108 protein-coding genes and 1 pseudogene (2 of these 109 running past the window's edge) are annotated in these 112,155 nt (G+C 62.0%); 42 read left to right on the top strand and 67 right to left on the bottom strand.

Going from position 1 to position 112,155, the window contains the following annotated elements:
- Window positions 1-74 carry the start of a CidA/LrgA family protein gene (locus DXT74_RS21280; protein WP_019103418.1) on the bottom strand. Its footprint begins 358 nt before the window's first position, so the window shows 74 of its 432 coding nt (coding positions 1-74); it begins with the start codon at window positions 72-74; its stop codon lies off the left edge, out of view.
- A gap of 121 nt (window positions 75-195) precedes the next feature.
- Here DXT74_RS21280 and DXT74_RS21285 point away from each other — a divergent pair, with 121 nt between their 5' ends.
- On the top strand, window positions 196-1,086 hold the full coding sequence (locus DXT74_RS21285; RefSeq protein ID WP_081554345.1) for a LysR family transcriptional regulator: 891 nt from the start codon (window positions 196-198) through the stop codon (window positions 1,084-1,086).
- A 27-nt stretch (window positions 1,087-1,113) separates the two neighbouring features.
- On the top strand, window positions 1,114-1,566 hold the full coding sequence (locus DXT74_RS21290; RefSeq protein WP_019103416.1) for an LEA type 2 family protein: 453 nt from the start codon (window positions 1,114-1,116) through the stop codon (window positions 1,564-1,566).
- A gap of 234 nt (window positions 1,567-1,800) precedes the next feature.
- Here DXT74_RS21290 and DXT74_RS21295 read toward each other — a convergent pair whose 3' ends face one another.
- Window positions 1,801-2,235 carry a hypothetical protein gene (locus DXT74_RS21295; RefSeq protein ID WP_081554346.1) on the bottom strand — a complete coding sequence of 145 codons (435 nt, stop codon included), beginning with the start codon at window positions 2,233-2,235 and terminating at the stop codon, window positions 1,801-1,803.
- 271 nt (window positions 2,236-2,506) lie between these two features.
- Window positions 2,507-4,393 (bottom strand): methyl-accepting chemotaxis protein, encoded by a 1,887-nt coding sequence (locus DXT74_RS21300; RefSeq protein ID WP_081554347.1) that lies wholly within the window; start codon window positions 4,391-4,393, stop codon window positions 2,507-2,509.
- Window positions 4,394-4,684: 291 nt separating this feature from the next.
- On the opposite strand from DXT74_RS21300, the gene DXT74_RS21305 reads away from it, so the two are divergent.
- Window positions 4,685-5,329 (top strand): TetR/AcrR family transcriptional regulator, encoded by a 645-nt coding sequence (locus tag DXT74_RS21305; protein ID WP_019100709.1) that lies wholly within the window; start codon window positions 4,685-4,687, stop codon window positions 5,327-5,329.
- Window positions 5,330-5,527: 198 nt separating this feature from the next.
- On the opposite strand, the gene sucD is transcribed toward DXT74_RS21305, so the two are convergent.
- From sucD to DXT74_RS21370, 13 genes are all read right to left on the bottom strand, one after another.
- The gene (gene sucD / locus DXT74_RS21310; protein WP_043592732.1) at window positions 5,528-6,412 is read right to left on the bottom strand and encodes a succinate--CoA ligase subunit alpha; all 885 of its coding nucleotides are present in this window, start codon (window positions 6,410-6,412) and stop codon (window positions 5,528-5,530) included.
- A gap of 27 nt (window positions 6,413-6,439) precedes the next feature.
- The gene (sucC, locus tag DXT74_RS21315; protein ID WP_194426958.1) at window positions 6,440-7,612 is read right to left on the bottom strand and encodes an ADP-forming succinate--CoA ligase subunit beta; all 1,173 of its coding nucleotides are present in this window, start codon (window positions 7,610-7,612) and stop codon (window positions 6,440-6,442) included.
- A gap of 199 nt (window positions 7,613-7,811) precedes the next feature.
- The gene (lpdA, locus tag DXT74_RS21320; RefSeq protein ID WP_081554349.1) at window positions 7,812-9,245 is read right to left on the bottom strand and encodes a dihydrolipoyl dehydrogenase; all 1,434 of its coding nucleotides are present in this window, start codon (window positions 9,243-9,245) and stop codon (window positions 7,812-7,814) included.
- A 49-nt stretch (window positions 9,246-9,294) separates the two neighbouring features.
- Window positions 9,295-9,477 (bottom strand): hypothetical protein, encoded by a 183-nt coding sequence (locus DXT74_RS21325; RefSeq protein WP_019103256.1) that lies wholly within the window; start codon window positions 9,475-9,477, stop codon window positions 9,295-9,297.
- Window positions 9,478-9,531: 54 nt separating this feature from the next.
- Window positions 9,532-10,767 (bottom strand): 2-oxoglutarate dehydrogenase complex dihydrolipoyllysine-residue succinyltransferase, encoded by a 1,236-nt coding sequence (gene odhB / locus DXT74_RS21330; RefSeq protein WP_043632325.1) that lies wholly within the window; start codon window positions 10,765-10,767, stop codon window positions 9,532-9,534.
- Between the two features lie 52 nt (window positions 10,768-10,819).
- Window positions 10,820-13,648 carry a 2-oxoglutarate dehydrogenase E1 component gene (locus DXT74_RS21335; protein ID WP_043632322.1) on the bottom strand — a complete coding sequence of 943 codons (2,829 nt, stop codon included), beginning with the start codon at window positions 13,646-13,648 and terminating at the stop codon, window positions 10,820-10,822.
- 199 nt (window positions 13,649-13,847) lie between these two features.
- Window positions 13,848-15,140 (bottom strand): citrate synthase, encoded by a 1,293-nt coding sequence (gltA, locus tag DXT74_RS21340; protein WP_039756047.1) that lies wholly within the window; start codon window positions 15,138-15,140, stop codon window positions 13,848-13,850.
- A 53-nt stretch (window positions 15,141-15,193) separates the two neighbouring features.
- Window positions 15,194-15,442, bottom strand: coding sequence for a succinate dehydrogenase assembly factor 2 (locus tag DXT74_RS21345; protein WP_019103260.1), 249 nt, complete (start codon window positions 15,440-15,442; stop codon window positions 15,194-15,196).
- Window positions 15,439-16,149 (bottom strand): succinate dehydrogenase iron-sulfur subunit, encoded by a 711-nt coding sequence (locus DXT74_RS21350; protein WP_019103261.1) that lies wholly within the window; start codon window positions 16,147-16,149, stop codon window positions 15,439-15,441. Before DXT74_RS21350 ends, DXT74_RS21345 begins: the two co-directional genes overlap by 4 nt.
- 13 nt (window positions 16,150-16,162) lie before the next feature.
- Window positions 16,163-17,935, bottom strand: a complete 1,773-nt coding sequence (sdhA, locus tag DXT74_RS21355) for a succinate dehydrogenase flavoprotein subunit (protein ID WP_043632319.1) — start codon at window positions 17,933-17,935, stop codon at window positions 16,163-16,165.
- Entirely contained in the window at window positions 17,935-18,279 is a 345-nt protein-coding gene (gene sdhD / locus DXT74_RS21360) for a succinate dehydrogenase, hydrophobic membrane anchor protein (protein ID WP_043592734.1), read from the bottom strand. The genes sdhA and sdhD overlap by 1 nt, the downstream gene beginning before the upstream one ends.
- On the bottom strand, window positions 18,273-18,647 hold the full coding sequence (sdhC, locus tag DXT74_RS21365) for a succinate dehydrogenase, cytochrome b556 subunit (RefSeq protein WP_019103264.1): 375 nt from the start codon (window positions 18,645-18,647) through the stop codon (window positions 18,273-18,275). The genes sdhD and sdhC overlap by 7 nt, the downstream gene beginning before the upstream one ends.
- A gap of 235 nt (window positions 18,648-18,882) precedes the next feature.
- Window positions 18,883-19,617 (bottom strand): GntR family transcriptional regulator, encoded by a 735-nt coding sequence (locus DXT74_RS21370; protein WP_194426959.1) that lies wholly within the window; start codon window positions 19,615-19,617, stop codon window positions 18,883-18,885.
- A 210-nt stretch (window positions 19,618-19,827) separates the two neighbouring features.
- Between DXT74_RS21370 and DXT74_RS21375 the strand changes: the two genes are divergently transcribed.
- The 3 genes from DXT74_RS21375 (at window position 19,828) to lysS (ending at window position 23,607) form a co-directional block, all read left to right on the top strand.
- Complete coding sequence (locus tag DXT74_RS21375) at window positions 19,828-20,808, top strand: malate dehydrogenase (RefSeq protein WP_019103266.1); 981 nt, start codon at window positions 19,828-19,830, stop codon at window positions 20,806-20,808.
- 116 nt (window positions 20,809-20,924) lie between these two features.
- Window positions 20,925-22,029, top strand: a protein-coding gene (gene prfB / locus DXT74_RS21380) for a peptide chain release factor 2 (RefSeq protein ID WP_114152232.1) whose coding sequence is annotated in 2 segments (ribosomal slippage) — window positions 20,925-21,005 and window positions 21,007-22,029 — 1,104 coding nt in all. Because the reading frame shifts where the segments join, the coding sequence is not laid out codon by codon here.
- Window positions 22,030-22,101: 72 nt separating this feature from the next.
- Entirely contained in the window at window positions 22,102-23,607 is a 1,506-nt protein-coding gene (lysS, locus tag DXT74_RS21385; RefSeq protein ID WP_081554352.1) for a lysine--tRNA ligase, read from the top strand.
- 163 nt (window positions 23,608-23,770) lie between these two features.
- Here lysS and DXT74_RS23265 read toward each other — a convergent pair.
- A pseudogene (locus tag DXT74_RS23265) lies at window positions 23,771-23,996 on the bottom strand (IS110 family transposase); the annotation flags it as partial.
- A gap of 584 nt (window positions 23,997-24,580) precedes the next feature.
- Here DXT74_RS23265 and DXT74_RS21390 point away from each other — a divergent pair.
- Complete coding sequence (locus tag DXT74_RS21390) at window positions 24,581-25,006, top strand: hypothetical protein (RefSeq protein ID WP_114151981.1); 426 nt, start codon at window positions 24,581-24,583, stop codon at window positions 25,004-25,006.
- Between the two features lie 793 nt (window positions 25,007-25,799).
- Window positions 25,800-26,261: a hypothetical protein gene (locus tag DXT74_RS21395; protein ID WP_194426960.1), complete on the top strand. Its 462-nt coding sequence runs from the start codon at window positions 25,800-25,802 to the stop codon at window positions 26,259-26,261.
- 8 nt (window positions 26,262-26,269) lie between these two features.
- Here DXT74_RS21395 and DXT74_RS21400 read toward each other — a convergent pair whose 3' ends face one another.
- Window positions 26,270-27,259 (bottom strand): aldo/keto reductase, encoded by a 990-nt coding sequence (locus DXT74_RS21400; RefSeq protein ID WP_081554355.1) that lies wholly within the window; start codon window positions 27,257-27,259, stop codon window positions 26,270-26,272.
- A 103-nt stretch (window positions 27,260-27,362) separates the two neighbouring features.
- Between DXT74_RS21400 and DXT74_RS21405 the strand changes: the two genes are divergently transcribed.
- Window positions 27,363-28,280 (top strand): LysR family transcriptional regulator, encoded by a 918-nt coding sequence (locus DXT74_RS21405; protein WP_043592740.1) that lies wholly within the window; start codon window positions 27,363-27,365, stop codon window positions 28,278-28,280.
- A gap of 13 nt (window positions 28,281-28,293) precedes the next feature.
- On the opposite strand, the gene DXT74_RS21410 is transcribed toward DXT74_RS21405, so the two are convergent.
- The gene (locus DXT74_RS21410; protein WP_052370278.1) at window positions 28,294-29,235 is read right to left on the bottom strand and encodes a sensor domain-containing diguanylate cyclase; all 942 of its coding nucleotides are present in this window, start codon (window positions 29,233-29,235) and stop codon (window positions 28,294-28,296) included.
- A gap of 31 nt (window positions 29,236-29,266) precedes the next feature.
- Window positions 29,267-32,077 carry a bifunctional diguanylate cyclase/phosphodiesterase gene (locus tag DXT74_RS21415; protein WP_043632279.1) on the bottom strand — a complete coding sequence of 937 codons (2,811 nt, stop codon included), beginning with the start codon at window positions 32,075-32,077 and terminating at the stop codon, window positions 29,267-29,269.
- A gap of 254 nt (window positions 32,078-32,331) precedes the next feature.
- Between DXT74_RS21415 and DXT74_RS21420 the strand changes: the two genes are divergently transcribed.
- The 3 genes from DXT74_RS21420 (at window position 32,332) to DXT74_RS21430 (ending at window position 35,518) form a co-directional block, all read left to right on the top strand.
- Window positions 32,332-33,651, top strand: coding sequence for a TRZ/ATZ family hydrolase (locus DXT74_RS21420; RefSeq protein ID WP_081554359.1), 1,320 nt, complete (start codon window positions 32,332-32,334; stop codon window positions 33,649-33,651).
- 2 nt (window positions 33,652-33,653) lie between these two features.
- Window positions 33,654-34,352 carry a bifunctional 2-polyprenyl-6-hydroxyphenol methylase/3-demethylubiquinol 3-O-methyltransferase UbiG gene (ubiG, locus tag DXT74_RS21425; protein ID WP_043632269.1) on the top strand — a complete coding sequence of 233 codons (699 nt, stop codon included), beginning with the start codon at window positions 33,654-33,656 and terminating at the stop codon, window positions 34,350-34,352.
- A 497-nt stretch (window positions 34,353-34,849) separates the two neighbouring features.
- The gene (locus tag DXT74_RS21430; RefSeq protein WP_019101268.1) at window positions 34,850-35,518 is read left to right on the top strand and encodes a GntR family transcriptional regulator; all 669 of its coding nucleotides are present in this window, start codon (window positions 34,850-34,852) and stop codon (window positions 35,516-35,518) included.
- On the opposite strand, the gene DXT74_RS21435 is transcribed toward DXT74_RS21430, so the two are convergent.
- Window positions 35,501-36,406, bottom strand: coding sequence for a LysR family transcriptional regulator (locus DXT74_RS21435; protein ID WP_114151986.1), 906 nt, complete (start codon window positions 36,404-36,406; stop codon window positions 35,501-35,503). The genes DXT74_RS21430 and DXT74_RS21435 overlap by 18 nt on opposite strands.
- Window positions 36,407-36,493: 87 nt before the next feature.
- On the opposite strand from DXT74_RS21435, the gene mdtH reads away from it, so the two are divergent.
- On the top strand, window positions 36,494-37,696 hold the full coding sequence (gene mdtH, locus DXT74_RS21440; RefSeq protein ID WP_194426961.1) for a multidrug efflux MFS transporter MdtH: 1,203 nt from the start codon (window positions 36,494-36,496) through the stop codon (window positions 37,694-37,696).
- An 85-nt stretch (window positions 37,697-37,781) separates the two neighbouring features.
- Here the strand turns inward: mdtH and DXT74_RS21445 are convergent, their stop codons facing one another.
- On the bottom strand, window positions 37,782-37,985 hold the full coding sequence (locus DXT74_RS21445; protein WP_019101271.1) for a cold-shock protein: 204 nt from the start codon (window positions 37,983-37,985) through the stop codon (window positions 37,782-37,784).
- Window positions 37,986-38,216: 231 nt separating this feature from the next.
- Here DXT74_RS21445 and clpS point away from each other — a divergent pair, with 231 nt between their 5' ends.
- Entirely contained in the window at window positions 38,217-38,525 is a 309-nt protein-coding gene (gene clpS, locus DXT74_RS21450) for an ATP-dependent Clp protease adapter ClpS (protein ID WP_019101854.1), read from the top strand.
- On the top strand, window positions 38,525-40,801 hold the full coding sequence (gene clpA, locus DXT74_RS21455; protein WP_043632262.1) for an ATP-dependent Clp protease ATP-binding subunit ClpA: 2,277 nt from the start codon (window positions 38,525-38,527) through the stop codon (window positions 40,799-40,801). The genes clpS and clpA overlap by 1 nt, the downstream gene beginning before the upstream one ends.
- 53 nt (window positions 40,802-40,854) lie before the next feature.
- Here the strand turns inward: clpA and xerD are convergent, their stop codons facing one another.
- The 8 genes from xerD to DXT74_RS21495 form a co-directional block, all read right to left on the bottom strand.
- The gene (gene xerD, locus DXT74_RS21460; protein ID WP_370551732.1) at window positions 40,855-41,763 is read right to left on the bottom strand and encodes a site-specific tyrosine recombinase XerD; all 909 of its coding nucleotides are present in this window, start codon (window positions 41,761-41,763) and stop codon (window positions 40,855-40,857) included.
- Between the two features lie 198 nt (window positions 41,764-41,961).
- Window positions 41,962-42,429, bottom strand: coding sequence for a methylated-DNA--[protein]-cysteine S-methyltransferase (locus tag DXT74_RS21465; RefSeq protein ID WP_043632259.1), 468 nt, complete (start codon window positions 42,427-42,429; stop codon window positions 41,962-41,964).
- Between the two features lie 91 nt (window positions 42,430-42,520).
- Window positions 42,521-42,889 (bottom strand): 50S ribosomal protein L19, encoded by a 369-nt coding sequence (rplS, locus tag DXT74_RS21470; protein ID WP_019102875.1) that lies wholly within the window; start codon window positions 42,887-42,889, stop codon window positions 42,521-42,523.
- A gap of 3 nt (window positions 42,890-42,892) precedes the next feature.
- Window positions 42,893-43,660, bottom strand: coding sequence for a tRNA (guanosine(37)-N1)-methyltransferase TrmD (gene trmD, locus DXT74_RS21475; protein ID WP_019102876.1), 768 nt, complete (start codon window positions 43,658-43,660; stop codon window positions 42,893-42,895).
- On the bottom strand, window positions 43,660-44,166 hold the full coding sequence (gene rimM / locus DXT74_RS21480; protein ID WP_114151988.1) for a ribosome maturation factor RimM: 507 nt from the start codon (window positions 44,164-44,166) through the stop codon (window positions 43,660-43,662). The genes trmD and rimM overlap by 1 nt, the downstream gene beginning before the upstream one ends.
- 35 nt (window positions 44,167-44,201) lie before the next feature.
- Window positions 44,202-44,450, bottom strand: coding sequence for a 30S ribosomal protein S16 (rpsP, locus tag DXT74_RS21485; RefSeq protein WP_019102878.1), 249 nt, complete (start codon window positions 44,448-44,450; stop codon window positions 44,202-44,204).
- A 107-nt stretch (window positions 44,451-44,557) separates the two neighbouring features.
- Window positions 44,558-47,233 carry a bifunctional acetate--CoA ligase family protein/GNAT family N-acetyltransferase gene (locus DXT74_RS21490; RefSeq protein ID WP_019102879.1) on the bottom strand — a complete coding sequence of 892 codons (2,676 nt, stop codon included), beginning with the start codon at window positions 47,231-47,233 and terminating at the stop codon, window positions 44,558-44,560.
- Window positions 47,230-48,240: a cation diffusion facilitator family transporter gene (locus DXT74_RS21495; protein WP_043632778.1), complete on the bottom strand. Its 1,011-nt coding sequence runs from the start codon at window positions 48,238-48,240 to the stop codon at window positions 47,230-47,232. The genes DXT74_RS21490 and DXT74_RS21495 overlap by 4 nt, the downstream gene beginning before the upstream one ends.
- Before the next feature lie 188 nt (window positions 48,241-48,428).
- Here DXT74_RS21495 and nadA point away from each other — a divergent pair, with 188 nt between their 5' ends.
- From nadA to rpoS, 5 genes are all read left to right on the top strand, one after another.
- Window positions 48,429-49,346 carry a quinolinate synthase NadA gene (gene nadA / locus DXT74_RS21500; RefSeq protein ID WP_194426962.1) on the top strand — a complete coding sequence of 306 codons (918 nt, stop codon included), beginning with the start codon at window positions 48,429-48,431 and terminating at the stop codon, window positions 49,344-49,346.
- A 130-nt stretch (window positions 49,347-49,476) separates the two neighbouring features.
- Window positions 49,477-50,223 carry a 5'/3'-nucleotidase SurE gene (gene surE, locus DXT74_RS21505; RefSeq protein ID WP_019102882.1) on the top strand — a complete coding sequence of 249 codons (747 nt, stop codon included), beginning with the start codon at window positions 49,477-49,479 and terminating at the stop codon, window positions 50,221-50,223.
- Entirely contained in the window at window positions 50,205-50,876 is a 672-nt protein-coding gene (locus DXT74_RS21510) for a protein-L-isoaspartate(D-aspartate) O-methyltransferase (protein ID WP_043632250.1), read from the top strand. The genes surE and DXT74_RS21510 overlap by 19 nt, the downstream gene beginning before the upstream one ends.
- Before the next feature lie 83 nt (window positions 50,877-50,959).
- Complete coding sequence (locus tag DXT74_RS21515) at window positions 50,960-52,048, top strand: peptidoglycan DD-metalloendopeptidase family protein (protein ID WP_231138238.1); 1,089 nt, start codon at window positions 50,960-50,962, stop codon at window positions 52,046-52,048.
- A 49-nt stretch (window positions 52,049-52,097) separates the two neighbouring features.
- Window positions 52,098-53,045: an RNA polymerase sigma factor RpoS gene (gene rpoS / locus DXT74_RS21520; protein ID WP_019102885.1), complete on the top strand. Its 948-nt coding sequence runs from the start codon at window positions 52,098-52,100 to the stop codon at window positions 53,043-53,045.
- A gap of 52 nt (window positions 53,046-53,097) precedes the next feature.
- On the opposite strand, the gene DXT74_RS21525 is transcribed toward rpoS, so the two are convergent.
- The 3 genes from DXT74_RS21525 to DXT74_RS21535 are packed head-to-tail and all read right to left on the bottom strand — an operon-like array spanning window position 53,098 to window position 56,870.
- Window positions 53,098-55,035 carry a DUF3488 and transglutaminase-like domain-containing protein gene (locus DXT74_RS21525; RefSeq protein WP_194426963.1) on the bottom strand — a complete coding sequence of 646 codons (1,938 nt, stop codon included), beginning with the start codon at window positions 55,033-55,035 and terminating at the stop codon, window positions 53,098-53,100.
- Complete coding sequence (locus DXT74_RS21530; RefSeq protein ID WP_081554367.1) at window positions 55,022-55,990, bottom strand: DUF58 domain-containing protein; 969 nt, start codon at window positions 55,988-55,990, stop codon at window positions 55,022-55,024. Before DXT74_RS21530 ends, DXT74_RS21525 begins: the two co-directional genes overlap by 14 nt.
- Window positions 55,974-56,870, bottom strand: a complete 897-nt coding sequence (locus DXT74_RS21535; RefSeq protein WP_019102888.1) for a MoxR family ATPase — start codon at window positions 56,868-56,870, stop codon at window positions 55,974-55,976. Before DXT74_RS21535 ends, DXT74_RS21530 begins: the two co-directional genes overlap by 17 nt.
- Before the next feature lie 73 nt (window positions 56,871-56,943).
- Here DXT74_RS21535 and DXT74_RS21540 point away from each other — a divergent pair, with 73 nt between their 5' ends.
- Entirely contained in the window at window positions 56,944-57,903 is a 960-nt protein-coding gene (locus DXT74_RS21540; RefSeq protein ID WP_231138239.1) for a histone deacetylase family protein, read from the top strand.
- Between the two features lie 64 nt (window positions 57,904-57,967).
- Here the strand turns inward: DXT74_RS21540 and plsY are convergent, their stop codons facing one another.
- The gene (gene plsY, locus DXT74_RS21545; protein ID WP_019102890.1) at window positions 57,968-58,597 is read right to left on the bottom strand and encodes a glycerol-3-phosphate 1-O-acyltransferase PlsY; all 630 of its coding nucleotides are present in this window, start codon (window positions 58,595-58,597) and stop codon (window positions 57,968-57,970) included.
- Between the two features lie 73 nt (window positions 58,598-58,670).
- Between plsY and DXT74_RS21550 the strand changes: the two genes are divergently transcribed.
- The gene (locus tag DXT74_RS21550; protein ID WP_019102891.1) at window positions 58,671-59,030 is read left to right on the top strand and encodes a dihydroneopterin aldolase; all 360 of its coding nucleotides are present in this window, start codon (window positions 58,671-58,673) and stop codon (window positions 59,028-59,030) included.
- A 72-nt stretch (window positions 59,031-59,102) separates the two neighbouring features.
- Entirely contained in the window at window positions 59,103-59,528 is a 426-nt protein-coding gene (locus tag DXT74_RS21555; protein ID WP_081554369.1) for a PaaI family thioesterase, read from the top strand.
- Window positions 59,529-59,542: 14 nt separating this feature from the next.
- On the opposite strand, the gene DXT74_RS21560 is transcribed toward DXT74_RS21555, so the two are convergent.
- The 15 genes from DXT74_RS21560 to mutY all read right to left on the bottom strand — a co-directional run bounded on the left by DXT74_RS21560 (window position 59,543) and on the right by mutY (window position 75,120).
- Window positions 59,543-59,833, bottom strand: a complete 291-nt coding sequence (locus tag DXT74_RS21560; RefSeq protein ID WP_194426965.1) for a hypothetical protein — start codon at window positions 59,831-59,833, stop codon at window positions 59,543-59,545.
- A 74-nt stretch (window positions 59,834-59,907) separates the two neighbouring features.
- Window positions 59,908-60,300: a group II truncated hemoglobin gene (locus DXT74_RS21565; protein ID WP_231138240.1), complete on the bottom strand. Its 393-nt coding sequence runs from the start codon at window positions 60,298-60,300 to the stop codon at window positions 59,908-59,910.
- Window positions 60,297-61,505, bottom strand: a complete 1,209-nt coding sequence (gene purT, locus DXT74_RS21570; protein ID WP_114151993.1) for a formate-dependent phosphoribosylglycinamide formyltransferase — start codon at window positions 61,503-61,505, stop codon at window positions 60,297-60,299. The genes DXT74_RS21565 and purT overlap by 4 nt, the downstream gene beginning before the upstream one ends.
- A 115-nt stretch (window positions 61,506-61,620) precedes the next feature.
- Complete coding sequence (locus DXT74_RS21575) at window positions 61,621-62,877, bottom strand: D-amino acid dehydrogenase (RefSeq protein WP_194426966.1); 1,257 nt, start codon at window positions 62,875-62,877, stop codon at window positions 61,621-61,623.
- Between the two features lie 210 nt (window positions 62,878-63,087).
- Window positions 63,088-63,939 (bottom strand): CheR family methyltransferase, encoded by an 852-nt coding sequence (locus DXT74_RS21580; protein ID WP_043632226.1) that lies wholly within the window; start codon window positions 63,937-63,939, stop codon window positions 63,088-63,090.
- A 62-nt stretch (window positions 63,940-64,001) separates the two neighbouring features.
- Complete coding sequence (erpA, locus tag DXT74_RS21585) at window positions 64,002-64,334, bottom strand: iron-sulfur cluster insertion protein ErpA (protein ID WP_019102898.1); 333 nt, start codon at window positions 64,332-64,334, stop codon at window positions 64,002-64,004.
- 216 nt (window positions 64,335-64,550) lie between these two features.
- Window positions 64,551-65,579, bottom strand: coding sequence for an N-acetyl-gamma-glutamyl-phosphate reductase (argC, locus tag DXT74_RS21590; RefSeq protein WP_081554372.1), 1,029 nt, complete (start codon window positions 65,577-65,579; stop codon window positions 64,551-64,553).
- A 156-nt stretch (window positions 65,580-65,735) separates the two neighbouring features.
- Window positions 65,736-66,128 carry a 30S ribosomal protein S9 gene (gene rpsI / locus DXT74_RS21595; protein WP_019102900.1) on the bottom strand — a complete coding sequence of 131 codons (393 nt, stop codon included), beginning with the start codon at window positions 66,126-66,128 and terminating at the stop codon, window positions 65,736-65,738.
- A 15-nt stretch (window positions 66,129-66,143) separates the two neighbouring features.
- A complete protein-coding gene (gene rplM, locus DXT74_RS21600; RefSeq protein WP_019102901.1) occupies window positions 66,144-66,572 on the bottom strand; it encodes a 50S ribosomal protein L13 in 429 nt (142 codons plus the stop codon).
- Window positions 66,573-67,071: 499 nt separating this feature from the next.
- Window positions 67,072-67,782: a purine-nucleoside phosphorylase gene (gene deoD / locus DXT74_RS21605; protein WP_043632219.1), complete on the bottom strand. Its 711-nt coding sequence runs from the start codon at window positions 67,780-67,782 to the stop codon at window positions 67,072-67,074.
- Between the two features lie 70 nt (window positions 67,783-67,852).
- A complete protein-coding gene (locus DXT74_RS21610; RefSeq protein WP_043632215.1) occupies window positions 67,853-69,067 on the bottom strand; it encodes a phosphopentomutase in 1,215 nt (404 codons plus the stop codon).
- Window positions 69,068-69,082: 15 nt separating this feature from the next.
- On the bottom strand, window positions 69,083-70,408 hold the full coding sequence (gene deoA, locus DXT74_RS21615; RefSeq protein ID WP_043632212.1) for a thymidine phosphorylase: 1,326 nt from the start codon (window positions 70,406-70,408) through the stop codon (window positions 69,083-69,085).
- 343 nt (window positions 70,409-70,751) lie between these two features.
- Window positions 70,752-71,519 (bottom strand): deoxyribose-phosphate aldolase, encoded by a 768-nt coding sequence (deoC, locus tag DXT74_RS21620; RefSeq protein WP_043632209.1) that lies wholly within the window; start codon window positions 71,517-71,519, stop codon window positions 70,752-70,754.
- 311 nt (window positions 71,520-71,830) lie between these two features.
- Window positions 71,831-74,035, bottom strand: a complete 2,205-nt coding sequence (locus DXT74_RS21625) for a bifunctional (p)ppGpp synthetase/guanosine-3',5'-bis(diphosphate) 3'-pyrophosphohydrolase (protein WP_043592768.1) — start codon at window positions 74,033-74,035, stop codon at window positions 71,831-71,833.
- Window positions 74,036-74,079: 44 nt separating this feature from the next.
- Window positions 74,080-75,120 (bottom strand): A/G-specific adenine glycosylase, encoded by a 1,041-nt coding sequence (gene mutY / locus DXT74_RS21630; protein WP_196783925.1) that lies wholly within the window; start codon window positions 75,118-75,120, stop codon window positions 74,080-74,082.
- 126 nt (window positions 75,121-75,246) lie between these two features.
- On the opposite strand from mutY, the gene DXT74_RS23270 reads away from it, so the two are divergent.
- From DXT74_RS23270 to DXT74_RS21645, 3 genes are all read left to right on the top strand, one after another.
- The gene (locus DXT74_RS23270; protein WP_194426968.1) at window positions 75,247-77,952 is read left to right on the top strand and encodes a THUMP domain-containing protein; all 2,706 of its coding nucleotides are present in this window, start codon (window positions 75,247-75,249) and stop codon (window positions 77,950-77,952) included.
- A 203-nt stretch (window positions 77,953-78,155) separates the two neighbouring features.
- Window positions 78,156-78,470: a DUF1484 family protein gene (locus tag DXT74_RS21640; protein WP_194426969.1), complete on the top strand. Its 315-nt coding sequence runs from the start codon at window positions 78,156-78,158 to the stop codon at window positions 78,468-78,470.
- Between the two features lie 195 nt (window positions 78,471-78,665).
- Window positions 78,666-79,268, top strand: a complete 603-nt coding sequence (locus DXT74_RS21645) for a MarC family protein (protein WP_019100349.1) — start codon at window positions 78,666-78,668, stop codon at window positions 79,266-79,268.
- Window positions 79,269-79,291: 23 nt separating this feature from the next.
- On the opposite strand, the gene DXT74_RS21650 is transcribed toward DXT74_RS21645, so the two are convergent.
- Window positions 79,292-80,017, bottom strand: coding sequence for an ABC transporter substrate-binding protein (locus DXT74_RS21650; protein WP_194426970.1), 726 nt, complete (start codon window positions 80,015-80,017; stop codon window positions 79,292-79,294).
- Window positions 80,018-80,294: 277 nt separating this feature from the next.
- On the opposite strand from DXT74_RS21650, the gene DXT74_RS21655 reads away from it, so the two are divergent.
- A complete protein-coding gene (locus DXT74_RS21655) occupies window positions 80,295-81,629 on the top strand; it encodes a dicarboxylate/amino acid:cation symporter (RefSeq protein ID WP_194426971.1) in 1,335 nt (444 codons plus the stop codon).
- Window positions 81,630-81,754: 125 nt separating this feature from the next.
- Entirely contained in the window at window positions 81,755-82,345 is a 591-nt protein-coding gene (locus DXT74_RS21660; RefSeq protein ID WP_081554377.1) for a thiol peroxidase, read from the top strand.
- 73 nt (window positions 82,346-82,418) lie between these two features.
- On the opposite strand, the gene DXT74_RS21665 is transcribed toward DXT74_RS21660, so the two are convergent.
- The 3 genes from DXT74_RS21665 to ppsA form a co-directional block, all read right to left on the bottom strand.
- Complete coding sequence (locus DXT74_RS21665; protein ID WP_019100345.1) at window positions 82,419-82,766, bottom strand: NirD/YgiW/YdeI family stress tolerance protein; 348 nt, start codon at window positions 82,764-82,766, stop codon at window positions 82,419-82,421.
- A 61-nt stretch (window positions 82,767-82,827) separates the two neighbouring features.
- Complete coding sequence (locus DXT74_RS21670) at window positions 82,828-83,211, bottom strand: hypothetical protein (RefSeq protein ID WP_194426972.1); 384 nt, start codon at window positions 83,209-83,211, stop codon at window positions 82,828-82,830.
- A 141-nt stretch (window positions 83,212-83,352) separates the two neighbouring features.
- Complete coding sequence (gene ppsA / locus DXT74_RS21675; protein WP_043632200.1) at window positions 83,353-85,740, bottom strand: phosphoenolpyruvate synthase; 2,388 nt, start codon at window positions 85,738-85,740, stop codon at window positions 83,353-83,355.
- A 321-nt stretch (window positions 85,741-86,061) separates the two neighbouring features.
- On the opposite strand from ppsA, the gene DXT74_RS21680 reads away from it, so the two are divergent.
- The 5 genes from DXT74_RS21680 to DXT74_RS21700 all read left to right on the top strand — a co-directional run bounded on the left by DXT74_RS21680 (window position 86,062) and on the right by DXT74_RS21700 (window position 89,875).
- Window positions 86,062-86,886: a pyruvate, water dikinase regulatory protein gene (locus tag DXT74_RS21680; protein WP_043592814.1), complete on the top strand. Its 825-nt coding sequence runs from the start codon at window positions 86,062-86,064 to the stop codon at window positions 86,884-86,886.
- A 446-nt stretch (window positions 86,887-87,332) separates the two neighbouring features.
- Window positions 87,333-87,632, top strand: coding sequence for a hypothetical protein (locus DXT74_RS21685; RefSeq protein WP_194426973.1), 300 nt, complete (start codon window positions 87,333-87,335; stop codon window positions 87,630-87,632).
- Between the two features lie 219 nt (window positions 87,633-87,851).
- Window positions 87,852-88,874: a tryptophan--tRNA ligase gene (gene trpS / locus DXT74_RS21690; protein WP_081555455.1), complete on the top strand. Its 1,023-nt coding sequence runs from the start codon at window positions 87,852-87,854 to the stop codon at window positions 88,872-88,874.
- 138 nt (window positions 88,875-89,012) lie between these two features.
- Window positions 89,013-89,318, top strand: a complete 306-nt coding sequence (locus DXT74_RS21695; protein WP_194426974.1) for a chorismate mutase — start codon at window positions 89,013-89,015, stop codon at window positions 89,316-89,318.
- A gap of 92 nt (window positions 89,319-89,410) precedes the next feature.
- Window positions 89,411-89,875: a CreA family protein gene (locus tag DXT74_RS21700; RefSeq protein WP_019101875.1), complete on the top strand. Its 465-nt coding sequence runs from the start codon at window positions 89,411-89,413 to the stop codon at window positions 89,873-89,875.
- Window positions 89,876-89,919: 44 nt separating this feature from the next.
- Here DXT74_RS21700 and DXT74_RS21705 read toward each other — a convergent pair whose 3' ends face one another.
- The 7 genes from DXT74_RS21705 to mltG are packed head-to-tail and all read right to left on the bottom strand — an operon-like array spanning window position 89,920 to window position 94,980.
- Entirely contained in the window at window positions 89,920-90,696 is a 777-nt protein-coding gene (locus DXT74_RS21705) for an MBL fold metallo-hydrolase (RefSeq protein WP_194426975.1), read from the bottom strand.
- A 24-nt stretch (window positions 90,697-90,720) separates the two neighbouring features.
- Window positions 90,721-91,113 carry a hypothetical protein gene (locus DXT74_RS21710; protein WP_043592816.1) on the bottom strand — a complete coding sequence of 131 codons (393 nt, stop codon included), beginning with the start codon at window positions 91,111-91,113 and terminating at the stop codon, window positions 90,721-90,723.
- Window positions 91,114-91,127: 14 nt separating this feature from the next.
- Window positions 91,128-91,898, bottom strand: coding sequence for a TatD family hydrolase (locus DXT74_RS21715; RefSeq protein ID WP_043632175.1), 771 nt, complete (start codon window positions 91,896-91,898; stop codon window positions 91,128-91,130).
- Window positions 91,899-91,946: 48 nt separating this feature from the next.
- On the bottom strand, window positions 91,947-92,321 hold the full coding sequence (locus DXT74_RS21720) for a PilZ domain-containing protein (RefSeq protein WP_043632172.1): 375 nt from the start codon (window positions 92,319-92,321) through the stop codon (window positions 91,947-91,949).
- An 18-nt stretch (window positions 92,322-92,339) separates the two neighbouring features.
- Window positions 92,340-93,353, bottom strand: coding sequence for a DNA polymerase III subunit delta' (locus DXT74_RS21725; RefSeq protein ID WP_081555457.1), 1,014 nt, complete (start codon window positions 93,351-93,353; stop codon window positions 92,340-92,342).
- The gene (gene tmk / locus DXT74_RS21730) at window positions 93,353-93,988 is read right to left on the bottom strand and encodes a dTMP kinase (RefSeq protein ID WP_194426976.1); all 636 of its coding nucleotides are present in this window, start codon (window positions 93,986-93,988) and stop codon (window positions 93,353-93,355) included. Before tmk ends, DXT74_RS21725 begins: the two co-directional genes overlap by 1 nt.
- Window positions 93,988-94,980: an endolytic transglycosylase MltG gene (gene mltG / locus DXT74_RS21735; RefSeq protein ID WP_039755172.1), complete on the bottom strand. Its 993-nt coding sequence runs from the start codon at window positions 94,978-94,980 to the stop codon at window positions 93,988-93,990. The genes tmk and mltG overlap by 1 nt, the downstream gene beginning before the upstream one ends.
- Window positions 94,981-95,178: 198 nt before the next feature.
- On the opposite strand from mltG, the gene DXT74_RS21740 reads away from it, so the two are divergent.
- From DXT74_RS21740 to DXT74_RS21775, 8 genes are all read left to right on the top strand, one after another.
- Window positions 95,179-95,856: a DUF3313 family protein gene (locus tag DXT74_RS21740; protein WP_194426977.1), complete on the top strand. Its 678-nt coding sequence runs from the start codon at window positions 95,179-95,181 to the stop codon at window positions 95,854-95,856.
- 106 nt (window positions 95,857-95,962) lie between these two features.
- Window positions 95,963-96,643 carry a DUF3313 family protein gene (locus DXT74_RS21745; protein ID WP_194426978.1) on the top strand — a complete coding sequence of 227 codons (681 nt, stop codon included), beginning with the start codon at window positions 95,963-95,965 and terminating at the stop codon, window positions 96,641-96,643.
- A gap of 57 nt (window positions 96,644-96,700) precedes the next feature.
- The gene (gene modA, locus DXT74_RS21750; RefSeq protein WP_043632156.1) at window positions 96,701-97,429 is read left to right on the top strand and encodes a molybdate ABC transporter substrate-binding protein; all 729 of its coding nucleotides are present in this window, start codon (window positions 96,701-96,703) and stop codon (window positions 97,427-97,429) included.
- Window positions 97,426-98,100: a molybdate ABC transporter permease subunit gene (gene modB / locus DXT74_RS21755; RefSeq protein ID WP_043632153.1), complete on the top strand. Its 675-nt coding sequence runs from the start codon at window positions 97,426-97,428 to the stop codon at window positions 98,098-98,100. Before modA ends, modB begins: the two co-directional genes overlap by 4 nt.
- 169 nt (window positions 98,101-98,269) lie before the next feature.
- Window positions 98,270-98,533 (top strand): hypothetical protein, encoded by a 264-nt coding sequence (locus tag DXT74_RS21760; RefSeq protein WP_019101887.1) that lies wholly within the window; start codon window positions 98,270-98,272, stop codon window positions 98,531-98,533.
- A 170-nt stretch (window positions 98,534-98,703) separates the two neighbouring features.
- Entirely contained in the window at window positions 98,704-100,182 is a 1,479-nt protein-coding gene (locus tag DXT74_RS21765; protein ID WP_194426979.1) for a flagellar filament capping protein FliD, read from the top strand.
- Between the two features lie 93 nt (window positions 100,183-100,275).
- Window positions 100,276-100,974 carry a FadR/GntR family transcriptional regulator gene (locus tag DXT74_RS21770; RefSeq protein WP_043592880.1) on the top strand — a complete coding sequence of 233 codons (699 nt, stop codon included), beginning with the start codon at window positions 100,276-100,278 and terminating at the stop codon, window positions 100,972-100,974.
- A gap of 71 nt (window positions 100,975-101,045) precedes the next feature.
- On the top strand, window positions 101,046-102,317 hold the full coding sequence (locus tag DXT74_RS21775; RefSeq protein ID WP_019101890.1) for an MFS transporter: 1,272 nt from the start codon (window positions 101,046-101,048) through the stop codon (window positions 102,315-102,317).
- A 208-nt stretch (window positions 102,318-102,525) separates the two neighbouring features.
- On the opposite strand, the gene DXT74_RS21780 is transcribed toward DXT74_RS21775, so the two are convergent.
- From DXT74_RS21780 to DXT74_RS21790, 3 genes are read right to left on the bottom strand one after another with little or no spacing between them, the layout of a single operon-like run.
- On the bottom strand, window positions 102,526-103,050 hold the full coding sequence (locus DXT74_RS21780; protein ID WP_194426980.1) for a DUF2946 family protein: 525 nt from the start codon (window positions 103,048-103,050) through the stop codon (window positions 102,526-102,528).
- A 55-nt stretch (window positions 103,051-103,105) separates the two neighbouring features.
- Complete coding sequence (locus DXT74_RS21785) at window positions 103,106-105,598, bottom strand: ABC transporter permease (RefSeq protein WP_194426981.1); 2,493 nt, start codon at window positions 105,596-105,598, stop codon at window positions 103,106-103,108.
- Window positions 105,595-106,287, bottom strand: coding sequence for an ABC transporter ATP-binding protein (locus DXT74_RS21790; RefSeq protein WP_019101893.1), 693 nt, complete (start codon window positions 106,285-106,287; stop codon window positions 105,595-105,597). Before DXT74_RS21790 ends, DXT74_RS21785 begins: the two co-directional genes overlap by 4 nt.
- Before the next feature lie 2 nt (window positions 106,288-106,289).
- On the opposite strand from DXT74_RS21790, the gene DXT74_RS21795 reads away from it, so the two are divergent.
- A complete protein-coding gene (locus tag DXT74_RS21795) occupies window positions 106,290-106,889 on the top strand; it encodes an arylesterase (protein ID WP_194426982.1) in 600 nt (199 codons plus the stop codon).
- A 202-nt stretch (window positions 106,890-107,091) separates the two neighbouring features.
- Here DXT74_RS21795 and DXT74_RS21800 read toward each other — a convergent pair whose 3' ends face one another.
- From DXT74_RS21800 to aspS, 4 genes are all read right to left on the bottom strand, one after another.
- Entirely contained in the window at window positions 107,092-108,324 is a 1,233-nt protein-coding gene (locus DXT74_RS21800) for a GGDEF domain-containing protein (RefSeq protein ID WP_141113294.1), read from the bottom strand.
- On the bottom strand, window positions 108,321-109,523 hold the full coding sequence (locus tag DXT74_RS21805; protein WP_052370274.1) for a GGDEF domain-containing protein: 1,203 nt from the start codon (window positions 109,521-109,523) through the stop codon (window positions 108,321-108,323). The genes DXT74_RS21800 and DXT74_RS21805 overlap by 4 nt, the downstream gene beginning before the upstream one ends.
- A gap of 139 nt (window positions 109,524-109,662) precedes the next feature.
- On the bottom strand, window positions 109,663-110,277 hold the full coding sequence (locus DXT74_RS21810) for a peroxiredoxin (RefSeq protein ID WP_019103359.1): 615 nt from the start codon (window positions 110,275-110,277) through the stop codon (window positions 109,663-109,665).
- Between the two features lie 290 nt (window positions 110,278-110,567).
- Window positions 110,568-112,155, bottom strand: partial view of an aspartate--tRNA ligase gene (aspS, locus tag DXT74_RS21815; RefSeq protein WP_043632136.1) — the 3' portion only. It continues 206 nt past the right edge of the window; the window shows 1,588 of its 1,794 coding nt (coding positions 207-1,794); the start codon falls outside the window, past its right edge; its stop codon occupies window positions 110,568-110,570.

Here is a 112,155-nt window from a genome sequence, read left to right on the forward strand (position 1 = left end):
ACCACGCTCAGCAAGGCCACCTGACCGATGGTCAGCGCCACTTGCTTGAATGCGGAAAGATTCGGGTTTGCCATGATTGAGCCACTACACAACACAGGGAGTGATTCGAGTATAGAGCGCCGCCATACATTCAAAAAATGAATTAAAATTATTTCACGCATTCCAATCTGGAATGCATGATCCGGACAAGCACATATGGACATCCGCGCGCTGCGCTATTTCATCGAGGTGGTCAAACGCCAAAGCTTCACCAAGGCGGCCGAAGCCCTCTATGTGACTCAGCCCACCATCAGCAAGATGGTGCGCCAGTTGGAGGAGGAATTGGGCTGCCCGCTGATCCTGCGCGAGGGCCGCAGCTTCCGACTCACCGACGCCGGCCGTGCCACTTATGAGCGCGGCCTGGACGTCCTATCGGCGATGAACCAGTTGAAAACCGAGCTGTCCGACCTGTCTGCGCTCAAACGCGGCGAGCTGGTGGTCGGCCTGCCCCCCATGGTGGGCGTGGCCTTCTTCGCTCCGGTGGTCAGCAGCTTCCGCCAACGCTATCCGCAGATCGAACTGAAAATGGTGGAAGACGGCGCGCTGGCGATCGAGAGCAGCGTGCGCAGCGGCGAACTGGAAATCGGCGTGGCGGTGCTGCCGGTGGACAACCAGGCTTTCGATCAATTCGCCGTGGTGCGCGATCCGCTATGCCTCGTGGCGCCGGCCGGCTCGGAGTGGCGTGGGCAGAGCGTGGTGCGGCTGGAGCAGATCGCCAATCAGCCCTTTGTGCTCTACCCGCAGGACTTCACGCTGGCGCGCCGGGTCAGCGACGCCTTTCGCGAGCTGGGCCGCCCGCTGCATGTGGTGGGGCGCAGCGCGCATTGGGACTTCATCGTCGAACTGGTGTCGGCCCACATGGGCGTCACCCTGCTCCCGCGCTCCATCGTGGAACGGCTGGACCGCTCGGCCTACGATGTGATCCCGCTGGCCGAGCCCAAGCTGGTCTGGCACCTGGCGCTGATCTGGCAAAAGAACGGATACTTGTCGCATGCGGCCCGCGCCTGGCTGGCGGTAACCCGCGATGTGCTGGGCGGTTTGGAATAACGCCGGTCAACCCAAGGAACACCGAATATGAAACGATATCTGAGCGTCGCCCTGTTCGCCCTGCTGCTAAGCGGCTGCGCGGCCTTGAACTACCAGAAACCCCAAGTCAGCATCGCCGACGTCAAACCCGGCAAGGCCACGCTGTTCGAACAAAGCTTCGAAGTCAGCCTGCGGGTCAGCAACCCCAACAATCTGGCCTTGAACGCCAAGGGCATGACCCTGGAACTGAACGTGGCGGGAGAGAAGCTGGCCACGGGAGTCAGCAATCAGGCCATCGCCGTACCTGCGCTGGGCGAAGGCGTGGTCACGCTGCAATTGCACACCTCGCTGGCCGGCTGGCTGAAGCAGATAGGCAAGGCAATGGAGGCCGGCAACGGCGGCAAGCTGGAATACCAACTGAATGGCACGCTGGAAGACTTGAACGGCATGGGCCGAGTGCCCTTCCGCAGCAAGGGCGAGTGGAAGCTGCCCGGTCAGTAAGAACCTATCCACGATCCGCTGCGCAAGCTCGCGAGATCGTGAGCTTGCTCCCAATACCCGCAGCCCCGCCTGCCGGCGGGGCTAGTGCTTAGAACCTGTTCAAAGTCGCGCGAGCAAGAGCGTGACAAGGCGAAAACGAGCGAAAAAGCGGAATGGTCAAGTGGTACATGAGCATTTTGAGCTCGTGCTCACCGCGCAACGCTTCACGAAGCGCAGCGGGCTTTGACCAGATTCTTACTGCCGCGGCACCGCCACGCAGTTATTGCCGTCGAAGCTAACGGTTTCCACCAGTTGGCTCTTGGGATTGACCACGAAATTGGTGGTGCAGCTGTAATGGGTGGAACCACCGCCTATCATGCCGGTGTTGACCCACCGTCCCGGTGTTTCTATGGTCTTGGTCTGACCGTTCTCGTTGTAAGTCACCTTGGCGCCCGGTTCGTACACGCGGTTTTCACGCAGCGGCTCACGCTGGGTAAATTCCTTGCTGTAGGTGTAGAGCATATTGCCGTTCGGCATCTTCAGGGTTTTCTGCGGTGCGCCCCACTCCGCCAACAATTGATTCACATCACGCCCCTGCCAGTAATACGCCTTCTGCGCATAGCCTTCCTGTGTCGGAAAGATGCCGCAGGCGGTCAACAGCAGCGTCGACATCATCATCAGTCTTTTCATCCGAAATCCTTCAATCGCCGTTCACTATCAATAGCATAATAAAACGCCGGCCCCTGAACGGAGTCGGCGCTGTGTGACTGACCACGCGGAAGCCCGAGAGTTTCCTGACGCGAACAATTCCTGACTTAGAACCTTTTCAAAGTCTCGCGAGCAAGAGCGAGACAAGGCGAACACAGCAGAGAAAGCGGAGTGCACACACGGTACATGAGCATTTCGAAGTTGCATTCACCGAGCCACGTTTCACGACGCGTAGCGGATCGTGAACAGGTTCTTACAGCCTGAAGCGATTGAAGGTACTCTGCATCCCGCGCGCCAGATCGTTCAAGGCGCTCAGCGTCTGCATTGCCGATTGCAGCGCGGCGTCGGAGTCGATGATCTGGTTGTTGATCGACTCGGTGCTCTGCGCCATCGCGGTGGTGGCGTTGTGCTGCTCGCTGGTGGACAGGGCCACATCGCCGATCTTGTCTATCACTTGCTGCATCGCGTCGCCAATCGCGGTCAACCGCGCGCGCGCCTGGCCGGTCAGATCGACGCTGGCGTCCACCGCGCCGACAGTGGTATTCATGTTCTGCACCGCCTTGCCGGTTTCGCCCAGGATGTTTTCCACCATCTGACTGATCTCCACCGTTGCCTGCCCCGTGCGCTCGGCCAGCTTGCGCACTTCGTCGGCCACCACGGCAAAACCGCGGCCCTGCTCGCCGGCGCGCGCCGCCTCGATCGCCGCGTTCAAGGCCAACAGATTGGTCTGATCGGCAATGTCGCGGATTACATTGGTGATCTTGGAGATCTCCTGCGAGCGCTGTTCCAGCGAGGCCAGCAGGCTGGACAGTTCGCCCACCGATTCGCTGGTGCGCGACATCTCGCTGCTGATGCGCTGCATATCGTTGGCGCTCTCGCGCGAATGTTCGCCGGTATTGCGCGCCAGGCTATCGGTTTCGCGGGTGGCGTCGGCGATGTGGGAGATGCTCACCGTCACTTCTTCGATCGCCGCCGCGTTGGAGCTGGAAATGTCCGCCAGCACGTGAGAATCATCGGCCAGGCGTTTCACCGCGCCGCTGACTTCGATCACGCCTTGGGTCAGTTGCCCGGCTTCGTCGCGCAGTTCGCGGAACATGCCGTTCAGGCGTTGCACAAACTGGTTGAAGGCTTGCGCGGTCTGCGCCACTTCATCCTCGCCAGCCACTTCGATGCGGCGGGTCAGGTCGCCTTCGCCTTGCGAGATTTCGCGCATCGCGTCGCGGACCTGGAACAGGCCTTTGAGCAAGCGGCCCAGATAAGCGGAGCTGAAGGTCAGCATCACAACCAACACGATGGCGACGGCCCCGGCGATCAGCCAGATGATGCCGTTGACCTGGGAAGAGATCACCTCTTCATCCGCGGCCACGCCCATCACCCAGTCGGAGCCGGCGATTGGTCGCAAGGCCACCATATAAGCGCCGCCGTCTATATCCACGCTCTTGGCTTGATCGCTTTGCAGCAGGCTGGCGAAAGCGGCGTCGTCCAGCGCCGGAATCACGCTGCCGATGGGCTTGAGTTCATTGCCCGGCTTGGGGTAGGCGATGATCTTGCCCTGTTTGGTCAGCAGAAAGGCATGGCCTTTGCCGGCCAGCTTGATGTCCAGCACCGACTTGACCAGCTTGTCGATCAGAATATCGCCGCCCACCACGATGTCCTGGCCCTTGACCTTGTCGGCGATGGTGATCACCAGTTTGTCCTTGGTTTCCGGTTCGGAGTCCTTGTACGGGTCGGTGACGATCAGGCCGTCCTGAGCCTTGGATTGCTGGAACCACGGACGTTGCGCCGGCTGGTAGTCGGCGCTGGGCTTGGGACGACCCGGCACCGAGTATTTCATGTCGCCGGTCGCGCCGTTGCCGGCGTATATCACGTTGAAGCCGCCGCCCTTGGCCAACTGCTGCAGATAGTAGCTGACCTGCGCGTCGTCGGCGTGGCTGAGGCTGGCGCTGATCAGATTCTTGCGAACCGACAGCCATTCGGACACGAAGCCGCCCTGTAGCTGGGCGACCTGGTTGATCTCCCGCTCAGCTTCTTGATAAGCGTGGGAGCGGATATTCAGGCAGGCGGTGATGGTGATGCTGAGCGTGGCGACCAGAATGGACACCGCTGTCAGCAGCGTGAGCTTGTGACGGATGGAGCGCATGATAAGCCGTTGCTGATAAAAGCGTTATTATCCGTCATACGAGATGTCATGCATTGTTAAAAATAACAATGTCTTTAAATATTTGCGCATGTTTTAAATCAAACAACTACATCAATCATGCATTTCAAATACTCGCAAGGCCTGTAAACCCTACCCTGCCCACGCTTGCGTCACAAAATGTCGACAATTTGCCCTAACCACGACAATTTCACCTCAATTTGAGCGATACTTGCGCCTGGACGCGGCCACGGCAATGGGCTGCGCCCGGTTATTAGACAGAAAGGGGCCAAAATGAGTAAAAGCGGCGAACGGTCGCAAACCTTTCAAAACATCATTGACGCCAGCCTGCAGCTGTTCAACCAGGAGGGCGAGCGCGTCATTACCACCAATCATATCGCCGAGCGGATGAATATCAGCACCGGCAAGTTGTACTATCACTTCCGCAATAAGGAAGAGATCATCAGCGAGCTATACCAGCGCTACGTCAAAGGCATGGCGGAGCAGCTGTCGGCCGCGCTCCGGCACAGCAACTCGATCGAGGCGATGGTGGGAGCGATGGAAAAAACGCTGCGGCACATTTGGAGCTTCCGCTTCCTGCCCAAAAGCATGCCCAGCCTGTACTACCTGCACCCGGAACTGGCGGAAAATCACCAGCAGTTGTCCCGTGGCCAGTTGGCCGGCAAGCTGGCCCAATTGTTCGCCCGCCTGCGCGAACAGGGCGTGCTGCTGGGCGACGACAAGCAACTGGCTCATCTGGTCCAGCACTTTCAGATGGTGCAGACTGGCTGGGTAACCACGCTCAAGCACTCCGCCACGCCCAGCGAGCTGGAGCGCATGGTAAAAGACGGCTGTCGCAGCCTGCTCTATCTGCTGACGCCTTACGTCGATCCGCGCTACCGGCCGCCGTTCGACCGCGTCTGCGCGCGCTACGCCTGAACGGCGACGCATAAAAAAACACCCCTGGCGAGCCAGGGGTGTTTTGCATGCGGCCTTAGAATCCATCCACGATCTCGCGAGCTAGAGCGAGACAAGGCGAAAGCGCCCAAGAAAGCGGAATGTACACCTGGTACATGAGCATTTCGCAGTCGCTTTCAACACCGTATCGCTGAAGCGCGGCAGATCGTGAACCGCTTCTTAGATCATGCCCTTGCTTTTCAGCAGTTCAAACATCGTCTTGCCGATTTCCGCCGGGCTGCGGGTGTAGGCGATGCCGGCCTTCTCGAAGGCCTTGAACTTCTCTTCCGCCGTGCCCTTGCCGCCGGAGATGATGGCGCCCGCATGGCCCATGCGCTTGCCCTTGGGAGCCGTCACGCCGGCGATGTAGCCGACCACCGGCTTGGTCACGTAGGACTTGGCGAACTCGGCCGCTTCTTCCTCGGCGGAACCGCCGATTTCGCCGATCATCACGATGGCGTCGGTGTCCGGATCATCCTGGAACAGTTTCAGCGCGTCGATGTGGCTGGTGCCCGGGATCGGGTCGCCGCCGATGCCGATGCAGGTGGACTGGCCCAGACCCAGCGCGGTGGTTTGCGCCACGGCTTCATAGGTCAGAGTGCCGGAACGGGACACGATGCCGATGCGGCCCGGGTTGTGAATGTGCCACGGCATGATGCCGATCTTGCACTCGCCCGGGGTGATGATGCCGGGGCAGTTCGGGCCGATCAGGCGGATGCCGGCTTCGTCCACGGCTTTCTTCACGTACAGCATGTCCAGGGTGGGCACGCCTTCGGTGATGCAGACGATCAGCTTCACGCCGCTGTCGATGGCTTCCAGGATGGAATCCTTGGCGAAGGCCGCGGGCACGTAGATCACCGAGGCGTCTGCCTGGGTCTGACGCACGGCGTCCTTCATGGTGTTGAACACCGGCAGGCCCAGATGCTCGGAACCGCCTTTGCCCGGGGTTACGCCGCCTACGACCTTGGTGCCCACTTTCAACGCCTGCTCGGCGTGGAAAGTGCCGTTCTTGCCGGTGAAGCCTTGCACCAGCACTTTGGTGTCTTTGTTTACCAATACGCTCATTTTGTATTCCTCAGCTCAGTGCGGGTCTCAGGCAGCGGCCTTGACGGCGGCGACGATCTTCTCGGCAGCGTCGTTCAGACCCTGGGCGGAAGTCAGTTTCAGACCGGAGTCGTCCAGGATCTTGGCGCCCAGCTCGGCGTTGTTGCCTTCCAGACGCACCACGACCGGCACGGTCACGTTCACTTCCTTCACCGCGGCGATGATGGCTTCGGCGATCATGTCGCAACGCACGATACCGCCGAAGATATTGATCAGCACGCCCTGCACCGAGGTGTCGGCCAGGATCAGCTTGAAGGCTTCGATCACGCGCTCTTTGGTGGCGCCGCCGCCCACGTCCAGGAAGTTGGCCGGTTGGCCACCCTTCAGCTTGATGATGTCCATGGTGGCCATCGCCAGGCCGGCGCCGTTCACCATGCAGCCGATATTGCCTTCCAGCGCCACGTAGTTCAGGTCAAACTCGGAAGCTTTCACTTCGCGTTCGTTTTCCTGGCTCTTGTCGCGTTGCGCCAGCAGTTCCGGGTGGCGGTACAGCGCGTTGGAGTCCAGGTTGATCTTGCCGTCCACGCAGGCCAGCTGGCCGTTTTCACGCAGTGCCAGCGGGTTCACTTCGAACAGGGCGAAGTCGTTTTCGACGAAGGCCTTGTAGGCGCCCAGCATCAGCTTGGTGAAGGCGGCAACTTGCTCGCCCTTCAGTTCCAGCGCGAAAGCGGCGTCGCGAGCCTGGAACGGCTGCATGCCCACCAAGGGATCGATCTCGATCTTGATGATCTTTTCCGGGGTTTCCTCGGCTACTTTCTCGATTTCCACGCCGCCTTCGGTGGACACCATGAACACCACGCGCTGGCTGCCGCGGTCAACCACGGCGCCCAGGTAGAGTTCGCGCTGCACCGGGTACATGTCTTCGCACACCAGCACGCTGTTCACCGGCTGGCCGGCGGCGTCGGTCTGGTAGGTCACCAGGCTCTTGCCGATCAGGCCCTTGGCCACTTCGGCGGCTTCTTCGCGGCTTTTCACCACTTTCACGCCACCGGCCTTGCCGCGGCCGCCGGCATGCACCTGAGCCTTGACGACGGCGAATTTGCCGCCCAGTTTATCGTAAGCGGCAGCGGCTTCTTCCGGCGTAGCGGCCAGAATGCCCTGTTGCACCGGCAGGCCGTATTTGGCCAGCAGCTCTTTCGCTTGGTATTCGTGCAGGTTCATCTATGGTTTCCTTTCGGAGAAATGGATGGCGGGCTGAAACCGACGCCCCTATTTCTTTGAGTCGCTTGTAAACCTTTAATGTATCTGGCGCGCGCCGTCACCCCCCAGGCTGACCGGCGTCGCCGCATACTCCGTCAACCGGCCCCCAAGGGAGCCGTTTTGCCGAGCCGTGCGCGATTGTACACGACCCGGCGAACGCTTAGCCGTGCAAGGCGCGCTTGTCGGCGGCCAGAGCGGCTTCGTGTATCACTTCGGACAAGGACGGGTGAGCGTGGACAATGCGCGCCAGGTCTTCGCTGGCGGCCTTGAACTCCATCGACACCACGCCTTCGCTGACCAGCTCGGACACCATCGGGCCTATCATGTGCAGGCCCAGGATGCGGTCGGTCTTGGCGCAGGCCAGGATCTTGACCGTGCCTTGCGCTTGGCCCAGGCCCAGCGCGCGGCCGTTGGCGCCGAAACCGGAAGTGCCCTTCTTGTACTCTACGCCCTCGGCCTTCAGTTGCTCCTCGGTCTTGCCAACCCAGGCGATCTCCGGAGAAGTGTAGATCACCCACGGAATCACGCCGAAATCCACGTGCGGCTTCTGGCCGGCGATGCGCTCGGCCACGGCCACGCCCTCTTCCGAGGCCTTGTGCGCCAGCATCGGGCCGCGCACCACGTCGCCGATCGCCCATACATTAGGCAGATTGGTGTGGCAATGGTCGTCCACCGCCACGAAGCCGCGCTCGTCCAGTTGCAGGCCCACCGCGTCGGCGCCCAGGCCCTGAGTGTTGGGCACGCGGCCAATGGAGACAATCAGCTTGTCGAACTCGGCCTTGACTGCTTCGCCGTTCAGTTCGTAGTTGACGGTGACGCTCTTCTTGCCGGCCTTCACTTCGCCGATTTTGACGCCCAGCTTGATGTCCAGGCCGGTGTCCTTGGTCAGGGTCTTGAAAGCTTCTTTGGCGATCTGCTGGTCCGCGGCGGCGAGGAAGGTCGGCATCGCTTCCAGGATGGTCACTTCGGCGCCCAAACGCTTCCAGACGGAGCCCATTTCCAGGCCGATCACGCCGGCGCCGATCACGCCCAGGCGCTTCGGCACATCCGTCAGCGCCAGCGCGCCCTCGTTGTCCAACACCAGCTTGTTGTCGGTGGCCAGGCCCGGCAGCGCGCGCGGGCTGGAACCAGTGGCCACGATCACATGGCCGGCTTCCAGGGTGTCCACCACCTTGCCGCCGTCGCTGACCTCGATCACCCACTTATCGCCTTGACGGCCCTTGAAGCTGGCCAGGCCGTGAATGTTGGCGACCTTGTTCTTCTTGAACAGGAAGCTGATGCCCGCGGCGTTCTTGGTGATGATGTCGGTCTTGCGCGAAATCATCTGCGCCACGTCCATCTTGGCGCCGGAGACGCTGATGCCGTGCTTGGCGAAATCATGCTGCACCGCGTGGAAGTTTTCCGACGACTGCAGCAGCGCCTTGGACGGAATGCAACCGACGTTCAGGCAGGTGCCGCCCAGCGACGCCTTGCCTTCCGGGTTTTTGAACGCATCCACGCAGGCGGTGTTGAAACCCAGCTGGGCGGCGCGGATGGCGGCTACGTAACCGCCGGGGCCGCCGCCGATCACCACTACATCAAACGATTGGCTCATCTTGTTTTCCTTTGTCGGTGGCGGGCGCGCGGCCCGCCGGCTGCCTGGTCTACTTGCCGACCTTCAGCAGCAGAATGCCGAATGCGATCATGAACAGACAGAGAATGCTTTTGCCGATCAAGCTGTACAGGTCTTCGCGCACGCCGTTTTGGCGTTTTTTCCAGGTCAGCCAGCCTATGGCCACGCCGGCCAGGATGGCGGCAATTCCGTAAAACCAGTCGGGCAACTGCATTCAAGCTCCATTCATCGCAAGACAGGCCGGGAGCGCGCCCCCGGCCGCGGGTGATTACAAGTCGAGGATCAGGCGGGCCGGATCTTCAATCGCGTCCTTGATCGCCACCAGGCTCAGCACGGCTTCGCGGCCGTCGATGATGCGGTGGTCGTAGGATTGGGCAAGATACATCATCGGACGTACCACCACTTGACCGTTCTCAACCACGGCGCGCTCCTTGGTGGCGTGCATGCCCAGAATCGCGGACTGCGGCGGGTTGATGATGGGGGTGGACATCATCGAACCGAAGGTGCCGCCGTTGGAGATGGTGTAGGTGCCGCCGGTCAGTTCTTCCACGGTCAGCTTGCCTTCCTGGGCGCGCTTGCCGAAGTCGGCGATCTGCTTCTCGATGTCGGCCAGGCTCAGTTGGTCGGCATTGCGGATCACCGGCACCACCAGGCCGCGCGGGCTGCCCACGGCCACGCCGATGTCGAAGTAGCCGTGATAGATGATGTTGTTGCCGTCCACCGAGGCGTTGACGATCGGGTATTTCTTCAGCGCGGCGACCACGGCCTTGACGAAGAAGCCCATGAAGCCCAGCTTGATGCCGTGCTCCTTCTCGAAGCGGTCCTTGTACTTGGCGCGCAGGTCCATCACCGGCTTCATGTTCACTTCATTGAAGGTCGTGAGGATGGCGTTGGTCTGCTGCGACAGGATCAGGCGTTCAGCCACGCGCTGACGCAGACGGGACATCGGCACGCTCTGTTCCGGACGATCGGACAGGATGGCGGCGACGTTGACCGCGGCCGGGGTGGCGGACAGCGCGGCACCGGCGGCGGCCGGAGCCAGCACCGGGCCGGCCTGGGCCGGAGCGGCTTGCTTGGCGGCCTGCACGTCTTCCTTCAACACGCGGCCGTCGCGGCCGGAGCCGGCCACCTTGGACAGGTCCACGCCGGTTTCCGCGGCCAGTTTGGCGGCGGACGGCATGGCGGCGGCGCCTGCCGGGGCGGCGGCGGGTGCCGGAGCAGCAGCCGGCGCGGCCGCGGCGGCCGGAGCCACATCGCCGGCCTTGGCGGCGGTGTCGATCTTGGCGATCAGTTGGCCGGACACCACGGTGGCGCCGTCTTCCACGATGATTTCAACGATCACGCCTGCCTGCGGCGCCGGCAGTTCCAGCACCACTTTGTCGGTTTCCAGATCGATCAGGTTCTCGTCGCGGCTGACGGCTTGGCCAACCTTCTTGTGCCAGCTCATCAGCGTGGCTTCGGATACGGACTCGGGCAGTTGCGGGACGGTGACTTCAATCAGCATGTTCTTCTCCATGTAGAGGCAGCCCTCCGGCTGCCTCGAACTCATTCAGTGGTTATTTGGCGACCGACATGGCTTCTTCAACGAAAGCCTTGAGTTGGGCGACGTGTTTGCTCATATAGCCTACGGCCGGGGAAGCGGACGACGGACGGCCGGCGAACGACAAGGACTGCTTGGCGCCCAGCAGGCCTTCCAGGCGGTGACGGATCTGGTACCACGCGCCCTGGTTGCGCGGCTCTTCCTGCACCCACATCACTTCGCGAGCCTGCGGGAAGCGCGCCAGCTCGGCGGCCACCTGCTCGGTCGGGAACGGGTAGAGCTGCTCGATGCGCACGATGGCGATATCTTCGTCCAGGCCGCGTTCCTTGCGGGCGGCGGCAAGGTCGTAATACACCTGGCCGGCGCACAGCAACACGCGCTTGACCTTCTTGGCGTCCTGCACCACCGAGTCGCCTATCACCGGGCGGAAGCTTCCGCTGGTGAACGCTTCGATCGGGCTCATCGAATCCTTGAAGCGCAGCAGACGCTTGGACAGGAAGATGACCAGCGGCTTGCGGTACGGCCGCAGCACCTGGCGACGCAGCATGTGGAACATCTGCGAGGCTTCGGACGGCATCACCACCTGCATATTGTGCTCGGCGCACAGTTGCAGCCAACGCTCCAGGCGCGCGGACGAGTGCTCCGGGCCCTGGCCGTCGTAGCCGTGCGGCAGGATGGTGGTCAGGCCGCACAGACGGCCCCACTTGGTCTCGCCGGAGGAAATGAACTGGTCGATGGCCACCTGGGCGCCGTTGGCGAAGTCGCCGAACTGAGCTTCCCAAATCACCAGCTGATCCGGAGCGGAACAGGCATAACCGTATTCATAGGCCAGCACCGCTTCTTCGTTCAGGATGGAGTCGATCACCAGGAAATCAGCCTGGTTGTCAGACATATTGCGCAGCGGCACGTAGCTGCCCTGGTCCCAGCTCTCGCGGTTCTGGTCGTGCAGCACGGCGTGGCGGTGGCTGAAGGTGCCGCGACCGGAGTCTTCGCCGGACAGGCGCACGCCAAAACCGTTGGTCACCAGGCTGGCGTAAGCCAGGGTCTCGGCCATGCCCCAGTCCGCGTTCTGCTCGCCGGCGGCCATCGCCTTGCGCGCGGCCAGCACCTTCTGCACCGTCGGGTGCAGCTTGAAGCCCTCCGGCAGCGAGGTGAACTTGTCGGTCAGGCGCTGGATGTCGGCCTGCGGCAAGGAGGTGTCGGTCGGGTGCGCCCAGTGGGTGCCCAGGTACTGGCTGAAGTCCAGTGCGTGCTCGCGCTTGTAGTTGGTCAGCGCGGTCTGCTCTACGTGCTCGCCCTTGTCCAGCGCGTCGCGGTAGGCCTGGATTTGCGCGTCGGCTTCTTCCGCCTTCAGCACGCCTTCCTGCACCAGACGCTCGGCGTACATCGCGCGCACGCCCTGATGCTTGGCGATCTTCTTGTACATCATCGGCTGGGTCAGGAAGGGATCGTCGCCCTCGTTGTGGCCCAGTTTGCGGTAGCACACCAGATCGATGACCACGTCCTTCTTGAAGGTCATGCGGTAGTCCAGCGCGGCCTGCATCACATAGCAGACGGCTTCCGGATCATCGCCGTTGACGTGGAAGATCGGCGCTTCGATCATCTTGGCCACGTCGGTGCAGTACATCGTCGAACGGATATCGCGGGTGTCCGAGGTGGTGAAGCCCACCTGGTTGTTGATCACGATGTGGATGGTGCCGCCAGTGCCGTAGCCGCGAGTCTGCGACAGGTTGAAAGTGCCCTGGTTGACGCCCAGACCGCCAAAGGCGGAGTCGCCGTGAATCAATACCGGCACCGCGGTCTTGCGTTCCGTGTCCTTGCGGCGCTCTTGACGCGCGCGCACCGAGCCCTCCACTACCGGGTTGACGATCTCCAGGTGAGAAGGGTTGAAGGCCAGCGACACATGCATCGGGCCGTCGGCGGTCGGGATGTCAGACGAGAAGCCCATGTGGTACTTCACGTCGCCGGAAGCCATTTGCTGGGCGGCCTTGCCTTCGAACTCGGCGAACAGGTCGCGCGGCAGCTTGCCCAAGGTGTTGACCAGCACGTTCAAACGGCCGCGGTGAGCCATGCCGATGATCAGTTCCTGCACGCCCTGGCCGGTGGCGTTCTGGATAAGATGGTCCAGCGCGGCGATGGCCGACTCGCCGCCTTCCAGCGAGAAGCGCTTCTGGCCGACGTATTTGGTGTGCAGATAGCGTTCCAGCGTCTCGGCGGCGGTGATCTGCTTCAGGATGCGCTGCTTCTTGGCCGCGTCGTAATGCGGTGTGGACAGGTCGCCCTCGAAGCGCTTTTGCACCCAATGCTTTTCATCCGACTTGGTGATGTGCATGTACTCGACGCCGATATTGCCGCAGTAGGTCTGCTTCAGACGCGCCAGAATGTCGGACAGCGGCATCTTCTGCGGGCCCACCAGCGAGCCGGCGTTGAATTGCACCGCCATATCGGCCCCGGTCAGTCCATGGGTAGCCGGATCCAGTTCGCGCACCAGTTCCTGATCCATGCGCTTGAGCGGGTCCAGGTTGGCCTGGCGGCTGCCCAGCACGCGGTAGGCGGAAATCAGTTTCAGCACCCCCACCTGCTTTTGCATGGTGTCCCATTCAGCCCCGCTGCTGGCGCGCTGGCCGGCGGCCGGCTTCTTGGCCAGCTGAATGAAGGATTCCTGGATCGGCATGTGCGGCACATCGCGTTCGGCAGCGCCCGGCGCTTGCGCCAGCTTGTCGAAATAGTCGCGCCACTCATTCGGAACGGAATTGGCGTCAGCGAGGTACTGTTCGTACAGCTCCTCGATGAACGGTGCATTCCCACCGAACAGGTAAGAATGGCTGTACATGGATTGCATCATGGGGCTACCCTTTGTCGTTTCTGTTCGGAATCCGGCCAGCTACGCCCTGGCGCGAACTCCCTGTTGCAGCATGGGGAAAACGCTATCGGAAAAACTTTTTTGTTGTGCTTCCCATAACATTCTGACCCTGCCCCGGCCCGCCTTCGGGCCGGAAAAAAAGGCTGACTGAAGCCCTGCTCCAGCCAACCCTCGTTCCTGCTTACTTGCGTTTCTCCACCGGGGTGAAATCGCGGCGGGGCGCGCCGGTGTACAACTGGCGCGGACGGCCGATTTTCATCGCCGGGTCGGAAATCATTTCGCTCCAGTGAGCAATCCAGCCCACGGTGCGGGCCAGCGCGAAGATCGGAGTGAACATCGATACCGGGATGCCGATCGCCGACAGCACGATGCCGGAGTAGAAATCCACGTTCGGGTACAGCTTGCGCTCGATGAAATACGGATCGGACAGCGCGATCTTTTCCAGCTCCATCGCCAGCTTGAACTTGGGATCGTTGTGCAGGCCCAGCTCGTTCAGCACTTCGTCGCAGGTCTGCTTCATGATGGAGGCGCGCGGGTCCATGTTCTTGTACACGCGGTGGCCGAAGCCCATCAGTTTGTAGCGCTTGTCCTTCACGCCTTGCATGAAGTCGGCCACGTTTTCCACGCTGCCGATCTCGTCCAGCATCTTCAGCACGGCTTCGTTGGCGCCGCCGTGAGACGGGCCCCACAGGCAGGCGATGCCCGCGGCGATGCAGGCGAAGGGATTGGCCCCGGAGGAGCCGGCCAGACGCACGGTGGAGGTGGAAGCGTTCTGCTCATGGTCCGCGTGCAGAGTGAAGATGCGGTCCAGCGCGCGCGCCAGCACCGGGTTCACCTTGTACTCTTCGCACGGGGTGGAGAACATCATGTGCAGGAAGTTTTCCGCGTAGGTCAGGCCGTTTTTCGGGTAGGAGAACGGCAGGCCCTTGTTGTAGCGGTAAGCTTGCGCGGCGATGGTCGGCAGCTTGGCCACCAGGCGATGCGCGGAAATGCGGCGATGTTCCGGATTGGAGATGTCCAAGGAGTCATGGTAGAAGGCGGACAGCGCGCCCACCACGCCCACCATCACGGCCATCGGATGCGCGTCGCGGCGGAAGCCCTTGAACAGGCTCATCAGCTGATCATGCAGCATATTGTGGCGCATGATGCCGCGTTCGAATTCCTTGCGCTGCGCCGCGGTCGGCAGCTCGCCGTTCAACAGCAGGTAGCAGACTTCAAGATAATCGCTTTTCTCGGCGAGTTGCTCGATCGGGTAGCCGCGGTAGTAGAGCTGCCCCAGATCGCCGTCGATGAAGGTGATGCCGGACTCGCAGCTGGCGGTGGCCAGGAAGCCCGGGTCGAACGTGAACATGCCGGTTTTGGAGAAGGTGCGGATGTCTACGACATCCGGCCCCAAAGTGCCGCTCTGGACCGGCAAATCCAGAGTTTCCTTACCCTCGTTGTATGTGAGCGTTACTTTGCGATTAGTTTCCACAGCAATACTCCCAGTCGGTTTATGGTCGTTGTAATTGGGGTGATGCATAGCCGTCAGAGCGAGCGGAGAATCGCCACGATGGCCATCTCTTCCGGATCGTCCAAATCGGCCTTGCCGCTGACGACATCCAGAAAATCGGTATCGGGCAAATCCAGCAACCGCCTATAAGCCTCAATCTCGGCCGGGGCCAACTGGTCGAAGGGGCCGGCGAAGAACTTCTCCAACACCAGATCCAGCTCCAGTAGCCCCCGCCGGGACCGCCAACGGATCCGCTTGAGTTCAATCGGATCGTAGGCGGTCATACTGCACGCTTGACCATCAGGTCCTTGATCTTGCCAATCGCCTTGGTCGGATTCAGGCCCTTGGGACACACGTCCACGCAGTTCATGATGGTGTGGCAACGGAACAAGCGGTACGGATCTTCCAGGTTGTCCAGACGCTCCTTGGTGGCTTCGTCGCGCGTGTCCGCGATGAAGCGGTAGGCGGCCAACAGACCGGCCGGACCGACGAACTTGTCCGGGTTCCACCAGAAGGACGGGCAGGACGTCGAGCAGCAAGCGCACAGAATGCACTCGTACAGGCCGTCCAGTTCCTTGCGGTCTTCCGGCGACTGCTTGCGTTCGCGCTCCGGCGGCGGCGTGTCGTTGATCACGTAGGGCTTGATCGAGTGGTACTGCTTGAAGAACTGAGTCATGTCCACGATCAGATCGCGGATCACCGGCAGACCCGGCAGCGGACGCAGCTCGATCGGCTGTTTCAGGTCGCGGAAGTCGGTCAGGCAGGCCAGGCCGTTCTTGCCGTTGATGTTCATCGCGTCGGAACCGCAGACGCCTTCGCGACAGGAGCGACGGAAGCTCAGCGTGTCGTCCTTCACCTTCAGCTTCACCAGCGCATCCAGCAGCTTGTGCTCGGTGGAGCTCATCTCCACGCTGATGTCCTGCATGTACGGCTTGGCATCGGTTTCCGGGTTGTAGCGGTAGATGCGGAATTTGACGGTTTCGGTAGTCATCTTGATTGCACCCTTAGTAGGAGCGGGTCTTCAGCGCGATCGTATCGACCGACAGCGGCTTCAGGGTGACCGGCTTGTAGTCCAGACGGTTGGCTTCGCGATACCACAGGGTATGCTTCAGCCAGTTCTTGTCGTCGCGGCCGTTCGGGGTTTCCTCGGTGTCCTTGGCGTCGTCGCGCACATGGGCGCCGCGGCTCTCGGTGCGGGCATTGGCCGAGATCATCGTGGCCTTGGCCACTTCGATCAGGTTTTCCAGCTCCAGCGCCTCGATGCGGGCGGTATTGAAGACATTGGACTTGTCGGAAATCTCGGTGCGCTGCACCATCTTCTCCACTTCCAGAATCTTCTCCACGCCTTCGGCCAGCATGTCCTTGAAGCGGAACACGCCGCAGTGCGCCTGCATGGTGCGCTGCATGGCTTCACGCGCATCGTTGACCTGCACGCCGCCGGTCTGGGTGTTCAGACGCTCAACGCGGGCCAGCGAGCGCTCGACGTCCGCCAGCGCCAGCTCCGGCAGATCTTCCGGCTGCTGCTTGATGAACTCGATCATCGAATTGGCCGAGCTCTTGCCGAACACCAGCAAATCCAGCAACGAGTTGGTGCCCAGGCGGTTGGCGCCGTGCACCGACGCGCACGCGCATTCGCCCGCGGCATAGAAGCCCTGCACTTTTTCGCCATGCACCACCACTTCGCCGTGGTAGTTGGTGGGAATGCCGCCCATCTGGTAATGGCAGGTCGGCACCACCGGAATCGGGGCCTTGATCGGGTCCACGCCGGCGAACTTGATCGAGATCTCGCGGATGCCCGGCAGCTTGGACATGATCACTTCCGGATCCAGATGAGTGATGTCCAGCAGCACGTGATCCTTGTTCGGGCCACAGCCGCGGCCTTCGTTGATCTCGGTCACCATCGCGCGCGACACCACATCGCGGGACGCCAGATCCTTGGCGTTGGGCGCGTAGCGTTCCATGAAACGCTCGCCCTGCGCATTGCGCAGAATGCCGCCTTCGCCGCGCACGCCTTCGGTGATCAACACGCCCGCGCCAGCCACGCCGGTCGGGTGGAACTGCCAGAACTCCATGTCTTCCAGCGGAATGCCTGCGCGAGCGGCCATGCCCAGGCCGTCGCCGGTATTGATGAAGGCGTTGGTGGACGAGGAGAAGATGCGGCCGGCGCCGCCGGTGGCGAACAGGGTGGCCTTGGCCTGGAACACGACGATTTCCGAAGTTTCCATTTCCATGGCGATCACGCCCTGGACATTGCCGTCGGCATCGCGGATCAGGTCCAGCGCCATCCACTCAACGAAGAAGTGAGTGTTGGCGCGCACATTGCGCTGGTACAGCGCGTGCAGCATGGCGTGGCCGGTCCGGTCGGCCGCGGCGCAAGCGCGACGCACCGGCTTCTCGCCGAAGTTCGACATATGGCCGCCGAACGGGCGCTGATAGATGGAACCGTCGGCGTTGCGGTCGAACGGCATGCCGAAGTGTTCCAGCTCCACCACCACCTTGGGCGCTTCGCGGCACATGAATTCGATGGCGTCCTGATCACCCAGCCAGTCCGACCCCTTGACGGTGTCGTACATATGCCAGTGCCAATGATCTTCCTCGGAATTGCCGAGCGAAGCGGACACGCCGCCTTGGGCGGCAACGGTGTGGGAGCGGGTCGGGAACACCTTGGACAGCACAGCTGTCTTCAGGCCGGCCTCGGACAATTGCAAGGCCGCGCGCATGCCTGCTCCGCCTGCCCCAACGATAACGGCGTCGAAATGACGAACAGGAATACCCATTACAGCCCCCAGACCACTTTAACGGAATAGATAAAACAGGAAACCAGCCAAACGATGGTGAACACGTGCAGCGCCAGGCGAACACCCACCGGCTTCACATAGTCCATCCACAGATCGCGGATGCCCACCCATACGTGGAGGAACAGGGCGATCAAGCTCACCTGGGTCAGCAGTTGCACCCAGAACTGGCCGAAGAACGCCTTCCAACCTTCGTAGCCGGACGGCATGGTCAACAGGAACAAAGCCAAAGCCACGGTGTAGATCAACATGATCACCGCGGTGACGCGCTGCATGATCCAATCGCGCAGGCCATAGCCGGCGCCGACGACATTGCGGTTTACCATAGAGCAACTCCCAGAACCACGGTCAGCGCCAGGCTGACTGCCACAACGGTCTTGGCGGTGGCGCGGGCGGTCTGCAGTTCAAGACCTTTATGAATATCGAGGAAGAGGAAACGGATACCGGCACAGAAATGGTGCATATACGCCCACAACAGGCCGAGCAACACCAGCTTCATCAGCGGATTGCCCACCACGGCGCGGTAGGTTTCGAACGATTCGGCCGAACTCAGCGAACCGTGCAACAGGTAAATCAACAGTGGGAGAGAAAAGAACAGCGCAACACCGCTGATCCGGTGCAAGATCGAGACGATGCCGGGAATCGGCAATCTGATCTTGGCCAGATCCAGGTGCTTTGGTCGTTGCTTCTGCATATGGCTTCCTTGGATGTTTTTAGAACCAAGAGGTTACACAACAGACGACCCGCTACGAGGCCGCCCGCCTGAAGGGCTCCGTTTTTGTTATGGCTGGATGCCCGTCATTACCGCTCATGCCGCACCAGGAATATCGCGGTGCAATATGACCCGGGGATTCTAGCAAAACTGGCTGGCCGCGGCCTGTCTTTCGCCGCCGGCCCAGCCGTCCACGTCACGTCAAAAGCCCGCCGCGTCAAGCCCGGCGGGCGGTATAAGCCCAGTTGTGCGTCAAGCAGTAACGCTGCCGCCACTCCAGCGGCAGGCCCTCCATCGAGCCTGAAATCCGTATCAGGCTCAAGGCCGGCGCCTCGGCCACCATGCCGGTGACGCCGAGCAACGCGCTTTCCTCGCGCGGCAGCATCAGCGCGCGGAACTGCTCGCACAATACTTTCAAACGGATGCCGAAGCGCTGCTGCAGCGCCTGATACACCCCGGACGAACCGCGCAGCCAGCGCGCGTCCAGCCCTTCAAACTCGTCGGCCGGCAAGAAGGCCTCATCCACCGCGACCGGGATGCCGTGCCAGCGCCACAACTGCCGAACTCTCAATAAAGGCGCAGCGCGCCGCAATTGCAATGCCGCGGCCATGTCATCGCTGGCGTTGCCTCGCGAAATACCGAGGAACTCCCTCGCCAGATCGTCCGGCTGCTCGTTGAACAGCCCCGGCGTCAGCAGCAGGCCTTCGCCCCATTCGCTGGGCGCCGGCGCCACGAAAGTGCCCCTGCCCTGCGCGCGATACAAAAGACCGTCGGCCACCAGTTCGCTCAAAGCCTTGCGCACCGTGCCCTGGCTTGCGCCCAACTCGTCCGCCAAATCCCATTCGCTGGGCAAGGCATCGTTTTCCTGCCACTCGCCATCGCCGATCCGTCGCAGCAACTGCTGTTTGATCTGGCTGTACAGCGGCTGTCTACGCAGCGGTCGATCTGTCATGTTCTCTGTTGTATCACCAAACAAATCAAGCGTAAATACAAGTCTTATATAAGATACAAGACTTTGCCGCCCCTATCAGCTTTTCTGATGAGGAATCCACCCCCACATTGGCTATACTCCGTGTTACACTCAGCCGCACAAAAGCATTCAATGCTGCAGAGCAACATCTGCATATCGTCATTATCGGATACATCAAAGGAGAGTCCGCCAATGAAAGCTCCCGTTCGCGTCGCCGTCACCGGCGCAGCCGGCCAAATCGGCTACAGTCTGCTGTTCCGCATTGCCAGCGGCGAAATGCTCGGCAAGGATCAACCGGTCATCCTGCAACTGCTGGACCTGCCGCAAGCTCAAACCGCCCTCAAGGGCGTGATGATGGAACTGGAAGACTGTGCCTTCCCCCTGCTGGCCGGCATGGTCGCCACCGACGATCCGAACGTGGCCTTCAAGGACGTCAAGGTCGCGCTGCTGGTAGGCGCCCGCCCGCGCAGCAAGGGCATGGAGCGCAAGGATCTGCTGGAAGCCAACGGCGCCATCTTCACGGTGCAGGGCAAGGCGTTGAACGACCACGCCGCTCGCGACGTGAAAGTGCTGGTTGTGGGCAACCCGGCCAACACCAACGCCTGGATCGCGATGAAGTCCGCTCCGGATCTGAATCCGAAAAACTTCACCGCCATGTTGCGTCTTGACCACAACCGCGCGCTGTCCCAGATCGCCGCCAAAACCGGCAAGCCGGTGGCCGCCATCGAGAAACTGGCGGTATGGGGCAACCACTCGCCGACCATGTACGCCGACTACCGCTTCGCCAGCATCGCCGGCCAGCCGGTCAAGGCCATGATCAACGACGAAGCCTGGAACCGCGACGTATTCCTGCCCACCGTGGGCAAACGCGGCGCCGCCATCATTGAAGCGCGAGGCCTTTCCTCCGCTGCTTCCGCAGCCAATGCCGCCATCGACCACGTCCACGACTGGGTGCTGGGCAGTAACGGCAAGTGGGTGACCATGGGCATTCCGTCCGACGGCTCCTACGGCATCCCGGAAGGCGTGATGTACGGCTTCCCGGTTGTATGCGAAAATGGCGAATACAAGATTGTGCAAGGTCTGGAAATCGACGAGTTCAGCCGCGAGCGGATGAACTTCACCCTGGCCGAACTGGAAGAAGAGCGCGCCGCCATCGCTCACCTGTTTGGCTGATCCATCCCAAGTCTTTTCAGCAAAAGCGCACCTTATGGTGCGCTTTTTTGTCTTTGATCAAGACCCGATTTCCCGACTGCCTATATTTAACAGACTGCTATTTGGAGTTGAGCATGATTGAAGTCGAAGTACTGAACCAAATCGCGGCCAAGATCGACGACCTGGCCACCCGTGGCGCCGATATCCGGGGGTATCTTTGACTACGACGGTAAAAAAGACCGTCTGGAAGAAGTATCCCGCCTGACCGAAGACCCGGATATCTGGAACGACCCCAAGCGCGCTCAGGAACTGGGCCGCGAGCGCAAACAGCTGGAAGACGTGGTGCTGGTGATCGACGAGATCAGCGCCATGGTCAGCGACAGCGCCGAACTGTTCGAGATGGGCCGCGCCGAAAACGACGACGACACCATCCTGGCCGTACAGGCCGATCTGGACACCGCCGAAGCCAAGCTCGCGCAGCTGGAATTCCGCAGGATGTTCCACGACCCGATGGACCCGAACAACTGCTTCCTGGATATCCAGGCCGGCGCCGGCGGCACCGAGGCCCAGGACTGGGCCGGCATGCTGCTGCGCATGTATATCCGCTACGCCGAACGCAAGGGCTTCAGCGTGGAAGTGCTGGAAGAATCCGAAGGCGAAGTGGCCGGCATCACCAGCGCCACACTGAAGATCAGCGGTGAATACGCCTACGGCTTGCTGCGCTCCGAAGTCGGCGTGCACCGCCTGGTGCGAGTGTCCCCGTTTGACTCCAACGCGCGTCGCCACACTTCGTTCTCCTCCGTCTTCGTCTACCCGGAAGTGGACGACAGCTTCGAGATCGACATCAATCCGGCCGATTTGCGCGTCGACACCTACCGCGCCTCCGGCGCCGGCGGTCAGCACATCAACAAGACCGACTCCGCCGTGCGCATCACCCACAATCCCACCGGGATCGTGGTGCAGTGCCAGAACGACCGCTCCCAGCACCGCAACCGCGACGAAGCGATGCAAATGCTGCGCGCCAAGCTGTACGAACTGGAACTGAAAAAGCGCAACGAGGCCAAGCAGGCGCTGGAAGACACCAAGACCGATGTGGGCTGGGGTCATCAGATCCGCTCCTACGTCTTCGACCAGTCCCGAATCAAGGACCTGCGCACCAGCTACGAAGTGGGCAATATCAAGGGCGTCATGGACGGCGACCTGGACGGCTTCATCGAGGCCAGCCTGAAACAAGGCGTCTGAGCCTAAACTCGCTTAACCCGGTCGCCGCCCGCGCGGCGGCCAACAGCCATTGCATTGAATTACGGAGTGAACATGTCTGAACACGAGCAAACATCGCCTAGCCAGGACGAAAACCAGATCATGGCGGAACGCCGCCAAAAGCTGAAAAGCATCCGCGAACAGCGTATCGCCTTCCCCAACGACTTCAAGCGCAGCCACTTCGCGCAAGTCCTGCAGGACGCTCACGCAGGCAAGGAAAAAGAAGCGCTGGAAGCCGAAAAGATCGAGGTTGCCGTCGCCGGCCGCATGATGTTGAAACGTGTGATGGGCAAGGCCAGCTTCGCCACGCTGCAAGACGGCAGCGGCCGCATTCAGGCCTACATCTCCAATGACGGCGTGGGCGAAGAACTGCACGCCGAGTTCAAGCACTGGGACTTGGGCGATATCGTCGCCGTCAAAGGCACCCTGTTCAAGACCAAGACCGGCGAACTGACGGTACAAGCCAGCGAAGTGCGCCTGCTGTCCAAGAACATCCGCCCGCTGCCGGAGAAATTCCACGGCATCACCGATCAGGAAACCAAGTACCGTCAGCGCTACGCCGACCTGATCATGAACGAAGACAGCCGCCAGACCTTCATCAAGCGGTCCAAGATCATCCAGAAGGTTCGCGACGTGATGGTGGGCGAAGGCTATCTGGAAGTGGAAACCCCGATGATGCACCCGATCCCGGGCGGCGCTGCGGCCAAGCCTTTCGTCACCCACCACAATGCGCTGGACATGCCCCTGTACCTGCGCATCGCGCCTGAGCTGTATCTGAAGCGCCTGGTGGTGGGCGGCCTGGAACGCGTGTTCGAGATCAACCGCAACTTCCGCAACGAGGGGATGAGCACCCGCCATAACCCCGAGTTCACCATGATCGAGTTCTACGAGGCCTATAGCGATTATCAGCGCATGATGGAGATGACCGAGACCATCATCCGCGAATGCGCGCTGGTGTCCTGCGGTTCCACCACCGTCAGCTATCAAGGCAAGGAAGTGGATCTGGGCAAGCCGTTCGACCGCTTCACCATCGTCGGCGCGATCAAGCACTACAACCCACAGTACACCGACGCTCAACTGGCCGACGCGGCCTGGGTGGCCAGCGAGATCAAGCGCCTGGGCGGCAAGCTTCCTCCCGCGCCGGGCCTGGGCAGTCTGCAATTGGCGCTGTTTGAGGAATGTGCCGAAAGCCTGTTGTGGAACCCGACCTTCATCATCGACTACCCGGTGGAAGTGTCCCCGCTGGCCCGCGGCTCCGACAGCAAGCCGGGCCTGACCGAGCGTTTCGAACTGTTCATCGTCGGCCGCGAACACGCCAACGGCTACTCCGAGTTGAACGACCCGGAAGACCAAGCCGCGCGCTTCCTGTCCCAAGTGGCGCAGAAGGATGCCGGCGACGACGAGGCAATGCACTACGACGCCGACTACATCCGCGCGATGGAATACGGTCTGCCGCCCACCGGCGGCTGCGGCATCGGCATCGACCGTCTGGTAATGCTGCTGACCGACGCGCCGTCCATCCGCGACGTCATTCTGTTCCCGCAGATGCGTCCGGAATAAGCGTCCCAAGCCTCCACATTAGGGCTGTAGGTCAGCAGAGTTAATGGGATTTTTTTGCAAAAAGTGAGAAATCCATATTACTCGGCTCTAAAAAGGCTCCGCCACTGTGCGGGGCTTTTTTACGTCCAGTCGCAAGCTCTCTTCAAACCTATTGCTGATTTTATTGTTGCTGCTCTTCCTTGATCAGGACGAAACGCGTATTGGGTCGGGAAACGGTCTCGCAGCTGACAGCCGCGTCGACGGCGTCATTCTTGCCTCGGCGGCCGAACATGCGATAAGGGCGACGAACTTGGGCGCCATGATGCGGACGGCGTGTCCTTGGGCTTGGGAAACAGGCGGCCCCTGTCGTGGGCTCCAAAACAGACTTCCATGCCAATCAGGCAGAGTGGGGGCTGCGTCACGATGGCGAGCAGCTGATCGCACGCATCTTGGGTTTGGCCAGAGCATGCCTCCCCGACCGACCAATTTCATGCGATACGAATAAATTCTTGGCGAGATCGATACCTAAAGTGATAATAGGCATGGACTTCCCCGCCGAGGCGGATGCAGCGTGGAAACTTCATTCATGGCGGCTTCCGCCGCGACCTTGCGACGGAAAAGTCCCTTTCATTGCTTAGAACCTGTTCACGATCTGCTGCGCTGCGGCGATACGGCGTTAAAAACAAGCTCAAAATGCTCATGTACCACTCGACCATTCCGCTTTTTCGCTCGTTTTCGCCTTGTCTCGCTCTGGCTCGCGAGACCGTGAACAGGGTCTTAGAGCGGCTAACAAAAATCAGTTTTACGGCTGATGAGACAAGGCGCGCCGACGCAGGCAGTACTTGAGTACGGCAAGTCGGCGCAACGCAGCATCAGAAATTTTGTTAGCCACTCTTAGAGCACATTTTTCATCAGCCATGTGGCTATAGCCCGCGAGCTAGAGTCGCGATGTAAAAATGTCGACAGCCACATCTTAATAAAGACAGGAGAAACGATGAGCAGAATCAAATCGACATCATCTGAGTTACAGTCATTTCGATGGCTGTTCATCATTTCGGCACTCTGGAACTTCGCAGGGGCCATCCCCGGACTGCTCGATAGCGCCGGCATGTTCGCGCGTGAATTTGGACGTGAATTGACTGATCCAGTGTTGGTCGCTGTCTATAGAGGAGCATGGGGCACTGCGCTCCTATATGGATTCGGATTTTTGATGGTCGCATCCAACCCCATACGCCACACCGGCATCGTGTTTATGGGCGGCATTGGTAAGGCTCTGTTTGCACTGAACCTCTTATACATGCTTCAAAATGGATGGACATCAGACTTCGCCATACTTGTGGTCATTGGTGACGCATTCTTTGTGGCGGCCTTTGTCATGTACTTCGCCAGGCTGAAGAAACTTGGCGAGTCAATCATTTAACGACATCCCATAAGCCGGCAGAGGAAGACCCCGGGACAACTCACGCCAAGACAGCCCACCCGCGGCCAAAACCTGGGGTAGATGGGCTGCTGATAGTTCATTGGCGCTATATCTATAAGTGATTGATTTGCCGTAACCGACGACAAGATTTTCACGGAGAGCGCAAATTTTGTAGGGTCTTTTCATGTAGCCGGCGCACTCGCGGGCTTGGCACATGAGCACGGAGATGAAAAACCATTACAAATAAATGGCCCTATTTTTCACGAACGCTGTAAACAACACGGCCAAGCCGCTCGCCAGATGGTTCGCAGCTTTTTTTATCCCCGCCCCGTACTACTATGCCCCAGCCGTGAAGCTGGCCATCTTAGCCGCTTAAGAAGCTGTTTACGATCTGCTGCGCTGCCGCGACACGGCGTTAAAAACAAGCTCAAAATACTCATGTCCCCCTCCACCATTCCGCTTTTTCGCTCGTTTTCGCCTTATCTCGCCCTGGCTTGCGAGACTTTGAACAGGCTCTAAGAAAACGGAATGTATCCACGGTACAGCCCTTATTGCAAAAGGAGTTTCAACCTCCATCGCCGCAGCGCGGCAAACCTTGAGCTATTGCCGCATCCCATATTCAAGCAGGCGACGGCGGTGTCGCCTCTCTCGAGTTCCAAACTGTGCGTTTTGTTTGCAAAACCCTTTTTCGCCAACAATCCACATAATTCAGCGCTTGAAATTCGCGCATGCGCAATAGTGCTGGCCGATATTGGCAGTACAACACTCGCTTGTACTATAAAAGGACACTGCCATGAAACACTTGTTCATATTCGCTGCGCTTGGCGCCTCCGCCTGGCTCAGCGCCGCGCCGGCCCAGGCCGGCGTATCCATCAGCGTCGGAGAACCCGGATTTTACGGTCAGTTGAATATCGGCGGCTTCCCGGCGCCGGAGCTGATCTCGCCACAGCCAGTGATCATTCAGCCTGTCCCGGTGGCCATCGCACCAATTTATTTGCGGGTGCCGCCAGGGCATGCCAAGCACTGGGGCCGCTACTGCGGCCGCTACAACGCCTGTGGCAGGCCGGTGTATTTTGTCCGCGATGAATGGTATCGCCAGGTCTACGTGCCGCATTACCACGAAGTCCACCGCGGCCACGAGCATGAACGGGATCAGGATCGGCAGAAGGATCGCGACCACCGTGACTGGCACGACGATCACGACCATGGCCACGACCATGAGCGGGACCGCCGCGACTGGCAACGAGACCGCTAACACTAAGCTCAACGCTGAACTGTCGCCATCACCTCAGCCGCGTAGCGCAAACCGCTGACAGCCTCCGGCGGGAATACCGCGTCGATTTCCGCCACTTCCGCTGGGCTCAACTCCAACGCCAAAGCGCCCAGGTTGTCATCCAGATTACGAATGCGGCGCGCGCCGGGGATGGCGACGATATGCTCGCCGTGCGCCAATACCCAGGCCAGCGCCAATTGCGCCGGACTGCAGCCCTTGGCCTCGGCCAGGGCCTTCACCCGCTCCACCAGCGCCAGATTGCGGCGGAAATTCTCGCCGAGAAAACGCGGACTGCTCCGCCTGTAGTCGTCTGCGTCAAAGTCGTCCGGGCTTCGAATCGCTCCGGTCAGGAATCCTCGTCCCAAGGGACTGTAGGCGACGAAACCGATGCCCAGCTCCCGGCACAGAGCCAGCGTTTGCTGCTCCGGGTCCCGCGTCCACAACGAATATTCGCTTTGCAGCGCTTGGATGGGATGAATGGCGTGCGCACGGCGCAAGGTGTCCGGCGCGGCTTCGGACAAGCCCAGATAACGAACCTTGCCCGCGCTGACCAACTCCGCCATCGCGCCTACGGTTTCCTCGATCGGCACCTGTGGATCCACGCGATGCAGGTAGTAAAGGTCGATAACGTCGATCCCCAGCCGCTTGAGGCTGCCCTCGCAGCTGCTGCGCACATACTCCGGCCGGCCGTTGACGCCGCGCGCGGCTGGATTGGCCGCGTCCATCACGATGCCGAACTTGGTGGCCAACACAACCTCCTGGCGACGCGACTTCAATACTTGCGCCAACAACGCCTCATTGCGATAGGGGCCGTACATATCGGCGGTGTCTAGCAAATTGACGCCGCGATCCAGCGCGTGGTTCAGCGTGCGCAGCGATTCCGCATCGTCATGCGCGCCGTAAAAAGCGCTCATGCCCATGCAACCCAAGCCCAGCACGGAAACGGAAGGACCATTACGGCCCAGGGTTCGTTGCTTCATGTCTGCCATCTTTCGTGATCAGTTGAGATGCCTGAAGCATATGCGCTTGCCGCCACCGGAAAAATAGGCTTAATCTGCATGTATTACGTAGAAAAACTTCACAATGACGCAAAACTCTCTGCATGCGCTGCAAGCTTTCCGCTTGATAGCCCGGCATGGCAGCTTCACCCGCGCAGCCGCCCAGCAAGAAATCACGCCCTCGGCCCTCAGCCAGACTCTGCGTCAGTTGGAGGCCCAATTGGGCGTGCGCCTATTGAACCGCACCACCCGCAAGGTTGGGCTCACCGAGGCAGGCCAAGCGCTGCTGGCGCGGATAACGCCGCTGCTGGAACAGCTGGATAGCGCGCTGGACGACACCCGCCAGTGGCAAGGACAGGTCAGCGGCACGCTGAAGCTGACCTTGCCTCACACCGCCGCCAGCCTGCTGCTGTATCCGCTGTTGCCCGGCTTCATGCGCGCGCACCCGCAACTGCGGCTGGAGCTGGACGTGAACAATCAATTGGTGGATATCGTGGAGCGGGGCCTGGATGCCGGCCTGCGCTTTGGCGAGAGCCTGCAACAAGACATGCAGGCGGTGGCGGTCAGCGCTCCGCTGCGCTTCTGCGTGGCGGCAAGCGCTGGCTACCTGCAGGCGCGCGGCACGCCCGAGCATCCGTCCCAATTGCGACAGCATGATTGCCTGCGCTATCGCTTCGCCAGCAGCGGCCAGATCTACCGCTGGCAATTCGTCGACGCAGGGCGGCCATTCGAAGTCTCGGTGCAAGGCCCGCTAACCGCCAACGACACCGCGGCGGCGCTGCATGTCGCGCTGGGCGGGCTCGGTCTTGTTTATTTACCGCAAGCGATGGCTGCGCCTCATCTGGCCGACGGCAGCCTGGTGAGCGTGCTGGAGGCTTGGATGCCGCCTGCGGAGGCCTTTTACCTGTACTACCCCCACCACCTGCATCAGCCGGCAAAACTGCGAGTGTTCATCGACTACTTGAGACAGGCCATGGCCAGCCCCACGACAGCCGCTCACTGACAGCCCGCCGGCATCACCCCTCCCGGCAACAATTGCGCCCCGCCGCCTTGGCCCGATACAAGGCGACGTCCGCGCGCTGAAGCAAAGCCTCCACTTCCAAACCGGGCTGAACACAGACATGGCCTATGCTCAGCGTCAACGGCACCGGCTGTTGCTGCCACTGCAGATTGGCGCTGGCGAGCCGCTGCCGGACGCGCTCCGCCAGCGCAGCGGCCTTGGCATGGTCGGCGTCCGGGGCCAACAGCAGGAACTCCTCCCCGCCCCAGCGCGAACAGATCAAGTCCGGAAACGCCTCGCGCAACAAACGCGTCGCTTCCACCAGCACATAGTCGCCGCCGTCATGGCCAAAACGGTCGTTCACCAGCTTAAAGTGATCGATATCGCACAGCAGCACGGCGAACGGCCGACGCGTCTGCAGCCATTGGAGCCAGGCGGACTCCAACTGGCGCACCGCCTCGCGGCGATTGATCAATCCGGTGAGAAAGTCCGTGCGCGACAGACGAGCGTTATCGTCCATCATGCACTTGAGGTCGTCCACATCGCGAAAGGTGACGATGTGCCAGTTAGGCAGCAGGTCGGCGTGCAGTTGGGCGGTGACGATGAACCAACGCAGCCGGCCGTCGGCGCAGCACACATGCACCGTCATCTCCGCCAGGTTGCGGCCCAGCGCCAGACTGTCCTTCACCGCCTGCAACCAGCTTTGCTCCACCTCCAAGCGGTAGACCGGATCGGGATAAGCCAAGCGGAACCAGGCCTCCATGTCCGGCATCTGTTCCAGCGTGTAACCTATCTGTTGCAGGAACGCTCGGTTGAGATAGCGATGGATGCGCTGGCCGGGCTGGTCCAGCTTGGTGCCAGACTCAGAAATCAGGATGGGAATAGGCACGAAGTCCAGGCTGCGCGACAACACTTCCTTGCCGATATCTACCGCATCGTCGCCAATCTTGAAAGTCATCAGCGCACTCCCGCCCCAGCCTTAGGCCATCTCACTCCTGCGGCAACAGGCTGTCCTGAGCCAGCAGTTTGACAAACTCATCCGCCGGCAGCGGCCGGGCGATCAAGTAGCCTTGTACGTACTCGCAGCCCTCGCGTTGCAGGAAGTGCCATTGCTCTATCGTCTCCACCCCTTCCGCCACCACCTTCATATTCAGGTTCTTGGCCATATTGATGATGGCGCGGGCAATGGCGGTGTCGTCGGCGTCGTGCGGGATGTCGCGCACGAAGGAGCGGTCGATCTTCAATTTATCCGCTTTGAAGCGCTTCAGGTAGGACAGGCTGGAATAGCCGGTGCCGAAGTCGTCGATGGACAGCTTCAACCCCATATTCTTCATATTGTCGATGGCCTGGATGGTGGCCATCGCGTCCTCCATCACCACGCTCTCGGTCACCTCGATGTCCAGCGCATGGCCGGGCAGGCCGTTGGCGGCCAGCGCCGAGGTGATCTGCTCGGCCAGATCGGACTGGCGGAACTGCAAGGCGGACAGATTGATGGCCAGAGTCAATTCCGGCAGGCCCTGGCTGCGCCAGGCGGCCAACTGGCGCGTGGCCTCGCCTATCACCCAGTTGCCGATCTGAACGATGAAGCCGCGTTCTTCCGCCACTTCAATAAAGCGCACCGGCCCCAGCACGCCCAGTGACGGATGATTCCAGCGGATCAAGGCCTCCGCGCCGATGATGCGGCCGCTGGCCATTTCCACCTGCGGCTGATAGTGCAGCACGAACTCCTCGCGCTCCAGCGCAAAACGCAGCTGGCTTTCGATCGCCAGGATTTCGCGAGCGCGGGCGTTGAGGTCGGCGGTGTAGAACTTGTAACTGTTGCGGCCAGAAGATTTAGCGTGGTACATCGCCGCGTCGGCGTTGCGCACCAAAGTTTCGTAGTCGCGGCCATCGTCCGGATAAACGCTGATGCCTATCGACGGCGTGATGGTGATCACATGGTTGTGCAGTTCTATCGAGGCGGAGAAAGCATCGCGGATGCGCTCCGCCGCCAGCGCCGCTTCGCCGGGATCGGAAATCACCGGCAGCAAGACGATGAATTCGTCGCCGCCCTGACGCGCCAGCATCTCTCCCGGCCCCAGCACGCCCTTGATACGGTCCGCCGCCACTTGCAGCAGGGTGTCGCCGGCAGTATGGCCCAGCGATTCGTTCACGGTCTTGAAGCGGTCCAGGTCCAGCAGCAATAGCGCCAGCCGCTCGTTGTCGCGGCCGGCGTTGTGGATCGCCAGCTCCACCCGGTCCTGCATGTGCACGCGGTTGGGCAGGCTGGTCAATACGTCGAAATGCGCGAGGAACTGAATACGCTCGTCAGCCGCCTTGCGTTCGGTCAGGTCGCTGAAGATCGCCACATAGTGGGTGATTTCGCCCAGGCTGTTGCGCACCGCGTTGATCGCCAGCCATTCCGGGAACACCTCGCCGTTCTTGCGCCGGTTCCACAGCTCGCCCTGCCAGGAGCCGTGATCGGCGATGGACTGCCACATCTGCTCGTAGAACGGCTGGTCGTGGCGGCCGGAGGACAGCACGCTGGTCTTCTGGCCCAGCACTTCATGCTGGGTGTAGCCGGTGATTTCGGTGAAGGCGCGGTTGACGCTGCGGATGCGCTTGTCCGCGTCGGTGATCATGATGCCTTCCACGGTGTTCTCGAACACCTTGGCCGCCAATTGCACCCTCTCCTCCGCCGCGCGTTTCTCGGAGATGTCTCGCACCATGCGCCATACCGCGTTGATGCGGCCGAAGGCGTCGCGCATCGCCACGGTCTTGACGCTGACCGGCACCGGATTGCCGAAGCGGTTGATATAGGTGGCCTCGAACTCGTCGCAATAACCGAAACGCAGCACCTTGTTGTCCAGATTGAAGCGCTCCAGCGCCTCGCTCTCCGGCCCCACCAAAGTCCAGAAATTCTGCAGCTTGAGCTGATCCAGGCTGTAGCACATCAGGTTGAGGAAGGCGGGGTTGGCGTCTATCACCTGGCCGTCCAGCGAGCTGATCACGATGCCGTCGAGGTTGGACCAGAACAACTCGCGGTATTTGTTCTCGGAGCGGCGCAGCGCGTCCTCCACCTCGCGGCGCCGGGAAATATCCGCCTCCAGCGCCAGCGTCTTGGCTCGCAGCTCGTCCAGCAAGCGCTTAAGCTCGGCTCGAGTCCATTCCAAATGCTTTCCGAGATGGCCGATCTCATCGCGGCGCTGCCATTCGAACGGCCGGTCCAGCTTGAGCTCGGCCAGCAAACGCGCCTGCTCGGTCAGCGCCTTCATCGGGCTGAGGAAACGCGAATGCAAAATGCTCATGATCAGCAGAATGGACAACACCAGTTGCGCCGCCAGAATCATCAGGATGTTCTTGATCTGGTTATTAAGCGCGATGGCGAGATGCTCATTATCGAATTCCAGCGTCACCTGGCCGATTTCCTCGCCGCGATAAATCACTGGTTTTTCCACAAAGGACACGCTGCCGATACGACGCTCCGCGCGTACCGAGGACAGGAATATCTGATTGGACTGGGTATCTGTGACGCGGATGGAAACCACCCGCGCGTCTTCCATCACCGAAGCGATCAAGGGATTGCCTGCCTGGCGGCTCAGGTTCCACAGGGGCTCCTGCATGCCCAGGGCCACGATGTCCAGCAGGCGTTTTTGATCGGTTTCCAGCTGGGCGGTCAGCGCGTCCCTTTGAATATTGAAGCTCAGATAACTGATGATGGACGCGGGAATCAGCAAGCCCAGCACTACGGCGATGAGAAAGACAGCCCTAAGGGAGAGGCCGGTACTGGCTGTGGATTTATCGTCAGCGTGGTGTGCCATGTTTGCGTTTATTATCGCTCGCCATTAGCCGCAGGCAATTGAGCCCATGCGTCAGTTGTTCATATTTTCAAAAGTATACACCGGATAATCCCGGCAAAATGCTGGAATATTCACTAGTCATCGCCTTGTCAAGCACGGATCCGGCAAGCCTTTCGCCGGCACGCTCCGACGCTTCCTCCCACCTTCCGTCATTGCCTTGAATTTAGCCTCGGCCTACAATCCACGTCACTTCAAAATCGCGCCAGGATTGCCCCATGTCCCAGTCCCGTTATGACAAAGTTATCACCGCCCGCTGGATCATTACCGTAGAGGAAGACGGTGAAATCCTGGAAAACCACGCCATTGCTTTGAAGAATGGCAGGATTGCCGCGATTATTCCAGCCGACCAAGCCGGCGCGCTGGAGGCGGATCAACGCGTGGAATTGCCCAACCACGTACTGATGCCCGGCCTGATCAATCTTCACGGCCACTCCGCGATGACGCTCTTGCGCGGCCTGGCCGACGACAAAGCGCTGATGGATTGGCTGACCAACCATATCTGGCCGGCCGAAGGCAAACATGTCCGCGACGACTTCGTGTTTGACGGCGCGCTGCTGGCAATGGGGGAAATGATCCGCGGCGGCACCACCACCATCAACGACATGTATTTCTATCACGGCGCAATGGCTCGCGCCGGCCTGGCCTCCGGCATGCGCACCTTTGTGGGCTGTTCCATCCTGGAGTTCCCCACCAACTACGCCAGCAACGCCGACGACTACATCAGCAAATCGCTGGCCGAACGTCGCCAGTTCCTGGGCGAAGAACTGATCACCTTCACGCTGGCGCCGCACGCGCCTTATACGGTGTCGGACGACACCTTCGCCAAAGTGGTGACGCTGGCCGAGCAAGAAGACATGTTGATCCACTGCCACATCCACGAAACCGCGGACGAGGTGAACAACAGCGTCAAGGAACGCCATCAGCGCCCGCTGGCCCGCCTGCAACAATTGGGCTTGCTGTCCCCGCGTCTGATCGCCGCCCATATGGTGCATTTGAACGACGAGGAAATCGAAATCGCCGCCAAGCACGGTGTGTCGGTAGCGCACAATCCCTCGTCCAATATGAAACTGGCCTCCGGCATCGCCCCCATTCCCAAAATGCTGCAGGCAGGCATCGCCGTGGGCATAGGCACCGACGGCGCCGCCTCCAACAACAAGCTGGACATGCTGGCGGAAACCCGGCTGGCGGCGCTGCTGGCCAAAGTGGGCACCCTGGACCCCACCTCGGTGCCGGCCGCCGCGGCCATCCGCATGGCCACGCTCAACGGCGCTCGCGCGCTGGGCATCGCAGACAAGGTTGGCTCGATCAAGGCCGGCAAACAGGCCGACCTGATCGCCATCGACCTCTCCGCCATCGAAACCGCCCCGGCCTTCGATCCAATCTCCCATGTGGTCTACGCGGCCGGCCGCGAACAAGTCAGCCACGTCTGGGTCAAAGGTCAGGCTCTTTTGGAGCAACGCCAACTCAAGACCCTGGACGAAGCCGCGCTCAAGGCTCGCGCCGAAGACTGGCGTCATCGCATCCTGGCGAAATAATCATGATCAATGTAGACGAAACCGAAATCGACAAATTCAGCCAACTGGCGCACAAATGGTGGGACATGAGCGGCGAATTCAAGCCGCTGCATGAAATCAACCCCCTGCGCCTGGGCTTCATCGACGAACGCGCGGCCATTGCCGGCAAGCAAGTGCTGGACGTGGGTTGCGGCGGCGGCATCCTGGCGGAGAGCATGGCCGCGCGCGGCGCCGCCGTCACCGGCATAGACCTGGCCAAAAAGTCGCTGAAAGTGGCCCAACTACACAGCCTGGAGTCCGGCGTGGCGGTGGATTACCGCTGCGTGGCGGTAGAGGAACTGGCGGAGGAAGCCCCGGCAAGCTTCGACGTGGTCACCTGCATGGAAATGCTGGAGCACGTGCCGGACCCTCAAAGCGTGGTGCGCAGCTGCGCCAGCCTGGTCAAACCCGGCGGCTGGGTGTTCTTCTCCACGCTCAACCGCAATGCAAAATCCTACCTGCTGGCGGTGGTCGGCGCCGAATACGTGCTGAACATGCTGCCTCGCGGCACCCATGAGTACGCGCGCTTCCTCAAGCCCTCGGAGTTATCGCGCATGGCCCGCAACGCCGGTCTGGATATGGACGCGGTCCGCGGCATGAGCTACAACCCGCTGGCCCGCATCTACTCGCTGGGCGAAGATACCGCCGTCAACTATCTGATGGCCTGCCGTCGCCCGGAATAGGCGGCAAGAAAAAAGGCCTTCGCCAAAGGCGAAGGCCTGAATCACACTCCCGGTTCCACACCGGACACAACCCGCTAAAGTTCGCGAACGCCGCGCCGGCTTCAACGCCCTCGCGGGACGGCCCGCTTGCGGCGACATTCGGCTTGCGCCGCTCGTCGCCTGCTAGGCTGCTTTCCCCGCGCGGGCCGGCCGCCGGCCGAGTCCGCGAGACGGCGGAAATACCTCTCCGACGCCTCTCGCTTATTCTGATAGCCCCTCTCGTGTCAGCCATTTCAAACAAGCGTTTTAATCGTATGATTGATATGATGAATGCGCAAGCAAAACCTCAGTAATGCTTGTCTAGTGCGGCAAGTTGACAACAGTTGGCCTCAAAACCACTGATAATGTTTTGATAACAACAATCTGTCGGACAAACTACTGCCAGACAAACATTGCAGTTTGATTGCCCTCGCATATCAAACATAGGAAAATAATAATATTCTATTCCGGAGAGCAAGATGACGTTCAAAGCGAACGACTCACTGACCGAACAAATCGCCCAATACCTGGGCAAACAAATCATACAAGGCACGATGCAAGCAGGGGAGCGCATTCAGGAATTGCGCATTGCGTCGGAGCTGGAAGTCAGCCGCGGGTCCGTGCGCGAAGCTTTATTGATTTTGCAACGCCGCCATCTGGTGGAGATTTTCCCGCGCCGCGGCGCGGTGGTGTCCAGCATCACGGGTCAGGATGTGCGCCATTTCTTCGAACTGTGGTTTCTACTGCTGGATCAAGCCGTCTGTAACCTCGCCACCTCTTGGCAGAACGACGACCTGGCCCACTTCTTCGAAGTCACCACCCAGTTGGCCGAATGCAACCGCAAAGACGATTTGCAAGGCTTTTACGAACACGGCGTCGATTTCCTCGACACCCTGTACCTCTATGCCGGCAACCGCTACTTGGAGCACACCCTGAAGGATTTGCTGCCGCTGACCCAGCGTTGTCTGTTCGCCATTTTGCGAGCCGGCAAGAGCCAAATGGAACAGACCCAACTCTTCCTGGAAAACCTGCTCAAGACCATCATCGCCCGCGACACCGCCAAATTACGCCAGATGGTGGCCGAATTCGGCCAACAATACAGCCAGCTGGCGCAGAGCGCAGCCGAGTCGCTAGCCGGACGCCATTGACGCCCACCGCCCGGCCAAGGCCCGGGCGGCGTCCAACACCAACTCCTTCCCCTCGTCCCTGCGTTTGCCTGCGCGCCAAGCCATTGTCACCTCCCACTGCCAGGCAGGTAGATCTGCAATTTTCAGCCGGCGCAAAACACCGTCGGCCAGATCAGACTGAATCGACAACTCCGGCATGAAGCAAAGAAAGCCGTGGCGCAAAGCCAGTTCCCTGGCCGCTGACGCCGGCTGCACCGCATGGATGGGCTGGGCGACGGTGCGAGCCAGACGCAGCCGTCGTATCAACTCGTCACACTCCACACCCCAGTACTGGGGCGCAATCCGGTAAGCCGCCGCCTCCTCCAGATACAGCGGCTGTTCGCGCTCCGCCAAGGGATGCCCGGCCGCAGCCACCGCCACGATGGGAGAGCGCCACAGCGTTTCCATCTGAATGCCCGCCATCGCCGGGCAACGCAGCACAAAACCCACCTGCACCAAACCGGACAACAGGTTCTGCATGATCTGCGATGAATGGTCGGTGTCGCAGCGGATTTCCAGCGGCGCTTCGGCCAGATCCAACAACAAGGGGCCAAAAACCGCCGATGTCAGCGATGGCAGACAAGAAAGCCGCAAGCAGGGTAAGGCCGGCGTGCCCTGCAGGATTTCCCTCCCCTGCTCCAGAGCCGACGCCGCCTGCTGTGCCGATGGCAAAAAGGCCAGGCAGGCCGCTGTGGGTTCCGCGCCACGCCGATGGCGATGAAACAGGCATACCCCCAGTTCCAACTCCAACGCTTGCACTCTCTGACTGACCTGTGGCTGCGACCAGCCACGCTTGGCGGCAGCCTGACTGAAGCTGCCCAACTCAGCGATATCCAGCAGCAGGCTCAAATCCGAGAGGACGATAGACATAAGAAAATCCAATATTAACTATTACAGATTAATCAGTTACAGAATATCAGGGGCACTCATAGAATGACATGAAAATAAGGAGATTTCATGGCACTGCTAAAGCAGGCCCGGACCTTGGGCAAAGCTTTCATCCTGGTGGACAACCTGATCGTGGTATTCGGTTTCTTCATGGTTTTTCCCTTGATCAGCCTTCATTTCGTCGATCAACTCGGCTGGACCGCCGCCGCGGTGGGCTTTGGATTGGGCCTGCGTCAATTCACCCAGCAGGGACTAGGCCTGTTCGGCGGATCCTTGGCTGACCGTTTCGGCGCCAAACCCCTGATTGTGGCCGGCATGCTGCTGCGCGCCGCCGGCTTCGCCGCCATGGCGCTGGCGGACTCGCCGTGGCAGCTCTGGCTGTCCTGCTTGCTCTCCGGCCTGGGCGGCACGCTGTTCGATCCGCCCCGCTCCGCGCTGGTGGCCAAATTGACAAGACCCCGCGAGCGCAATCGCTTCTATTCCCTGCTGATGATGCAGGACAGCGCCGGCGCAGTAGGCGGCGCCCTGTTCGGCTCCTGGCTGCTGCAGTTCGACTTCCGCTGGGTCTGTCTGGGCGGCGCTGCCGCGTTCTTGGCCGCGGCGGCGGCAAACGCCTGCCTGCTGCCGGATTATCGCGTTGCCGCGCGGCGCGCGCCGGCGCTGGCCTCTATCCGCACGGTGCTGAACGACCGCCGCTTTCTGAAACTGGTGCTCACGCTCAGCGGCTACTACCTGCTCAGTGTGCAGATCATGTTGCTGCTGCCCATCGCAATCAAGCAATTGACCGGCACCCCTCAGGCCGTCGGCTGGATGTACGGACTGGAAACCGCCTTGTCGCTCAGCCTGCTTTACCCGCTGGCGCGGCTGGGCGAACGCCATTTCCGACTGGAAACCCGAGTACTGGCCGGCATTGCGCTGATGAGCCTCAGCCTGGCCTGCATGGCCGCGGTGCGGCAACCGCTGGCCGCCTTCGTCATCCTGGCGGTGTTCTTTCTCGGCACCCTCATCACCGAACCTGCGCGGGAAACCCTGGTCGCCAGCCTGGCTCGTCCGGAAGCCAGAGCAAGCTATATGGGCGCCAGCAGGCTGGGGCTGGCCTTGGGCGGCGGCGGAGGCTTTCTCGCCGGCGGCTGGCTGTACGACTTTGCTCAGAACCAGCATCAAGCCGGCCTGCCCTGGCTGCTGCTGGCCGCCGCGGGCGCGCTCACCTTTATCGCGCTGGCGCGCCAATTTGGCCCAGCCGCGCCAAGAGCGGCCAAAGCAGCGGTCTGACAACAACAAAAGCCCGCCGGATGGCGGGCTTTTCATCAATCAGCTGGGCTGTTTGCCTTACGGCAGACAGACAGTAAAACCGGTGTTACGCGTTCTGAATATTAGACGCTTGCTTGCCCTTCGGACCGGACACCACCTCAAAGCTTACACGCTGCCCTTCTTTCAGGGTTTTGAAGCCTTGCATGTTGATGGCCGAGAAGTGAGCGAACAAGTCTTCGCCGCCTTCATCCGGAGTAATGAAGCCAAAACCTTTAGCGTCATTGAACCACTTAACGGTACCTAATGCCATTCTTACTTCCTTGCAAAAAAAGGCTGGTGAAGCCGACCAACTTAGAGCTTAATAAGAGTTGTCTGGCTTGCCTAGCGCAAAAAAATGCCAAACAGTTAAGCCAAGCACCAGCTGCATTTCTACGCAACCCGCCGCTCATCGTCAAGTCGAAGAGGAAAAGTGCCAGTCCCCTTGAAAAAAACTCTCGGGGAACCCAAATTGAAGTAAGACGCAGATTCCACGAAAGCCGACATGTCTACGCAGTTCAAGGACGATGCCATACAAGAGGCGTCCCGGGTTAGGGAAAACCCACCCCCGATGTATAAGGTCTTGTTATTGAACGATGATTTCACCCCAATGGATTTTGTGATCCAGGTTCTCCAGCAGTTCTTCTACATGAACCGCGAAAAGGCCACTCACATCATGCTGCAAGTCCACACGCAAGGTCACGGCGTGTGTGGCGTTTATACCAAAGACGTGGCTGCAACAAAGGTCGAGCAGGTGTTGCAATATGCGAAAGCGCACCAGCATCCGCTCCAGTGCGTTATGGAGGAAAACTGATGATTGCCCAGGAGCTTGAAGTAAGCCTGCACATGGCGTTCATGGACGCAAGGCGCAAGCGCCACGAGTTCATCAGCGTGGAGCATCTGTTACTCGCGATGACCGACAACCCGTCGGCTGCCGAAGTACTGCGCGCATGTGGAGCCAATATCGACCAGCTGAAAAAACAGCTGGGCGATTTTATCGATGAGCACACCCCCACCGTGCCTGGAGAGGCGGAGGTGGAAACTCAACCCACACTCGGCTTCCAGCGCGTGATTCAGCGCGCCATCCTGCACGTGCAGTCTTCCGGCAAAAAAGAGGTGACCGGGGCTAACATTCTGGTGGCCATCTTTGGCGAGAAGGACTCCCACGCGGTGTACTACCTGCACCAGCAAGGCATTTCGCGGCTGGACGTGGTGAATTTCATTTCTCATGGAATCACCAAGCAGCGCTCGCAGCAGCAACCGCAAGAGCCGCGCGACAGCAGCGGCGAAGCGGAGAGCGAGGAACAGGCCACCGGTCCGGGCGGCGCCTTGGAAAACTACACGCAGAACCTCAACCAGCAGGCGCGCGAAGGCAAGATAGATCCGCTGATCGGCCGCGAATCCGAGTTGGAACGCACCGTTCAGATCCTGTGCCGCCGCCGCAAGAACAACCCGCTGCTGGTGGGCGAAGCCGGCGTGGGCAAAACCGCCATCGCCGAAGGCTTGGCGCGCCGCATCGTCAACGGCGAAGTGCCGGAGATTCTGGCCAAATCCACCGTTTACGCACTGGACATGGGCGCGCTGCTGGCCGGCACCAAATACCGCGGCGACTTCGAACAGCGGCTGAAGGCGGTGATCAAGCAACTGACCGAGGACAGCAACGCCATTCTGTTCATCGATGAGATTCATACCCTGATCGGTGCCGGCGCGGCCTCGGGCGGCACGCTGGACGCGTCCAATCTGCTCAAGCCAGCCCTCTCCAACGGCAGCCTGCGCTGCATCGGGGCGACCACCTACAACGAGTACCGCAGCATCTTCGAAAAGGACAACGCGCTGTCGCGCCGTTTCCAGAAGATCGACGTCAACGAACCGACGGTGGAACAGACCGTGGAAATCCTCAAGGGGCTGAAGTCGCGCTTCGAGGCTCACCACGGCGTCAAGTACACGCAATCCGCGCTATCCACCGCGGCAGAGCTGTCGGCGCGCTTCATCAACGATCGCCATCTGCCGGACAAAGCCATCGACGTGATAGACGAGGCCGGCGCCGCGCAGAAAATTCTGCCCAAGTCCAAGCAGAAAAAGGTCATCAACAAGACCGAGATCGAGGACATCGTCGCCAAGATCGCGCGCATTCCGCCCAAGACCGTATCGTCCGATGACAAGAACGTGCTGAAGAACCTTGAGCGCGATCTGAAAAACGTGGTGTTCGGGCAGGAGAAGGCCATCGAAGGGCTGGCCAGCGCCATCAAGATGACGCGATCCGGCTTGGGCAATCCGCAAAAGCCAATCGGATCCTTCCTGTTCTCCGGCCCCACCGGTGTTGGCAAGACGGAGGTGGCGCGCCAGCTAGCCTATATTCTGGGCGTGGAGTTGATCCGCTTCGACATGTCCGAATACATGGAACGCCATGCGGTGTCCAGGCTGATCGGCGCGCCTCCGGGCTATGTCGGGTTCGAACAGGGCGGCCAACTGACGGAAGCGATCAACAAGCATCCGTACGCGGTGGTGTTGCTGGATGAGATCGAAAAAGCACATCCGGACATCTACAACGTGCTGCTGCAGGTGATGGACCACGGCACGCTGACCGACAACAACGGCCGCAAGGCGGATTTCCGCAACGTGGTGATCATCATGACCACCAACGCAGGCGCCGAGTCTTTGTCCAAGCCCACTCTGGGCTTCACTCAGACCAAGGCGACCGGCGACGAGATGGGAGACATCAAGAAGCAGTTCAGTCCGGAATTCCGCAACCGTCTGGACGCCATCATCCCGTTCAAGATGCTGGACGAGCAGATCATCTTGCAAGTGGTGGACAAGTTCCTGATGCAGTTGGAACAGCAGCTGGCCGAGAAGCGGGTGGATATCCACTTCACCGACGAACTGCGCCGCTACCTGGCTAAGAACGGTTTCGATCCGCTGATGGGCGCCCGCCCGATGGCGCGTCTGATTCAAGACACGCTGCGCAAGGCGCTGGCAGACGAGTTGCTGTTCGGCCGGCTGGTCACCGGCGGTGAAGTCACCGTCACCGTGGTGGACGACAAGGTGGAGCTGCAATTCGACCACCAGGCCCTGACGCCCGAACCCGCCTGATTTTGCTTACGCAACACGCAACGCCCGCTAAAGCGGGCGTTTTTCTTTTCGTCTCAACCGCGCGGATGATGCTTGGCGTGCAGCTGTTTCAAGCGCTCCCGCGCCACATGGGTATAAATCTGCGTGGTGGATATGTCCGAATGCCCCAGCAAGAGCTGCACCACGCGCAAATCCGCGCCGTGATTGACCAGATGGGTGGCGAAAGCATGTCGCAACACATGCGGGCTCACTGCCGGCAAGCCCTGCCGTTTGGCGTACTGCGAAATCAAATGCCAAGCCATCTGCCTCGTCATGCCCGCCTTGCGCTGGGTCACGAACACGGTGTCGCAGACCGCTCCCGCCAACAAGAGCGGCCTCGCCTCTACCAAATAGCGCTGCAACCACTCCTGAGCCAGTTCGCCCAAGGGCACCAATCTTTCCTTATTGCCCTTGCCCATGGTCTTGACCAAGCCGTCCAGCAAGTTCACCTGCTGCAGCGTCAGGCCTACTAGCTCGGACACGCGCAGGCCGCTGGCGTAAAGCAGCTCCAGCATCGCCCGGTCGCGCAGGCCCAAGGGCGTGGCCACATCGGGCGCCTCCAGCAAGGCTTCCACATGCCGCTCGGACAGAGACTTGGGCAAACGCGGCCCTTGCTTGGGCGCGCGTAAGCGGGCGCAAGGGTCGTCATCGCGCAACCCCGCCTGCGTCAGATATTGATAAAAGCGCTTCATCGCCGACACCATCCGCGCCCGGGTCGCCGGTTTCTCTCGATCCACCCCCAGCAATAACGCCTGCTCCAGCTGCTCGGGGCCAGCCTCCGTCAAACGCGCGCCGCTATCCCCCAGACGCGCGGCCAGCTTGCCAAGATCGCGTCGATACGCGGCCAGGGTGTTCTTGGACAAACCATCGCTCAGCCATAGCTGGTCCAAAAACGCATCGATGGCCTCCTCGGCCGCCTTCATCTCTTCGCTGCTCGCATCCATTTTGTCGTCGTCCGCTGAAGTGCGCGTCAAGCCGCCCGCGCGGAACACTCATGCCGAATAATCTTCAGTCTTTGTCCGACTCACCGGCAAAACATTCCCTCGCAAGTCCTACCTCTTCATCACGCGCGAGCCGGGCCTGGCGGAAAGATATCCAGAACGGCGCGCAAAATATCCGTCTTGCGCCTATCTCAGCGCTGCTCAACACCCAAACTCATGCGCCAGCAGCCACTGCTTGATGTCGACGGTTTCCCGGCCCAATGAGCGATTAAAGCCGCCCAGGCTATTGCGAGCCACCACGCGGTGGCAAGGCACGATGATGGGCACAGGATTGCGTCCGCAAGCATTGCCCACCGCCCGCGCCGACGAACCCAGCGCCGTGGCGATATCCTGATAGCGCCTCATCTGCCCGCAAGGAATCCGCTCTATCTCGCCCCAAACACGCAGTTGGTGTTCGCTGCCCTGCAAACGGTAGGGCAGGCTGAAGCCGAAACGCGGATCAACGAAATAAGCGCGCAGTTGCTCCGCCACCTCTTGCTCCAGGCTGCGCGGCATCGGCGGTCTGAGAGCTTGCCGCTCAGCCAAGAATTCCAGATTCACAAGCGCGCCGTCGAGACACAAAATGCCCAGCTGCCCGAACGGCGCGTCGATTACCGCGCTGTATTCCATTTTCCGCCTCCGACGCTCCGGCAATAAAAAAGCGCAAGGCATCGCCTTGCGCTTTGAACCGTCATCAAGCCTAAGCCTGACTCGACAAGGCTTAACCTTGCTTGCGAGCCGGCAGTTTTTCCTTGATGCGTGCGGATTTGCCGGTACGGCCGCGCAGGTAGTACAGCTTGGCGCGACGCACGTCGCCGCGGCGCTTCACTTCAACGGAAGCCACCAGCGGGGAGTAGGTTTGGAAAGTACGCTCTACGCCTTCGCCGGCGGACATCTTGCGCACGGTGAAAGCGCTGTTCAGGCCAGCGTTTTTCTTGGCGATAACCACGCCTTCGTAAGCCTGCAGACGTTCGCGGTTGCCTTCCTTAACCTTCACCTGAACGACGATGGTGTCGCCCGGTGCGAATTCCGGCAGGGTCTTGCCCAGGCGGGCGATTTCTTCTTGCTCGAGTTTCTGGATCAGATCCATGATTCACTCCTGGTTTTTCTGGAGATCTTGTTCCTGCTGGTACTCCGCCAGCAGCCGAGATTCCTGTTTTGTCAAAATACGGCCTTGCAGCAAATCCGGGCGACGTTGCATCGTCCTGCCCAGCGCCTGTTTCAGCCGCCATTTAGCGATCAGCGCATGATTACCGGACAACAACACATCCGGCACCCGCATGCCCTGATAGTCTTCGGGTCGGGTATAGTGCGGACAATCAAGAAGCCCGTCCACAAATGAATCTTCGTAAGCCGACTGCGCGTCGTTCAGGACGCCTGGGAGCAAACGCACCACCGCATCCATCAACACCATGGCCGGCAGCTCGCCGCCGGACAAAACGTAGTCGCCGATGGAAATCTCCTCGTCGACTTCGCGCTGGATCAACCTTTCATCCACGCCCTCGTAGCGGCCGCACAGCAGGATCAAGCCCGCTCGCTGCGACAACTCCGCCGCCTTCTCATGCGTAAGCGGACGGCCTTGGGGTGAAAGATAAATCACATGGCTGCGCTCGGCTCCGGCTTGCGCCTGCCTCGCCCTGGCCGCAGCGATCGACTGCGCCAATGGCTCAATCTGCATCACCATGCCGGGGCCGCCGCCATAAGGCCGGTCGTCAACCCGGCGGTAGTTGTCGTGCGTGAAATCGCGAGGATTCCAAGCCTGAAAACCCCAAATGCCCAAATCAAGCGCCCGCTGGCTAACGCCAAAGCGGGCGATGGAATCGAACATCTCCGGAAACAGCGTTACCGCGTCGATTTGCATCAGTAGTCCAGACCCCAGTCCACCTGGATCTTGCCTTCGGCAAGCTGGACTTCCAGCACATACTGATCCACAAAGGGAATCATGCGCTGAGCGTCCGCGCCCTGCACTACCAACAGATCATGGGCGCCGGTTTCCATCAATTCACTGACTTTGCCCAGCACTTCGCCTTGCTGATTGACGACTTCCAGGCCGATCAGATCAGCCCAGTAGTATTCGCCTTCTTCAGCGGCCGGCAACTCTGCGCGCGGCACAGCGATCTGCATGCCGCGCAAGGCTTCGGCCGCATCGCGGTCTTCCACGCCTTCCAGCTTGGCGGCAAGCGCCTTGGGCTGGAGAGCGCCATTTTCAAATGTGTACGGCTTCCAGTCGTTCTCCTTGCCCAGCCACCAGACCGGGTAGTCGAACAGACCGTCAGCGTATTCGGTGTCGGCCTGGACTTTTACCCAGCCCTTGACACCAAAGGCGCCACGCACAAACCCCATCACTACGAGATCTTCGCTGCGCATGCGCCTAGTCCGTCAGTTGATGTATCAACGAACGCTTAGGCAGCGGCCTTCTGCTCTTTCAGCAGCTTGGCAACGGCGTCGGAAACTTGAGCGCCAACGCCTACCCAGTGGTTCAGGCGGTCCATGGTGAAACGGACGCGCTCTTGCTTCTCGTTGGCAACCGGGTTGTAGAAGCCAACGCGCTCGATGAAGCGACCGTCACGACGGTTACGGGAATCGGTCACCACGATGTTGTAGAACGGACGGTTCTTGGCGCCGCCACGTGCCAGACGAATCACTACCATTGTCGATTGTCCTTGAATAAAAACGGTATGTAGAAAAGCCCACGATTTTAGGTCAGTTTTCCCTTATCTTGCAAGCGCTTAATGCAAGACGGCTGTCAAGCCCGCCGTTACAAGCTCTTGGACACCATGGTCAGGGCCCGGTCTTCCGGGTGAGGCTCAACGGAAAACCCCAGCTTGTGCATCAGTTTCAGCATGCCCTTGTTGCCGGCCAACACCTCGCCGCGCATCACTTTCAGGCCCTGCTCGCGCGCCGCGTCGAACAAGGCGCTCATCAATAAATAACCTATGCCCTTGCCCTGCCAACGGTCGGCCACTTCCAGCGCGAACTCGCAGCCTTCGTTGTCCGGATCGGTGATGAAGCGGGCCACCGCCAGCATTTCCTCGCCGTCCTTGTGTTCCCGCGTCATCGCCAATGCCATTTCGCGGTCGTAATCCAGCTGGGTGAAACGCACCAACATGCTTTGCGACAATTGCTTGATGCTGGACAGGTAGCGGTTGTAGCGGCTTTCCTCGGACAGATTGCGCACAAACTCCTGTTGCATATCCGCATCTTCCGGCCGCACCGGCCGCACCATTACATTGGTGCCGTCGTTCAGTTTGGCGCACACCACCATGTGGCTGGGATAAGGCATGATCGCCATATGGCCGTAGCGCTTCAAATCCGGCCGCCGCGGCCGCACGATGATGCGGGCGTCGAGCGCGATCACCCCCTGCTCGTCGGCCACCAACGGATTAATGTCCATTTCGCGCAGTTCCGGCAGTTCGCACACCATTTCCGACACATGCAGCAGCACATCCTCTAATTCGTCCTGATCCACCGCCGGCAGGTTCTTGAACGCCCCTAGCAACTGGCCGATGCGGGTATGGCGGATCATGCTGGCCACTAGATAACCGTTGAGCGGCGGCAGCGACAGCGCGCGGTCGTGCATCACCTCCACCGCGATGCCCCCGGCGCCGAAAGTGATCACTGGACCGAAGGCCTCGTCGTGGGTAACGCCCACCATCACTTCGCGGGCGAAACGGCGCTTGCGCATCGGCTGCACAGAGACCCCGTCAATGCGCGCCTCCGGTCTTGCCTGCCGCGTACGGCTGATGATGGCGTCGAATGCCTCGCGCAGCGTCGCCTCGTTGCTGATGTTCAGTTCCACTCCGCCAACGTCGGACTTATAAATAATGTCCGGCGAATCGATCTTCAGCACCACAGGGTAACCAATCTTGTCGGCCTGCTTGACCGCCTCGTTGGCGGTACGCGCCAGCCGGGTGGGATTGACCGGGATCTGAAAAGCGGCCAGCACTTCCTTTGACTCCCGCTCGGACAAGATATCCCGCCCATCCTTCAGCGCGGCGGCGATGACCTTGCGCGCCTTGGCCACATCCGGATCCGCGCGCTTGCCTTCCAGCGGCCCCGGGGTCTGCAACAGCAACTGCTGGTTGCGCTGGTAGGCCGCCAGATTGCGGAATACCTCAATACCGTACTCCGGCGCGCGGAAGTGCGCGCATTTGGCCTTGGAAAACAGTTCGCGGCTTTCCGACACCTTGGCGTCGCCCAGCCAGGACAAAAACAGCGGCTTGCTGGATTCGCGTTGCAAGCCAATCATCAACTGCGCGGTTGTCAGGTGATCCGTGCCGGCCTGCGGAGTAAACACCACCATCACGCCGTCCACATTGGGATCGTCCAAACAGGCCTTCACCGCGGTGCGAAAACGCGAGGGACTGGCGTCGCCGATGATGTCCAGCGGATTGCCTCGCGACCAATTGCGCGGCAAGACGCCGTTGAGCAGTTCCATGGTGGCGTCGGATAGCTTGGCCAGCTCCACCCGGTTGGAATAGGCGCTGTCCGCGGCCAGCACGCCGGGGCCGATGCCGTTGGTGACGATGGCCAACCGCTTGCCGCCCACCCGGTAGTTGGCGGCAAGCACTTTGGCGGCGGTGAACAACTGGGCAATGGTGTCCACGCGCAGCACGCCTGCACGCGCCAGCGCGGCGTCGAACACATCGCCGCTTTCCACCAGATTGCTTGAGTGCGTGACCCCGGTCACCGCGTCTTCGTAACGCCCGGACTTGATCACCACCACCGGCTTGGTCCTCGCCGCGGCGCGCAAGGCAGACATGAAACGGCGCGCGTCGTGAATGTGGTGGACATGCAACAGAATGCCCTGGGTGAAGTTGTCCGCCACCAGGTAATCCAGAATTTCGCCAAAGCCGACGTCCAAGGCGTTGCCCACCGAAATCACGCTGGAAAAACCGATGCCCTTGCTGTCCGCCCAGTCCAGCATCGCCGTGCACAACGCCGACGACTGCGACACCAGCGCCAGATTGCCCGGCCTCACCTTGCTGGTGTAGTTGCTGGCATTGAAGCCCGCCACCGGCCGCATCAGGCCCAGCACGTTGGGCCCTAGGATGCGGATGCCGAAATGACGGCTGATCGACAGCGTCTCGTTGATGATCTCCCGCTCCAGCTGCTCGCTGTCCGCGAACTCCTTGGCCAGCAGCACCGCCTTGATGCCCTTCTTGCCGCAATCCTTCATGATCGCCGGCAAAGTCCGCGTGGCGGTCACCACCACCGCCAGGTCCACGGGTTCGCTGATCTGCCGCACCGAAGCCACCGCGGGCACCCCGGCCACCACCTTGTGGTTGAGATTGACCGGAAACAGCTTGCCCTGGAAGTTGCCCGCCAGCAGATTGGCGAACACCGCCTGCCCGATCGAGCCCGGCGTGTCGCTGGCGCCGATCACGGCGACGCTGCGAGGCGAAAACAACGGTGTCAGGTAATGCGGCCTCATTGATGCTTATCCTCGGAAATAATGGTAACCGGCACGGTTTTCCCCGCCGGCGGCGGCAGGGGCCACTCCGGCTGCAAAGTCACATGATCGATGCCGAACTCGCGCGACAGCATGCGCTGACAGGCGGCCAGGATGCGCGGCCAATCCTGCGGCGCGCTCACCTGCAAATGCGCAGACAAGGCCACGCGGTCGGCAGCCATGGTCCAGATGTGCAGATCATGCACCGACCTCACCCCGGCGATGCCGCCCAAGGCGCGACCGATGCGGTTGAAATCCAGCTCCGCCGGCACCTCTTCCATCAACACCGCCAACGACTTGCGCAACAACCTCCAAGTCGACGACAGAATCAGGCAGGCCACCAGCATGGACAAGATCGGGTCCGCCGGCGTCCAGCCGGTCCAAAACACAATGGCCCCGGACGCGATCGCCGCCAGCGAGCCCAACAAATCTCCCATGACGTGCAGCAGCGCCGCCTTGCTGTTCAGACTGTGCGCACCGCGGCTCAGAATCCACGCGGCCAGCACATTCACCATCAAGCCCACCACCGCGATGCCCATCACGCCCAGGCCGTTGACCGGATGCGGCTCCAGCAAACGCCGCACCGCCTCCACCGAAATGAAGACGATGACGCCGAACATGAACAAGCTGTTCAGAAACGCGCCGATCACCTCCGCGCGGCCATGGCCGAAGGAATGCGACTCGTCCGCCGGACGGCGGCCTATATGCGCAACCCACAAGGCCAGCAGCAGCGATATGGAGTCTGTCAGCATATGGCCGGCGTCGGACAGCAGGGCCAGGGACCCCGTCATCCAGCCGCCCACCGCCTCCACGCAGGCAAAACCTACCGTCAGCAGCGCCACCCAGCGCAAAGCGCGCATGCTGGCGGCGCGCGCCGCGGCCCCCGTCACCCCGCCATGGGGATGACGATGCGGGTGATTGTAATCGTGCTCGTCGTCGTGCTCGCCGCCCGCCGAGCCATCATCATGCAGACTGAACCTTGACGTCATATTGACCTCCGGCAAGCCGAATCCATCTGGCTCCGCTCCGCCGCGAGCGGCCTAACAAGAATGGACTGGCGCGGACACTACAATATTGTTAATCTTTACTGTTTAGCAATAGCTCTTTACTGCACCGCACAAAGTCGCCCACGCTCTGGTTACATCAGAGGCCGAATGGCGGCGGGAGTCGATCCATCATGACGAAACGCGTCGTCACGCTTGCTCATTACTATACCCAGCCTGAAATCCAGCAAATGGCCGACAAGGTTGGCGACAGCCTGGAGCTTTCTTTGTACGCCAAGGAAGCCAATGCCGACATCATCGTTTTTGCCGGCGTGCGCTTCATGGCGGAAACCGCGAAAATTCTCAATCCCCAGGCGGAAGTGATTCTGCCCGACGCGGGCTCCACCTGCTCGTTGGTGACCCAGACCGACGTGGCCGCCTTGGCCAAATGGCGCAAGCAGCACCCGGATCACGTGCACGTGTCCTACATCAACTCCAGCGCCGAGCATAAAGCGCTGTCCGACTGGATCGTCACCAGCCGCAATGTCGACGACATCATTGCCCACCTGTACGCCGAAGGCAAAAAAGTGATCTTCTCGCCGGACCGCAATATGGGCGGCTACCTCAACTACCAGTACGGCTACAACATGCCGCTGTGGTCGGCAGTGTGCGAAGTGCACGACAAATTCAACGAAGCGGCGCTGGACGAGGCCTTCGCGGTTGCCGGCTCGGAAAAATATCTGATCGCCCACCCGGAAAGCCCGCTGCCGGTGCTGAAGAAGGCCGACTACGTAGGCTCCACCTCCGGCATGCTCAACTGGGTCAAGCAATTCTCCGGCGGCTCCGACGCTGTGATCTTTGTCGCTACCGAAGACGGCATCCTCTACAACATGGGCCTGGCCCGCCCAGATCTGGACCTGCGCCAGGCGCCGATCTACGCCGGCTGCCAATGCAACTCCTGTCCGTACATGAAGATGAACACCATAGAAGCGGTGAAGCGCGCGCAACAGGGCGTGGGCTTGCGCATCGACTACCTCAGCCGGGAGCAAATGGACGCGGCGCGGCTGCCGATCGAGCGCATGTTGGAATTCAGCCAGCGTTATTACGCCTGAGCCGCCTTCCCCAACCCGCCCACCGGCGGGTTTTGTTTATCGGTCTTCCACGCCGGACTTTTCCGCGTCATCGTTGGAGCGATACAATCAGCCGGGCCACCTTTGCCGGCCAAAACAATAGAAAGACAGCATGAAGTTTCTCATCAGCAACGACGACGGTTATTTCGCTCCGGGACTGGCCATGCTGGCGCAAACCCTGTCCCGCCACGGCGAAGTCGTCATTGTCGCGCCGGAGCGGGACCGCAGCGGCGCCAGCAACTCCCTGACCCTGGATCGCCCCTTGACCGTGCGCAAGGCCGCCAACGGCTTTCACTACGTCAACGGCACCCCCACCGACTGCGTGCACCTCGCCGTGACCGGCATGCTGGACTTCAAACCGGACATGGTGTTCAGCGGCATCAACCACGGCCCCAATATGGGTGACGATACCTTGTACTCCGGCACCGTGGCCGCCGCCACCGAAGGCTTCATGCTGGGCATCCCCTCCATCGCGGTGTCGCTGGCGGGCTATAGCGGCCAGCACTTCGCCAGCGCCGGGCTGGTCGTCGATCAACTGGTGGAACGCTGCAAACGGACCCCGTTCCGCGAGCCCGTGCTACTCAACGTCAACGTGCCCGACATCGCCCCGGAAGCACTGGGTCAATTGACCGTCACCCGCCTGGGCCGCCGCCACTGCGCGCAGCCGGTGATCAAGTCTCAGAATCCGCGCGGCGAGACGATATACTGGGTAGGACCGGTCGGCAATGTGCAAGACGCCGGCGCGGGCACGGATTTCGGCGCGCTGGCCAACAACGATATTTCAGTGACGCCGCTTATGCTGGATTTAACCGCCTATGGCCAACTAGACGGAATCAAAACATGGCTACACCACAGCTGACGCCGGGCCAGCCGGCCTACGGCATGCTTTCCGACCGCACCCGACGCCGCATGGTCGAGCGATTGCGCCAAAACGGCGTGGCCGACGAACGCGTGCTGACCGCGATGTCGGACGTGCCGCGTCACCTGTTTGTAGACCAGGCGCTGGCCACCCGCGCCTATGACGACGTGTCGCTGCCCATAGGCCACGGCCAGACCATATCCCAGCCCTTCACCGTGGCGCGGATGACGGAAATCCTGTTGAATGGCAAGAAGCCGGGCAAGGTTCTGGAGATCGGCACCGGCTGCGGCTACCAGACCGCCGTGCTGCTGAAGACCGGCGCCGAGGTCTACTCCATTGAACGCTTGGGCGCCATTCTTGACAAAGCCAGACGCAATTTGCGCGCCGCCAAGCTGGTGCACGCCCGCCTGGTTCATGGCGACGGCCACTTCGGCCTGGCCGAGGCCGCGCCCTTCGACGGCATCATCATGACCGCCGCCGCGCGCAATATCCCCCAGGCCCTGGTTGAACAGCTCAACGACGGCGGCCGCATGATCATGCCGATAGGCGAAGAGGAACAGTACTTGTGGCTGATAGAGAAAACCGCGCAAGGCCTGCAGAAAAGCCGGCTGGACCCGGTGAAATTCGTACCCTTGCTTGCCGGACGCAGTTAGAACTGCAAAAACACAACAGTTTCTTTGTCCGACAATTTATCAAATCACTTAAACAGACTATAAAAAACAAAAGTATGCTAAAAATGCATTGCAGCTATGCATATATATTCACGGCCTCGATCGGCATCGCCCTGAGCGGATGCAGCAGCATCGCCCAGCAGCCGGCCCCCGTGGAAAGCGCAACGCCGGCAGCCGCTCGCAACGCGCCGCCTCCGGCGCCCGCCGCTACAACCGGCAGCAATGCGGCGGTAACAACGCCGTATCAGGATAACGGAGGAGTGTCCGCCGCGCCGATAGGCTCCGCCTCAGCGGCGGGCGCGACAACAAGAGAAAAGACCCATGTGGTTCAGCCGGGGGAGAATCTGTTCCGCATCTCTCTGAACAACGGCCTGAAATACAAGGATGTCGCGGCCTGGAACAACCTGCCGGACAACAATATCAAAGTAGGACAAGTGCTGCGCTTGACCCCGCCTGGCGGAGACGCCTCCCCGGCGGCCAGCGCCGGCCAGCCGACGGCGGCCGCCGCGCCGGCCCAGTCAAGCGCTCCGGTGGAAAGCGCAACTGTCCAAGCTGGCGGTGTCAAGGCCTACCCCAAAGCCCTGAAACTGCCTTATAGCGCAGAAGCAGCAAAAACCTTGTCCGCCCAGAGCGAGGGTGGACCGGGCAACAACAAGAACGCTCAAGCCCCGATCAGCTCCGCCGGCTCGCCGGCGGCGGCAAGCGCTCCGGCCAAGGCCGAAGCCCCGGCGGCGACGCCGTCCAGCAAGCCCGAGGCCAGCAAGCCCGCGGCGAAAGCGGACGAAGACGCGGTGCCGTGGCTATGGCCTACCGAAGGCAAGATGATCCGGGGGTATTCCGATAGCAGCAAGGGCATAGACATCAGCGGCCGTAGCGGCCAGCCGGTGTTGGCGGCGGGAGACGGCAAAGTGGTGTACAGCGGCACGGGCCTGCGCGGCTACGGCAAGCTGATCATCATCAAGCACAATAAATCCTTCCTGTCGGCCTACGCCCACAATAGCCAGTTGCTCGTAAAGGAGGGCCAGTCTGTCAAGCGAGGGCAGAAGATTGCCGAAATGGGCAATTCCGACGCCGACCAAGTGAAACTGCACTTTGAAATCCGCCGCCTCGGTAAACCGGTGGATCCGATGCAGTACCTTGACCATAAGTCCTGACGGGCGGCCGGGGCCCCCGTCCAGGATCAGAAAGAGACGGGGGTAGAACATGAGTAGCGAACTCGACATTCTCGAAGAGCAAGAAATTCTCGACGAGGAAAGCAATGAGGAAGCCGTTGCTGAAGTGGAGGCAGAGGAAGTCGGCGAAGCGCAGCCGGTATACGAAGAAGTTGCCGACGTCACCCAAATCTACCTCAACGATATCGGCAACAACGCTCTGTTGACGCCGCAGGAAGAACTGGCTCTGGCCCGCCGCGTGGTGGCCGGCGAGTTCGAAGCGCGGCAAAAGATGATCGAACACAATCTGCGGCTGGTGGTGAACATCGCCAAGCATTACATCAACCGCGGCCTGGCGCTGCTGGATCTGATCGAGGAAGGCAATATCGGTCTGATGCACGCGCTGGAGAAGTTCGACCCGGAGCGCGGCTTCCGCTTCTCCACCTATGCCACCTGGTGGATTCGCCAGAGCATAGAACGCGCCATCATGAATCAATCTCGCACCATCCGCCTGCCGGTGCATGTGATCAAGGAGCTCAACGTTTATCTGCGCGCCTCGCGCCATCTGGAAAGCCAGATCGGCCGCGAGCCGACGCTGGATGAAATCGCCCATCTGGTGGGCAAGCCGGTGGACGATGTGCGCAAAGTGATGAACCTCAACGAGCGCATGGCCTCGCTGGACGCGCCGCTGGATATCGACCCGATGCTGTCGATCGGCGAGTCCATTCCGGACGAGCAGCATGACGAGCCGGAAATCCAGTTGCACAACAGCCAGTTGGAACACTTCGTCCATGAATGGCTGGGCCAACTGAACGAGAAGCAAAAACTGGTGATCGAGCGCCGCTACGGCCTCAACGGCTACGAAATCTGCACGCTGGAAGAGTTGGCCGCCGCACTGAGCCTGACCCGCGAACGCGTGCGCCAGATCCAGATTGAAGGCCTGGAACAACTACGCCGCATCCTGCGCCGCAAGGGCATCTCCAAGGACTTTCTGTTGTAGCTCGCGACGGCGTCAGTCGCCGCCAGCAGCCCCCGGTTTCCCGGGGGCTTCGTTATTTGCGCGCCAGACGAAAACGGCGGCAGCGGCGCAGCCAGTCCATATGCCGAGCGGCGTCTACGGCGCGCGAGCGATAGCGCAAGGCCACGTAATCATGCACCAGCGCCTTCAGCTGTCGGTATTCCGCATCCGCCAAACCGGGCTTGGCGCGGCGCAGCAGCTCCAAAGGACCATCGCAAGAGCTGGCCTCAATCCGGCGCCGGCGCAGTTGCTCCAACAGCAGCCGCCATCCCCGCGCCATCGGCTCCTCCCGCCCGCGGCCCCGCCGCCACCACCAAGCCAAGGGCAGGCCCGCCAGCAAGACACCGACAAACAAAGCCTGCAACACGCTGGTCGCGCTCACGCTTTCCCCCAGCCCCAAGCGTTGAAACACATTACGCTGCCGAACGGCGTCATAACCCACCACCCATTGCTGCCAGGCAAAGCCCGCCGCTTGCCAGTTTTGACGTAAATTACGCAACCAGGCCGGCGGCAAACCCGTCACCCCGCCTTCCTTCAGCGCCGGCACAGCTTGTTCCGCGCCGTCCGCCAGACGCAGCGGCGCCACCGCGCCGGTGGGATCGACGCGCAGCCATTGTCGGCTTCCCGCCTGCCAAATCTCCACCCAAGCGTGAGCGTCGGACGACTTCACTTGCCAGAAACGCCCTACCGGATTGTATTCGCCGCCCTGATAACCGACGACAATCCGCGCCGGCATGCCGGCGGCGCGCGCCAGAAACGCCAATGCCGACGCGTAATGCTCGCAAAAACCTTGCCGGCTGGAAAACAGGAATTGATCGATCTCGTCTTGCTGGTCCAACAACGGCGGATTCAGCGTATAGCGAAAGCCCTGGCTGCGAAACGCCTGCAAGGCGGCCGGCACGAAAGCGCCCTCTCCGCGCGCCGCCAACTCTCGCGCCCAAGCGCGAGCTCGGGAATTGCCGGGCGGCAAGCGCAGGTAAAACGCGCGCTCGGAGTCGGACAAAACCGCCTGGTAGCGCGCGCCCAGCCGACTGACGGCGTGAAACCGCTGCGTCCTGCTGTCCTTGCCGTCTCCGCGCAACACCATGCCGTATCGCAAGCTCGACGCGCCTTCGCCCGGCTGCGGCACATCCAGCGCCGGCAAGCGTCCCTTGTCCGGCTCCAGCGTGATCGCGTACTCCACCGCCTCGCCGCCGCTGACGCTCTCCTCCGCCTCGCCGCGCGCCTCGCCGCCGCTCCAGCGGCTGCCGTCGAAACGGTCCAGCAACAAGACCCGCCAGTACATCTGCGCCCGCTGCGGCGGCCGCTGCGGGAACACAACGGAAAACGCCGGCTCCCGGCTCAGAATCAGCTGACTGACGCTGCCCGGCGCCAAACTATCGCCCAGGCCGCTGACCGCCTGCCTGCCCGGTTCGCTGGGCATGCTCCACAGCGGCCCGGATAGCCGCGGCATGACTACGAACAAGACCAGCATCAAGGGCAGCGCCAGGCCTAAGGCCGACGCGGCCGAACGCAGGCTGCCTCGCCACGGCGCGCCCTCCAGCGCCGCCATCGCGCCGGTCAGCGCCAACAGGCTCAGAGCCAGCCAGACCGCAGCCACCGGCGACTGATCAAACAGCAAGGGCATGGCGGCCAGAAACACCCCCAGGGCGATCAACACCCGCCAATCCCGCAGTTGAGCGCACTCCTGCGCCTTGAAGCCCAGCAGCAGCAGCAAAATACCAACGCCGCCCTCCCGCCCCACCAGGGTGCCGAGCGTACGCCAGGACAGCCAGGCGGCCAAAAGCAGCGGCGGCAACAGCCACCAGAACGCAGGAGGCGCTCTGCGCCGCCAGACCAAGACCGCCTTGCCCAGCAATAAGGCAAAGGCCAAGGCGACCAGCCACAACGGCAGATGCAACCATAGCGGCGCGGCGCTCAGGGCCACCGCCGCCAGCGTCGGCCACACCCTGCCGCGATCAGGGACGCTCATCGCCGCGCTCCAGATACAAAGCCAGGGCAGTCAGCGCCAATAAACGCTGTTGCGGTTGCGGGCCCACGCTGCGTGTCGGCAGCTTCAGCACATAAGGTTGGCGCAGGCGCTCGCATTGCTCGACGCGCCAAGCCAAGCGCGACAGCTTGAGCTCCACGTCGCCGCCACGGCCGTAATCCTGCCAATCCAAGGCCAGCAAGCCGGCGCGCCCTTCCCCGGCAAATTGCTTGCTGACCAACGCGCCTCTGCGCGCCAGCACTTTCCAGGCAATGCGGCGCGGCGAATCCCCGACTCGATACGCGTCCAGATGAGAGAAGTCCTCTTCCTCGCCCGGCTGATCGCTGGGCTGATCGCCGCCGCCCAGGCTGCGGCCGCGCTGGCCGTCCTGCAGAGGGGCGGGAAACAACAGCGCCTGAGCCCTCAGCCTGACCCAAGCGCTGGCGCGCACCAGGCCAAACGGCGCCTCGCTCCAGATCTGACAGGCCGGCAAAGCCATATAACCGCGCCGGCTGCCGCAGACGCTCAGTTCCACCTCGAACTCCGCGCCGCCGGGCAGCCGTTCAATCCGGGTCTCCACGCCATCCTCAAGCGCCAAGCTCAGTTGACGCTCGCCGTCGTCCTCATGCCGCAGCAACACGCGGAAACGCGCGGCATCGCCAGCGAAGACGGGCTCCGCGTCCAGCGCGCGCAGCTGCAGACCGGCCAATTGCCGGTAAGCCAGCAGCACCGCCACCAGCAGCAAGCCGGCCACCCAGAACGATAAGGCGTAGGCCAGGCTGACGTCGTAGTTCAATGCGCCTATCCACACCGCCAGCGCCACCAGGGCAAGCGTCAGGCCAAAACGGGTGGGCAACAGATAGATCCGGTTTTGTTCCAGCCGGCACTGCGCCTGCGGCTGCGCACGGCGCAGCATCCATTGCCGCAGACGGCGGCGCGGATCAAGGGATGGGAACATGGGCGAGCAGGCCGCTGGCGGCGTCGCCGCCATTACCGCCTAACAGGCGATGGCCGGCTACGCTGGGAAAAACCGCTTTCACGTCCTCCGGCAACACGTGATCGCGCCCTTCCAGCAAAGCCCAGGCACGCGCCGCGGCCGCCAGCGCCAAACCCGCGCGCGGGCTCAGTCCCGAGGCGAAGCGGCTGTCCCGGCGCGTGGCCTCCACCAAGGCCAGCACATAGCCGGCCAAGGCCGGGCTCACGGTCAACTGCGCGGCCTGACGCTGCAGCGCGACCAAGTCGCCGGGACGCAAGGCCGGCACCAGTTGAGCCAGCAGTTGACGGCGGTCTTCGCCTTGCAGCAAGGCCAGTTCGGCCTCGCGCGGCGGATAGCCCAGCGAAATGCGCATCAGGAAGCGGTCCTGCTGCGACTCCGGCAAAGGGAAGGTGCCGGCTTGCTCCGCCGGGTTCTGAGTGGCAATGACGAAGAAGGGTTCGGGCAAGGGATAGGTGGCGCCGTCGACCGAAACCTGGCGCTCTTCCATCGCCTCCAGCAAGGCGGACTGGACCTTGGGCGACGCGCGATTGATCTCGTCGGCCAGCAGCACCTGGGAAAATACCGGCCCCTGATGGAAGTGGAAGGAGGCGGAATCTCGCTGGTAGATATTGACGCCCAGAATATCCGAGGGCAGCAGATCGCTGGTGAACTGTACCCGACGGTACTCCAGGCCCAGCACCCCGGCCAGGCCGTGTGCCAGCGTGGTCTTGCCCACGCCGGGAACGTCCTCGATCAGCAAATGGCCGCGAGCGATCAAGCAGGTCAAGGCCAGGCGGATTGCCTGTGGCTTACCCAGGATCAGCTGATTCAGTTGACGATACGCAATGGAGAGAGATTGCATTTGCACCCGCTTACGCGCACTATTTATCGATATCACATATCCCGCGCCCATTGTACGCAACAAGGAATCGCACGTGTTGACCTGGCTGAAAAATCGCTTGCAACGCTCTGGGCTCACCGCCTACATCACCCACCCGGACTGTCTGCAGCACAATATGGGCGTGGGCCACCCGGAATGCCCGGAGCGCCTGATCGCCATCCGCGACCAGCTCATGGCCTCGCAGATACTGGACGGGCTGCAGGAAATCGAAGCGCCGGAGGTCACCGAACAACAACTGGCGCGCGTGCATCCTCCGCACTATCTCGAATATCTGGAGTCCTGCTCTCCCAGCATAGGCACTTTTCGCGTGGATCCGGACACCGCGATGTCCGCCGGCACGCTGCAAGCCGCCCGGCGCGCCGCCGGCGCCGTGGTCAAAGCGGTGGAACTGGTGGCCGAGGACAAAGCGCCCAACGCCTTCTGCGCGGTGCGCCCGCCCGGCCATCACGCCGAAAGCGGCAAGGCGATGGGTTTCTGCTTCTTCAACAATCTCGCGATCGGCGTCACCCACGCGCTGGCTCACTATCAATTCGAACGGGTGGCGGTGATAGACTTCGACGTCCATCACGGCAACGGCACCGAGGAAATCCTGCGCGATGACCCCAGAGTGCTGATGGTGTCCATCTTCCAGCATCCGTTCTACCCCTATTGCGGCGATGCCCCGCTGGGCCCGAACATGCACAACGTACCGCTCAAGGCCGGAAGCGGCGGACGCGAATTCCGCGAAGCGGTGGAGACGGTGTGGCTGCCGATCTTGCACGACTTCCAGCCGCAGATCCTGTTCATCTCCGCCGGCTTCGACGCCCACCGCGAAGATGATATGGGCTCTCTGGGGCTGGTGGAGGCCGATTACGAGTGGGTAACCCGCCACCTGATGCAGATTGCCGATCTCTACGCCGACGGCCGCGTGGTGTCGGTTCTGGAAGGCGGCTACGACCTGTCGGCGCTGGGCCGCAGCGTGGCCGCCCACCTGCGGGTGCTGTCCGACGGCTGATCCTGGCTGCTCAAAAACAAAAGGCCGTCGTAATTGACGGCCTTTATGTTTGGCGGAACACCGTTCAGGAGGAGCTCTTGTCGGTGCCCTTGCCGCCTATCTTGTCCTCTTGCCCCGTCAGGAGCTTGATCAGATTGGACTTATGGCGATGCACCACCAGAATGGCGATGATGATGCAGCTGCCGAAATAAACGCTTTGCGGCCCGACGATGAAGTAAGCGTATACCGGTGTAAGCACACAGGCGACGATGGCGGACAGCGAGGAGATTTTCAGCACGAAAGCGACAAACAACCAGGTGGCCAATGCCGCCAGCGCCAGCCACGGGCTAAAGCCCAGCAATACCCCCACCGCGGTGGCCACTCCCTTGCCCCCCTTGAAACCGAAGAACACCGGCCACATGTGGCCGATCAGCACCGCCAGCGCCGACATCGCGATAGCCTGCTCGCCCAGGCCGTATTGCGGGCCGAACCAGGCGGTCAACGCTACCGCCACCCAGCCCTTGACCCCGTCGCCGAGCAAGGTCAGCACCGCCGCCAGCTTTTTACCGCTGCGCAACACATTGGTGGCGCCCGGGTTGCCGGAGCCGTAACTGCGCGGGTCGGCCATGCCCATGGCCTTGCTGACAATCACCGCGAACGAGAGCGAGCCAATCAGATAAGCCGCAACAACAAAGGCAAAAGCTGTCGTGGTCATGGTGTATCCATTAGAATAGAAGGCTTCGGATTTTACGGTATCGGGCGGCAAACCCCAACTCCCAGACAAACTGATGGACATCATATTCCTGCGCGAAGTGCGCGCCGACACCATTATCGGTGTCTACGAATGGGAGCGGAAAGCCCCGCAAACCATTGAAATCGACCTGGAAATCGGCATTCCCAGCGAAGCGCCCTGTCACAGCGACAATATCGGCGACACCATACATTACGGTGTCGTGGTGGAGCGCTTGCGCAAGGCGCTGGCGGAACAGCATTTCCTGCTGCTGGAAGCGCTGGCGGAGTACATCGCCAAGGTGATCCGCGAGGACTTCGGCGCGCCTTGGGCCAGGGTATCGGTTACCAAGCTGGGCATTCTGCCCGGCGTCAAACGCGTCGGCGTCCTGATCGAACGCGGCCACCGCCCGCGCTGAGTCCAGTCCCCGGGCATTGACGTCCGGGCCCCGGCGCTTGATGATGTTTAGGTCATCGCGCCGGAGCGCCCCATGCCTCGTCTATCCGTCCCGGAATTCCAAAGCCTGATCGATCAGGAACTGCCCTTGGTCCGCCTGTTCGGCATCCGGACCGAATCCATTGCAGACGGCGGCGCGGTATTGCGCATGCACTTCAACCCGGACCTGATCCGGCCGGGCGGGACCATCGCCGGCCCCGCCCTGATGGCGCTGGCCGACGCCACGCTGTACGCCGTGGTGCTGGGGATGATAGGCAGGGTGGAACTGGCCGTCACCACCAGCCTCAACATCAACTTCCTGCGTAAGCCGCCGCCGGCGGACGTGATTGCGGAAGGCCGCATCCTGAAGCTGGGCAAACGGCTGGCGGTGGGAGAGGTCTTGCTGTTGTCGGCCGAGCTGGAAGAACCTGTGGCCCATGTCACCGGCACCTACTCGATTCCGCCGCTGTCAGGAAGCTGAGGCGGCTACGGGCCTCAGTCGGTGTTCACTTTCAAACGCAGGCCAAACTGCTTGGGCGTCAAACGCAAGGACAGCTGAGCTTGCTTGTTCAAGTCCAGCACCGGGGACAACGACAGACGATTGCTGACCGCTTCGCGCTCAAAGCGCAGGCCGCCAATGGTGATGTCCCTGCCAGCGCTCCGGGGAGCGGATTTGCCTCCCTCGTCGGACGGCGAGGCGCAAGCCCAAGCTTGCGGCAGACACGCCTCAGCAACGCCCGCGCATCCCCACAAGCCCAGCCACAATATCAACAACTTGCACGCCATGCGCTCCATCTCCGCCAGATGAAATGCGAGAACCTCCTCTCATCATGGACACTGGCGCGCTGGCTGCAAGTTTTTTATTGATTGCGCATGAAATCGGCGGTGTTATGGAAAGCCTCGATCAGCTTTTGTTTCAGCCAATCCTCGGCCACCAGTTCGTCCACCGCGCGGCTCATGCAGGACATCCACTGATCCCGCGCCGCCTCATCCACCGCAAACGGCATATGGCGCATGCGCAGCCGCGGATGGCCAAAGGCTTCCATGTACAAGGAAGGGCCTCCCAGCCAGCCGGACAAGAACATGAACAGCTTCTGGCGCGAACCGCTCAGGTCCTGCGGGTGCATATCGCGCAGCGGCTTGACCGCCGGATCGCTATCCATGATGTCGTAAAAACGGTCAGTCAACCAACGCACCACGCCTTCGCCGCCCAATAATTGATAGGGCGTCATTTCCCGCACTTCATCGCTCACGCTTTATTCCCCGTCGTCGGCCGCACCAGCGCGGCCGCCGTTCTGGCCCGCTCGCGGGCCTGTTCCACCGTCTCCGCCGTAGCCAGAGCCACGCCCATGCGGCGCTTCAAATAACTTTCCGGCTTGCCGAACAAACGCAAGTCCGCCCCCGGCACTCGCAAGGCGGCATCCACGCCGTCAAAGGCGATGCCTGCCTCGTCCAGGCCGCCATATATCACCGCCGACGCGCCGGCGCTAAACAACGCGGCGTCCACCGGCAGGCCCAGAATGGCCCGCGCGTGCAGTTCGAATTCGGACCAGCGCTGAGTCGCCAGCGTCACCAAACCGGTGTCGTGCGGCCGCGGGCTCACTTCGGAGAACCATACCTGATCGCCCTTGATGAATAGCTCCACGCCAAACAAGCCTCGGCCGCCCAGCGCGTCGGTCACCGCCTTGGCCACCTCGCGCGCGCGCAATAAGGCCAACTCGCTCATAGGCTGTGGCTGCCAGCTTTCCACGTAATCGCCGCTGCGCTGCAAATGACCGACCGGCGCGCAGAAATGCGTGGCGATGCCGCCTGCCTCGTCCGTCGCGCGCACGGTCAACTGAGTGATTTCATAATCGAAATCGATGAAACCCTCGACAATCACCCTGCCCTTGTCCACTCGGCCGCTGCTGGCGGCGTACTGCCAAGCCTTGGCCACGTCCTCCGGCCCGCGCAACAGGGATTGCCCCTTGCCGCTGGACGACATCACCGGCTTCACCAGGCAGGGGTAGCCGATACCGTCGTCTATCGCGGCTTGCAACTCTTCCAAACTGGACGCGAACGCGTACGGCGAGGTGGGCAGCCCCAGCTCCTCCGCCGCCAGTCTGCGTATTCCTTCGCGGTTCATCGTCAAGTGGGCGGCGCGCGCGGTGGGAATCACTTCGGCCAGGCCGTCCGCCTCAATGCGCAGCAGCTCGTCGGTGGCGATGGCCTCGATCTCCGGCACGATCAGATGCGGGCGCACTTGCTCCACCAGCCGGCGCAAGGCCGCGGCGTCCGACATGTCGATCACATGGCTGGCGTGGGCCACTTGCATCGCCGGCGCGCCGGCGTAACGATCCACGGCGACGGTTTCCACTCCCAGCCGCTGCAAGGCGATCACCACCTCCTTGCCCAGCTCTCCGCTGCCCAACAACATCACCCTGACGGCACTGCGACTTTGCGGCGTTCCGATACGCATGACGATCTTTCCTGGATATGAATGGCTTAGCCCGCCGGCGGCGGACGATGGGAATCCGAATCGGCGCGATTTTACCATGCGTCGGGCATCGACTCGCTTCAGTTGAGCCTATCGCTCAAGCACGGCAAAACTCAAAATCCAACGCTGGCGTTTCGCCGCTGATGATCTCGGCCAGCGCGCGCCCGGAGCCTGCGCCTTCGGTCCAACCCAAGGTGCCGTGGCCGGTATTCAGATACAAACGCCTCAAGCGGCTGGGGCCGATCAGCGGCACATTGCCCGGCGTGGCCGGCCGCAGGCCGCTCCAGAAACGGGCGCGCTCCCAATCACAAGCGTCGCCGAACAAGGCGCGGCCGCGCTGCAGCAACAAATCGCAACGCCGCGGCTCAAGGTGGGTGGAATAGCCGGACAGCTCAGCAGTGCCGGCGATGCGCAATTCGTCGCCCAGCCGCGACACCACCACCTTGTGGGCCTCGTCTGTAATGCTGGTCAACGGCGCGGCGGCCGCATCCAGAATCGGCAGAGTGGCGGAATAGCCCTTGGCCGGGTACACCGGCAGGCGCAAACCGGCCTGCGCCGCCAGCAATGGCGAATAAGAACCCAGCGCCAAAACATAGGCGTCTGCCTCAATCCGCCCGTAAGCGCCGTCAGCGGCGGTAACGGACACTCCGCTCACCGCGCCGTCGGCGCACTCCAGCGCATTGATCCGCGTCTGAAAGCGGAACTCCACGCCACGCAGCGCACAGGCCTGGGCCAGAGCGACGGTGAAGAGATGCACGTTGCCGGACTCGTCGTCCGGGCTCCAGCACGCGCCGCTCAGCTCGGGCTGAATGCGCGCCAAGGCCGGCTCCCGCTCCAACGCCTGCAGAGGCGTCAGCAGGCTTTTTTCCACACCCAGCGCGCGCATCCGTTCGCAGATGTTCCGGGCCTGCGCCAGTTCCGCCGGCGAAAACAGCAAAGTCAGAATGCCACGCTGCAACTGCTGGTAATCGATGCCCAGTTCCCGGCGCAAGCCGCGCAGCGTATCGCGGCTGTACAGGCCAAGCGCCACCATCTGGCGCATATTGCGCTCGCTGCGCCCCGGCATGCATTCACGCAGGAAATCCAACCCCCAGCGCCATTGCCTCGCATCCAGCCGGGGCCGGAACAACAGCGGCGCGTCGTCGCGCAACAGCCAACTCAATACCCGCCAAGGCGCGCGTGGATTAGCCCAAGGCTCGGACTGACTGACCGAAATCTGGCCGCCATTGGCGAAACTGGTTTCTCTCGCCGCGCCGCTGGCGCGGTCTACCACCACCACTTGGTGGCCCCTCTCCGCCAAAAACCAGGCGGTGGACACGCCGATGACGCCGGCGCCCAGGACAACTACTCTCATCGACTCTCCACAAAAGCCAATGGGCAAGACCCGCTTGCCCATTAGCCTTGCCAGCCGCAATCCGCTGTTAGAACCTGCTCATGGTCTGCTACGCGTCGGCGATTCCGCGTTGAAACCGGCTTCGAATGCTCATGCGCCGCTTGCACATTCCGCTTTCCCAGCCGTTTTCGCCTTGTCTCGCCCTTGCTCGCAAGACTTTGAAGCAGGTTCTTACGGCTTCTTCGCGTGCTCGTAAACCGTCTTGCCGCGCAGATGAAAATAATCCGACGCGAAATAGAAATTCTCGGAATGACCAACGAACAGCAGGCCGTCCGGCTTCAAAAGCGGCGCAAAGCGCTTTAGCACGCCGAACTGGGTGTCGCGATCGAAGTAAATCATGACGTTGCGGCAGAAAATGGCATCGAACTGACGTTTAACCGACCAGTTGCTCTCCACAAGGTTCAAACGCTGAAAGGTGATCATATTGCGCAGCTGGGCCTTGGCCTGGAAGCTGCCGTCCGGCTGCTTGTCGAAGTACTTCGCGGCGTAACCGGGCGGCAGGCGCGCCACTTTGTCGGCGGCGTAAATGCCCTTGCGCCCGGTTTCCAGCACGCTGGTGTCCAGGTCGGTGGCCAGCACGCTGATGCGCGCGCCCGGCACCGCCTCCAAGGCGGTGATCGCCAGCGAGTACGGCTCTTCCCCGGTGGACGACGCCGCGCACCAGATCGCCAGTTCTCCGCCTGCCGCCGCTTTCTTCTTCAGATGCTCGGCCAGCAGCGGGAAATGATGTTCTTCGCGGAAGAAGAAAGTCAGATTGGTGGTCAGCGCGTTGACGAACTGTTCAAACTCGCGCTTGCCGCTGATTGACTCCAGAAAATCGACGTAGGCGGCGAAGCCGGGAAGCTTCAGCTCGCGGATGCGACGCACCAGGCGGCCGTAAACCATGTCTTTCTTCGACGGGTTCAACGAAATGCCCGCTTCCTTGTAGATCAGTTTGCGAATGCGCTCGAAGTCGGCATCGCTAAACGCGAATTCACGCGTGAATTCGATCTTCGGCAAGACGACGGGTGGCAGCTTATTCATTTTGTTGTCCCCATAAAAAAGGCCCGGGCAATAGCCCGAGCCTGTATTCTACCGCGTCCGGATCACACCGAGAACGACGAACCACAACCGCAGGTGGTGGTAGCGTTCGGATTGCGGATCACGAACTGGGAGCCTTCCAGGCTTTCCTGGTAATCGATTTCAGCGCCGACCAGATACTGGTAGCTCATCGGATCCACCAGGAAGGTCACGCCTTGTCTCTCTATAGCGGTATCGTCTTCATTTGCGATTTCGTCAAATGTGAAACCGTACTGGAAGCCGGAGCAGCCGCCGCCGGTCACGAAGACGCGCAGTTTCAGATCGGGATTGCCTTCCTCGGCGATCAGCTCCTGCACCTTGGAACAAGCGCTTTGGCTGAAGTTGATCGGGGACGGCATTTCAGTTGCAGCATTAGTCATGTCAAACCTCGCAATTCAGTTCCGGGGCCTCGAGAAACCCGCCAACAGTCCACAGCGGCCTGGCTGCGCGCGCTGCGGTTTCTCAAACCCCTTCTCAAGCCGGCAGAGCGGCATTCACCCACTATTTTAGTCGGATATTGGGGCCGATGGCGAGTCTTCAAGCGAACTAGTTCTTTCCGCGCATGCGCGGGTGTCTCATGGCAGCAAGGGAACGATGTCCAACCCAGCCTGTTCCGGCAGCCCAAACATCAAGTTCATGTTCTGTACCGCCTGGCCCGCCGCGCCCTTGACCAGATTGTCTATCACCGACAACACCACCACGGTGTCGCCGCCCTGCGGCCTGTGCGCGGCGATGCGGCACACATTGGCGCCTCGCACCGAGCGCGTCTCCGGATGGCTGCCGGCCGGCAGCACGTCGACAAAGGCTTCGCCCTCGTAGCGGCGCTCGAAGAGCGCCTGCACATCAACGTCGGCCTTCAACCGCGCGTACAGCGTGGCGTGGATGCCACGTATCATCGGCGTCAGGTGCGGCACAAAGGTTAGCCCCACAGGCTGAGCAGCCGCACGGCCCAGGCCCTGACGGATTTCAGGCAGATGGCGGTGACCTGCCACGCCGTAAGCCTTGAAAGAGTCTCCGGCCTCGGCCAGCAAAGCGCCCACTTCCGCCTTGCGCCCGGCGCCGGACACGCCGGACTTGCAGTCGGCGATCAGGCTGGACAGCTCCACCGCGCCGGCTTCGATCAAGGGCAGGAAGCCCAGCTGTACCGCGGTCGGATAGCAGCCTGGATTCGCCACCAGCCGCGCGCCGCGTATGGCCTCGCGGTTGATTTCCGGCAGCCCGTACACCGCTTCGGCCACCAGATCCGGCGAGCCGTGGCTCATGCCGTACCATTTTTCCCACTCGGCGACATCCTGGATCCGATAATCGGCGGCCAGGTCCACCACCCGCACGCCGGCGGCCAGCAGTTCGCGCGCCTCGTTCATCGCAATACCGTTGGGTGTGGCGAAAAACACCACATCGCAGTCCTGCAGCCGGGCTTCGTCGGGAGTGGAAAACGCCAGATCGATGCGACCTCGCAAGCTGGGAAACAAGTCGGCCACCTTCATGCCGGCCTCCTTGCGCGAGGTGACCGCGGTCACGCGCGCCGACGGATGGCCTGCCAGCAAGCGCAGCAATTCGACACCCGTGTAACCGGTGCCCCCGACGATTCCCACCTTGATCATGCCCATTCCTTTATATAAAACAGCGTCGCAAAAACGACAGTGTAGGCACTGCGATGCTGCCTTGCAATATGAAAGGGGAGAAGCGGGAAAACGACAGGCAAAGAAAAAACCGCCTGGCAAACGCAGGCGGTTTTCTTGAAAACAGAATTCGGCGAATTAACGCTTGGAGAACTGCTTGGCGCGGCGAGCTTTGCGCAGGCCGACTTTTTTACGCTCAACTTCACGAGCGTCGCGGGTCACGTAACCAGCAGCGGACAGAGCCGGCTTCAACGCGGTGTCGAAGTCGATCAGCGCGCGGGTGATGCCGTGACGGATCGCGCCGGCTTGGCCGGTTTCGCCGCCGCCGACAACATTCACCTTGATGTCGAAGGATTCGAGGTTTTCGGTCAGCGCCAGCGGCTGGCGGATTACCATGCGACCGGTTTCACGAGCGAAATATTCATCAACCGGCTTGCCGTTGACGATGATCTGGCCCGAGCCCTTTTGCATGAACACGCGAGCTACGGAGCTCTTGCGACGGCCGGTGCCGTAGTAGTATTTACCGTTCATTTCTACGCCTTAAAATCAGATTTCCAGCACTTTCGGCTGTTGAGCAGTGTGCGGATGCTCGGAACCGGAGTACACCTTGAGTTTCTTGATCATGGCGTAGCCCAGCGGACCCTTCGGCAGCATGCCTTTTACGGCTTTTTCCAGAACGCGTTCCGGGAACTTGTCTTGCAGTTCGGTGAAGCTGCGCTCGTAGATACCACCCGGGTAGCCGGAGTGACGGTAGTACTTCTTGTCTTGTGCCTTGGCACCGGTAACGCGCAGCTTCTCGACGTTGACCACGACGATGAAATCGCCGGTATCTACGTGCGGGGTGTATTCCGGCTTGTGTTTGCCACGCAGGCGACGGGCGATCTCAGCAGCGAGGCGGCCCAAAACCTTGTCGTTGGCATCGACCACAAACCAGTCGCGTTTAACCTCATGCGGCTTGGCAGAAAAGGTCTTCATGGAACTCTTCCATCGTAATTCTTGAAAGTTACGGATTCTATTACAGCCCCGATCCAGCTGTCAAACCCTTGTGAGACAACAGAAATCCGGCTACCGGGCGGCGATGCTCCCGCGGAGGGAAAAATGCGGTTGGAATGAAGGGTTTGGCGGAGGCGGGGCAAAAAAAAAGCGCAACATCTAGCTTTGTTGCGCCAAGTTCCACCTAAAGAAGGAGGATGGAGGAGACAACACCAAAACGCACACTTTGCATGCCACGTCCTGATGCAGGTTTCATTATCTGCAGAGACTTGCTTCATTGCAAGGCTTTTTGTGCATCGCACTATAAAACGTGGCTTTTTACGTCACAAACACAAAAACCACTATTAAATCAATGACAAAATCACCACCGCACTGCAAGGCAAACTGGGAGCGGCCTTGTCTCTTATCTCGATTTTTGCCCTTCCAGACGCCAAAACGGGGCCTAAAGGCCCCGTTGCGCTGTCAGACAATCGGCAAACGCTTACAGCTTGATCGCCGCGGCCAGAGCCACTTCCATCATGTCGCGGAAGGTGGTTTGACGCTCTTCGGCGCTGGTGGCCTCGCCGGTGGGGATAATGTCGGACACCGTCAGAATGCCCACCGCGCGCGCGCCGTATTGCGCGGCCACGCTGTAGATGCCGGCCAGCTCCATTTCGATGACCTTGACCTGCATTTTGTCCAGCACTTCCAGCATATTGGGCTGCACGCCGTAGAACAGATCGGCGGAGAACACATTGCCCACCGTCACCGGCTTGCCCTGCTCCGCCGCGGTGTCCACCACGGCGCGCAGCAGGCCGTAATCGGCGATGGCGGCGTAGTCGTGGTCGTTAAAGCGCATGCGGTTGACCTTGCTGTCGGTAGACGCGCCCATGGCGACGAAGAGCTCGCGCAATTTGATGTCAGGCGTCACCGCGCCGCAAGAGCCGATGCGGATGATGTTCTTGACGCCGTAGTCCTTGATCAGCTCGGTGGTGTAGATGCTGGCGGACGGAATACCCATGCCGTGAGCCATCACCGACAGGCGTTTGCCCTGGTAGGTGCCGGTGTAGCCGAACACATTGCGCACCGTGGTCACCAGCTTGGCGTCTTCCAGAAAGGTTTCCGCGATCATCTTCGCGCGCAGCGGGTCGCCCGGCATCAGCACGGTTTCGGCAAAATCGCCCGGTTGGGCGTTGATATGTGGGGTCGCCATCGTCTTTAGTCTCCAAATTCAAAAGAGCCCCGGCGCGTCAACGCCGAGGCGTATTGCATTCAGCCGCGTCTCACAGGAAGGACTGGCCGTAATCCATGGGGCTCAGGCCCAGGTGAGCCGCCACGGTCTGGCCGATGTCGGCAAAGGTCGCGCGTTCGCCCAGGGAGCCGGCCGGCACGTTCTTGCCGTAGCACAGCACCGGGATATGTTCGCGGGTATGGTCCGTGCCCTCCCAGGTGGGATCGCAGCCATGGTCCGCGGACAAGATCAGAATATCGTCGTCGCCAAGCGCCGCCATCACCTCAGGCAGACGCGCGTCGAACTCCTCCAGCGCGCGGGCGTAGCCGGCGGTGTCGCGGCGGTGGCCGTAACTGGAGTCGAAGTCGACGAAGTTGGCCATGATGATGGCCGGCCGCTCACGGTGATCGCGCATCGCGCCCAGGGTGGCGTCCCACAATTGGTCAAAGCCGGTGGCCTTGTGCTTGTGGGTAATGCCGACATGGGCGTAGATGTCGGCGATCTTGCCGATGGACACCACGTCGCCGCCGGCCTTGGCCAGTTTTTCCAGCACCGTAGCCGCCGGCGGCTCCACCGCCAAGTCCTTGCGATTGCCGGTGCGCACAAACTGGCCTTTGCCTTCGCCGACGAAGGGACGGGCGATGACGCGGCCGATATTGTACGGCTCCAGCAGTTCGCGGGTGATCTTGCACAGCTGGTACAAACGCTCCAGGCCGAAGGTTTCTTCATGACAGGCGATCTGAAACACCGAATCCGCCGAGGTGTAGAAGATGGGCTTGCCGCTCTTCATATGCTCCTCGCCGAGCCGGTCCAGAATCTCGGTACCGGAGGCGTGACAGTTGCCCAGATAGCCGGGCAGTTCCGCCTTGGCGACGATGGCGTCCAGCAGTTCTTGCGGGAAGCTGTTGTCGTGGTCGCTGAAATAGCCCCAGTCGAACAATACCGGCACGCCGGCGATTTCCCAGTGGCCAGAGGGCGTGTCCTTGCCGCTGGACAGCTCGCGCGCGTAGCCGTAGGCCGCCACGGGCTCCGCCGGGTCCATGCCCTCCGGGAAATAGCCGGAGGACAAGCGGCAGGCGTGCCCAAGGCCCATGCGGGATAGATTGGGCAGGGTCAGCGCGCCGTTGCGGCCGATGTTGGCGCGGCCGGCGGCCGCCTCCATGGCGATGTGGCCCAGCGTGTTGCTGCCGGCGTCTCCGAACTGCGGGGCGTCGGCGGCGGCGCCGATGCCCAGCGAATCCAGAATGAGAATGATGGCTCGTTTCATATTGCCGCTCCGGGATTACTGCTGGCGAATCTTCTGATAGACCAACGGCAACGCGGAAGGTGCCGCGTCCGCCAGTTGGATCGCCGCCTTGAGGCGGCGCTCCGCGTCGGCGAAGCTGTTTTCGTCTGCCGCGTGAATATAAGCCAGCGGCGCGCCGGCGTCGATGCGCTGCCCCAGCTCGACAAAGCGGGACAGGCCGACTCGGAAATCCAGCTCGTCGCTGGGCAGGCGGCGCCCGCCGCCCAGCGCGCACACCGCCATGCCGATGCCTCGGGTGTCCATGCCGCCGACGAAGCCGGCGCGCTCGGCCAGCACCGGGCGCACGATGGGAGCCGGCGCCATATGGGAATCATAGTTCTCCATGAAGTCGGCCGGGCCGCCCAGCGCGGCCACCATGCGGCCGAAGATCTCGGCGGCGCGGCCGGAATCCAGCGCGGTCTGCAGCTTGTCGCGCGCCTCGGCCTCGTCCTTGGCCAATTTCCCCACCACCAGCATCTCGGCGCACAGCGCCATGGTGACTTCATGCAGCCTCGGATTGCGCTCGTCGCCCTTCAGGTAGCGCACCGCCTCGCGGGTTTCTATGCTATTGCCGGCGGTCCAGGCCAGCGGCTGGCTCATTTCGGTGATCAGCGCGCTGGTGGCCACGCCGGCGCCGTTGCCCACCTTGACGATGCGCTCCGCCAGTTCCACGGATTTCTCCATCGTCGGCATGAAAGCGCCAGTGCCGGCCTTCACGTCCATCACCAGGGCGTCCAGGCCGGCGGCCAGTTTTTTGGACAGAATCGACGCGGTGATCATCGCCACCGACTCCACCGTCGCAGTCACGTCGCGCACCGCGTAAACGCGGCGGTCGGCCGGTGCCAGGTCCGAAGTCTGGCCGATGATGGCCACGCCCACTTCCTTGACCACGCGGCGGAACTCGTCCGGGCTGGGGAAAGGATTGTAGCCGGGAATCGCCGACAGCTTGTCCAGCGTGCCGCCGGTATGGCCCAGGCCGCGGCCGGAAATCATGGGCACGAAGCCGCCGCAGGCGGCCACCATCGGCCCCAGCATCAGCGACACCACGTCGCCGACGCCGCCGGTGGAGTGCTTGTCCACCACAGGGCCGGGCAGATTAAGGTCGCTCCACTGCATGCGGCGGCCGGAGTCGCGCATCGCCAACGCCATATGCACGTTTTCTTCCAGGGCCATGCCGTTGAAGTACACCGCCATGGTCAGCGCGGAGATTTGACTATCGGCCACGCTGCCGTCGGTGATGCCGGCGACGAACTGTTGGATATCCTGTTGCGACAACGCCTGGCCGTCGCGTTTCTTGCGAATGATTTCCTGAGGCAAAAACATGGCATTCTCCCTGCCTTGCGCCTGCCGCGGCGCAGCGCGCCGCAAGCAATAAATAATGGCCGGGCCCCAACGCCACGGCCAAGGATTTAAGAACCTGTTTACGATCTGCTGCGCGTAGTGGGGCGTTACACGGTGAGCACCCCTTCGAAATGCTCATGCACCACTTGACCATTCCGCTTTCTCAGCCGTTTTCACCTTGTCTCGCTCTTGCTCGCGAGATCGTAAACACGTTCCAAGAGCCACTGACAAAACCGCGTAGAGCACCTGAGGCAAGGCGCGCCGATAAGTCGGCGCAACGCGGCATCAGGGGGGGGGTTGTCAGCGGCGATGAAACGGCGAGCGATCAGTAGCCGCTGATCGGCTTGATCTCGCCCCCTTGAATTTCCGCCTGCAAATTGCCCAACAGGCCGGAGGCGCCGAAACGGAAGCGCTCCGCGCTCACCCATTCCGCGCCCAGCAGATGCTCGGCCAGGTCCAGATATTCCACCGCCTCGGCCGCGGTGCGCACGCCGCCGGCCGCCTTGAAGCCGCAAGCGCCGCCGGTTTCGCGGATGGCGGACAACATCACGCCGGCCGCTTCCAGCGTGGCGTTCACCGGCACCTTGCCGGTGGAGGTCTTGATGAAATCGGCGCCGGCCTGGATGGAAATCAGGCTGGCCTCGCGGATCAACGCCTCATCCTTGAGCTCGCCGCTTTCGATGATGACTTTCAAGGTCTTGCCGTCGCAAGCGTCCTTGCAGGCCGCCACCAGTTGCGCCCCCACCTCGCGGTTGCCGGCCATCAGCGCCCGGTACGGGAACACCACGTCGACCTCGTCCGCGCCGTAGGCGATCGCGGCGCGGGTTTCCGCCACCGCAATGGCGATATCGTCGTCGCCGGCCGGGAAGTTGGTGACGGTGGCTACTTTCACCTCGGGGCAGCCGGCCTCGCGCAGGGTCTTCTTGGCAATGGGCACGAAGCGCGGATACACGCAAACCGCGGCCACGGTTCCGGCTTCGCTCTTGGCCTTGCGGCACAGCGCGGCGACTTTGTCGTGAGTGTCGTCGTCGTTCAGCGTGGTGAGGTCCATCAGGGACAGAGCGCGGCGCGCCGCGGCGATCAGTTCGGACATGGGCTAACAAACCTTTCAATGAGAAACGGCCAGACGCACTCGCCAGCCGTTCCAAAGCTTCAGCGCCGCCGGTTGGCGGCGGCGCAAAAAAACCATTATGAAAATTTCTTCAAGTCAAAGCAATGCACAGCGTCAGGGAACTTGTGCCAACGCAAACTCGGCCGCGCCTTAGAACGTGTTTACAATCTCGCGAGCTAAGGCGAGACAAGGCGAAAACGGGCGAAACAGCGGAATGGTCAAGTGGTACATGAGCATTTTGAGCTTGGTTTCAACGCCGTATCGCCGACGCGCAGCCGATCGTAAACAGGTTCTTACAAACGCCGCGCCTCCTGCACCCCGCTCAACTCCATCATCCGCGACAACACCCGGCTGATGTCCTGCACCTGGCGCACCTCCACGGTAAAGCGCATGCGGGCGCGGGTGTCGCGCGACAGGGTGTTGACGCCGATCAGGTTCAACTTCTCTCGCGACAGCACATCCGACAGGTCGCGCAGCAGGCCGGGGCGGTCCATTGCGATGATTTCAATGTCGATGGGGAACACGCTGCTGCGCTGATCGCCCCATTCCGCGGCGATCAGCCGCTCCGGCGCGGCCACCGACAGCTTCTTCAGAGTCAGGCAATTGGTACGGTGAATGGAAATGCCGCGCCCCTTGGTGACAAAGCCCATCACCCCGTCAGGCGGCGCCGGCTTGCAGCACTTGGCCAGCACCGTCATCAGATTGTCCACGCCCTCGATCAGCACGCCGCCGGCGTCGTGACCGCCTTTACTGGCCTTGACCAGGCTTTCCGGCGCCACGTCCGTCGGCGGTGGAGGCGCGAAGCTGACGATGGCGTTGGACACCACGCGCGTGGTCAGCTCGCCGTGGCCCAGCGCGCCGTACACTTCTTCCAGTTTGTCGTAGCCCAGCTTCTCCGCCAGCGCGCCCAGATTGGGTTGCATATGGCTGTGGCGTGCCAGCTCGCGCTCAAACAGCATCTTGCCGGTTTCGCGCACGGTGTCCGCGTTGAGCAGGCGGATGTGCTGGCGGATCTTGGAAATGGCGCGATGGCTCTTCACCCAGCCGTCGTGCAGCCAGTTCACCGAGGGCCCGCCCTCCTTGGCCGTGAGAATTTCCACCCGCTGGCCGTTTTGCAGCGGCGTGGACAGGGGCACGATCTGCCCCTCCACCTTGGCCCCGCGGCAACGGTGACCCAGATTGGTGTGCACCGAATAGGCGAAGTCGATGGGGGTGGCGCCAAAGGGCAAGGCTATCACCCGGCCTTGCGGCGTCAACACATAGATGGTGTCGGCGAACAGCTCGGTCTTGAACGCCTCGGCCAGACCTTCGCGGTCAGACATCTCCTCGCGCCAGTCCAGCAATTGGCGCAGCCAGGAGATTTTCTCCTCGTAGGCGGCGTCGCCCTTGCCGCCCTCCTTATAGCGCCAGTGCGCGGCCACGCCGAACTCGGCGTGCTCGTGCATTTCGAAAGTGCGGATCTGCACCTCCACCGCCTTGTCCTCCGGACCGATCACCGCGGTGTGCAAGCTGCGGTAATTATTGGCCTTGGGGTGGGAGATGTAGTCGTCGAACTCGCCGGGAATCGGCTGCCAGGTCCCGTGAATAATGCCCAGCGCCGTGTAGCAGTCCGGCAGCCGCTCCACCAGAATACGCACCGCGCGGATGTCGTAAAGCTCGCAGAAATCCAGCTTTTTCTTCTTCATCTTTTTCCAGATGGAGAAGATGTGCTTGGGCCGGCCGGCCACCTCCGCCTTCACGCCGGCGTTCTTCAGTTCCGTGCGCAAGGTGTCCAGCAGCCGGTCGATATAATCGATGCGCTCCAGCCGGCGCTCGTCCAATAGTTTGGCGATGCGCTTATAGCTGTCCGGCTCGGTATGACGGAAGCCCAGGTCTTCCAGCTCCCACTTGATCTGCCACACCCCCAGGCGGTTGGCCAAGGGCGCGAACAGGTCCAGCGTTTCCGTGGCGATGCGGCGGCGCACCGTCTCATCGGCCACTTCCGCCAGGTAGTGCATGGTCTGGGTGCGCCAGGCCAGCTTGATCAGCACCACGCGGATGTCCGCCACCATGGCCAGAAGCATCTTGCGCATGGTTTCCGCCTGACGCGCGCGCTCCTCCGGCGTGGAGAGCTTGTCTATGCGCGCCAGCTCGGTGATGCGGCGCACGCCGTTGACCCCCTCCACCAACACCGCCACCGTCGGATTGAAGGTTTCGGAGAGCCAGGCCTGCCAGTCATCGCGGTAATCCGAAGCGGCGAACATCAAGGTGGCGACGATGGCGTCCGGCAACAGATTCAGATCCGCCACGATAGCGGCCGCGGCCACCGCGTGGTTGAACAAATCCTCGCCGGTCTGGGCCATGGTCTTGCCGCAGTACAGGGCGCGCGCCTCGTCAAAGGCGCGGGTGATCATCGCCTGCTCTTCGCCGCTCAGCGAAGAAGACAAGCCCTCCAGCCAGCGCTGCGGATTAGCCGCGTCTGCCAGGGTGTCAGCCATCGAACGAACTACGGAAACCATATCAACCCAGTAACTCAATCAAATCGTGTTTCGACAGCGCCCGGCTACTCGGCCAAGCGCAACAACAACCGGCGCACCGGCGCGGGCACACCGGCGTCCGGCGCTTCCGCCAACGGCAGCCACTGGCCGTTGTCTTCCATCGCCGCGCCGCCGTTCAAGCCATCCAGGCGCGCCGGCAACGGCGTAATGATCAAACGATAATGCGTGAATACATGTTCCAACTCCGGCCAGGCCGGCAACGCGTCGCCCTGCCCCGCGCGCTGCAGCCAGTCCTCGGCCTGCGTCGAGGTCTCGAACTCCGGCAACGACAACAGTCCGCCCCAAATGCCGGAAGGCGGCCGCCGCTGCAGCCACACCTTGTCCTCGTGCGTGGCCAGCAGCATCACCGTATGGCGCGTGGGCACCGCCTTTTTGGGCCGCGGCGTCGGCAGCTCTCCGGTGCGCCCCTCGCGCGCCGCCACGCAGCCGTCCACCATCGGACAGACGGTACAAGCCGGCTTGCCGCGGCTGCACACCGTGGCGCCCAAGTCCATCAAACCTTGAGTGTAGGCGCTCATCAGCGCCTCATCCTGCGGCAACAATGTTTCGGCCAAGCACCACAAACGCTGCTCCACCGCCTTCTCGCCGGGGAAACCGGCAACGCCGAAACAGCGGGTCAGCACGCGCTTGACGTTGCCGTCCAGAATGGTTTCCCGCCGGCCGAAAGCAAAAGAAGCAATCGCCGCCGCGGTGGAACGCCCCACCCCGGGCAGGCGCTCCAGTTGCAAGCGCTCGGTCGGGAAGCGGCCGCCAAACTCGGCCATCACCATCTGCGCCGCCTTATGCAGATTGCGCGCCCGGCTGTAATAGCCCAGGCCGCTCCACAGTGTCAGCACATCCTCCTGCGGCGCGGCGGCCAAAGCCGCCACGTCCGGAAAGCGGGCGAGAAAGCGCGGGTAATATTCCAGCACGCTTTTGACCTGGGTCTGCTGCAGCATGATCTCGGACAGCCAAATCCGGTACGGGTCGCTGACTTGCCATGGCAAATCATGGCGTCCATGCATTTTTTGCCAGGCGGTCAGCCGCGCGGCGAATGAGCTGTGCAACATCATTTATCATCTTGAATCGAACCGGATATGGTAGCGGAAACCCTTGCAGTCACCAAGCAGCCTCCGGACAAATAAGTTAAAATCAAAGAATTGCTTAAAAGTCTGCTTACTCAAGGAAGTTCCATGTCCAGTTTCCGTTCCCGCCAGCGTGCCAATATGCGCCGCGATTTCAATAGCCGCGACAATGAGGCCAGTTCGCCGGCAGGCGGAGACAGCCCGGCCGGCAAAAGCCCCGTGATCCAGAAGAAAGCGCCTTCGGCGGACGCCTCGCCGCGCGCGCCCTATTCCGGCCCGCGCCCAGGCAATGCCAAGCCAAACTGGCAGGACCGCGGCGCAGGACAGGGACAAGCCCCGCGAGACGGCGGCAAGCGCGGCCCCTACCAAGGACGCGACCAACAAGCCGGGCGCGACAAGCCGTATGGCAACGAACGCCGCCCGCAAGGCCAGCAGCGCTTTGAACGCAACGAAGGCCAAGATAATTTCAAGCAGGACCGCTTCAATAAAGAGCGCGGCAACAACTGGCAACCGCGCAGCTTCGCCCGTGACGGCGAAGAACGCCCGCAAGGCAGCGGCCCCAAAAAGCCCTTCCATCACCGCGAAGACCGCGAACCGCGCGATTACAGCCGCGACCGCGGCCCATCCGGCCGCAAACCGCTGAACGCCGCCGCGGACGTGGAACAAGAACGCAAGCCTTACAGCCGCGACCGCGGCCCGTCCGGCCGCAAACCGCTGCATCTGGAGCGGGACGGCGAACAAGGCGCGCCGCAAGGCAAGCCGCGCTGGCAACAGCGCGACGGCGAGCGCCATGTGGATCAGCCGCGCAAGCCGTTCAACCCGTCCGCCGACCGAGAGCAGCGCTTCCGCCGCGACGACTCAGAACAATCCCCGCGCAAGCCGTGGCAGGAACGCCAGCACAGCGAGCAGCGCGAAGATGGTCCGCGCAAGCTGTTCGGCAAATCTGCCAACCGCGACAACCACTTCCGCCGTGACGACGCCGAGCAAACACCACGCAAGCCATGGCAGGAACGTCAACACGGCGAGAGCCGCGACGATGCCCCGCGCAAACCGTGGCAAGAGCGCCAGCATAGCGACCGCCGCGACGACGCCCCGCGCAAGCCGTGGCAAGAGCGCCAACACGGCGACCGCGACAACCGTTTCCGCCGAGACGACGCCGAACAAGCGCCCCGCAAGCCGTGGCAGCAAAACGAACCCGCTGAACGCGGCGAGGACGGCCCGCGCAAGCTGTTCGGCAAATCCGCCGAACGCGACAACCGCTTCCGCCGCGACGACAGCGAACAAGCGCCGCGTCAGGACCGGCGGCAAAGCGAGCCGGCCGAACGCAGCGAAGGCGGCCCGCGCAAGCTGTTCAGCAAACCGTCCTATCGCGACAACGACGACCGCCGCGACGACGCCGAACGCGCCCCGCGCCAAAGCTGGCAGCAAGAAGAACGCCCGCGCCACGAGCGTCGCGAAGGCGAAACTCGCCAACAGTTCGGTAAACCCGGCGCCGGCCGCCTGAAGCCGCTGGGCGACCAACACCGCGTGGAAACCCGCGGCGAACACCGCTACGCCGAAGCACCGCGCCATGCGCCTTCCGAACGCCAAGCGCCTAGCCTGACCCAGGTGCGCGACAGCGTGCTGTCCCTGTTCGCCCCCTGCCCGCGCGGCCTGGAAGCCATCCTGGCCGACGAACTGCGCGGCCTGGGCGCGCGCGACATCGCCACCGCCGACGGCGGCGTGGCTTTCGCCGGCGACCGCGATCTGCTGATGGCGGCCAACCTGCACAGCCGCACCGCCAGCCGCGTGCTGCTGCAACTGGCCCAAGGCGGCTACCGCAACGAGCAGGACATCTACCGCCTGGCGATGAACGTGGACTGGCCGCGCTGGTTCGACGTGTCCAACAGCATCAAGCTGAAGACCGACGCCATCCGCTGCCACTTCAAGAGCCTGGATTTCATCTCGCTGAAGGTGAAGGACGCGATCTGCGACCGCTTCCGCCAGGCGCAGCTGGGCCGGCCCAATGTCGACACCCGTCACCCGGACGTGCGCATCCATGTTTTCCTGACTGAAGACAGCGCCACCATCTACCTGGACACCAGCGGCGAGCCGCTGTTCAAGCGCGGCTGGCGCCAGGAAACCGGCGACGCGCCGCTGCGTGAAAACCTGGCCGCCGGCATCCTGATGCTGACCGGCTACAACGGCAGCCAGCCGCTGCTGGACCCGATGTGCGGCAGCGGCACCTTCCTGGTGGAAGCCGCCGACATCGCGCTGAACCGCGCGCCGGGCCGCCAACGCAAATTCGCCTTCCAGAAACTGCGCGGCTTCGATTCCGCCAGTTGGGAAAAACTGCTGCTGGACGCTCAACACGCCGAAAAGCCGCTGACCAAGCTGACGATCAACGGCTCCGACCGCGACCAGGCCATCATCAACGTCGCCAAGGACAACCTGGAGCGCGCCGGCCTCTCCGGCCTGGTGGAACTGAAAGCGATGGATGTGCTGGACGCTCGCCCCAACGGCGAAAACGGCATCCTGGTGGCCAACCCGCCCTACGGCGTGCGCATGGACGAACTGGACCAGCTGGCTGAATGGTATCCGCAACTGGGCGACTGGCTGAAGGCACACTTCGCCGGCTGGCACGCCAACCTGTTCAGCGGCGACCTGCGTCTGGCCAAGCTGATCCACCTGTCGCCCAAGCGCCGCACCCCGTTGTACAACGGCTCGCTGCAATGCCGGCTGTTCGTCATCAATATGGTGGAAGGCAGCGCCCGCAAGGAAAAACCGGGCGAGCAGGCCGAGACCATCGAGCAGGACGATCACGCCGCGGAATAACACAGCACGCGGACAACAAAACGGCGAGCCATGGCTCGCCGTTTTTATGATGTATTGCTCCAGAATATAAAGTGCGGTCTTCAGGCCGTTTTGAGGCTCATGGCCTCAACCCGCTCCTCAATCGCCGCCTCCGCCGATTCGTTTAAACTTTCAGCGATCCCCCGAGCCGCCCCGGCCCGCGCCTCGGTTCCGGAGGCGCAGCCATGAATCCCTTCCCCAGCCTCATTGAACTAGACCGCCTGATCCAGCAGCCGCACGCGCAGAGCCTGCAACAAAACGCACTGCGCATCCTCGAACCTGAGCTAAAACGGCTGACGCACTGCAGCCAATCCATCCACGACATCTGTCACGCCGCCTCGCTGAAGCTAGGTCCGATCCGCAACGCGCTGGCCGAGTTGCTGACGCTGCTGGACCAGACCGAGATCGAGCATCTGGAGCGCGAGCAGGTATATTGTCTGCTCGAATCCTTTGCCCGGCGCTTGCAACAGGCTTATGAAGCGTTGCAGGAACTGAGCTAAGCCCGCCAACGCCCGCCAGCCGCGCCTGGCGGGCAGACGAGCCGGCAGGCCAAACGAATAAAACCGTCGCAATCCGCACTAACCCATTCGGCATCGCCATGAGATAATCCCGCCCGGACGCGCGCTTAAAAATCCAGAGCCTTACGCCCAGGGCCTGCGCGCCATTGATACCACTCAACGCTGCAAGCACACACCATGCAAACCTCTTTTCTGTCCGCCACCGTCCTGCTGATCCTGATCACCGATCCGCTGGGCAATATTCCGCTGTTCATCGCCGCGCTCAAGCAGGTCAAGCCGGAACGCCGCCGCCGCGTGGTCTACCGCGAATGCCTGATCGCCTTCCTGGTGCTGTCCGCCTTCATGTTCTTTGGCCGCAATTTTCTGGACTTGATGCATCTGACCGATGATTCGATGCGGGTGGCCGGCGGCGTGATTCTGTTCCTGATCGCCATCAAGATGATCTTCCCCGGCGAGGGCAGCGTGTTCGGCGGCGACAAGATGCACGGCGAGCCCTTCATCGTGCCGATCGCCGTGCCGTTGATCGCCGGCCCCTCGGCGATGGCCACCGTGCTGCTGATGTCCACCCGCGAGCCGGAGCGGATGCTGGAATGGCTGGGCGCCTTGACCATCTGCATGCTGGTGACGCTGCTGGTGTTCCTGTTTTCCGGCAAGCTGCAAAAGCTGCTGGGCGAGCAGGCGATCACCGCGCTGGAGCGGTTGATGGGCTTGGTGCTGACCGCGATCTCGATTGAGATGCTATTGGGCGGCGTGGCGTCCTATATCAAACAATTCCACTGAGCTTAGCGCCCATATAGGTCAGCCTAGCGATAATGCTTGCGCAGCGCGTCGACCACGCCGTCGCGCTGCATACTGAGCAGCGTCTTGTTGAGTTTCTGCACGATGCGCTCATCCACCCCCAGGTTGCAGGCGAGGTACATCTGCACCGTGTTGAAGCTGAACAGCAGACGGATGGGCAGCCGGTTGGCGGCGGCGATGTAAGCGCCGCTGAACTCACCGCTGGCCCAGAAATCGATATGGCCGGCCACCAGCTTCTTGGCATTCAAATCGTCCGCTCTCGCCAGCTCCAGTTTGAAGCCCAGATCGGCCAGATACTGCGACGTGCCCGAACCTTTGTAGCTGCCTATGGTGTAGCCGCGCGCGTCCTCCAGCGTGGCCACCCCCGTGGGGCTGTGGGGGCCGGCGAACAGGCTCCAGGAATTGCTGACCAGCGGCCCCACCCATTTGAACTGCCCCTCCCGGCTCGCCGTGCGCGAGGTCGAGTAAACGCAGCTATTGCTCTCCTGCTGTGCGATGGCGTAGGCGCGCAGCCAGGGCAGCAGTTCCATGCTGTACGGAATGCCGGCGCGCTGGAACAGTTCGCGCAGGATGTCGGTGGACAAGCCGCCGATCTTGCCCTCCTCCAGCGCGATATTGAACGGCGGGTAGTCCTCGGTCAGCAGGCGGAGGCGAGGCGAGGCCGATTCCGCCATGACGCAGGCAGAGAGCGCGCCCAACAACAGGGCTAGGTAGACAAATGCGTGCCTCATGGCGACAAGCCTCCCGCTGGATTCTAACGATGCGTCTTCCAAGCATAGAAGCTGACGGCTTGGATGGAGCCTTGCCTCCGCCAAAACGACGCGGCCATGCCAACGCGCAGGCGTGATTTGGTTCGTGTTGGGGATATCCCGCATAGGGATATCGGCAATTCGTCGCCGCCCCTCCTCTTGCTAGCATCCGCAGTCATGGGCCATCAAGAGCCCGCTTTTGATTGCATAACAACTTCGGCCCCCCGCGCCGGAGTCAGACAACGCTACAGGGACCGCGATGCGAACCAAAACCCCTCTTTACCAGCGCCTCTATTTCCAGGTGCTGCTGGCCATTTTCCTCGGCGTGATGCTCGGCGCCTTCGTTCCCGACCTGGGCGCGAAGATGAAGCCGCTGGGCGACGCCTTCATCAAACTGATCAAGATGATGATCGCCCCCATCATCTTCGCCACCGTGGTGGTGGGCATCGCCAAGATGGGCGACATGAAGGAAGTGGGCCGCGTGGGCGTGAAAGCGCTGTTCTACTTTGAAGCCGTCACCACACTGGCGCTAGTGATCGGCCTGGTGGTGGTGAATGTGCTCAAGCCCGGCGCCGGCCTCAATGTGGACCCCAGCACGCTGGACGCGCACTCGGTGGCCAAGTACGCGGCCAACGCCAAGGAAATGAGCAGCATTGATTTCCTGATGCACATCATCCCGGATACGGTGGTGGGCGCGTTCGCCAATGGCGAAATCCTGCAGGTGCTGACCTTCTCGGTGCTGCTGGGCCTGGCGCTGACCAAGATGGGCGACAACGGCAAGACCATCGTCCACATCCTGGACGAGTTTTCCCACGCTCTGTTCGGCGTGATCAATATGCTGATGAAGCTGGCCCCCATCGGCGCCTTCGGCGCGATGGCCTTCACCATCGGCAAGTACGGCGTGGGTTCGCTCAAGCAGTTGGGCTTCCTGATGCTCTGTGTCTACCTCACCTGTTTCGCCTTCGTCTTCGTTGTGCTGGGCACCATCGCCAAACTCAACGGCTTCAGCCTGTGGCGCTTCCTGGTCTACATCAAGGAAGAACTGCTGCTGGTGCTGGGCACGTCTTCGTCGGAATCCGCGCTGCCGGGCATCATGAAGAAGCTGGAGAACCTGGGCTGCTCCAAACCGGTGGTGGGCATGGTGATTCCCACCGGCTACTCCTTCAATCTGGACGGCACCTCCATCTATCTGACCATGGCCGCCATCTTCATCGCCCAGGCCACCAATGTGGACCTGACGCTGGCGGAGGAGCTGGGCCTGCTGGGCGTGCTGCTGCTGACCTCCAAGGGCGCGGCGGCGGTGACCGGCGGCGGCTTCATCACCCTGGCCGCCACGCTGGCCACGCTGGGCGGCAAGCTGCCGGTGTCCGGCCTGGCGCTGCTGATCGGCATAGACCGCTTCATGTCCGAAGCCCGCGCCATCACCAATTTGATAGGCAACGGCGTGGCCACCATCGTGGTGGCGCGCTGGGAGAAGGCGCTGGACGAAGAACGCATGCGCCGCGTGCTGGCGGGCGAGCCGGTTCTGCCGGAGGAGCCGGCCGACTCGCCGCTGCCCGCTCAGCTGGCCACCGCGAAAGCCGCCCAATCCTGAACTTTTGTTTTCCCAGCCCTTACAGCCTGCGTCCACGCGGGCTTTTTTTATGCTCATAGCAAAACGGCGGCTTGATTTTGCCGTCATGTGGTCCACGATAGAAGAATGGGCATAGGGAGACGAGAATGAGCGACTTCATGTTGCAATACGGCGATGAGTTGTTGCCGGTGGAGGGGGACTTCCCTGAAGTGGGCGCTTATCTACCCAGCTTCATGCTGGTGGGCGACGGCAAGCAGGACGTGTCGCTGGAAGGCTTGGGCGGCGTGCCCAAGCTGATTCTGACCTTGCTCTCGCTGGATGAATACGAGCATGGCGGCCAATATCTGCTGCAGGAGACGCGGCGCTTTCTGGAGCGCTGGCCGCAAATCAGCCTGGTGGTGATCACGGTGGATTCGCCGTCCTCTCTGGCCCGCGCCCGGCGCGAGCACGGCTTGCCCCACGTTACCCTGCTGTCCACGCTGCGCGGCCGCGATTTCCACAAACATTACGGGGTGTTGATCCGCGAATATCCGCTTAGCGGCTACACCGCGCCCGCTCTGCTGCTGGCCGACGGCAGCAACATCATTCATTACGCCGAGCGGCTGCGCAACACCCAGGATCTGTTCGACTTCGAAAGGATCAACCACTTGCTGCGCGAAGCCGAGGAACAGGCACTGGAGGCGCAACAAGAATTGGAGCACGAGGAGCAGTTGAAGGACGAAGGCCCGTCACAGTAAGCCCCCAATAACAACACGGGCCCGGCCTGCTCATGCAGCGCCGGGCCCGTCGCATTGGCCAGGGGAAAGCGGCTTACGGCAAAACTTCCACCAGCTTGGCGTCCACCTTGGTCGAAGTCAGTTCCTTGTCCACTTCGCCGACGATGCGCAGCTTGCTGTTCTGGTCGAACTTTTTCGCCGGCAGGCGTTTCTGGCTTATCTTCACCGTCATCGAACCGGTGGCGTCGCGAAATTCATAACGCTTGTGGTCGATCTGGCGCACGATCTTGCCTTCCAGGGTAACCGGAGTGTCGTCGGCGGCTTTCTGCGCGGCGGCTACGGTAGTGACCGCGGCCGGCACGCCGGGGCCGGCGAATTCCGCCTGAGCGGCGAACGGCAGGGACAAGGCGGCGGCAGTGAGCAGAACGGTGATGGTTTTCATGTTGTGGCTCCTTAAGTGTTGGTTGACGGTGCCATTAAAACAGCGCCGGCTTAACGCAAACTTAAGCGTTCGCCCGGGCCCCCAACAAGCGGCGCGAAGAGTCCAGATCGGCCGCATAGCCATGCTGAGCATAGCTCGCCTGCTGACGGTAATGCGCTTGTTCGCTGGCGATTCGCTTGTCCACGCCCTTGAGCGCAAGCTGCAACTCCGCGTTCAATCTTAAGTCTTTATGCCCGAAGCTGGCCGGCAGCGGTTTGATCTCCGCGGCGATGGCATCGCGCAAAGCGCCCAAGTCCGCGTAGCTGCCGCGCTCCACGGCCTGGTTGGAGCAAGCCTTTAATACTTTGGCCAGCGCGCTGGCCTCCTTCGCCTGGGGCGCGTTCAGATAGCGCGGGATCAAGATATCCAGTGTCTGATGGGAAACCGGGAGAAATGGGAGTCGCATGGGTGCATCCTGATAAAGGTGATGAGTCGAATCGTTGATGCCGCCCAGCATATGCATCCGTTCCCGCGCCAGCTTGCAAGAAACGCCGGACAAAACAAAACCGCCCGGCAAGCGGGCGGTTTGAAAGCGGTGAAACAGGGATTAGCTGTTCAGTTCACGCGCCAGGTACAGCCAGGTCTCCACCACGGTGTCCGGGTTCAGGGACACGGTTTCGATGCCCTCTTCCACCAGCCACTTGGCGAAGTCCGGATGGTCGGACGGGCCTTGACCGCAAATGCCGATGTACTTTCCTTGCTTGCGGCAAGCCTGGATCGCCATGTGCAACATGGCTTTGACCGCTTCGTTGCGCTCATCGAAGGTGGAAGCGATCGGGCCGCCGGAGTCTCGGTCCACGCCCAGCGTCAGCTGGGTCATGTCGTTGGAGCCGATGGAGAAACCGTCGAAGTGCTGCAGGAACTTGTCCGCCAGCACGGCGTTGGTCGGCAGCTCACACATCATGATCAGGCGCAGGCCGTTTTCGCCGCGCTTGAGGCCGTTGGCCGCCAGGATCTCCACCACTTGCTCGGCTTCGAACAAGGTGCGCACAAAGGGAATCATCACTTCCACATTGGTCAGACCCATCACGTCGCGCACTTTCTTGATGGCGCGGCATTCCAGTTCAAAGCAATCGCGGAAGGATTCGGCCACGTAGCGCGCGGCGCCGCGGAAACCGATCATCGGGTTTTCTTCGTGCGGCTCGTACAGCTGACCGCCGATCAGGTTGGCGTACTCGTTCGACTTGAAGTCGGACATGCGCACAATGACCTTTTTCGGATAGAAGGCGGCGGCCAGAGTGGACACGCCTTCGGCGATCTTGTCTACGTAGAAGTCCACCGGGCTGGCGTAGCCGGCGATGCGGTCGCTGATGGTGGCTTTCAGATCCGCCGGCAGCTTATCGAACTCCAACAGCGCTTTCGGGTGGATGCCGATCTGACGGTTGATCACGAACTCCATGCGCGCCAAGCCCACGCCTTCGTTCGGCAGCTGCGCGAAGTCGAAAGCCAGTTCCGGGTTGCCGACGTTCATCATGATCTTGACCGGGGCCTTGGGCATCTTGTCCAGTTCCAGGTCGATCACTTCCACGTCCAGCAGGCCGTCATAGATGTTGCCGGTGTCGCCTTCGGCGCAGGAAACAGTGACCTGCATGCCTTCGGACAACACCTGGGTGGCGTCGCCGCAACCCACCACGGCCGGGATGCCCAGCTCGCGCGCGATGATGGCCGCGTGGCAGGTACGGCCGCCGCGGTTGGTGACGATGGCGGCGGCGCGTTTCATCACCGGCTCCCAATCCGGGTCGGTCATGTCGGTGACCAGCACGTCGCCCGGCTTGACGCGGTCCATCTCGGACGCGTCCTTGATGGTGCGCACCACGCCCTGGCCGATCTTCTGGCCGATGGCGCGGCCTTCGCACAGCACTTGCGATTTGCTGTTCAGGCGATAGCGGCGCAGCGTGTCCTTGCGGTCTTCCTGCGACTTCACCGTTTCCGGGCGGGCCTGCAGGATGTAGAGCTTGCCGTCGTGGCCGTCGCGGCCCCACTCGATGTCCATCGGACGACCGTAGTGCTTCTCGATGATCAACGCGTATTCGGCCAGTTCGGCCACTTCGGCGTCGCTGATGGAGAATTGCTGACGCTCCGCCGGGGACACGTCCACGGTCTTCACCGAGCGGCCGGCTTGCGAGGCGTCGGTGAACTCCATCTTGATCAGCTTGGAGCCCATGGTTTTGCGCAGCACCGCCGGACGGCCGGCTTTCAGCGTCGGCTTGTGCACGTAGAACTCGTCAGGGTTCACCGCGCCTTGCACCACGGTTTCGCCCAGGCCGTAAGACGCGGTGATGAACACGACGTCTTCAAAACCAGATTCGGTGTCGATGGTGAACATCACGCCGGCCGCGCCACAGTCGGAACGCACCATGCGCTGCACGCCGGCGGACAGAGCCACTACGTCGTGCTCAAAGCCTTTGTGCACGCGGTAGGAAATGGCGCGGTCGTTGTAGAGGGAGGCGAAAACGTGTTTCATCGCATCCTTGACATTGTCAAGGCCGCGTATATTCAGGAAGGTTTCTTGCTGGCCTGCGAACGAGGCGTCGGGGAGGTCTTCGGCGGTGGCGGAGGAGCGGACGGCAACGGAAATATCGGCACCGCCGGCATCGGCCACCATCTTATCCCAGGCCTCTTTGATATCGGCGTCAAGCTTGGCGGGGAACGGGGTATCGATGATCCATTGCCGGATTTCCTTGCCGATTCGGGCCAGTTCGCTGACATCGTCGATGTCCAGATTGGCCAGTGCGGCGCTGATCTTGTCGGCCAGACCGTTGTGCTGCAAAAAATCCCGGTAAGCCTGCGCCGTGGTGGCAAAGCCGCCTGGGACGCGAACCCCGGAGCCGGCCAATTGGCTGATCATTTCACCAAGGGAGGCGTTCTTGCCGCCTACCTGCTCCACATCGGTCATGCGCAGTTTCTCGAACCAGATGACGTAGTTCTCAGCCATCACTTCACTTCCTGTGTTGGATTGGGACGATAGGGCCGCATTCTAGCCGAATTACGTGCCAGATGCGTAGCGTCTTTTGCAGCGCAACACGGGTTTTCGGCGGAACGAGGACAAGCATTGCAACAGAATCAATAAGTTGACAGACATTCCTGATGAAAATGATTGTCAAAACCGTGTAATTTACGCACTACACGGCTAAGCGGCGCTCCTAGCGGGTTTCGTCGCGGCCTTTCAGAGTATAGAATCCTTTGAACCCCGGGCGCGCCGCAAAGCGCGGCAGGCGCGGTTCCGGCCTTGTTCACTCGCAATACAGGTGTTTGCATGCCCCACCATCTCCGCTCCGCCTTCTTCGTTTCCGATCGCACCGGCATCACCGCCGAATCGCTGGGCCATACGCTGCTGACCCAGTTCGACACTGTGGAATTCAAGCGCGAGACCATTCCCTTTGTCGATACCGTGGAAAAGGCCGAAGCGCTGGCGGAGGTCATCCGCCAAGTGTCGGAAACGGATCACCTGAAGCCGCTGGTGTTCACCAGCATCATCAACCCGGACGTGCGCAGCGCGCTGCAGGTTGAGAACGCGGTGATGATAGATTTCTTCGACACCTTCATTGGCCAGCTGGAACAGGAAATCGGCCAGCGCGCCTCGCTGAGCGTGGGCAAGGCCCACGGCATGGTCAACGAGGAGAAGTACGATCACCGCATCGAAGCGGTCAACTTTTCGCTGAACCACGACGACGGCGTCAAACTGAAGGACTTGCATGAAGCGGACGTGATCCTGGTGGGCGTATCCCGCTCCGGCAAGACCCCGACCTGCCTGTATCTGGCGCTGCAATACGGCATCCGCGCCGCCAACTACCCGCTGACGCCGGAAGACCTGGGAAGCCCGACGCTGCCCAAGTTGCTGCTGCCGTTCAAGGACAAGATCTTCGGCCTGACCATCGACCCGGCGCGGCTGCACCATATCCGCTCCGAGCGCCGGCCGGACTCCAAATACGCCAGCATGGACAACTGCCGACGCGAGGTGAACGAGGCCGAGTCCATGTTCCGCCATCACGGCGTCCCCTTCATCAGCACCACTCACAAGTCCATTGAGGAAATCGCCTCCACCATCATGCACAAGGCGGCGCTGGGCCGGCGTTTCTAAGAAGCTGTTCAAAATCTGCTGCGCTTCGGCGATACGGCGTTGAAAACATCCTAGAAATGCTCATGCACCACTTGACCATTCCGCTTGTTGGCTCGTTTTCGCCTTGTCTCGCCCTAGCTCGCGAGACTTTGAACAGGCTCTAAGACCTGCTAACAAAACCCCTGATCCTGCGTTGCGCCTCCTTGTCGTACCACTTGTACTGCCTGCGTCGGCGCGTCTTGGCTCAGGTTCTCTGCGAGGTTTTGTTAGCGGCTCTAAGCCTTGCCCGTATCCCATTGGAACCGGCCGGCGTCGCCCGGCCGTTTTCATGCCCACCGCCTAAGAAGCTCAGCAACAATATCCATATAGCACTTTGTTTATTATCACTTTTTTACAATTTTGCCCGGAACATATAGCAAGCAGGCGCTCTCAAACAAGCATCTTGATCCCTTGGACCGGGCCCCCCGATGCATATCCTCTCCATCACCGCGCAACTCAAGGCCGCTGCCTCGCCGTTGAGACAAGTGAGCGCGGTCGCCGCCAAGACTGACAGCCGCGCCGCCGCCAGCGACCCGCGCAAGGAAATGGCGGAGTTCGTCGCTCCTCACCCGCAATCCTCCACGACCAACAGGGATGCCGCTTCCCACGGTGAGTCTTTCGAACGGCTGTTGCGTCAAGCTCAGAGCGCGGCCCGAAACAAGAATGTTTCGCCCTATACCGAAGACCTCATGCCGCCGGCCGGCAGCCTGCTGCATGTCCTGGCCTGAAAAGACGCTTGACGCTGCTTTGCTCGCCGTGCTCTGATAAAGCCCATGAACTACGCAACCGCATTCGCATCCTTTTTTTGGTGGTGGCGCCTGAACTAAGGCGGCACCGGCGTTTGCACACCCAAAACCCGGAAGCTGCCGATACGGCGGCATAGGGTTTCCAGCAGTACCTCTCCTCCCCCGGATCGGCAGTTTCCAGCAAGCTCACTGGAGACCAATATGAATCTGGACAACATCACAGCCAAAGACATCATCCTCACCGGCGACCGCACCACCGGACAACTGCATCTGGGCCATTATGTAGGCTCGCTGCGCAACCGCGTGATTTTGCAAGACCGTTGCCGTCAGTTCCTGCTGCTCGCCGACGCCCAGGCGCTGACCGACAATATGGGCAACTATCTGAAGGTACGCGACAATGTGCTGCAGGTGGCGCTGGATTACCTGGCGGTGGGCATAGACCCGGAGAAAAGCACCATCTTCATCCAGAGCCTGGTGCCGGAGCTGACCGAGCTGTCTTCCTACTATCTCAACCTGGTCACCGTGGCGCGGCTGGAGCGCAACCCCACCATCAAGGACGAGATCAAGCAGCGCGGCTACGAGCGCGACATCCCCGCCGGCTTCCTCACCTACCCCGCCGCCCAGGCCGCGGACATCACCGCCTTCAAGGCCAGCATCGTGCCGGTGGGCGAAGACCAGATTCCCATGATCGAGCAGACCAATGAGATCGTGCGCCGCTTCAACGCCAGCGTAGATCAAACGGTGCTGGTGGAAGCGCGCGCGGTGGTGCCGGAACACGGCTCCCGCCTGCCCGGCATCGACGGCAAGGCCAAGATGTCCAAATCCCTGGGCAACACCATTACTTTGTCGGCCACGCCTGACGAGATCCGCCAGGCGGTGAAGATGATGTACACCGACCCCAATCACCTGCGCGTCGCCGACCCGGGCCAGGTGGAAGGCAATGTGGTGTTCACCTATCTGGACGTATTCCATTCCGACCCGGCGCAAGTGGCGGAATGGAAGGATCATTACCGCCGCGGCGGCCTGGGCGACACCGTGATCAAGAAACAGCTGGAGGAATGCCTGCAGGCCTTGCTGGAACCAACCCGCACCCGCCGCGAACAGTACGCGCGCGATCCGGCCGCGGTGATGGAAATGCTGAAGACCGGCACCCAGCGCGCACGCGCGGTGGCGGCCGCCACGCTGGCCGAGGTTAAGGCGGCGATGGGCTTGAACTACTACTGAGAACCTGTTCATCGTCTGCCGCGCTTCAGCGATACGGCGTTGGGAACGACTCCGGCATGCCCATGCGCCACACAGCAGCCTCCGCCTTGTCTCGCCCTAGCTCGCTAGGCTATGAAACCGATTCTGAAAGGCTTTTTAATGGAACAGATCTACCAATGCCAAAACCTGGATGAGGTGCGGGGCCAGATCGACCGCATCGACCGCGCTCTGGTGTCGCTAATCGCCGAGCGCGGCCTTTATGTGCGTCAGGCGGCGGCGTTCAAGCACAGCCGGGACGAAGTGGAAGGCGGCAAACGCGTCGATCAGGTGATGCGTCGCGTCGAGCGTCTGGCCGGCGAACTGGGGGCCGACGCGGAGCTGACCGCGGCGGTCTACCGCACGATGATAGAGTACTTCATCGCCGATGAAATGGCGGTCTTCCGCGCCAAAGCGGCTGGCGATTGAGGCGAAGGCCGGCTTTCCCTACAATCGCTTCCATCCGCTGACCGTCGGCCGCCCTTCCCGGCCGGCGTCTTTCCCGCGGCTGGAGAACACGAATGAACAAGATAGCCCTGTTGCTGCTCGCCTGCCTGGCCGCGCCCGTGATGGCCGAAGAGGTGGGCGAGGTGTCCACCACCTTCAAACTGCTCAGCCCCAACGACAAGGTAGTAGTGGAAGCTTTTGACGACCCGGCAGTGCAAGGCGTGGCCTGCTATATCTCCCGCGCCAAGACCGGCGGCTACAAGGGCGCGCTGGGGCTGGCCAAGGACCCGTCGCGCTTCTCCGTGGCCTGCCGCCAAGTGGGCGCGATCAAGTTTTCGCGGCCGCTGCCCAAGCAGGAGCAGGTGTTCAAGGAAGGCGCGTCCTTCATCTTCAAGCATGTGCGCGTGGTGCGCATCGTCGACGCCAAGCGCAATACGCTGACCTACCTCAGTTACTCCGACAAGCTGATAGACGGCAGTCCGGACAACGCGCTGACCGCAGTGGCGGTGCTGGATCAGAAAATCCCGCTACAGCCCTGAAATAAAAGCGATTGATTATTAACGATTTCTTGACATGACGGGCATCAGCTAAACGGCAGCTCGACGCGCAGGCCGTCATAGCCCACCTCCACGCCGGGCGGACATTCGGCGCTGAGCGCGGCGAACTCCAGCCGATGGGTCATGTGGATCAGCACCGTGCGCGCAGCGCCGATGCGCTTGGCCCAGGCGAAGGATTGGCTCACGCCCAGGTGGGATGGATAGGGGTCGTGGTTCAGGCAATCCAGGAACAAGACTTTCAGTCCTTGCAGCAGGGGCAGGCTGCTGTCCGGGATGTCCGACACGTCGGTCAACCAGGCTATGTCGCCGACGCGCCAGCCGAGGCAAGGCCAGGAGCCGTGTTCCAGCGGCACCGGCGTCAGCGTGACGCCGCCGCAGTCCACCGGCCCGTCCACTTGCTGTGGCAACAGCACCGGCTTGTCCCACATCTTGGACGGCGGCAGCAAGGCGTAGTCGAAACGACGCTTGATGTTGTCCAGGGTGAAGGCGTTGCCGTAGAGCGTGATCGGCCCCTTTTTCACATAACAAAAAGCGCGCAGATCGTCGATGCCGTTCAGGTGGTCGGCGTGCGGATGGGTGTACAACACCGCGTCCACCCGGCTCAGCCCCTCGCGCAGCGCCTGCTGCCGCAGGTCCGGCCCGGTGTCGATCAACAGCCCCTGGCCGGCCACCTTAATGTAGGCGCTGGCGCGGGTGCGGCGATTGCGGGGATCCGGCGAGCGGCAGGTAGCGCAATCGCAGCCTATGGCCGGCGTGCCGGAGCTGGAGCCGCAGCCCAGGATGGTGACTTCAAGCGAGCCCAATGACGTTTTCCAAGTAACAAGACATCAGCGGCAGCGCTCCGGGCGTTCCGCCTTCTCGCGCACCCAGCCGCCGTCGCAACGGACATTCCCGTCCGCGTCTTGCTGGCAGCTGCCGCGCGGCTGCTTGGCGCAATACGGATTGCCGTCCCGCGACAACAGACAGGCGCCGGGGCCGGCGTAGGTGACGCCATTGGCGCGCACCACCCCGCCGCCCGGATACGGCGAGCACAATACGTTGCCGAATTCATCAATCGCGCATTCGCCCTTGCCGCACATCGCCTGTCCGCGCTGCACCAGAGCGATGCCGCCGTCTTCGGAACAATAGCTGCGGCCGTTCAGATTGACGCAATTGGCCCAAGCCTGGGCCGACAACAGGACGGCCAGCAAGGCCAGCCCGGACAGCAAGATTCGCTTCATGCGCTTTCTCCGCTTCAACGACCGGCCTTGGAGAAGAGCCGGAAAAAATTATCGCTGGTGACGCGCGCCACCTCTTCCAGATCGATGCCGCGCAGTTCCGCGATATGCGCGGCCACATGGCGGACGTAGGCCGGTTCATTGACCTTGCCGCGATACGGCACCGGCGCCAGATAGGGCGAGTCGGTTTCGATCAACATCCGTTCCAGCGGTACTTTCTGAGCCACCTCCTTGACCTGCGCCGCATTCTTGAAAGTCACCACACCAGAGAAGGAAATGTAGAAGCCCAGCTCCAGCGCCGCCTGCGCCACCTCCCAGGTTTCGGTGAAGCAATGCATCACGCCGCCGCACACTTCAGCGTTCTCTTCACGCATCAGGCGGATGGTGTCCTCGGCGGATTCGCGGGTATGAATCACCAGCGGCAGGCCCACGCGCTTGGCGGCTCGGATATGGGTGCGGAAGCGTTGATGCTGCCAGTCCAGATCGCCCTTGCACCAGTGGTAGTCAAGGCCGGTTTCGCCGATGCCCACCACTCGCGGATGCGCGGCCAGCGCCACCAGCTCGTCCTCGCTGTATTCTTCCGCCTCCGGATCATCCGGATGCACGCCCACGGTGGCGTACAAATTGCCGTGGCTTTCCGCCAGCGCCAGCACTTGCGGATATTTGGGACGGCTGACGCCGATCACCAGCGCATGGCTGACCTGGTTGGCCTGCATATTGGCCAGCACTTCCGGCATGCGCGCGGCGAGGTCGGGAAAATTGATGTGGCAGTGGGAATCGATAAACATAGTTGCGTCAATCAGACTGCGGCGCGCGGATGCGCGTCGCGAAAACAATCACATGGTATGGGTGGGCCGGCTGGAGTTGAGCACACCGCTGAGCAGGGCCTCGATCTTGTCCTTGGCCTGCTTGCCGGTATCTCCAGCGACGAATTCGACGCCGACGCCCTGCACCCGGCTGTTGTTGGCGCCGGCCGGCGTCAGCCATACCACCTTGGCCTGCACCGCGATGCGCTGCGGGTCGTCCATCAAGGTCAGCAGCAAGAAGACTTCCTCGCCCAGCTTCATTTCCTTGTTGGTGGGAATGAAAATGCCGCCGTGGCGCACAAAGGGCATGTAGGCGGCGAACAGCGCGCTGCGCTCCTTGATGTGCAGGGACAGCACCCCGGGACGGTTGGGGTTGAGGTCCGGGCGAGTGGCGGAAGTATCCATACTTGCTAACCCTCAGTGTCAGGCGGCCTTGCCGCTGGCGAATATCTTGAGATAGTCCATCAGCACCGCCTCCAATTGCAAGCGCGTGTTCAGCGTATGCTGGCCAAACGGCGCCAGTTGGTTGAGCGTTTGCTGACACGCCATCAATTGCGCGATGTCGGCGCGCGCCGACAGCTGCTGCAAGGCGCGCTCCTGATCTGGATAATAGCGGAGCAAACCGGCCAGTCTCAAACTCGCTAGATCATGCAGCCATTTCATCAGCCAGCCGATGGGTAGCAACAGCGGCAGTTTCTGTTTATCCACCGCCTCCGCCAGCTGCAGCACATTGGCGAAGCTGGGTTGGGCCAGCCCTTGAACAAACTGGCCACGCAGCTTGGCCAGCGCCGGATCGTGGTCGAACAGCGGCGCGCCGCCATTGTGGGCCAGCTCCAGTTCGGCGTCGGCCACGCCTTGCTCGCGCAGCCAGGCCAGCGCTTGCGCCTGGTCCGGCCGCGTCAGCGGAAATTGGCGGCAGCGGCTGCGTATGGTGGGCAGCAGGCGCTGGGGCGCATGCGCCACCAGCAGAAACAAGACCTCCGCCGGCGGTTCTTCCAGGATTTTGAGCAAGGCGTTGGCGGCGGCCGGATTCAGGCTTTCCGCCGGTTCCACCAGCACGATGCGCCGGCCGGCGCGATGCGCGCTCAGATGAGCAAAGTCGATCACCTCGCGCACCGCCTCGATTTTGATCACCGGCAGCTTGCGGCTGACCTTCTTGCCCTCCGCGCCCTCCTTGCCTTCTTCGTCCTCATCGCCCAGCGGCGACAAGCGGCGGAAGTCCGGATGAGTGCCGTGCAGATACCAACGACAGGCTTCGCATTCGCCGCAAGGACGGTGGCCGGCTTGGGGGCGTTCGCATAGCAAGGACTGGGCCAGATGTTCGGCGAACTCCAGTTTGCCGATGCCCGCCGCGCCGGTGAACAACCAGGCGTTGGGCAGGCGGTCGCGCTCGGCGTTCAGCCGCGCCCAGTCGCCTTGTTGCCAGGGCAGCAGCATCACGCGGCCTCCAGCAGTTTTTGCAAGCAGGCCGCGATATCCACCTGGATCTCGGCGATGGAACGGCTGGCGTCCAGCACCGCGAAACGCGGCTGGTCGGCGGCGCGCCGCAGATAAGCTTCCCGCACGCGCACGTGGAAATCGGCTTTTTCCTGCTCAAAGCGATCCAGCTGCCGGGTCTTGGACATGCGCTCGGCCGCCACCTCCAGCGGCAAGTCGAACAGCAAGGTCAGATCCGGCTGCAAACCGTGCTGCACCCATTGCTCCAGTTCGGCAATGCGCTCGAAGGGCACGCCGCGGCCGCCGCCCTGGAAGGCGAAGGTGGAATCGGTGAAGCGGTCGGACACCAGCCACTGGCCGGCGGCGAGCGCGGGCTCGATCACGCTGTGCAGCAATTGCTGGCGCGAGGCGAACACCAGCAGGGTTTCCGCGTCCAGCGAGGCCTCGGTGTCCACCGCCAACAGCAGTTCGCGGATTTTTTCTCCCAGCGGAGTGCCGCCCGGCTCGCGGGTGAATACGGCGTCGACGCCGTGTTGCGCCAGCCAATCGCGGATAAAGGTCAGATGGGTGCTCTTCCCGGCGCCGTCTATGCCCTCCAGGCTGATGAAGCGGCCGCGTTGCTGCTCTAGCGCCATTACTGTCCTTTCTTCAAGATGTATTTGCGCACCGCCTGGTTGTGTTCGTCCAGCGTCGCGGAAAAATGCGAGGTGCCGTCGCCTCGGGCGACGAAATACAGGGCGTTGGTTGCGGCCGGATTCGCCGCCGCGTCCAGCGCCGCCTTGCCCGGCAAGGCGATGGGCGTCGGCGTCAGCCCGGCGCGGGTATACGTATTGTAAGGCGTGTCGCGGCGCAGATCAGCCTTGCCTATCTTGCCCTGATACAGGCTGCCCATGCCGTAGATCACCGATGGGTCGGTCTGCAGCCGCATGCCCTGCTTCAAACGGTTGACGAACACCCCGGCCACCATTGGACGGTCGGCGTCTTCGCCGGTTTCCTTTTCGATCAGGCTGGCCATGATCAGCAGTTCGTAAGGCGTGCGGTAAGGCAGCTCCGGCTTGCGCGCCGCCCAGGCCGCCTCCAACCGTTGCTGCATGGCGCTGAAAGCCTGCCGGTACAGTTCTGCGTCTTCTATGCCCGGGCTGAACAAATAGGTGCTGGGAAAGAACAGGCCTTCCGGCTTGGCGTCGCCAAAGCCGAGCCGCCGCATGATCTCCTCGTCGCTCCAGTCCTTGGCGGTGTGCTGGATATCCGGGTTGCGGTCTATCGCCTGACGGAACTGACGGAAGGTCCAGCCCTCGATCACCGTCAGGCTGGCCTCGTCAGGGTGGCCATCGGCCAAGCGGTTCAAGATGTCCAGCATCGATGCCTGGCCGTCGAAACGATACAGACCCGCCTTGATCTTGCGGTCCACGCCTTGCAGGCGGGCCAGGGCCACCATCACCTGGCGGCTGCGAACCACTCCCTCCTGTTCCAGCCCGCGCGCCACTTGGCTCAGGGTGCGGTTAGGCCCCACGGTCAGCTTGTAACCGGCTTCCGGCAAACCAACCGGAATCAGAACCACCCAGGCCAGCCAGGCACAGCCCAGCGCGAGGCACAGCAACATCAGGCGAAACAGTGTTTTCATCATTTGACGGAAAGAATCAGGCAGCGCAGCGGAACGATCGCGCATGATACCAGACAAGCCGGCCTGACCGACATGTCAGGCCTTCCTCCCGCAATCAAGCAAAGTTTGCGCCAAATCAACTGTCCACCTTTCCATTTTGCATAGTTTTGCTCGCGTTCTATACCTGATTAAATGGACTGCTTAAATGATGCGAGTCTTTTCATGAAGCCATTCTTCAATCTGGGATGCGCATTGGTGGCCTGGACGGCGCTGGCCAGATTGGCGGCAGTCCGGCAGACCGACAGGGATTTATGGCGCCTGCCGATGGCAGCCTTCCGGCAAGGCAGGCATGCGCAGCAATTGACTTACCTACAATCGCCCACGGCGCTGAACGACTACCACGCGCTGATCGTGGAACCGCTGTTGCTGCTGAACCGGCAACAGGACGGCGGCTGGCAGTTACTGCAGGCCGCGGAACAAGAAATCGTCAACCAGATCCTGCGCCGCCAAGTGGCCGCGCTGTTGCAAGCCTGGCCGATCGCGCTGACCGACGTCGCCACCCCAGGCGTGCTGCGCTTGCGCATCGCGGTGGCGGCGCGCCAGTCTCGGATCGCCCAAGACAGCCAACCGTTGAGCAGCAGCCACGTGGCCCTGCAGCTGCCTTGCATGGCTTCCAATATAGAACCGTATCTGCAACTGGTGTCCTCGGTGTCTCAATTGGAAGACGCGATGGGACGAGGCGTGGTCGCCGGCGGCGTCACCATGCAGTCACAGGCCGAAACCGAAGCCAGCGACGAGGACGACGGCTGGCGGCAATTGCTGATCCAGGATTGGTCCCCGTTGCTGCGTCAGCAATTGACGCCGACAGCGCGGCACGGCGCGGCCTCGCCTGCGCAATAAACCGCATGACGATAGTCCGCCTCGTCACAAAGTCGCAACAATATCGATGGAACGCCGCTGGGCGGCCGCAGTCCATCTCCCACGCAATCCCCATTGAGCCCGCACGATGAAACCCTTCTTTAAACTCGCCTGCGCGCTGATGGCTTCCGCCTTGCTGGCCAATATCGGTCACGCCGGGGACAAGCCGGAGAATCTGGTCCTGCTGCCCAGCGAAGCCTTCCACCCCAGCCCGGATCATGCCGGCCAGGTGCTCTACCTGCAGCCCGGTGTTGATCTGAAACGCTATCACGGCATCCTGATCGAACCGCTGATCTTTCTGGGCCGCCAAGCGGACGGCCAATGGCAGGCCACGGCGGCGGATGAGCATAACCGGCTCGACGCCTGCTACCGCAACAGCCTGGCCCGGGCGCTATGCCTCGAGGGGCTGCCGGTGGCCGACGCGGCCGGACCGGGCATCGCCCGGCTGCGCGTGGCGGTGGGCGACATGCTGAGGGAACTGGCCGGACCGGATGCGCGGCGGCCATTGCAGGCCTCACTCAATCTGGCCCGCTTCGCCGACGACATCGACCCCTACCTCGCCCAAGTCTCCACCATAGGCCAGCTCGAGGACTCGGAATCCGGATTGCTGCTGGCCGGCGGCGTCAACCTGCTGGGAAAAGAATTCAATCCGGACGACGCGCAACCATTTAACGCGGAGTGGCTGCAACAGCGCGTCGACCTTTGGAGCCGCCATCACGCGCGGCAGATGGCCCAACACTTGGCGGCGGCTACACCGTTTGGGGAGTAGGCTAGCGCCCGGGCTGGCGGCATAATGGTCGCCTCATACCCTGTCAGGAAGCAGACCATGCCGCGCAAAGTCTTGAGCTTGTTGCTGTTGCTGTCCCCGCTGTTCGCCGCCGCCGACACCGTCACCGTGGCGGTCGCCAGCAATTTCCAGCAGACGCTGGACAAGGTCGCGGTGGAGTTCAAGGCAGCCAGCGGCCACGACATCAAGGCTAGCGGCGGCGCTTCCGGCAAGCTGGCCGCGCAGATTCGCCAAGGCGCGCCGTTTGACGTGTTCCTGTCCGCGGACGACGAACGCCCTGCCGAATTGCTGCGCGACAAGATAGGCAAACCCGACAGCCGCTTCACCTACGCCATCGGCAAACTCGCGTTGTGGAGCAAGCAGCGCGACGACGCGGGCGAAGCCGCGCTGCGCGGCGGCAACTTCAACAAACTGGCCATCGCCAACCCGGCGGCCGCGCCCTACGGCCGCGCCGCGATGGAAACCCTGACCGCGCTGAAGCTCGCCGACGCGCTCAAGCCCAAGTTCGTCACCGGCGACAATATCAGCCAGACCATGCAGTTCGCCCAAGTCGGCGGAGCCGACTTCGCCTTCGTCGCTTACGCGCAATTGTTGGAGCAAGGCATCTCCAAGCACTACTGGCTGGTGCCCGCCAAGCTGCATCAGCCCATCCGCCAGGACGCGCTGCTCGTGCGCGACACCCCGGCGGCCAGAGCCTTTCTCGCCTTCCTCAAGGGCGACAAGGCGCGCGCGCTGATCAAGAAAGCGGGCTACGACTTCGCGCAATGACGGCTTCCGAATGGGCGGCCATCGCCCTCACGCTGCGGCTGGCCGCCATCAGCACCCTGATCCTGCTCGTGCTGTGCGTGCCGCTGGGCTGGTGGCTGTCGCGCACGCGCTCCCGCCTCAAACCGGTGATAGAGGCCGGCGCAACCTTGCCGCTGGTGCTGCCGCCCACGGTGTTGGGCTTCTATCTACTGGTGGCCTTCGGCCCGCATGGTCCCATCGGCCAGCTGACCGCCTGGCTGGGCTGGCCCGGCCTCGCCTTCACCTTTCAGGGACTGATCATCGCCTCGGTGCTGTATTCCCTGCCCTTCGTGCTGCAGCCGCTCATCGTCAGCTTCAACGCGGTGCGGCGCGAGGAAATCGAAACCGCGATGATGCTGGGCGCCAACCGCTGGCAGCGGCTGACCCGCGTCATTCTGCCCAGCTGCCGTTCCGGCGTGCTCGCCGCCGCCAGCATGGGCTTCGCCCACACCGTGGGCGAGTTCGGGGTGGTGCTGATGATTGGCGGCAATATCGAAGGGGAAACCCGGGTCATTTCCATCGCGCTGTATAACCATGTTGAGCAGGCGGACTACGCCAGCGCGCACCGTCTGGGGCTATTGCTGGTCTTGTTCGCCTTCTCCACCCTGGCCCTGGTTTATCGTCTCAACGCGCGTCAGCGCCGCTACGACTGAGAACCTGTTCGCGCTTTGACCCCTTGTCGATTTTGCTAACGATACTGATATCTATTGATGCAAGCCGTTACATGACGTCAACAAAATGCAGTGTTCATGCGCTATAACTTGGAGTATCGTTTTTCTCGCCCGTCATGGGACCGACAACCCGCCCTACTAAGGATGAATCATGCGCAAATACCTGATGATCGCTGTTCTGGCCCTGACTTCCGCCAACCTGGCGCTGGCTGACGCCGCCTGCGACGCCAAAGCCGCCGAGAAAAAACTGGCCGGCGCCGCCAAAAGCAGCTTCCTGAAGAAATGCGAGAAAGACGGCGCCGCCGCCAACGCCCAAAAAAGCTGTGACGCCAAAGCCGCCGAGAAGAAACTTGCCGGCGCGGCCAAGGCCAGCTTCGTGAAGAAATGCGTGAAGGACGCGGCCCCGGCCAAGTAAGTCTCCTTCCCGGCGGCCTGTCCGCCGGGACAGCCCGCTCACCGGCAAATCCCTGATTCTTCACCTACACTGAGAGGTGGCAACAGGGATTCTGCGGGTGAGCCATGGCAAACAATATCCTCGGAAATTACAATCCGCTGTTATCGCTTTTCGGCAATAACAATCAACTCTTGAGCGGTTTATTGGGCTCGTCGCCCATTGTCCCGCTCATCCGCAGCGGCAACAGCTCGCAAAGCGCCGGCACCGATCCCAATGTGGTGCTGATTTCCGGGCTGGGCCAATTGCTGTCCAGCCTGAATATCTTCCAGGACAGCCTGCAGCAGATTTATTCCCCATACGCGGTCAACAATTCCATCAGCGGCAGCAGCAGCAACCCGTCGGTGGCCCGCGTTTCCACCGCCGCCGGCGCGCAAAACGGCAATTACAGCGTATCGATCTCGCAGCTGGCGCAGGCGCACAGCGCAGTCACCGCCTTTACCTTGCCGGACACCAGCAGCACCGCGGTGGGCAGCGGCACCCTGACCATCAAGACCGGCAGCTACGCCTACACCTCGCCCACCTCGGCCACCAGCTTCACTCCCAGCGGCAGTTCGGCCACGCTGTCCATCAACAACGGCACGCTGTCCAGCATCGCCACCGCCATCAACGGCTCCGGCGTCGGCATGGTGGCCAATATCGTGCAGAACGCCTCCGGCAATTATCAGTTGCAGATCAGCGCCGCCCAGACCGGCGCCAGCAACAACTTTCAGATCCTGGTCAGCGACAACGACGGCAACAATACAGACCAAAACGGCCTGTCCCGTCTCGCTTTCGACCAAACCCAGGCGGTGGGCAGCGGCCAGAACCTGACCCAGACCCAGGCCGCGCAAAACGCCAACTACCTGATCAACGGCGCCTCCGGCTCCAACGCCGGCAACAGCGGCATCTCCTTGGGCTCCTCGGTGTCGATGGACTTGCTGTCCACCGGCAGCACCAATATTTCAGTCAAGCTGGACCTGAACGGCCTCAACGGACAGGCGCAATCCCTGGCCGACGCTTTCAACACTCTGCAAGGCAGCCTGAACGCGCTGCTGGTCAGCGGCGGCCTGCTCAGTCGCGACCCTATCGCCAAACAATTGGCCAGCAGCATGAACCAGCAGGCCAGCGCCAGTTACAGCAACGGCAGCTCGCTGCTGGTCAAGCTGAACCAGATCGGCCTCAACTTCCAGTATCCGCAACAGTTCGGCCAGATGGGCAGCCTCAGCCTGAGCAACAACAGCCTGCAAAGCGCTTACAGCAGCGACTCCCAAGGCGTGGCCAACCTGCTCTACACCGCCGCCAGGGCATTGAACTGGCTGGCCAATAGCTACGCTTCCTACGGCAACGGCACCATCCCGCAAACCCTGACCGCCTTGCAGAAAATGCAATTCAGTCAACAAATACGACAATCCGCCACTCCGGCTTCCAACACCATTCCCGCCAATCTCTCCTCCTTGACGGTCAATCAGTCCGGCTCCATCCAACTGAGCGCGCAACAGATCAGCGCGCTGTCGCTGTACGCGATGGTCTACTCCCTGGGCGCGCCCTATGCGGTCAGTGCCCAGATTCTGAACAACGGCCTGGGCCTGTCCAACAACAATAGCGGCAACGGCATCTCCACTTATGCTTAAGTAATATTTGCTATTTGTTTTCCACTTAGCATTGTCGGTGCCGTATTGTCCCGTTAAAATTCATCGGATGATTGGATGAATCAGGAGCAAGTCATGTCGGCGCTTCCCTATAAACGCTCGCTAGTCGACATTGCGGTGGAGAACATCGCCAAGCGGCTGGCGGACGGCGATTGGCCGTTAGGCGCGCGCATTCCCACCGAGCCGGAACTGGCGGAACAGTTGGGCGTCAGCCGGAACACGGTGCGCGAAGCCGTGCGGGTGCTGCTCTACGCCGGCTTGCTGGAAGTGCGCCAGGGCGACGGCAGTTATGTGCGCGCCACGGTCAACCCCGGCGACGCCATGCGCGCCATCAGCCGCGCCAGCCTGCGCGAACATCTGGAAGTGCGCTGCATGCTGGAGGAAAACGCCGCGCGGCTGGCCGCCAGCCGCTGCCCGGAAGCGGATCTTAGCGCGATAGCGGACGCGCTCGCGCGGCGTGGAGAGCGGCTGCCGCAGGAGCCTCTGGAAAACTTCATCGAACGAGATCTGGAATTTCATCTCGCCGTCGCCAACGCCAGCGGCAACCAGGCACTGGCGGAACTCTACGCTTATTTTTCGCGCGCGGTGCGCCAACACGTGCAGCAATCCATCCTCGATGAGGCCCTGCCGGACCCTGACCTCGCCGCCCACCACGCCATTTACGAAGCCATCCGGCTGCGCCGGCCAGACGAGGCCGCGCGCGCCGCCGCCGCCATCACCCGCCCCCTGCTGGAGGCGCTGGACCGCTTGCTCAATCGCTCCGCCGCGGCTTGAGCCAGATTCGAGTCGGCCCCCTGGCGCGGGGAGCCCGCTCCGACAACAACAAAAGCGCAGAAGGAAGACCCATGTCCACCCCCAAATCCGTGCCGGATCATTTGCCGGTCGAAGACACGCTGATCGACGCCGAGATAGACGACGCCGGCGTGCAAAGCCAACGCCCCGCGCTGCACCGTCCCTGGCTGTTGCTGCTGGGCCTGATCCTGGTAGGCGTCAACCTGCGGCCGGCGCTGTCCAGCCTATCCCCAGTGCTGCGCGACGTCGCCGCCAGCCGAGGGCTCAGCGGCCTGATGGCCGGCCTGCTCACCACGTTGCCGGTCGCCTGTCTCGGCCTGTTCGGCCCCTTGGCGCCGCGGTTGGCCCGCCTCTGGGGCAGCGAAAAAACCATCGCGCTCATCCTGGTGACGCTGGCGCTGGGCATTTTGCTGCGCACTCAGTTCGGTCAATTCGGCCTGTTCGCCGGTTCGGCCTTGGCCGGCGCCAGCATCGGCGTCATCGGCGTATTGCTGCCCGGCATTGTCAAACGCGACTTCCCCGCTCAGGTCAGCCTGATGACAGGGGTCTACACCATGGCGCTGTGCCTGGGCGCGGCGCTGGCCGCCGGTCTCACCGTGCCGGCCATGCGTTGGATGGGCGACAGCTGGCAAGGCGCGTTGGCGATCTGGGCAAGCCCGGCGCTGCTGGCCTTGCTGGTGTGGTGGCCGCAAACGCGGATCCGGCAGGCGTCCCATCACGGTCAATGGCTGGTGCGCGGCTTGCTGCGCGATCCCTTGGCCTGGCAAGTCACCTTGTTCATGGGTTTGCAGTCGTCGATGGCCTACATCGTGTTCGGCTGGCTGCCGTCCATCCTGATAGACCGCGGCGAGACCGCGCTGCACGCCGGCCTGCTGCTGTCCATTTCCATCATGGTGCAGGTGGTGTCCTCGCTGCTGGTGCCGGCGCTGGGACAGCGCTGTCGCGACCAGCGCCCGCCGATCGCCGTCACCGTGGCGCTGGTGATCAGCGGCCTGCTCGGCATGCTGTTCGCGCCGACAGACAGCCTGCTGTTCTGGGCGGTGCTGCTGGGTCTGGGCCAAGGCGGCCTGTTCAGCATGGCGTTGAGCCTGCTGGCGTTGCGCTCGCCGGATCCCCATGTGGCCGCCCATCTGTCCGGCATGGCCCAGGGCGTCGGCTATGCGCTGGCTTCTCTCGGTCCGCTCAGCGTAGGCCTGATCCGCGACCAGACCCACAGCTTGTGGCCGCTGGGTCTGTTGTTCACGCTCATCTCCGCCGCCACCTTCGCCATGGGCATGTTGGCTGGGCGCAAGCGTCTGGTGCAGGTGGAGTCGCGTCCGCTCTAGGAGCTTGTTCAAAATCTGCTGCGCTTCGTGGAGCGTTGCACGGTGAGTACAAGCTCAAAATGCTCATGTACGCCATGTACATTCGGCGTTCTCAGCCGTTTTCGCCTTGTTTCGCCCTTGTTCGCGAGATCGTAAACAGGTTCTAAGCCATCCGCGGACCAAACAAAACCCCGGGCAAGCCCGGGGTTTTGTTTGACTGTGAAACGGCTCAGCCTTTGGGCCGTCCGACGATGCCGTAACGCAGCCACAAATCCGGCAGGCTCTCCTTCCCCAGCGGAATCGCCGCCTTGCCCAACGCCAGCCTGTCCGGCAACGAGGCCGTGTCGCCGTCCCAGCCCGGCGCCCCTTCTTCCAGCACCGCGGCCAGGTCGCGGTCATCCACCGCCGCCAGCTCGCCGCCGATCTCGATCAACAACATGCCTTCCGGCGTCAGCCAGGCGGAGCGCGCCGGCACGTCGTCGTCGTACGGCAGCGTGCTCCAACCCGACGGAGTGCGCCGCGCCACCAGCGGCGCGGCATCCAGCGTCACATAGACTTTTTGCGGCCCGTTCTGCACATAACAGCGCCCCAGTCCGTCGCGGCTGTAGTTGCGGCCAAAAAACTCGGTCATCGCCTCATGCTGCAAGCGCTCGTCCTTGATCCACCACTGGCCGCGCGCGTCCAGCCGCAACCAGCCAAACACGGCGGGCACGTTCGGCCACTTGGCCATTGCCGCCTGTACTATCGCATCCATCATGCGTCTCCTTGCGGGTTTCGCCCCGCTTGACTCTCAGCTTTGACCACCAAACTCAAATCGCTCTCAACACCGCCATCGGCGAAGTCCGGGTCACTCTCCCGACGAGCGGCCAACCGGCCACCACCACCACCAGCGCGCCACAGGCGATGCCGGCGGGCAACAGCCACGGATTGAACACCAAGGGCAGGTTGAACAATTTGACCGAAGCCAAAGCGCCGATGCCCATCGCGCCCAATGCCGCCAATAAACCGGAAAACGCGCCCAGCCAGGCCAGTTCCGCCAGCACCACGCTGCGCACTTGCCGCCGCGACGCCCCCAGCGCCCGCATCAGGCCGACATCGAACAGCCTCTCGTCGCGAGTGGCCGCCAGCGACGCCCACAACACCAGCACGCCGGCGGCCAAGGCCAGGCCGAACATGGCCTCGATGCCGCGCGACAGCTTGTCCATCATCGCCCTCACCTCGGTCAGGATCGCCCCGACGTCGATCACGGTCAGATTGGGAAACTCGCCCACCAAGCGATTGACGAAATCCTCGTCCGCCGCCTCCAGCCGGAAGCTGGTGATCCAACTGGCCGGCTGCTGACTGAACTGACCGGGCGTGCCGATCACGAAGAAATTGACGCGGAAGCTGTCCCACGGCACTTCGCGCAAACTGGTGACCTTGGCGCGGTAAGCGGTGCCGGCCAGATCGAAAACCAGCGTATCGCCCAGCTTGATGCCCAAAGTGCCGGCCAGTTCCCGTTCCACCGAGAACTGCGGCGGAATCCGTTTCTGAACTGGCCACCACTGGCCCGCCGTCAGCTTGTTGCCCGGCGGCAACTCATCGCGCCAAGAGAGGTTGAACTCCCGCTCGGCCAAACGCCGCGCGCGTTCGTCCTCATACGCGGATGGCCGCACCGGGCGCTCGTTGATCGCGATCAGCCGCGCCCGCACCATGGGCGCCAATTCAGGCGCCTCGCGTCCCTCCGCGGCGAAGGCGTTGCGCACGCCGTCGAGCTGGTGGCGCTGAATATTGATGACGAATTTATTCGGCGCGTCCGCCGGCACGCTGCGTTGCCAGGCGCCGATCAGGTCGTCGCGCACAATGGTCAGCGTCAGCAAGGCCATCAGGCCCACCGACAAGGACACGATCTGGATCACCGCCAGCCAGTGGCGGCGGGCGATATTGGCGATGCCGAAGCGCCAGCCCACGCGGCGTCCGCGCGGCAGCCGCCGCATCAGATAGACCACGCCCAGCGCCAGCGCGCCCACCGCGGCGAAGAAACCCAGCATGCCGGCCAGCAGCCAGCCGGCCACAGCCAGGTCGCCAACTTGCCAGGCGGCCAGGCCCAGCAGCGCCACCAGGGCCAGCAAGGGCGCCAGCAGGCCCTGACGCGTCGGCGTCAATTCATCGCGCAGCACCGCCGCCGGCGGCACGTCGCGTATGCCCATCAAGGGCGGCAGAGCCAGGCCGGCCAGCAACACCAGCGAGGCCAACGGCCCCACCAGCCAGGTCAGCCAGCCCGGGTCCGGCAGAATCTCGCCGACATAACCGCTGGCCAGCCGCATCAGCGCCAGTTGCACGCCGAAGCCGCCGGCGGTGCCCAAAGCGCCGGCCAGCAGCCCCAACAATAGAAACAGGCTGACGAACAAGCCCCACACCTCGCCCGCCGTCAGACCCAGGCAGCGCAGCACCGCCACCTGCTGCCAATGGCGCGCCAGGTAACGGCGAACCACCAGCGCCACCGCTGACGCGGCCAGCGCCACGGTCAGCATCGCGGTCAGGCCGAGAAAGCGCCGCGCGCGCTCCAGCGCTGTGCGCACCTCCGGCCTCGCCTCCTCGACGTTTTCCAGCCGCGCGTCTTTGGGCTTGGCCTTGTCCAGCCACTGGCGGAAATCGGCGATGCCGCGATCGTCGCCGGCGAACATCAAGCGCCAGCGCGCGCGGCTGCCTTCCTGGATCAGGCCGGTGGCGGCCAGGTCGGCGCGGTTGAACATCAGCCGCGGCACGAAGTTGTACAAATCCATCGCGCCGTCCGGCTCGCGGATGATTTCGCCGGCCAGCCGCAGTTGCGCGCCTCCCACGCCCAGGGTGTCGCCCAGCTTCAGCTTCAAGCGCCGCATCAGCCTGGCGTCGGCCCAGGCAGTGCCCGCGGCCGGTCGCAAGCTGCCGCTGGCGATGCGGCCGTCGGCCAGCCTCACGCTGACTTCGCCGCGCAGGGGATAGTTGTCGCTGACCGATTTATATGTGGCCAAAGCCGCCTGGCCGCCGGAAAACACCATGGAAGGAAAGCTGATGTTGTCGGCCAGCCGCAGGCCCCGCTTCTCCGCCTCGCGGCGGATAGGCTCCGGCGCCGGCTGATTGCCGTTGAGCACCAAGTCCGCGGCCAGCAGCTGCGTGGCCTGGGTGGTCAGCGCGCGCTCTACGCGGTCGGAGAAAAAGGCCACGCTGCTCATCGCCATCACCGCCACCATCAGGGCCAGGGCCAGGATGGTGAGCTCGCCGGACACCAGTTCGCGGCGGATGAAGCGCAACACCAAGGTTAAGCGGCCGGCGAGAGTCATGAGCGCGCCCCGTTGAGCTTGCCTTCCACCAGCCGGTAGATGGCGTCGCAGCGGCTGGCCAGCTCGGTGTCGTGGGTGACCAGCACCAGAGCGGTGCCCTGCTCGGCGTTGAGCTGGAACAGCAGATCGATGATCTGGCGGCCGCTGTGCGGGTCCAGATTGCCGGTGGGCTCGTCGGCGAACAACAGCCCGGGGTGAATGACGAAGGCGCGCGCCAAGGCGACTCGTTGCTGCTCGCCGCCGGACAAGTGGCGCGGATAATGGCCCAGCCTATGGCTGAGGCCGACGCGGTCCAGCATCTGGCGCGCCGCTTCGCGCGCGTCGGCGCGGCCGGCCAGCTCCAGCGGCAGCATCACGTTTTCCTGCGCGGTCAGTTGCGGCATCAGCTGGAAATTCTGGAACACGAACCCCACCTTGTCTCTGCGCAGCAGCGCGCGCGCGTCTTCGCTCAAGCCGGACAAGGCTTGGCCAAACAAGGACACCTCGCCGCCGGACGGATGATCCAGACCCGCCAACAGGGACAACAGGGTAGACTTGCCGGAACCGGAAGCGCCGACGATGGCCACGCTCTCGCCCGGATACAGGGTTAGCGTGGCGCTGCGCAGGATGTTCAGCGGCTCGCCGTGGAAATGCACCTGCTTGGCCAGCTCGCTGGCCGCCAACACCGCCTGAGTTTCAATTGGATTCATTTATGCGCTCGATACTAAGCAAAGTTCTACTTTCCGCCGGCCTGTGCCTGCTGATATTGCCGGCGTCCGCCGCCACGATATTGGTCTTCGGAGACAGCCTGTCCGCCGGTTACGGCCTGTCTCCCGGCCAGGGCTGGGTCAGCCTGCTCGCCAAGGAGATGGGGGCGAAGCACCGCATCGTCAATGCCAGCATCTCAGGCGAAACCACCGCCGGCGGCCTGGCCAGGTTGCCAGACGCACTGGCGCGCCATCGCCCGGACATCGTGGTGCTGGAGCTGGGCGCCAACGACGGGCTGCGCGGCCTGCCGCTGGAGCAGATGCGCGGCAACCTGTCCAAGATGATCGCCTTGGCCAAACAAAGCAAGGCCAAGGTAGTGCTGGTGGGCATGGCCCTGCCCCCGAACTATGGCCCGCAATACGGCGCCGAGTTCCACAAAGCCTACGCCGACTTGGCCAAACGCGAGCGCCTCTCCTTCGTGCCCTTGCTGGTGGCCGGCTTCGAGGCCGATTTGTCCCAGTTCCAACCGGACGGGCTGCACCCTGTCGCCGCCGCCCAGCCCGCGATGATGCGCACGGTCAAGGCCAAGCTGCCGCTGAGCTGAAACCCCTCCCGCGCGGCGGTTTTCCGTTGCGTCGGGACATTTGCGGCAGTGACTGTCTTAGAGCCTGTTCAAAGGCTCGCGAGCAAGAGCGAGACAAGGCGAAAACGAGCGAAAAAGCGGAATGTACACGTGGTACATGAGCATTTTGAGCTTGTACTCACCGTGCAACGCTTCACGACGCGCAGCAGATCGTGAACAGGTTCTAACCCCGCTCCGGCTCAGCGTCCCACACGCACACCCGGTTGCGACCGGATGCTTTGGCCCGGTACAAGGCGGCGTCCGCCTGCAGCAAAGCCTGCTGGCTGCCGTTCAGCGGCGGCTGGCCCGCCACGCCGATGGACACCGTCTGCGCGTAGCCGTCGGGCAATCCGTCCAGTTGAGCTTGGGCCAGGCGCAGCCTGACCGCCTCCATCTTCTCCGCCAGCCTCTCAGGCGCCAAGCCAGGGGCCAGCACCACAAACTCCTCTCCGCCATAGCGCGCCAGCGTCATCCAGCCCTCCAGACAGGAGGCAATGAGCTGCGCCGCCTGCTGCAACACCTGGTCGCCCACCAAATGGCCAAAGCGGTCGTTCACTTGCTTGAACTCGTCCAGATCCAACATCGCCAGGCTCCAGACCGCCTCGTTGGACTGATCCAGTTCCGCCATCCGGCAACGCAAGGCCCGCTGATTCAAGCAGCCGGTCAACACGTCGGAGTCCGCCAGCAGATTCATCTGCTCAGCCGCCTGCTGCAACATCTGCCTGCGCTGCTCCAGCAGTTCCCGCTTGGCCGCGCTTTCCGCGTACAGCGCTTGCAGGCAGCGCAGCACCACCGCATTGCGCTCGCGCAGTCTCACGGTGTCGCGCAGCAGGGGATTGAAGCTGGACAGGAATTCCCACTGCACCAGGATGAAGATCACCGCGCCCACCAGCAAAGCGCTGTACAGCAAAGTGCCCTCGCAGTGGAAACGATACAGCGGGTATATCCAGTAACCGACGAAAAACGTCAGGTGCAGATCGCGGCACGGGGCCAGCAGCAGGCAGACCGCGGCAAAGCCGCCGGCTAGCCACAGCACCACCACGATGCGGTAAGGCCCCTCCGTCTGGGGAAACATGAACCACATCATCATGCTCCACACCAGCGCGCTGAACAGCATCAACTGCCGCAGCGCCTGATAATGCCGGAACACTTGATCCTGGCTATGCGCGTCACGGCGAAAACGATAAACCAGGCGCGCGAACAGCAACTGCATCAGCAGGAACATCCCCACCCAGCTCAAGATGCGCCAGCCGGGCGCATGCCCGAACATCAGCAGACCAAATAGCGGGATGGCGATGAAAGACTGCAGAATCGAAAGCTGGAGCATGGAAACGAACTGACGCACCAATTCCGCCTCCAACTGCGGATGAGGCGCTTGCCAGGGAAACGGCATCAGAATGCCCAGTCTCCGCCTCACGCCTCGCCCTCTCTCGCCAGGCAGACGCGGTCGCGCCCCTGCGCCTTGGCTTGATACAGCGCCTTGTCCGCCTGTTGCAGCAGACTCAGCGGGTCCACGCCCCGCCGCCAGGCGGCCACGCCGCAGGACAAGGTCACGGGCAAGTCGCCGGTCAGACGCCGCCAGTCCCAGCCGCCCACCTTGCCGCGCAGCGCCTCCATGCGCCGGTTCAACTCAGAGCCGCTGCAGGCAGGCGCCAGCAGCAGGAACTCCTCCCCGCCGTAACGGCCGAACAGCTCGCCGTCCACCAGCGCCTGCTGCGCCAGCGCGCACAGCTGTTGCAACACCTCGTCGCCGCGCGCATGGCCGCAACTGTCGTTGATACGCTTGAAATGGTCCAGATCGATGATGGCGATGGCGAAAGGCGCGCCCTGGGTTTCCGAATGTTCCAGCAAGCGCTCCATTTCCCGCATCAAGGAGCGCATGTTCAACACGCCGGTCAAGGGATCGCGCGAGGCCAGCTCGCTGATGCGCTCCACCGCTCCGTCCAGTTCTATGTTTTTCTGCTCCAGCATCGCGTTGTAACTATCCAACTGCGCCTGCTCCAACGTCAACTCTCGCATCAGGCTGGCGTTTTCTGCGCGCTGTCCCATGGATTCCAGCGCAAAGCGATGCAACAAAGAGGTAAACAGCGTCAGCGACAGGCAATAGACGAGGCCGGAAGCGCCCACCCAGCGCAGCACCGGCTCCGGAGAAAGGAACAGACGCAGCAGCAGCAAGCCCCAGAGCGGACCGACGAAACCATAAAACAGCTCACGGCGCGCCGACAGCATCGCGCCTTGCACCGCGCTGACCGCAATGCCCCACAGCACCACGATCAGACTGTATGTCAGATCGTCTCCAGGCATCAGAATCCAGGCCGCGGCGCCCCAGCCCGAGCCCGCGGCGACGATCTGCGCTGAGAAGCGCCGATACAAGGCGGCGATCTGCCAATCGTCGTGTTCGGGGCAGCGGCTGGCGCGCCAAGTGGTGCCCCACAAGCTCAGCAGCAGCAGGCTAAAAAGCAGCAGCCACAGCAAGGCGGCCGCAAGCGGCGCCCTCCCCCATTCCAGGCCGGTCAGCAAGGCAGCGCCCAACAAGGCGTGCGGCACGGACAGGTGAGTGGAGCGCATCACATGCAGCATGGTGTAGCTGTCCAGCTGGCTGATCGGCAGAGACATGGCTCGGGCCTGTCATTATCTTGGTAGCTTATTGTTAGTTATAGCGAGCAATGCGCCAAGTCGGCCAAGGCCGCGCAATAAAAAGCCCCGCGGGCCAAGGCGCGCGGGGCAGGGTTGGACGCAATCCGTTTACGACGGATTACAGGTCCTTGGCGTTTTCAGCCAGGTAGGAAGCCACGCCTTCAGCGCTCGGCTTCATGCCTTTCTTACCCTTGTTCCAACCCGCCGGGCACACTTCGCCGTGCTCTTCGGTGAACTGCAGCGCGTCAACCATGCGCAGCATTTCGTCGACGTTGCGGCCCAGCGGCAGGTTGTTCACCACTTGGTGCTGCACCACGCCGGAGCGGTCGATCAGGAAAGAGCCACGGAAAGCGACGCCGCCATCGGCTTCAACGTCGAAAGCCTTGCACAGTTCGTGCTGGATATCGGCCACCAGGGTGTAGCCAACCTGGCCGATGCCGCCCTTTTCCACCGGGGTGTTGCGCCATGCGGCGTGGGTGAACTGGCTGTCGATGGACACGCCGATCACTTCCACGTTCTTGGCTTTGAAGTCGGCCAGACGGTGGTCGAAAGCGATCAGTTCGGACGGGCACACGAAGGTGAAGTCCAGCGGGTAGAAGAATACTACCGCGTATTTGCCGGCGGTAGCTTGCTTGAAGGAGTAGTTGTCAACGATCTGACCATCGCCCAGCACGGCGGAGAAGGTTTTCGCGCCATCGAAGAAGGGGGCTTGTTTGCCAACGAGTACGGCCATTGCGGATCTCCTTAAAGGTCTTGGTATGACTGCGCTTCCCTGATCGGGCGTCGGGAAACGCGGCGGAATGCGAGGCTTTATAAATCAGGCCCGCCAACATCGGCAAATTGTAAATCCATATCGTTGCGATAAAGTTTTGCAATGCCGGCCCGGCAGGCGCTCGCGTCAAGTATGAGGCTGCTGTTAGATTGGGCCAAAAGCGCAAGGTTCAAGCCAAGGCCGTCAAGAGCCTCAGAATGAAAAACGGCCGCTGCTTGCGCAACGGCCGTTATCGTCGGATCAAACCAGCATCAAGCGGACGGCTCAGCCTTCTGGCGCAGACGCAGATTCAGTTCGCGCAGTTGCTTGTCGTCCACCGCGTTGGGCGCGTTGGTCAGCAGGCACTGAGCGCGCTGGGTTTTCGGGAAGGCGATCACGTCGCGGATGGACTCCGCGCCGCACATCAGCGTCACCAGGCGGTCCAGACCGAAAGCCAGGCCGCCATGCGGCGGCGCGCCGAACTTCAGGTTGTCCAACAGGAAGCCGAACTTGTTCTGCTGCTCTTCCGGGCTGATTTTCAGCGCGCCAAACACTTTTTCCTGGATGTCGGCGCGATGGATACGGATGGAGCCGCCGCCGATTTCCCAGCCGTTCAGCACCATGTCGTAGGCGCGCGCCAGGCAGGCGCCCGGATCGGTGGCCATCAGGTCCTCGTGGCCCGGCTTCGGGCTGGTGAACGGATGGTGGCAAGCGGTCCAGCGATCGTCGTCCTCGTCGTGCTCGAACATCGGGAAGTCCACCACCCACAGCGGACGCCATTCCTTGACGAAGTAGCCGTTGGCCAGGCCGTGTTCGTGGCCGATCTTGATGCGCAGCGCGCCGATGGCCTCGTTCACCACCTTGGCCTTGTCCGCGCCGAAGAAGATGATGTCGCCGTTTTGCGCGCCGGTGCGCTCGATGATGGCTTTCAGGCCGCCCTCGGACAGGAACTTGACGATGGGCGACTGCAGGCCTTCTTCCGTCGGCTTGCTGGCGTCGTTGACCTTGATGTAGGCCAGACCCTTGGCGCCGTAGATGCCAACGAACTGGGTGTAGTCGTCGATTTCCTTGCGGCTGAGGCCGGAACCGCCCGGCACGCGCAGGGCCACCACGCGGCCGCCCGCCATGTCGGCCGCGCCGCGGAACACCTTGAACTCTTCCGACTTCATCACATCGGTCAGTTCGGTGAATTTCAGATCCACGCGCATGTCCGGCTTGTCGGAGCCGTAGTAGAACATCGCGTCGGCGTAAGTCATGCGCGGGAACTGCGGCAGCTCCACGCCCAGTACGTCGCGGAAGATCTCCTTGGTCATGCCCTCGGTGATGTCCATGATCTCATCCTCGTTCAGGAACGAGGTCTCGATATCGATCTGGGTGAATTCCGGCTGACGGTCGGCGCGCAGGTCTTCGTCTCGGAAGCACTTGGTGATCTGGTAGTAGCGGTCAAAGCCGGCCACCATCAGCAATTGCTTGAACAGCTGCGGCGATTGCGGCAACGCGAAGAATTCGCCCGGATGCACGCGGGAAGGCACCAGGTAATCGCGCGCGCCTTCCGGCGTGGAGCGGGTCAGCATCGGGGTTTCGATATCGATGAAGCCCTGCTTGTCCAGATGGTTGCGCACGCCCATCGCCACCTTGTAGCGCAAGCGCAGGTTTTTCTGCATCGCCGGGCGGCGCAGATCAATCACGCGGTTGGTCAGGCGCACGTTCTCGGACAGGTTTTCGTCGTCGATCTGGAACGGCGGCGTGGCGGCGGCGTTGAGGATTTCGATTTCCTTGGCCAGGATTTCGATCTCGCCGGAAATCATCTTGCTGTTGGCGGTGCCCGCCGGACGCTCGCGCACGATGCCGGTGATGGAC

The sequence above is a fragment of the Chromobacterium sp. Rain0013 genome (assembly GCF_015291765.1).
Lineage (GTDB): Bacteria > Pseudomonadota > Gammaproteobacteria > Burkholderiales > Chromobacteriaceae > Chromobacterium > Chromobacterium haemolyticum.

What these genes read in the sequence shown, in the direction of transcription:
- deoA (WP_043632212.1), bottom strand. Translation starts at nt 70,408, where the DNA reads ATGTTTTTGCCTCAGGAAATCATTCGCAAGAAACGCGACGGCCAGGCG.
- DXT74_RS21685 (WP_194426973.1), top strand. Translation starts at nt 87,333, where the DNA reads ATGCATATCCTCTCCATCACCGCGCAACTCAAGGCCGCTGCCTCGCCG.
- DXT74_RS21375 (WP_019103266.1), top strand. Translation starts at nt 19,828, where the DNA reads ATGAAAGCTCCCGTTCGCGTCGCCGTCACCGGCGCAGCCGGCCAAATC.
- purT (WP_114151993.1), bottom strand. Translation starts at nt 61,505, where the DNA reads ATGCGTATCGGAACGCCGCAAAGTCGCAGTGCCGTCAGGGTGATGTTG.
- sdhA (WP_043632319.1), bottom strand. Translation starts at nt 17,935, where the DNA reads ATGGGTATTCCTGTTCGTCATTTCGACGCCGTTATCGTTGGGGCAGGC.
- DXT74_RS21295 (WP_081554346.1), bottom strand. Translation starts at nt 2,235, where the DNA reads ATGAAAAGACTGATGATGATGTCGACGCTGCTGTTGACCGCCTGCGGC.
- DXT74_RS21350 (WP_019103261.1), bottom strand. Translation starts at nt 16,149, where the DNA reads ATGACTACCGAAACCGTCAAATTCCGCATCTACCGCTACAACCCGGAA.
- lpdA (WP_081554349.1), bottom strand. Translation starts at nt 9,245, where the DNA reads ATGAGCCAATCGTTTGATGTAGTGGTGATCGGCGGCGGCCCCGGCGGT.
- DXT74_RS21290 (WP_019103416.1), top strand. Translation starts at nt 1,114, where the DNA reads ATGAAACGATATCTGAGCGTCGCCCTGTTCGCCCTGCTGCTAAGCGGC.
- lysS (WP_081554352.1), top strand. Translation starts at nt 22,102, where the DNA reads ATGTCTGAACACGAGCAAACATCGCCTAGCCAGGACGAAAACCAGATC.
- DXT74_RS21760 (WP_019101887.1), top strand. Translation starts at nt 98,270, where the DNA reads ATGCGCAAATACCTGATGATCGCTGTTCTGGCCCTGACTTCCGCCAAC.
- trpS (WP_081555455.1), top strand. Translation starts at nt 87,852, where the DNA reads ATGAATCTGGACAACATCACAGCCAAAGACATCATCCTCACCGGCGAC.
- DXT74_RS21410 (WP_052370278.1), bottom strand. Translation starts at nt 29,235, where the DNA reads ATGACTTTCAAGATTGGCGACGATGCGGTAGATATCGGCAAGGAAGTG.
- ppsA (WP_043632200.1), bottom strand. Translation starts at nt 85,740, where the DNA reads ATGGCTGAGAACTACGTCATCTGGTTCGAGAAACTGCGCATGACCGAT.
- xerD (WP_370551732.1), bottom strand. Translation starts at nt 41,763, where the DNA reads ATGGATGCGAGCAGCGAAGAGATGAAGGCGGCCGAGGAGGCCATCGAT.
- DXT74_RS21650 (WP_194426970.1), bottom strand. Translation starts at nt 80,017, where the DNA reads ATGAGGCACGCATTTGTCTACCTAGCCCTGTTGTTGGGCGCGCTCTCT.
- deoC (WP_043632209.1), bottom strand. Translation starts at nt 71,519, where the DNA reads ATGTCCGAACTGATCGCCGCGGCGCGCCGCGCTCTGTCCCTGATGGAC.
- DXT74_RS21580 (WP_043632226.1), bottom strand. Translation starts at nt 63,939, where the DNA reads ATGAATAAGCTGCCACCCGTCGTCTTGCCGAAGATCGAATTCACGCGT.
- clpA (WP_043632262.1), top strand. Translation starts at nt 38,525, where the DNA reads ATGATTGCCCAGGAGCTTGAAGTAAGCCTGCACATGGCGTTCATGGAC.
- DXT74_RS21610 (WP_043632215.1), bottom strand. Translation starts at nt 69,067, where the DNA reads ATGAAACGAGCCATCATTCTCATTCTGGATTCGCTGGGCATCGGCGCC.
- DXT74_RS21300 (WP_081554347.1), bottom strand. Translation starts at nt 4,393, where the DNA reads ATGCGCTCCATCCGTCACAAGCTCACGCTGCTGACAGCGGTGTCCATT.
- DXT74_RS21785 (WP_194426981.1), bottom strand. Translation starts at nt 105,598, where the DNA reads ATGACTCTCGCCGGCCGCTTAACCTTGGTGTTGCGCTTCATCCGCCGC.
- DXT74_RS21305 (WP_019100709.1), top strand. Translation starts at nt 4,685, where the DNA reads ATGAGTAAAAGCGGCGAACGGTCGCAAACCTTTCAAAACATCATTGAC.
- DXT74_RS21495 (WP_043632778.1), bottom strand. Translation starts at nt 48,240, where the DNA reads ATGACGTCAAGGTTCAGTCTGCATGATGATGGCTCGGCGGGCGGCGAG.
- DXT74_RS21655 (WP_194426971.1), top strand. Translation starts at nt 80,295, where the DNA reads ATGCGAACCAAAACCCCTCTTTACCAGCGCCTCTATTTCCAGGTGCTG.
- DXT74_RS21435 (WP_114151986.1), bottom strand. Translation starts at nt 36,406, where the DNA reads ATGTCTATCGTCCTCTCGGATTTGAGCCTGCTGCTGGATATCGCTGAG.
- DXT74_RS21745 (WP_194426978.1), top strand. Translation starts at nt 95,963, where the DNA reads ATGAAACCCTTCTTTAAACTCGCCTGCGCGCTGATGGCTTCCGCCTTG.
- DXT74_RS21370 (WP_194426959.1), bottom strand. Translation starts at nt 19,617, where the DNA reads ATGACAGATCGACCGCTGCGTAGACAGCCGCTGTACAGCCAGATCAAA.
- DXT74_RS21420 (WP_081554359.1), top strand. Translation starts at nt 32,332, where the DNA reads ATGTCCCAGTCCCGTTATGACAAAGTTATCACCGCCCGCTGGATCATT.
- DXT74_RS21390 (WP_114151981.1), top strand. Translation starts at nt 24,581, where the DNA reads ATGAGCAGAATCAAATCGACATCATCTGAGTTACAGTCATTTCGATGG.
- rimM (WP_114151988.1), bottom strand. Translation starts at nt 44,166, where the DNA reads ATGCGCAGCGAAGATCTCGTAGTGATGGGGTTTGTGCGTGGCGCCTTT.
- DXT74_RS21415 (WP_043632279.1), bottom strand. Translation starts at nt 32,077, where the DNA reads ATGGCACACCACGCTGACGATAAATCCACAGCCAGTACCGGCCTCTCC.
- sucD (WP_043592732.1), bottom strand. Translation starts at nt 6,412, where the DNA reads ATGAGCGTATTGGTAAACAAAGACACCAAAGTGCTGGTGCAAGGCTTC.
- DXT74_RS21680 (WP_043592814.1), top strand. Translation starts at nt 86,062, where the DNA reads ATGCCCCACCATCTCCGCTCCGCCTTCTTCGTTTCCGATCGCACCGGC.
- erpA (WP_019102898.1), bottom strand. Translation starts at nt 64,334, where the DNA reads ATGCCGTCCCCGATCAACTTCAGCCAAAGCGCTTGTTCCAAGGTGCAG.
- rpsP (WP_019102878.1), bottom strand. Translation starts at nt 44,450, where the DNA reads ATGGTAGTGATTCGTCTGGCACGTGGCGGCGCCAAGAACCGTCCGTTC.
- clpS (WP_019101854.1), top strand. Translation starts at nt 38,217, where the DNA reads ATGTCTACGCAGTTCAAGGACGATGCCATACAAGAGGCGTCCCGGGTT.
- DXT74_RS21695 (WP_194426974.1), top strand. Translation starts at nt 89,013, where the DNA reads ATGGAACAGATCTACCAATGCCAAAACCTGGATGAGGTGCGGGGCCAG.
- DXT74_RS21715 (WP_043632175.1), bottom strand. Translation starts at nt 91,898, where the DNA reads ATGTTTATCGATTCCCACTGCCACATCAATTTTCCCGACCTCGCCGCG.
- DXT74_RS23270 (WP_194426968.1), top strand. Translation starts at nt 75,247, where the DNA reads ATGTCCAGTTTCCGTTCCCGCCAGCGTGCCAATATGCGCCGCGATTTC.
- DXT74_RS21405 (WP_043592740.1), top strand. Translation starts at nt 27,363, where the DNA reads ATGACGCAAAACTCTCTGCATGCGCTGCAAGCTTTCCGCTTGATAGCC.
- trmD (WP_019102876.1), bottom strand. Translation starts at nt 43,660, where the DNA reads ATGCAAATCGACGCGGTAACGCTGTTTCCGGAGATGTTCGATTCCATC.
- modA (WP_043632156.1), top strand. Translation starts at nt 96,701, where the DNA reads ATGCCGCGCAAAGTCTTGAGCTTGTTGCTGTTGCTGTCCCCGCTGTTC.
- DXT74_RS21775 (WP_019101890.1), top strand. Translation starts at nt 101,046, where the DNA reads ATGTCCACCCCCAAATCCGTGCCGGATCATTTGCCGGTCGAAGACACG.
- DXT74_RS21575 (WP_194426966.1), bottom strand. Translation starts at nt 62,877, where the DNA reads ATGAGAGTAGTTGTCCTGGGCGCCGGCGTCATCGGCGTGTCCACCGCC.
- DXT74_RS21465 (WP_043632259.1), bottom strand. Translation starts at nt 42,429, where the DNA reads ATGGAATACAGCGCGGTAATCGACGCGCCGTTCGGGCAGCTGGGCATT.
- DXT74_RS21530 (WP_081554367.1), bottom strand. Translation starts at nt 55,990, where the DNA reads ATGTTCCCATCCCTTGATCCGCGCCGCCGTCTGCGGCAATGGATGCTG.
- DXT74_RS21780 (WP_194426980.1), bottom strand. Translation starts at nt 103,050, where the DNA reads ATGGATGCGATAGTACAGGCGGCAATGGCCAAGTGGCCGAACGTGCCC.
- odhB (WP_043632325.1), bottom strand. Translation starts at nt 10,767, where the DNA reads ATGCTGATTGAAGTCACCGTCCCGCAACTGCCCGAGTCCGTATCCGAA.
- DXT74_RS21490 (WP_019102879.1), bottom strand. Translation starts at nt 47,233, where the DNA reads ATGAGGCCGCATTACCTGACACCGTTGTTTTCGCCTCGCAGCGTCGCC.
- DXT74_RS21515 (WP_231138238.1), top strand. Translation starts at nt 50,960, where the DNA reads ATGCATTGCAGCTATGCATATATATTCACGGCCTCGATCGGCATCGCC.
- DXT74_RS21510 (WP_043632250.1), top strand. Translation starts at nt 50,205, where the DNA reads ATGGCTACACCACAGCTGACGCCGGGCCAGCCGGCCTACGGCATGCTT.
- DXT74_RS21430 (WP_019101268.1), top strand. Translation starts at nt 34,850, where the DNA reads ATGACGTTCAAAGCGAACGACTCACTGACCGAACAAATCGCCCAATAC.
- rplM (WP_019102901.1), bottom strand. Translation starts at nt 66,572, where the DNA reads ATGAAGACCTTTTCTGCCAAGCCGCATGAGGTTAAACGCGACTGGTTT.
- DXT74_RS21810 (WP_019103359.1), bottom strand. Translation starts at nt 110,277, where the DNA reads ATGGCCGTACTCGTTGGCAAACAAGCCCCCTTCTTCGATGGCGCGAAA.
- DXT74_RS21335 (WP_043632322.1), bottom strand. Translation starts at nt 13,648, where the DNA reads ATGATGCAATCCATGTACAGCCATTCTTACCTGTTCGGTGGGAATGCA.
- DXT74_RS21325 (WP_019103256.1), bottom strand. Translation starts at nt 9,477, where the DNA reads ATGCAGTTGCCCGACTGGTTTTACGGAATTGCCGCCATCCTGGCCGGC.
- surE (WP_019102882.1), top strand. Translation starts at nt 49,477, where the DNA reads ATGAAGTTTCTCATCAGCAACGACGACGGTTATTTCGCTCCGGGACTG.
- DXT74_RS21345 (WP_019103260.1), bottom strand. Translation starts at nt 15,442, where the DNA reads ATGACCGCCTACGATCCGATTGAACTCAAGCGGATCCGTTGGCGGTCC.
- DXT74_RS21795 (WP_194426982.1), top strand. Translation starts at nt 106,290, where the DNA reads ATGCGCTCGATACTAAGCAAAGTTCTACTTTCCGCCGGCCTGTGCCTG.
- DXT74_RS21625 (WP_043592768.1), bottom strand. Translation starts at nt 74,035, where the DNA reads ATGGTTTCCGTAGTTCGTTCGATGGCTGACACCCTGGCAGACGCGGCT.
- DXT74_RS21395 (WP_194426960.1), top strand. Translation starts at nt 25,800, where the DNA reads ATGAAACACTTGTTCATATTCGCTGCGCTTGGCGCCTCCGCCTGGCTC.
- DXT74_RS21645 (WP_019100349.1), top strand. Translation starts at nt 78,666, where the DNA reads ATGCAAACCTCTTTTCTGTCCGCCACCGTCCTGCTGATCCTGATCACC.
- sucC (WP_194426958.1), bottom strand. Translation starts at nt 7,612, where the DNA reads ATGAACCTGCACGAATACCAAGCGAAAGAGCTGCTGGCCAAATACGGC.
- DXT74_RS21445 (WP_019101271.1), bottom strand. Translation starts at nt 37,985, where the DNA reads ATGGCATTAGGTACCGTTAAGTGGTTCAATGACGCTAAAGGTTTTGGC.
- DXT74_RS21740 (WP_194426977.1), top strand. Translation starts at nt 95,179, where the DNA reads ATGAAGCCATTCTTCAATCTGGGATGCGCATTGGTGGCCTGGACGGCG.
- plsY (WP_019102890.1), bottom strand. Translation starts at nt 58,597, where the DNA reads ATGACCACGACAGCTTTTGCCTTTGTTGTTGCGGCTTATCTGATTGGC.
- nadA (WP_194426962.1), top strand. Translation starts at nt 48,429, where the DNA reads ATGACGAAACGCGTCGTCACGCTTGCTCATTACTATACCCAGCCTGAA.
- rplS (WP_019102875.1), bottom strand. Translation starts at nt 42,889, where the DNA reads ATGGATCTGATCCAGAAACTCGAGCAAGAAGAAATCGCCCGCCTGGGC.
- DXT74_RS21660 (WP_081554377.1), top strand. Translation starts at nt 81,755, where the DNA reads ATGAGCGACTTCATGTTGCAATACGGCGATGAGTTGTTGCCGGTGGAG.
- DXT74_RS21525 (WP_194426963.1), bottom strand. Translation starts at nt 55,035, where the DNA reads ATGAGCGTCCCTGATCGCGGCAGGGTGTGGCCGACGCTGGCGGCGGTG.
- DXT74_RS21700 (WP_019101875.1), top strand. Translation starts at nt 89,411, where the DNA reads ATGAACAAGATAGCCCTGTTGCTGCTCGCCTGCCTGGCCGCGCCCGTG.
- DXT74_RS21555 (WP_081554369.1), top strand. Translation starts at nt 59,103, where the DNA reads ATGCCTCGTCTATCCGTCCCGGAATTCCAAAGCCTGATCGATCAGGAA.
- DXT74_RS21665 (WP_019100345.1), bottom strand. Translation starts at nt 82,766, where the DNA reads ATGAAAACCATCACCGTTCTGCTCACTGCCGCCGCCTTGTCCCTGCCG.
- deoD (WP_043632219.1), bottom strand. Translation starts at nt 67,782, where the DNA reads ATGGCGACCCCACATATCAACGCCCAACCGGGCGATTTTGCCGAAACC.
- rpoS (WP_019102885.1), top strand. Translation starts at nt 52,098, where the DNA reads ATGAGTAGCGAACTCGACATTCTCGAAGAGCAAGAAATTCTCGACGAG.
- DXT74_RS21805 (WP_052370274.1), bottom strand. Translation starts at nt 109,523, where the DNA reads ATGTCTCTGCCGATCAGCCAGCTGGACAGCTACACCATGCTGCATGTG.
- ubiG (WP_043632269.1), top strand. Translation starts at nt 33,654, where the DNA reads ATGATCAATGTAGACGAAACCGAAATCGACAAATTCAGCCAACTGGCG.
- sdhD (WP_043592734.1), bottom strand. Translation starts at nt 18,279, where the DNA reads ATGGTAAACCGCAATGTCGTCGGCGCCGGCTATGGCCTGCGCGATTGG.
- DXT74_RS21720 (WP_043632172.1), bottom strand. Translation starts at nt 92,321, where the DNA reads ATGGATACTTCCGCCACTCGCCCGGACCTCAACCCCAACCGTCCCGGG.
- DXT74_RS21550 (WP_019102891.1), top strand. Translation starts at nt 58,671, where the DNA reads ATGGACATCATATTCCTGCGCGAAGTGCGCGCCGACACCATTATCGGT.
- DXT74_RS21640 (WP_194426969.1), top strand. Translation starts at nt 78,156, where the DNA reads ATGAATCCCTTCCCCAGCCTCATTGAACTAGACCGCCTGATCCAGCAG.
- tmk (WP_194426976.1), bottom strand. Translation starts at nt 93,988, where the DNA reads ATGGCGCTAGAGCAGCAACGCGGCCGCTTCATCAGCCTGGAGGGCATA.
- DXT74_RS21560 (WP_194426965.1), bottom strand. Translation starts at nt 59,833, where the DNA reads ATGGCGTGCAAGTTGTTGATATTGTGGCTGGGCTTGTGGGGATGCGCG.
- DXT74_RS21790 (WP_019101893.1), bottom strand. Translation starts at nt 106,287, where the DNA reads ATGAATCCAATTGAAACTCAGGCGGTGTTGGCGGCCAGCGAGCTGGCC.
- DXT74_RS21710 (WP_043592816.1), bottom strand. Translation starts at nt 91,113, where the DNA reads ATGAAGCGAATCTTGCTGTCCGGGCTGGCCTTGCTGGCCGTCCTGTTG.
- DXT74_RS21400 (WP_081554355.1), bottom strand. Translation starts at nt 27,259, where the DNA reads ATGAAGCAACGAACCCTGGGCCGTAATGGTCCTTCCGTTTCCGTGCTG.
- DXT74_RS21285 (WP_081554345.1), top strand. Translation starts at nt 196, where the DNA reads ATGGACATCCGCGCGCTGCGCTATTTCATCGAGGTGGTCAAACGCCAA.
- mdtH (WP_194426961.1), top strand. Translation starts at nt 36,494, where the DNA reads ATGGCACTGCTAAAGCAGGCCCGGACCTTGGGCAAAGCTTTCATCCTG.
- mltG (WP_039755172.1), bottom strand. Translation starts at nt 94,980, where the DNA reads ATGATGAAAACACTGTTTCGCCTGATGTTGCTGTGCCTCGCGCTGGGC.
- DXT74_RS21670 (WP_194426972.1), bottom strand. Translation starts at nt 83,211, where the DNA reads ATGCGACTCCCATTTCTCCCGGTTTCCCATCAGACACTGGATATCTTG.
- modB (WP_043632153.1), top strand. Translation starts at nt 97,426, where the DNA reads ATGACGGCTTCCGAATGGGCGGCCATCGCCCTCACGCTGCGGCTGGCC.
- DXT74_RS21725 (WP_081555457.1), bottom strand. Translation starts at nt 93,353, where the DNA reads ATGCTGCTGCCCTGGCAACAAGGCGACTGGGCGCGGCTGAACGCCGAG.
- sdhC (WP_019103264.1), bottom strand. Translation starts at nt 18,647, where the DNA reads ATGCAGAAGCAACGACCAAAGCACCTGGATCTGGCCAAGATCAGATTG.
- argC (WP_081554372.1), bottom strand. Translation starts at nt 65,579, where the DNA reads ATGATCAAGGTGGGAATCGTCGGGGGCACCGGTTACACGGGTGTCGAA.
- DXT74_RS21770 (WP_043592880.1), top strand. Translation starts at nt 100,276, where the DNA reads ATGTCGGCGCTTCCCTATAAACGCTCGCTAGTCGACATTGCGGTGGAG.
- DXT74_RS21535 (WP_019102888.1), bottom strand. Translation starts at nt 56,870, where the DNA reads ATGCAATCTCTCTCCATTGCGTATCGTCAACTGAATCAGCTGATCCTG.
- rpsI (WP_019102900.1), bottom strand. Translation starts at nt 66,128, where the DNA reads ATGAACGGTAAATACTACTACGGCACCGGCCGTCGCAAGAGCTCCGTA.